The organism is Enterobacillus tribolii, from assembly GCF_003363015.1.
Lineage (GTDB): Bacteria > Pseudomonadota > Gammaproteobacteria > Enterobacterales > Enterobacteriaceae > Enterobacillus > Enterobacillus tribolii.
The window spans coordinates 114,609-216,409 of the sequence record NZ_QRAP01000004.1 but is presented as its reverse complement, the minus strand read 5'-3'; the positions used below and the strand labels follow the sequence as shown (position 1 = coordinate 216,409).

The window sequence follows — 101,801 nt, the reverse complement described above, 5'->3', positions numbered from 1 at the left end:
CACCCAGAAGCGCGGGGAAAATTCCCCGCGCCGGGCCCTTACCTGGATTCGTAAGCCGTGAAGGCAGCGACCTCAGTTTGCCCGCTTCGGATGCGGATTTCACAAAGGTCTTTTCTTGCGATTAACGTTACCGCCAGCATCGTTATACAAATAACGATGACTATCACGAGTTGCTGCTTCATAGCCTTCTGCTCCTTGCCTTTCGGCGAGTAAGAGGCTAACATCTGAATTGTTGGGTTCATGTGTTGGCCTCGGGTTAAGTAATTAACTCGGGGCCTTCATCTTTCCGGGGTCTGATAATAATACCTGAAGCCAGAAAGCCTCAGGCACCCGCGGCGATTGTAACACGGAGGCCATTAACCCAAACAAGGGTGGTTTTCGTTAATTGTTATTTATGAAATTCTTTATTTTTTTCTTTCCTGTGAGTGTTGTCGATGTCAGTATTATAAAAATAAATCTCGCCACTATAATGAATTTCAGAGTGAATTGACGGCCAAATAATAATTCAGCATGGTTATTTGCGGCAAAGAGGAATAAAAGGGCGCCTGAGCCGCTGAACCTGACAACCAGAAGCGCGGGGAAAATTCCCCGCGCCGGGCCCTTACCTGGATTCGTAAGCCGTGAAGGCAGCGACCTCAGTTTGCCCGCTTCGGATGCGGATTTCACAAAGGTCTTTTCTTGCGATTAACGTTACCGCCAGCATCGTTATACAAATAACGATGACTATCACGAGTTGCTGCTTCATAGCCTTCTGCTCCTTGCCTTTCGGCGAGTAAGAGGCTAACATCTGAATTGTGTTGTTCATGTGTTGGCCTCGGGTTAAGTAATTAACTCGGGGCCTTCATCTTTCCGGGGTCTGATAATAATACCTGAAGCCAGAAAGCCTCAGGCACCCGCGGCGATTGTAACACGGGGGCCATTAACCCAAACAAGGGTGGTTTTCGTTAATTGTTATTTATGAATTTATTTATTGCTTTTTATTTCTGTTATTGTCGCTGCTGTAAGTATTACATGCATAAAAATAAACCTTGGCTGGATTTATTCCTGAAGATGATAAGTATTTCATCTATTGATATATGGATTGAAAAGAATATACTTCTATTATTGTTCAGGAAATAATAAAGCTGATTTAATCGCTATGCTAAACAAAGCATTTTGGCTACTACTGGTTGTTACCCTGATTGCGTCTCCTTTCACGCCGGCACCGGTCATCATCGGGTTTCTTATCCTCAATCTGTTGACGTTACTGGCCTATGGCGCTGATAAATATGCGGCCATACGTGAACGGCAGCGCATTCCTGAGAAAACGTTACTGTTGTTCGGCCTTTTCGGCGGCTGGCCGGGGGCGCTCATTGCGCGCCGTCTGTGGCGCCATAAAACCCGCAAACAGCCGTTCGTTGCCCTGTTTTGGGGCTGTGTGGCGGTGAACCTGGTGTTCGTCACCGCCGTGCTTTATTGGGCCGGGTTATATCATTCCGCAGCCTGATTCAGTGAAAAGCGGGAATCCAGCCGGCTGATGCCCAGCCCGTTGATTTTTTTGACCCGGATCTGCACGGGAATTCGTTCTTTCATCGCTTCCACATGACTGATCACGCCGATCATCTTGCCGCTGGCGTTGAGCCGGTCCAGCGCATCCAGCGCGGTTTCCAGGGTTTCCGCATCAAGCGTACCGAAACCTTCATCAAGAAACAGGGAGTCGATGCGGGTTTTATGACTGACCAAATCCGACAACGCCAGCGCCAGCGCCAGGCTGACCAGAAAACTCTCCCCGCCGGACAGCGTTCGGGTGTCGCGCACGCTGTCTGCCTGCCAGGTGTCCATCACTTCCAGCTCCAGCGCATCGCTTTTTTTACGCTGTAACAGATAGCGACCGTGCAGGCGGGCAAGCTGCTGGTTAGCGAGATAAACCAGATGTTCCAGCGTCAGGCCCTGCGCGAACTTGCGGAACTTGTCGCCGCTGCCGGAGCCAATCAGGTTGTTGAGATAGCTCCAGTCTTCGTAATTTTGCTGGCTCTCGGCAATCTGGTTCATCAGTTGTTGCTGGTTATGGCGTCTTTGCGTATCGCTGGTCAGTTGCTGACGCAGTTCACCTTGGCGCTGGCCGGCGTTACGCAGCGCGCTACGCAGCTCGGCCAGCGTCTGTTGCAACTGCTCGTCGCTGGTTTCATCGTCCTGTTCCGGCGCTTGCGCCAGCCACGTGGTGAGCGCTTGCTCCGCCTGCTGCAGCAAGGCGCCGATCTGGCTGCGCCGTGCCGTCGATTCTTCCCGTAGCGCCAGAAGGCGCTGATGCTCGCTCTCTTCCAGCATCGCCGCCAGCAGTTGCGCTTCGTCGCTGAAGCCGGACTGCTGCAGCGCCGAGCTGAATTGGTTTTGCTGTTGCTCCAGCCGGCTCCGCCATTGCTGCTGCTGTTGTCGGGCGGAATCGATTTCGCCTGCCAGGCGTTCCAGCTGCTGGCGGGCGGCCTGCTCTTCCTGCTGTGCCTGTTCCGCCGCCGTATCTGCCTGCCGTACGGCGCGGCTGCGGGCTTCGCGCGCCTCCGCGGTGCTTTCATCGCCGAACAGGGCGCGGCGTTGTTCTGTCAGGCTATCGCGCCGGGTTTGCTGTTCCTGCAATTGCTGCCGGAGTTGCGTCAGCTGTTGGTGAGTTTGGTCGGCGCTCTGCTTCAGGGCGTTCAGCTCGCTTTGGCTGCGGGTAATCATCAGCGTCAGCTGCGCCGCATTTTCCTGGCGCGCCTGCCATTGCTGATACTCTTCGCGCCGCCGGGCGAGCCAGTTTTCGCCGTCGCCATCCGCAGGCGGAGTGAGCGCTAACGGCGTCAGTTCCTGCTCAAGCTGCTGGCGTAGTTGTGTGAGCGCTTCATGAACGTGCAGACGGCTTTGCTCCAGCGTTTGCTGCTGTTTTTCCGCCGCCTGAACGTCGCGTTGCAGCAGGGTAAGCTGTTGCTGCGCCTGATTCAGGGCGAACAGCGCCTGCGTGTGCGCATCTTTATATTTTTGACGTTGCTGCTGCTGCCGGTCCAGCGCTTGTAGCGATTCACGCAGCCGCTGCTCCTGCTGCTCGGCGTCGCTTAAATAGCTTTCCAGCGCCGTGGCGTCGGCGATATCCAGCGTCAGCGCCAGCGCTGTGCAGGCGGTCTGCCAGGCTGCGCGGTAATCATGCGTTTCTTTCTCCAGCGCGGCGGCTTCTTTTTCCTGTTGCTCATGATTGCGCTGCAACAGCTTCTGCCGTTCAGCAAGGGCGATGCCTTCCTGTTTCAGCGCGTCGGTTTCGGTTTCCAGTATTTTCAGGCGCTGTTCGTGTTCGCTGAGGCGCGGCGGCTGGTAGTTCTCCACCAGCGGATGCTGCGTGGAACCGCACAGCGGGCAGGGTTGCCCGGCCTGCAGACGGGCGCGTTCGTGCTCCAGTTCGGCGATGCGGCGTTCCAGTTCGAGACGGGATTTCAGATCGCGGTGATGCTGCTGTTTTTCCTGCCAGGCCTGGCGTTTTTGCTGAAGCTGCTCTTCCAGCGTTTTAAGGGTTTGCCGCTGCTCCGAAAGCTGTTGGGTGATCGCCAACAAACGCCGGTGGCTTTGGGCGAACAGTGGTGAAAGCCGGTTCAGGTTCTGGCGGGCGCTGCGATTGCGTTCGAGCGTTTCTTGCTGCCGGAGCAGTTGCTGACGGCTGCCGTCGTTCTCCGCCCGTTGCCAGGCGTCCTCGGCCTGTTGGCTCTGCTGCTGCGCCTGTTGCTCTGCATGCTGTGCGAGGGTCAGCGCCTGTTGCTGCGCGGCGGTGCGGGTTTGCAGCTCGCCGTGCTGCTCGTGTAACGCGCGAAGTTGGTGCTCGCTTTCCGTCAGCGTTTTCTGCTGCTGGTGCAACTGATCGAAGGTTTTTTCCCAGCCGGTAAGGTATTCCCCCCAGCGCTGGTGGCGGCGGGTGTCCTCTTGTTGCTGTGTCAGCGCGTTCAGCCGGGCGGTTTGGTCGGTCAGCGCACTTTCGGCCTGCTGCTGCGCTTGTTGTTGTTGCGTCAGTGCCTGTGTCGTTTGCTGATGCTGTTCGTTCAGGCGCGCCAGTTCATGGTTTAGCTGTGCCAGTTGGTTGTCCAGCGGCGCGACCTGATTCTCTATCAGTTGCTCGGTTTGCTGCTGCTCGCGGCGGGCGTTTTGACGCGCGGTTTCCGCTTCTTCGCGGCGGCGGCTCAGGGGAAGCAATGTGTCGTTTAGCTGCGCCTGTTGGTTAAGCCGTACCTGATGTTGTTTTTCCGCATCGGCGATATCGTTGCGTAGCTGAACCAGCGCCTGATACTGAGGGCGCAACTGTTGCGCCGGTTCGCTGCGCGTCAGCAGCGCCATTTGCGGCTGCAACGCCAGCCACTGCTGCTCCGCCTCCTGTTGCTTCTGGCGTTGTTGCTCCCGCTCCCGGATCAGCTCCTGGCGTTTTTGCCGCCACTGCCACAGACGGTTCAGGGCTTCTTCACGGGCAATATCCTGCTTTTCCCGTTCCTGCAACGCAGCCAACTCTTCGTTGATGCGGGCGAGGGCGGCTTCATCCAACAGTTCAATGCCGCCGGCCCGTTCGCGCAGGGCATTCAACCCGTGCAGGGCGTCGCGGTAGCGCTGGAATATCCGCTCGGAGATCAGGCCGTAAATCTCCGTACCGGTCAGCTCCTCCAGCAGCTCGGCGCGTTCTTTTGGCTCGGCGTTGAGGAAGGCGGCGAACTGGCCCTGAGACAGCATCATGGATTTGGTGAAACGCCCAAAATCAAGCCCGGTGATTTCGGCGATTTGCGTCAGTTTATCGCTGATTTTGTCGCTGAGAATTTTGCCGTCGCTGATGCGCGCCAGCTCGACCTTCGGCGGCTGCAGGTTGCCGTCGGGCTTGTTGTTGGCGCGGCGCTGACTCCAGAATGCGCGGTAGCCGACGCCTTTAACTTCGAATTCCGCTTCGGCCAGGGAGTCCGCGGTGTGGCGCGTCATCAGCTCGTTATGCGTGGGTGAAACTTTCAGGCGCGGCGTTTGGTGGTACAGCGCCAGGCACAGGGCGTCAAGCAGGGTGGTTTTCCCGGCGCCCGTCGCGCCGGTGATGGCGAACAGCCCGGTGCCGGCGAAAGGCTCGCGCGTGAAGTCGATCTTCCACTCGCCGCGCAGGGAGTTGATGTTTTTCAGCCGCAGGCTCAGGATTTTCATGCTTTATCTTCCTCCGTTTGCCGCAGTTCCTGTTCCAGCTCATGCACCACCGTGCGAAACGTCCGGCGAATGCGATCGTGCAACCCTTCGTCGCCGTCGGTTTCCAGCGCCAGACGGCGTTCGAAGACGTCGTCCACGCTCAGCTCGCTGAGCGTTTCTTTCTCCTGGCGTTCGAGAACGTTAGCGCGCTGTGCCTTGCTGCGCCGCAGCAAAATGATTTCTACCGGTAATCCTTCGCTTTGCTGCTGAATACGTTTCTGGACCTCGCTGAGGTAGGCGTCGCTGTTGATTTCCACGTCCAGCCAGACCGGGCGTTCCCCCCGATAATCGGCAAAGGCGCTCAGCTGTTGCTCTATCTGCGCGATATCGCCTTTGATCAGGCGCATCGGCTGGTAAACCGGCACCGGCAGTAAGGTGACCTCCGCCGCTTCTCCGGGTGTGAGCGTGACCAGGCATACGCTTTTTTCACTGCCGAGTTCGTCGAAGCTCAGCGCGATAGGTGAACCGCTGTAGCGGATGTGGCCATCTTTCACCACCGCCTGAGGGCGGTGGATATGGCCGAGGGCGATGTAGTCGGCGGGCGGAAATGCGCCGGCGGGGAAGGCGTCCAGCGAACCGATGTAGATATCGCGCACTGACTCCGAGGTGCTGGCGCCCAGCGTGGTGAGATGGCCGGTCGCGACGATCGGCAGCGCCGCGCCCAGCGTTTCGCGCCGCTGCTGCGCCAGCGCGTACAGCTGCGCATAATGCGCGCGGATGGCCTCCGTCAGCGCTTCCTGCTTTTCCTGCGCCGACTCGCCGGCCCGGCTGCGCTGAATGTCGCGCGGGCGCAGGTAGGGCACCGCGCAGAGCAGGGCGCCGGGCGTGCCGTCGCGGCGGGTCAGCGTCAGCACCTGCTCATTTTCGTCGCCGGCGCTGCTGGCGATCACGCGGGTGTTGAGGCAGGCCAGCAAATCACGGGATTCGTTCAGCGTAGCGACCGAGTCATGATTGCCGCCCAGCACCACCAACTGACAGCCGGTTTCCCGCAGCTCTACCACGAAGCGGTTGTACAGTTCACGGGCGTAGCTCGGTGGCGCGCCGGTGTCGAACACATCGCCGGCCACGATAACGGCGTCAACCTGGTGCGCTTTCACCTGCTCAATCAGCCAGTGCAGAAACGCGTGATGCTCGGGCGCGCGGCTTTTGCTGTAAAAGTACTGGCCGAGGTGCCAGTCGGAGGTGTGGATCAGGCGCAGTGCGGGTTGTGTGCTCACAGGACGGTCCGTGGTTGTTTTCGCATAGGGGGATTATACGGAGTGTCGCCGGGCGGGCCAATCAAGCAAAAGGTAGTTACCGTATTGCGGCTGTGTTAATTTTCATAAAACTGTCATAAAACTGACGCATAATGGCGCCGCGATGAAACACATTGACGGGATAAATCCATGGCAAGACGCATATTGGTCGTAGAAGATGAAGCGCCGATCCGTGAAATGGTGTGCTTTGTACTGGAGCAGAATGGTTACCAGGCATTGGAAGCCGGGGATTATGACAGCGCGGTGAACGGGCTGTCGGAACCCTATCCCGATTTAGTCTTACTGGACTGGATGTTACCCGGCGGTTCCGGCATTCAGTTTATCAAGCATATGAAACGTGAGGCGATCACCCGCGACATTCCGGTGATGATGCTGACTGCGCGCGGCGAAGAGGAAGACCGGGTGCGCGGGCTGGAAGTGGGCGCCGATGATTACATTACCAAACCGTTTTCGCCGAAGGAGCTGGTGGCGCGTATTAAGGCGGTCATGCGGCGTATTTCGCCGATGGCGGTGGAGGAGGTGATCGACGTTCAGGGGCTGAGTCTTGACCCGACCTCGCACCGGGTGATGGCGAATGAAACGCCGCTGGAAATGGGGCCGACCGAATTCAAGCTGTTGCACTTCTTTATGACGCATCCGGAGCGGGTTTACAGCCGCGAACAGTTGCTGAATCACGTCTGGGGCACTAACGTTTATGTTGAGGATCGCACCGTTGACGTGCATATCCGCCGTTTGCGCAAGGCGCTGGAGTCCAGCGGTCATGACCGCATGGTTCAGACCGTGCGCGGGACCGGCTACCGTTTTTCAGCCCGTTACTGATACCGACGGGAACCCTTATTGTGCTTGAACCTTTATCGTGGAAACGCCTGCTGCTGGAGCTGTTGTTCTGCTGCGTGCCGGCGTTGCTGCTCGGCCTGCTGATAGGTTATCTTCCCTGGTTTCTGCTGACCGCGGTACTGGGGTTGCTGGGCTGGCATTGCTATAACCAACTGCGCCTTTCCCACTGGCTGTGGACGGATCGCAGCATGACGCCGCCGCCGGGGCGGGGCAGTTGGGAGCCGCTGTTTTACGGGCTGTATCAGATGCAGCAGCGCAACCGCCGCCGCCGGCGCGAGCTGGCGCTGTTGATCAAACGTTTTCGCAGCGGGGCGGAGTCACTGCCGGACGCCATTGTGATGACCACCGAGGAAGGCAATATTTTCTGGTGCAATAAGCTGGCTCAGCATCTGCTCGGCTTTCGTTGGCCGGAAGACAGCGGTCAGCACGTCCTTAACCTGCTGCGTTATCCTGAGTTTTCCCAATATCTGCAACAGCGGGATTTCAGCCGCCCGCTGAACCTTTCGCTGAATAACGGACGCGCCATTGAGTTTCGCATCATGCCGTATGCGGAAGGGCAGCTTCTGATGGTCGGGCGCGACGTCACGCAAAATCGCCAGTTGGAAGGTGCGCGCCGTAACTTCTTCGCCAACGTCAGTCATGAACTGCGCACGCCGTTAACGGTGTTGCAGGGATACCTGGAAATGATGGATGGCGATGCGATGCCGCCCGCGCTGCGCGATAAGGCGCTGGCCACTATGCAGGCGCAGACCCGGCGTATGGACAGCCTGGTGAAGCAGTTGCTGACGCTGTCGCGCATTGAGGCAGCGCCGCATATCGAGATGAATCAGGTCGTGGACGTGCCGCTGATGCTGCGCATGTTGCAGCAGGAGGCGCGTTCGCTCAGTAACGGCCGTCATGAGATTGTTTTCCGGGTGAATGACAACCTGAAGGTGTTCGGCGACGATGAGCAACTGCGCAGCGCGGTGTCTAATCTGGTGTACAATGCGGTCAATCATACGCCGCCCGGTACGTCGATTGAGGTGTGCTGGCAGCGAACGCCTCAGGGCGCGCAATTCCAGGTGAGCGATAACGGGCCGGGGATCGCGCCGGAGCATATTTCCCGCCTGACCGAGCGTTTTTACCGGGTGGATAAGGCCCGTTCCCGCGATACCGGCGGCAGCGGGCTGGGGCTGGCGATTGTTAAACATGCGCTGCAACATCATGATGCGGCGCTGGAAATTATGAGTGAACCGGGGTTAGGCTCGCGCTTTGTGTTTACGCTGCCGAACCATCTGATTGTTGCCGCGGCCGGGCAGAAAGGACGGACGGGGATCTCCAGCAAGGAAACCTGATGCGGGGATGGAAAAAAACGCTGGCGCTGCTGTGCCTGGCCTGGGGGCTGGCGGGCAGTGCTGCGGCGCAACAAATGATTTTATCCGGCAATCTTTCGAGCGCCGGTTCTGACACCATGGCTAACCTGATGGGGCTGTGGCGCGACGTATTTACCCACGCGTATCCCAACGTTAATGTGCAGATGCAGGCAGCCGGTTCTTCCAGCGCGCCGACAGCGCTGGTTGCCGGCGCGGTGCAGCTGGGGCCGATGAGCAGGCCGATGAAGGAGGCGGAAATCGCTGCCTTCGAGCAGCGCTATGGCTACCCGCCGCTGGCGGTGCCGGTGGCGCAGGATGCGCTGGTGTTGCTGGTGCATCAGGATAATCCGCTGCGCAGCATCACTTTTCGTCAGCTTGATGCCGTGTTTTCACGCACGTTGCGCTGCGGTGCCGCTGCGCCGGTGACGCGCTGGTCGCAGCTGGGCGTGACGGCGGGGAGCTGGCAGCGGCGTGCGCTGACGCTGTACGGGCGTAACTCCGCTTCCGGCACGTACGGCTTTTTTAAACAGCAGGTGTTGTGTGACGGGGATTTCGTTAATCGCGTCAATGAGCTGCCGGGGTCGTCTTCGGTGGTGCAGGCGGTGGCTGGCTCGCTGGGCGGGATAGGCTATGCCGGGATGGGGTTTCGCGCCAGCGGGGTGCATGTGCTGGCCGTAGGGCGCACGGGCGGGGAGCCGGTGATGCCGACGGCGGAGAACGTGATGGCGGGGAAATATCCGCTGGCGCGGGAGCTGTACATTTATGTGAATAAGGCGCCGGGAAAACCGTTGTCGCCGCTGACGGCGGCGTTTTTGAGCAGCGTTCTGTCGCCGGAAGGGCAGGCGGCGGTGGTGAAGGACGGTTACTTGCCGTTGGCGGGGGACGTGGTGGAGAAGGTGCGCAGGGAACTGGGGATTTGATGGGGCAAGGGATGCTGCCAGTTTTCGTTTCTCGCCGCATTTATGCGGCGAGCGTGTTTTGGCTGCCCGGTTATTGCGCTATTTGCTGGTGCAGGTGATGAGCGCATTGATGGCAGATCTCCATCAATGCCGGCAGCAGATGGGCGCTGGCTGTTAAATAACGGCTGATGTTGCTGAGGTTCTCCGGCACAGGCTGGCAACTTTCCAGAGATTCCCCGAGATAGAGTAAACCGTGGCAGATGCCTTCCGCAGACTCTGCGGCAACGGCGCTGAGATCGCAAAGCTGAATATCGTTGAGCTGTGAGAACGAGAGGTCGGCGATGAGATCGCGGAAGATGGTAATGGAGCTTTCAAAACTTTGAGAAAAAGAAGTATCAGTCATGTGAGTTTCTCCGAGTTAACTGATGACCGCTTCCAAGACGCTAAACTTGGGTGGCGGCCCAGACAGGGTTAGCGTTACCGGTCTCGGAGTACCAGCGCTTCTGATGAAGCCCCCGCCTGAGCTACCATTATTTGGGGTAAGCAAAAGCGTATGACATTATGTCATATGTATCCGAGTTTGTACCGAAACGCTAATTCCGGCTGCGGATTTTGCCGCAGTCCTGAGACTATATGCCTGCCATATCGAAGAGAAAATAGGCTGGATAGATTTCCAGGCGACTTATATGAAATATGGAATCACGCTCGCAAGCTAAGCCGCTAATCTCACGTTATTTCATTGCGTGAAAAATTGGTGGAATTTTAGTGGTTGAAAAAATCATTCAAATTCATGTATATAGTTTTAGGGTGTTCCCCGCGTGAGCGGGGATGAACCGAAAATCAAGTACCTGGTAACGGGGCTGGAGTTGTGTTCCCCGCGTGAGCGGGGATGAACCGTCAGGCCCACAGGGGCCAAATTCTGGCGTTATGTGTTCCCCGCGTGAGCGGGGATGAACCGTATTCTCTGCGCTCATTTATCAGCCGTGGCCCGTGTTCCCCGCGTGAGCGGGGATGAACCGGATGGTTAGGAGAATTTATTAATGGCAGTTAGGTGTTCCCCGCGTGAGCGGGGATGAACCGAATCAAAACCTATATTGTAATATTTGAATCGCGTGTTCCCCGCGTGAGCGGGGATGAACCGTATGTATTGTGGGCGGCGATAGGGCAAACAGCGTGTTCCCCGCGCAAGCGGGGATAAACCCAGCAAGAAACCCTCTACTCATCTTCCCCCGCACGCGAGAGCGCATAAGCGTTATTCTCCACGATGCGCAGTTCTTCCTTCAGTAATTCGACTTTCCCCTTACGCTTGGCAATTTTCAGCGGATCGCCTTTCATTTTCGCCTCTTTAAGTTCCAACTCGGCTTTGGCGATCTTTTTTCTTAACGAATACCCGTCTTTATAGCGGTGAAGATTGGTCGCGCCGGTATATCCGTCATAGGTCGCACCGGTGTATCCGTCGTAGGATGGCCGGTTTCCCGTGTGGCAGTATGCCTTAACGCGTGCGATAGCCCGCTCTAATCCTCTGGCCCGGTAGACGTTATGGTGGGCATAGGCGTAATCAAGCTGTTTTTCCAGATTAAACAGTTTTTTCTGGCAGCCGTAATAGGCGTTACCGGCGTTGGCACCGCCGGAAATCAGGAGAAGACTAACGCCACAAATCAGCATGTTTTTTATCATCGCGGATACCTAATCATAAGGCTCTTGCCGTTATCTGGTTATCGCGATAGTAGGACATCAGCAGGTGAAAGCGGAGAGGACTACAGGGGAATAGTCGAGTCCTACATCCTGATTAGGCGGCGTTTGCGGTTGGCTCAGGCATAACGTGTCGTTTTACACGTTATGTCTGCTTAACGTCTTAATAAATTTGACCTGTCCGTCGGGTTGTCTGTTACTTTCCTGCCAGCCGAGATAGCGATAAAACCCGTTGGCCCGCACCTGCGTATTGCTGTCGGTTTCCAGCCAGATTTGAGCGCAGCCCATTTCAGCGAGCCATCTCTCTGCCTCATTCATCAGCCTGCGGCCAATACCTTGCTTTTCAGCCCCCGGTTCGACAAACAGGGCAAATATCGTTGCGTTTTCGGCATCTGCCATGGCAAACGCCCTGATAACGCCGTCGATTTCAGCGACCCATCCCCGGCCCGTTCCCGACAGCATGGCAGGTAACGATTCCGGCGTTACGCCGTAGCGCGCCAATTCTGCCATCGTCGCTTTGTTTTCGTTTACGCTGAGCCGAACCCGGAACATGTCCGCAGTATCCGCCCCGGCGGCAACCCTTATTAACACGGAAATTCCTCTGCGGTTATAGCACCTTGCTTAAGTAATGCCGCTGCTGCCCGTCATGGGGGAAGTCATCCAGCGTCATCTGCAACTGGTAGCCTTTCTTTTGGTAAAACGCCAGCGCCTGAAAGCTGAAGGTATCAACCAGCGCCTGCTTGCATCCCTTTTTCTTCGCTTCCGCCTCGGCGGCGTCAATGAGTTTGCCGCCGATGCCTTCGTGGCGCAGCGCTTCACTGACCCACAGGAAATCAATGCACAGCCAGTTCCCTTTGCGTGCGCCGATCAGCCCGGCAAGCTGCCTGCCCTCGTCGTCGCGCATAAATACGCCCAATGCTCCCCAGGCACTGCTGTCGACAAACCGGACGTTATACTCGCTCAGTCCGCTCAGTAAGTCTCCCCGATCTTTTTCTGTAATTTCGTCAGTGACAACCAGTTTCATTGCGTTCTCCCAAGGGGGTGTTTTACCAGAGATATAAATATGCTTTTCAGCATTCTGACGGGAAAATGGGCGGAAAGCACGAAGCCATTGATAACGGCTTCGTGCAGGGGATTTAGGGCAGCTCTGCAACCTTCAGCGACCATCCCGTGACGTCTTCCCAATAGTCTTGTTCTTTCTCGAGATCGAGCTGAATCAGGCTGTTTTGCTGTAAAAAATCTTTGGGGAAATGCAGCGTCCATTCAAACCCGTCGGTGTGCAGCTCCAACCTTTCCGGCGTGGTGGTGGCCTGACGTTGGTTGTTGAGCAGCGTCGCCAGGCGCAGGATCTGAATCAGCGGAATGTACTGCTTTTTCTTGAACAGGTTAAGGCGCGGCAGTTCGTCAAGCTTGACCGCCTTGCGGTGGAAGCGTACCAGCGTTGCCAGCAATAACTGCTGTTCCTGGTTGAAGCCGGGCAGGTTGGTGTTTTGCAGAATATAGGCGGAATGGCGGTGCAGGCCGCTGTGGTTGATGCTTAGCCCCACTTCATGCAGCATGGCGGCCCAGTTGAGCAGCGCTTCCAACTGCGGATGCACCAGCCTGGTGTTCTGCGCCATCCACTGGACATAAAGCTGCTGCACGGTGCGCAGCACGCGCTGGGCCTGCTCGCGATCGATGTTGTAGTGCTCCGCCAGGCTGATCGCCGTGCGGCTGCGGATGTCCTGATGGCGGAAGCGGCCTTCCATTTCATACAGCACGCCTTCGCGCAGCGCGCCGTCTGACAGGCGTAACTGTTTGATGGCCAGCGCGTCAAACACGCCGCACAAAATTGCCAGGCCGGGTACGAACACCGCCTGACGATCTTCCGACAGCCCCGGCAGGCTCAGCTCGCTGAATCGTTTGAACTTCAACACTTCCTGGCTCAGCATCTCCAGCCGTTCCGGCGTAATCAGGCCGTCCTTTTCCCCCATTTCGACCAGAATTTCGTGGGCCGCTTTGATGGAGCCGGATGCGCCCAGCGCAGCGTTCCAGCCCTGAATACGGAATTGCCAGGCCATATTCTCCAGCTTCTGCGCCGCGGCCAGCCGCGCGCGGCGGAAGTTTTCCGCGCTGATAACGCCCTGCGGGAAGAACTGCTGGGCAAAGCTGACGCACCCCATGCGGCGGCTTTCCGCCAGCAGCGGGTCAAAGTCTTCCCCGACGATCATCTCGGTGGAACCGCCGCCGATGTCGATTACCAGCTTGCGCCCCTTCTCCGGCTGGGTGTGCGCCACGCCCATAAAAATCAGGCGCGCTTCCTCCTGCCCGGAGATGATTTCGATCGGATAAGGGATAATCTTGGCCGCCCGGTTGAGAAACTCCTCAGCGTTGCTGGCCTGGCGCAGGGTATGGGTGCCGACGATGCAGACGTTCTCTTCGGAAAAGCCCTGCAGGCGTTCGGCGAACAGGGATAAACAGGCCAGGCCGCGCTCAATCGCTTCCTCGCTCAGCATATTGTTGCCGTCCAGGCCATCGGCAAGATGGACCCGTTGCTTCAGTCGCCCCAGGATCTGCAAGGCCCCGTTGACTACGCGGGCAATGACCATGTGAAAACTGTTGGAGCCTAAATCAATGGCCGCGATTTCCTGAGGTTTACTGGATGAAGCATGTGTCAACGGCATATAAAGTTGCCCTTATAAATCTATTCATTGTTATTTGTCACGGCCGGTTTTCCGGCCGTGAGGATCAAGGGGCGACGGCAGCGTCGCTTTGCCCGTCAGCTTCCTGCTGTTGGGCTTCTTCGGCTTGTTCCAGCGCCTTAATGTAATCATAGATCGCTAATTGAGAACGAACCTTACGCCGGTTGCCGCGCGGCGCGTATTGGTTGCTCAGCTCTTTGTCGATGATACGGGCTTTCACCGTGTCGTTGAATTGCAGCTCCAACTGGTCCAGCACCCTTTGGCGCAGGGCCGGATCGAGCAGGGGCGCGGCAACTTCGATACGGTAGTCGATGTTGCGCGTCATCCAGTCGGCGGAAGAGAGGTACACCAGCTGGTCGCCGTGGTTCTCGAACACATACACGCGGGCGTGCTCCAGGAAGCGATCCACGATGCTGATGATCTGGATGTTTTCGCTCACGCCGGGAATGTCCGGCACCAGCGAGCACATGCCGCGCACCAGCAGGCGGATTTTCACCCCGGCGCCGGAGGCGGTATACAGCCGGTCAATCAGCCCTTTGTCCACCAGGTTATTGAGCTTCAGCGTAATGCCGGAGCTCAGCCCGGCCTGGGCGTTGGTGATCTCCTGATCGATCAGTTGATACAACATGCGGCGCGAGTTCTGCGGTGAAACCAGCAGGTGCTCGAAATTGACCGGCCTGTAGGGGTTTTCGATGAAGTTGAACACCCGGCGTACTTCATTGGTGATCCGCGCATCGGCGGTCAACAGTGAGTAGTCGGTGTACAGACGGGCGGTTTTTTCGTTGAAGTTGCCGGTGCCGATGTGGGCGTAACGCACGATGCCGTCCTCTTCTTTACGCGAAATCAGGAACAGCTTGGCGTGAATCTTCAGCCCCGGCGCAGAGAAGATCACGTGGACCCCCGCCTCCGTCAGGCGCTTGGCCCAGTGGATATTGGCCTCTTCATCGAAGCGCGCCTGCAATTCGACCACCACGGTGACCTTTTTGCCGTTATGCGCGGCGTGGATCATCGAGTCGATGATGCGCGAATCTTTGGCGACGCGGTAGATGTTGATTTTGATCGCCAGCACGCTGGGGTCGAACGAGGCCTGACGCAGCAGTTCCAGCACGTGTTCGAACGTGTGGTACGGATAGTAAAGCAGCACGTCGTGTTCGCGGATGGCGTCGAAGCCGTTGCGGAACTTGTTGAACCAGGCGTGGCGCAGGCGCGGCAGCGGCCGGTTGACCAGATTGGCTTTGCCGACGTTGGGAAAGCTGATGAAGTCCTTGAAGTTATGATAGCGCCCGCCGGGAATCACGGAATCATAGGTGGAAATCCCCAGCTTCCCGCGCAGCAGCTCCATCAGCGCATCGGGCATGTCGCGCTGGTAAACAAAGCGCACCGGCTCCGCCGTCAGGCGCTGCTTGAGGCTGGAAGACATCAGTTCCAGCAGGCTGGATTCCATTTCGGTCACCAGATCGTACTCTGCGTCGCGCGTCATTTTCATTGAATAGGCGCTGAGCGAATCGTAGTCGAAGAACCCCTTGAAGATGTCGTCGAGGCAGTAGCGCAGGATGTTATCCAGCAGGATCATCGGCTTGCGGCGGCGCGGGGTTTCCGGCGGCAGGGTGATAAAACGGGGCACTTTGTCGGACGGAATTTCCAGCAGGGCATAGCGCGGCTCGCCGGCGCGCACAATTTCCACCGCCAGATAGGTGTAATCATCCTTCAGGAATTCGGCCAGATTGGTGTCGTGATTGATCAGCGTCGGGGTAATGTGCTGACGCAGGTGATTCCTGAAATAGTCCCGCAGCCAGACCTGCTGGTTTTCGGAAAGCTGGCGTTCGTTAATCAAAAAGATCTGATTGCGCGCCATTTCCAGCAGCAGGTCGTTGTACAGGGAATCAAATTCCTGATCGGTTTTCAGCACTTTCGCCTGGATTTTTTTCAGTAGGTGGCGCGAAGTGGCGGCGGAACCCTGTTCTTCACTGATCAGGATACGGCGCTTCAGATCGGCGAAACGGACCTTATAAAATTCATCCAGATTACTGGAGTAAATCCCGAGAAAACGCATGCGCTCGATAAGCGGGTTGCTCTTATCCGCGGCTTCCTGTAGAACGCGCTCGTTAAATGATAACCAACTGAGTTCTTTTTCGGTATAGAGCTTGTCCTGACCCATTGCGACTCCAGTTTGAGTTTAAAGAGGGAGTATCCAGTGTCTGTGATTATTATGGCGAGAGTTTGAAGGGAAAGTCCAATGATTAGGCGGAGTTGAGAGGAAGAGGGGCATTGCCGGCAAAGAGGGCGCGAAATGTTTCACCGTTTGGCAAAAAACGGCGGGTAATATAGCGTTCAACCGGCAGACATATTATGCTGCCGCTCTGCGCTTTGGCTTGGCGAAAACTGAACGTTTACAACACGCTGATTATGGATAAGGCATGGGTTTGACACCATCACAGACAACACCGCTCGGCCGGCGCCGCGCGCGCCGGGATCGCCTGACACGCTATGCCATCAGCGCGGGCGGCGTTTGGGTGTTGCTCACGCTGATGCTGATTTTCTTTTACCTTATTTATACGGTATGGCCGCTTTTCCGCCCGGCAAGCATCGGCGCCGCGCAGCCGCTGGCCTGGCAGGCCCATTCGCCGACGCTGACGGCGGGCGTGGAGCATTCCGGGCAGTGGGCCTGGCGCGTCGATCAATCCGGCACGGGCACGTTTTTCAGCCTGAAGACCGGCGGTGAAAGCGGAACATCCGGGCCGCTGATGCCTTCCCCGCCCACGGCATTCGCCCGTTTGGACGGCAATAATACGCTGCTGGCGCTGGGCGACGGTGAAGGGCGGATCCGGCTGGTTACTCCGCGCTTCCGTACGCCGGGCGATGCCCCGGCACCGCAGTGGGGCGATGATTACGGCACGGCGCCCCAGCTTTTCGATCCGCGCCGCCAGCCGCTGACGCAGCTTGGCATCGCCCGGCGGGGGAATGACGTGATGGCGGCGGCGTTGACCGCCGACGGCCGCGTCTTGATGGGAACGTGGCGCCCGAAGGGCTGGCAGGTAAACGTGCTTGAGGCGCGCGAACCGGTTTCCCAACTGCTGCTGGCGCCGGATGCCGGCCGTTTGTTCCTGCTGGGGAAAACGCACCTGAGCGTGTTCGCGCCGGATAACGGCAGCGCGGAACCGCGTGAGGATATCGCGCTGGACGCCCGCCGGATGCTGCTGTTGCCGGGCGCGTCCTCGTTGCTGCTCCTCGGCGGCGACGGCGTGGTCAGCCAGTGGTTCGAAGTGAACCGCCGGGATGAAACCCACCTGACGCGCATCCGCGATTATTCCGCGCAAAAGACGATCGCCCTGATGACGGCGGAACCTTACCGCCGTGTGTTCGCCACGCTGGCGCGCGGGGGCGCGCTGTCGCTTTATGACGAATTACAGACCTCCCCGTTATTGACGTACAAACTTCCTGCCGACACGCGCGGAATTTGGTTCGCCTCCGCCGGCGACGGTCTGCTGACCGAAAATGCGCGCGGCATGGTCTGGTATCCGCTGGATAACGCCTATCCTGGCATTAACTGGCGCACTTTGCTGCTGCCGGTCTGGTTTGAAAACTACCCGGCGCCGGACTACGTCTGGCAGTCCACCTCCGGCGCGGATGATTATCAGGCGAAATACAGCCTGTGGCCGGTGGTGGCCGGCACCCTGAAGGCCGCACTGTACGCGCTGGCGTTTGCTGCGCCGCTGGCGGTGGCGGGCGCGGTGTATACCGCCTGCTTTATGTCCGCCGGGCTGCGCCGGGTGGTCAAACCGGCGATAGAAATGACGGGCGCGCTGCCGACGGTGGTGATCGGCCTGGTGGCTGCCATCTGGCTGGCGCCGGTGATTGAAGCGCATTTGCTGGCGCTGCTGCTGTTGCCGCTGGCGCTGCCGTTAGTGACGCTGGGCGGCGGCGCGTTGTGCGCCCGCTGGCTGAAACCGGCCCGGCAGCGCGCCGGCGCCGGGCGTGAAATCCTCTTTTTGTTGCCGCTGGTGGCCGTGACCGTGGCGGCGTTGTTTGCCGTTGCGCCCTGGCTGGAACGGCTGATCTGGGATATGCCGCTGCATGAGTTCCTGGGTGACCGCTATGAACAGCGCAACGCGCTGGTCGTCGCCGTGGCGCTGGGGTTCGCGCTGGTGCCGGTTATCTTTACCCTGGCGGAAGACGCGCTGTTCGGCGTGCCGCCTGCGCTGACGCAGGGATCGCTGGCATTGGGCGCCACGCCCTGGCAAACCGTGTGGCACGTGGTGCTGCCCGGCGCCAGTGCGGGGATCTTCTCCGCCCTGATGATCGGGCTGGGGCGTGCCGTGGGCGAAACCATGATCGTCCTGATGGCGACCGGCAACACGCCGTTGCTCGACGCCAGCCCGTTTCAGGGGCTGCGCGCGCTGGCCGCCAACATCGCGATTGAAATGCCGGAGGCGGTGGCCGGCAGCGCGCATTACCGCATTCTGTTCCTGACCGCGCTGGTGCTGTTCGTCTTCACCTTCGTGGTGAATACGCTGGCGGAGGCGGTACGTCTGCGCCTGCGCGCCCGTTATGACACGCAGAGGGAGGGCCTCTGATGGGCGCATTACGCGGCGGACGGATTTGGATTTGGCTGAGCGCCATGGCCGGCAGCGTCAGCATTCTGGCGCTGCTGGGCATTTTGCTGCTGCTGGCCGGGCAAGGCATGCGCTATTTCTGGCCGCACGGCGTGTACCAGTTTGAGCTGCGCGACGGTCAGACGGTGATCGGCGAGCGCTATGCGCGCTATGACGTTCCGCTGCAACAACTGCGCGAGGCGGGGATCAAGCTGCCGCAGGATGCGCCGCCGTCGCTTCCCCGCTATCTGGTAAAGACCGGCAACCGTGATTTCAACGGTCAGGATTTCCTTACCCTGCTGGGCAGCGACATATTGCATACGCGCAAACCGGCGGAGCTGATGGTGCTGGAACGGCGGCATAACGGCAATGCTTACGGGTATCTCGATGGCTTGCTGGAAAACGGTCAGCCGCTGCTGGGGCGTGACGCCCGGCAGGCGCTGCGCCAGCGCATTGCGCGCGTTCATCAGCTTACGGACAGCATTCATGCGTTGCAGAGCGGCACGCTGGTGCCTATCGGCCATGAATTTGAAGAACTGCGCCTGAAACAGCTGAAACTGGTGCGCAAAAACCGTTGGGGCGACCAGGAACAGGCGCAAAGCCGGGCGGAGCATATCCAACTGGAGAAACGCTATCTGGAGGCGCGGGAACGCCTGGCGATGCTGGAACTGGAGCAAAAGCGCGACAGCCTGGTGCTGCGCGATATGCGCGGCGAACGGCACGTTATTCCGTTGTATAAGGTGCTGGACGCCTGGTATCCCAATGCGATGACGACGACGGACAAACTGCGCCACTGGGGCGGGCAGGTGGTGAAGTTCCTTGGCGGGGAGCCGCGCGAGTCGAATACCGAGGGCGGCGTATTTCCTGCGCTGTTCGGTACGGTGCTGATGGTGATACTGATGTCGATCATTGTGATGCCGCTTGGGGTGATGGCGGCGGTGTACCTGCATGAGTACGCGGCGCGCAACTGGCTGACGCGGCTGGTACGGGTGGCGGTGATCAACCTGGCCGGGGTGCCTTCAATTGTGTACGGGATGTTCGGGCTGGGCTTTTTTGTTTATGTGATTGGGGGAACGCTCGATCAGCTGTTTTACGCCGGAGCGCTGCCCAACCCGACCTGGGGGACGCCGGGCGTGCTGTGGGCTTCGCTGACGCTGGCGTTGCTGACGCTGCCGGTGGTCATCGTTTCCACCGAAGAGGGGCTGGCGCGCATTCCGGATGCCTTGCGTCACGGCTCGCTGGCGTTGGGCGCGACGCGGGCGGAAACGCTGTGGCGCGTGGTGTTGCCGCTGGCGGCGCCGGCCATGCTGACCGGCCTGATTCTGGCCATTGCCCGTGCGGCGGGAGAAACCGCGCCGCTGATGCTGGTCGGGGTGGTGAAGTCGGTGCCTGAGCTGCCGGTGGACGGCGTATTCCCCTATCTGCATCTGGACCGTAAGTTTATGCATCTGGGATTCCAGATTTACGATGGCGCGCTGCAAAGCCCGAACGTAGAGGCGGCGCGCCCGCTGGTTTTCGCCACGGCGTTCTTGCTGGTGACGCTGGTGGTGGGGCTGAACCTGGCGGCGATGAGCCTGCGCCACTACCTGCGTGAGAAATACCGGGCGCTGTCGCTCTGACGCCGGCCCCGCATGATGAGGAATCGATTTTCATGGGACTGACATCACCGGATACCCTGCCATTGCTGGATGTGACGCAGCTTCCTTTGGCGCAGACGGCGCTGGCCGCCCGGAATCTGAATCTGTTTTATGGCGAAAAACAGGCGCTGTTTGATATTTCGCTGGCGATCCCGAAGCAGCGCGTGACTGCGTTGATCGGGCCGTCTGGCTGCGGAAAATCGACGCTGCTGCGTTGCTTTAACCGGATGAACGACCTGACGGAGCAGTGCCGCACTGAGGGTGAAATTACGCTGAACGGCGAGCCGATCAACACGCCCGGCGTGGACGTGGCTGAGTTGCGTCGCCGGGTCGGCATGGTGTTCCAGCGGCCGAATCCGTTTCCCAAATCGATTTATGAGAATGTGGTGTACGGCCTGCGTTTACAAGGCGTGCGCGACCGGCGCACGCTGGATGAGACGGTGGAACGCGCGTTGCGTCAGGCGGCGCTGTGGCATGAGGTAAAGGGGCGGCTGAGTGAAAATGCGTTCCGCCTTTCCAGCGGGCAGCAGCAGCGGTTGGTCATCGCCAGGGCGATCGCCATTGAGCCGGAGGTGCTGTTGCTGGATGAGCCGACGTCGGCGCTGGACCCGATTTCCACCCTGACCATTGAAGAGCTGATCGTCGGCCTCAAGCAGCGCTACAGCGTGGTGCTGGTGACGCACAACATGCAGCAGGCGGCGCGGGTGTCGGACTACACGGCATTTATCCACCAGGGAGAGCTGGTGGAGTACGCCGATACGGATACGTTATTTACTTCGCCGGGGAAGCGGAAAACCGAAGACTATATTACCGGGCGCTTTGGCTGATTAGCGCGGCTGCGGTTAAAACGTGGTAATCGCCTTGTATTTCTCCAGATACTGCGGCTGGAAAATACACATGCGGATGGCGTTGCGGTATTCCCCGTTGATGAAGAACTCGTGAATGAGTTCGCCTTCTACCTCGAAGCCCAGCTTGCTGTAAATGTGGATGGCCTTCTGGTTTTCTTTGTCTACCAGCAAATACAGCTTGTAGAGGTTCAGCACGGAAAAACCGTGTTCCATCGCCAGCTTTGCCGCTTTTCCTGCGTAGCCGTGCCCCTGATGGGCGGGATCGATGATGATCTGAAATTCGGCCCGGCGGTGAATGTGGTCGATTTCCACTAACTCCACCAACCCCACTTTAACCTCGTCATGCTCCACCACGAAGCGGCGTTCGCTCTGGTCGTGGATGTGCTTGTCATACAGTTCCGAGAGCTCAACAAACGCGATATACGGCTCCTCGAACCAGTAACGCATCACGCTGGCGTTATTGTCGAGCTGATGCACGAAGGTTAAGTCTTCGCGCTCCAGGGGGCGAAGTCTGACGTTGTCATCATTAATCATGGAAGGCTCCTTCAGAAACACGCGAAATAGCGTGGCTGAATTATATCGGATGCCGCCGGTGCTGGGGAGTGAGCAAAACTGATGTAATAAAAACTTTTTGATGAAGGCTGTTGGTGGTTATTTTTTTGATTAGTAAAAATTTTTGATTCGCGTTTGGTTTTTATTCGGGCAGGTGAAGGATAGTTACATGAAATTTTTTAACCTTGCTTCAGGCAACGCCGACGGCGGGGAATAAGGGAACAGGCGGGATAATGCCGGACTATCTGCGTTATTGGGGAAAAGCGCGCTCTGATGCGGAGCAGGGCGGGGATGCGTTTCATCTGCTGGCCTATCACTGCCTGGATGTGGCGGCGTGTGGCTATGTGATGGTGATGGAAAACCGCTTCGGCAGCGGCGACGGGTTGGAAGCGCTGGGATTCTCCCGCGAGGACGGAGCGCGCTGGATAGCCTGGCTTTTTGCCGTGCACGATATCGGTAAGTTTGCCGGGGGATTTCAGGCGCAGTATACGCATAACTCTCCCGACCTGGTGCGGGTGCCGGCGGGAATTGTTTATACGCTGCGGCATGACTCGCTGGGGTATTGGTTGTGGCGGGAGCAACTGTCGCAGCGTTGGCTGGAGGGGGATTGCGCTATATTGCCGGCCTGTGATGACGCCGATTGCGAGCGCTTTCTGGATACCATGGATGTCTGGATGCAGGTGAGCACCGGGCATCATGGCGTGCCGCCGGAGAAGGGCAACGATGCGGGGATTCTGGCGTTTTCCGCGCAGGATATTGAGGCGGCGCGCGCCTACCTGATTGCCATCGGGGAGTTGTTCTCTTTCTCTGCCTGGCCGGTGGCATGGAAAGATAAAGCGTGGCGCAAGCAGCTTAAATGCCAGAGCTGGCAGCTTGCGGGAATGATGACGCTGGCTGACTGGATGGGATCGGATCAGGCGCGTTTTCCTTTTGTGGCGAAGAAGATGCCGCTGCGGGCGTATTGGCAACAGGCGCTGGCGACGGCGGAAGCTCTCGTTTCCTCCCTGCCGCCGGTTTCCTGTGTGAGTGATTACACCGGTTACCAGGCGCTCTTTCCCTTTATTCAGCAACCGACGCCCCTGCAACGCTATGCCGCTGAGGCGGATATCTCTGCGCCGGGGCCGCAGCTTATGGTGCTTGAAGACGTGACCGGCGCGGGGAAAACCGAAGCCGCCATGATTTTGACTCACCGGCTGATGGCGCAGGGGAAGGCGTCGGGGCTTTACGTCGGGCTGCCGACGATGGCAACGGCGAATGCAATGTTTGAGCGCCTGGCGAAGGCGTACCGCGTGTTGTTTCGGGAGAGCGATCGACCTTCTCTGGTGCTGGCGCACGGCGGGCGTCATATGTCGCAGGCGTTTCGTGATTCAGTTTGGCATGAACAAAGTGACGGGCAGACGGCTTATGGGCCGGAGGATGTCAGTGCCGGCGCGGAATGCAACGCCTGGTTTGCTGACTCACGTAAGAAAGCGCTGCTGGCTGAGGTGGGCGTGGGAACGCTGGATCAGCTGCTGATGGCGGTGATGCCGTTTCGTCACCAGTCACTGAGACTGCTGGGAATCCGTGACAAGGTGCTGTTGCTGGATGAGGTGCATGCGTACGATGCGTTCATGATTCGTCTGCTGGAAGGGCTGTTGTTTTTCCACGCTGCGCAGGGCGGGAGCGCCATTATTCTGAGTGCGACGCTGAATGCTTCCCTGAGGGAGAAGCTGCTCGGCGCATTTGCGGCCGGGGCTGGTTTTGCCCGCGTTGAACCGCTGCCGCAGGCGGGGTATCCATGGGTTTCTCATTTGACGTCGCAGACGTTGCAGGAGACGCGTATCGATACCCGCCGGGAAGTGCAGCGCGAGGTGGCCGTGAACTGGATAACCGGCATTGAGCAGGGCATGGCGCTGATTTACCAGGCCGTCGCGGCCGGTGAGTGTATTTGCTGGATTCGCAATACCGTTGACGATGCCATTGCGGTTTATCGGCAACTGATTAGCGCAGGGCAGATCCCGGCGGCGGATATTTTGCTGTTTCATAGCCGTTTTGCCTTTACCGATCGTATGGCGATTGAGGCGCGGGCGCTGTCGTGGTTTGGGAAAGAAGGGGCGGCGGATGAACGGCGCGGAAAGGTATTGATTGCCACGCAGGTTATAGAGCAGAGCGTTGATATTGATATGGATAATATGCTGACGGATCTTGCTCCGATCGATCTGCTGATTCAGCGTGCCGGCCGCTTACAGCGGCATGTCCGTAAACGCAGCGGGGAGCTTAAGACCGGGCTGCCTGATGAGCGAGCGGCGCCGGTGCTGCATGTTTTGGCGCCGGAGTGGCAGGAAAACGCACAACCGGGCTGGCTGGGCGAAACGTTGCGCGGAACCGGTTATGTGTATGCTGACCATGCCTGCTTGTGGCGCACGCAGGCGATTTTGCGCCGGCAGGGGGGAATCCGTATGCCGGAGGAGGCGCGTACGCTGGTGGAAAGCGTGTATGAAGAAGGCATTGAAGCGCCGGCGGGGTTGCAGGGGATTGCGGATGGTGTTCTTGGGCAGGTGCTGAGTCATCGTGCGGCGGCGAAGCAGAATTTATTACTGCGGGAGAAGGGGTATGACCGTAATGCCAGCGATTATTTATGGAGTGAGATGAAGGAGCTTTCCACACGCCTGAGTGAGGAAAGCGCAGAGGTCTTTTTGGCGTTTTGGGGTGAGGATGGTGAGTTGCTGCCTTATGCCGGGGAAGGGGCGTTTAGCTGGGAGCGGAGTAAGGTACAGGTCAGGAAACGTTGGTGGGAAAAGCATGCCGGGGGTTTTGTGGTGCCGGATGAAGAGTTACTGGAGCGCTTCAGAAAGCAGATACACCGGCCTGCTGCGCAGGTGCTGCTGGTGTCGGGGGAGGATGCGTATTATGGCAAGGCGTTTGGGTTGATTGGGGGAGAAACAGGGTAGTGAGTGAGGGTATCCGCCGAGTTGAGCGTCGAGACCGGAATCACAAGCCCACATTCAGTTGTGGATTATCCACGTGGTGCGTAATAGCCTGAAGCTCGTGACCTGGAAAGGCTCCAGGGCACTCATCAGCGGGATGAAAACGGCGTATCAGGCACCGACAGATTGTAATGTATCCAGCCAGCCATAGAGCTCTGCGTTAAGGGAATATCTATATCATTCATCCTCTTAAGCTGTCAGAACTTATCATGATGCTGGTCGCACATAACGAAAGCATTTGAACATAAATTCATGCTTTTGCAAAACAGGAAAGCGAAAGTAAAAACGGTTCTGCCTTCAGAAGGGATAAAAGAGGTAGTGTAAGTTTCCCGCAGTCCTGAGGACAGTGTGTCGGATTGTCCGTTCGGGAAACATTTCTAAAGAAAATACTAAGTAAGGATTTACTATCTCCTGACGTATTCTTTATTTTAATAGACAATCGGAGAGACATTTGAAAGGAAAAAGACATTTATAATTTAATTTGCAGATGTATAGTGTTTGTTTAATAAATTAGAAATGTGTTTTATACGCTTTAAATATAATGGGTGAGAATCGCGTTACGTATAATGATATATTTTAATGGGTTTATTTCAAGATTAAGGTTCTGTCACTGTAGGCGTCAATTTTATTATTTATTCGCTGTAATTATTATATTTTCATTTATGCATTTCGCTATCATGATATAAGTTAAATTTAAGTGATACAAGTCACAAATATCATGTTTGCTTATTGTTTTTGTTCTTAAATACAATATGAGTCAAATTTTTTAATTAAAATACAATTCGTTTCTTAAGTATTATATCAATTGATTAAATTTTCTGATTGATATATGTTCAGTGGAATTTTGATATTGGGGCCTGTGCTAAAAATGCCTGTTGCCATTAAAGTAGCGACCAGGTTCTTTAGCAGTAATTATTTTTTGATGAGTCAATTCATATGTTCCTAATGTCACTGGCTTAAAGAATGAGACCAGTTTTAACGGGAGTACAAAATGGACTTAACCACCGAATGCTGGATTCCTGTTATCAAATCAACAGGCCAGCAGGAGAAAGTATCACCGTTGCAGTTGTGGGATGATGACATCCTTGACGTTTCTTACCCCCGCCCGGATTTTCAGGGCGCGGCCTGGCAGTTTCTCATCGGCTTGTTGCAGAGCACGGTTGCGCCGGAAGATGAAGAGGCATGGCGTGATGTCTGGCAGGACGGCATTTCGCCAGAGCACTGGCAGCAGGCGCTTGCGGCAATCTCTCCGGCAATGCAGTTTGGCGCACAGAAGCCTGCATTCCTGCAAAGCTATGAGCCGTTGGATAGTGAAAACAATGCTATTTCCGGCCTATTAATCGACGCCCCCGGCGGTAACACGCTTAAACTCAACAAAGATCACTTCATAAAGCGTCATTGCTACGAGCGCATGTGCCCGCATTGTGCGGTGATGGCGTTGTTTACCGTACAAACCAACTCCCCGGCAGGCGGCGCAGGGTATCGCGTGGGGTTACGGGGCGGCGGGCCATTAACGACGCTGGTGGTACCGGAAGAGAAAGATTCGCGTTTGCCATTATGGAAGAAGTTATGGCTGAACGTGTTACCACAAGAGGAGCAACCTGCGCCTGCGCTATACCCGCTGATCTTCCCCTGGCTTGCGGCGACGAAAACCAGTGAAAAAGCCGGCAACAGCGTAACGCCGGAAAATTCGCACCCATTGCAGGCGTATTGGGGAATGCCGCGCCGGATTGAAATTGATTACGGTAAAACGGAGGCCGGACGATGCGATCTCTGCGGGGAACATCATGATGCCTGCCTGCTGGAGATGCGAAATAAAAACTATGGCGTGCAATATGACGGTTGGATTCACCCTCTGTCGCCTTATCGTAAGGCCCTGAAAGATGAAAAAGCGCCCTGGCTGTCGCTGAAGGGGCAACCGGGTGGGCTTAGCTATAAGGATTGGCTGGGGCTGTCGCTGCAAAGCGAGGATAAATTTAACGAGACCCGTCCGGCTGGCGTTGTACGTGCACAAGCGGATCGCCGGTTAAGGATAAAAACCGGGCTGTGGTGTTTTGCCTACGATATGGACAACGCCAAGGCGCGTTGTTGGTATCAGCACCGGGTTCCTGTCGTGAATACTCCGAATCCGCAGATGCTGAAGGCCGTGTTGCAAGACATTGTCGCGTTCAGCATTAGCGGCCTGTCATTGCTGAGAAATCATTTGAAGTCAGCATTGTTTGCCTCGCCCGGTGAAGTGAAAGGGGATTTCAGTACGCTGGATATTTCCTACTGGCCGGAAACAGAAGGCGCGTTTAAACAACTGCTGAATATATTGGCGGAAGACCCAGAGCGGGCGCATCAGAAAACGCGTCAGGCCATTCGGGAGTGGGAATATAACCTGCAAAAATATCTCTTCACGGTTTTTGACCGGGAAGTGTTTTCCGATCCGGATCGCGACAGCGCTGTTCTGCGTCGCCAACTTAAGGCGCGTAGCAACCTGGGGCGGGATTACCAAAAGCAGAAACTACGTGAAGAAATCTTAAAACTTGCGGCGGAACCGCATGTTTAACACCGATACCGCACGGGAAAAGATCTTTGTTTCGGAGAATGCCAGAACGGTTCTGAACGATTGGTTTGATGCGTTGCAGGAGCGGGACAAACGTTTTGGCGGCGTGCATGTCAACGGCCGGGCCTGGCGGGCGGAACTGCGCCGGGCGGAGCCTCCTTATGGCGTCATGTTATGCGAGGGATATCATGCCCTGATGGGGCAATTGGGTAAGCAGATGGCGCTGAAAGATATTGATCGACTGGCGCTGGCATTGTTTGTTTCCGTTGCCGTTCATGCCAAATCCAATAACCGTTCCGGTAAGAGGAGCTTTGCCGCTCAGTTGGGAGAGGAAATCAAAGGTCGCACCTGCCTTTCGGCGTTGCGGTTCGATCGTTTGCAGCAGGCGGAAGAACCTGACGTATTTTGCCGGCAACTTATCCGCGCCGTGAAACTACGGGGAGCGGAAGGGGTAAATATTCTTTCATTGGCCGACGGTATTTTCCTGTGGGCGCGTGAATGGCAGGCGCGGGAAGAGCACCAGCCTGAGAATATCGATCCTTTTTCCCGCAATAAGATCCGTTGGGCCAATGAATATATTTCTACAGCTAAATAGCTTTCCCGCTTTCATTTTATAAGGACTTAAACATGACCACTTTTCTGCAACTGCACCTGTTAACCGCTTATCCCCCGTCTAACCTGAACCGCGATGATACCGGACGGCCAAAAACCGCCAGGATGGGGGGCTTTGAACGCCTGCGCGTGTCGTCGCAAAGCCTGAAACGTGCCTGGCGTACTTCCGATACGTTTTCTTCTTCTTTGGCGGGGGAAATCGGCACGCGTACACGCCGGATTGGGCGTGACTATGTGTATGACCCAATGGTAAAGGCCGGTATCGCGGAGAAGCTGGCTATGAGTGCGGCAGGGAAAATTGCTGAGCGGTTCGGTAAATTGAAGAGTGATAAAAATGCAAAGAACCCTTTAAGCAATCTGGATATCGAACAGTTAGTTCATATTAGCCATCATGAAAAAGAGCTTATTGAACAACTTGTTGCAACCTTGATTGCGGAGAAGCGCGAGCCTAATGACGATGAACTGAATTTGTTAAGAAAGCAGGATCGCAGCGTCGATATTGCCTTGTTTGGCCGCATGCTGGCTTCCGAGCCGGGCTTTAATGTGGAAGCCGCCTGCCAGGTTGCGCATGCGTTGGGCGTTAGTGCCGTGACCGTAGAGGATGACTTTTTTACCGCCGTTGATGATTTGAATAAGAAAGAAGAAGACGCCGGTTCCGCACATATGGGAGAGCAGGGGTTCGCCTCTGCGCTGTTTTATACCTACATCTGTATCAGCCGCGACCTGCTGCTGGAGAACCTCGGCGGCGATGAGGAATTAATGAAGCGCACGCTGGCCGCATTAGCCAAAACCGCGCTTACGGTTTCGCCCGGCGGTAAGCAGAACAGCTTTGCTTCGCGAGCTTATGCCACCTACGCCCTGGCGGAGTCGGGAGATAAGCAGCCGCGTTCACTTTCCGTGGCCTTTTTTCAGCCTGTTCGGGGCGACAATCAGGTTCAGCAGGCGATTGAGCGCCTTGAGCAGCAATGCCTCCGGTTTGATGACGCTTACGGCGAGTGCGCGCAGTCGCGTTACGTACTGAATGTTGAGCCGGTAAAAAGCGAGCTGGTCAAAGAAACGGGGTCGTTATCCGGATTGCTGGATTTCATTTGCCAGTAAGGGACGGAACTATGACGCGATATCTGGTTTTCCAACTTTACGCGCCTCTTGCCTCCTGGGGCGAAGAAGCGGTAGGCGAGGTTCGTCACTCTTCATCGATTCCCACCCGTTCCGCCTTGCTCGGATTGCTGGCTGCGGCGGTTGGTATCAAAAGAGAAGAGGAAGCGCGCTTAAATCAGTTTAACCAACATTACTACGTTGCCGTTCGCGCTCTTTCCCGTCAGGAGTCCTGGTTGCGTGATTACCATACGGTGATGATACCGCGGGAGAATAAAAAGCGGACCTATGCGACCCGGCGGGATGAGCTACGGCTTGCGCCGGAAGAGGTGGGGACCATCGTCACGCAGCGGGAATACCGTTGTGATGCTTATTACCACATTGCGCTGAAAGAAACGCCGCAGGCGGTGTTGCCGCTGGAAGCGTTATCTGAGGCGCTTGTGGCGCCGCATTTTCCGCTGTATCTGGGGCGTAAAGCCTGCCCGCTGGCGCTGCCGTTGTCACCCCGCATCATTCACGGAACGCTGGCGGAAGCATTTCGTCAGGCCGAGCGGGAGTTGCCTGATCCTAGAGCTCCCGGGTTGGCTTCGCTGATAACGTCTAACCCCGAGTGTTACTGGGATGATCCCGAAGAAATGAGTATTACGGTATACGGGCAGCACAAATGTGCCGACCAGCCTGTCAGCCGTCTGCGCTGGCAGTTTGGCGATCGCATACGTTTTCACGGAAGGCTGGGGGAGGGTGGTTGATGTATTTATCCCGTATCAGGCTGGTGTTGAGCCGTTTGACGCCGGCAATGCTGCATAAATGGGGGAACAGCCAGCCCTATGTCGCGCACCAGTGGCTGTGGCAGTTGTTCCCTGAACACACCGAGCGCCCCTTCTTATTCCGTGAAGAAGCGGGGGAGTGTTTCTATGTCCTGTCCCAGGTTCCGCCCTTGGCGGAGCATGACCTGTTCACCGTCGAAACGAAACCTTACCGGCCGAATGTTGCTGCCGGAATGACGCTGGAGTTTCAACTGCGTGCCAATCCGGTACTCGTGCGGCGGAAAAAACGCTATGACGTGCTGATGGACGCCAAGTTTCAGGCTAAAGCGCAGGGTATCGATCCGGCGAAATGGTGGGGATTGCAGGAGCAGGCCGCATGTGAATGGCTCGCCAGGCAAGGCGAGCAGCATGGATTTGAGCTGGAATCGACTTCTGAGGACGAATGGGCCATATTTCAGCAGCCTTATCTGAGGGCTTATGATCAACATCGTTTTATCCGGCGTGAAGGTGAAAACAGCATTGCCTTTAGCAGTGCGGATTATGCCGGGCGTTTAACGGTGACGGATGCGGAGAAATTTGAGCAGGCGTTGCTGAAAGGCATTGGTAAAAGCAAGGCGCTGGGATGTGGCCTGTTGATGGTAAGACGGAGCGGCTGATGGCCTATCTTCCGCTGAACCCTATCCCGCTGAAAGATCGTATTTCTATGATTTTTCTGCAATACGGTCAAATTGACGTTATTGACGGGGCTTTTGTCTTGATCGACAAAACGGGCATCCGGACTCACATTCCTGTGGGCTCGGTTGCCTGCATCATGCTTGAGCCGGGAACGCGGGTTTCTCATGCTGCGATCCGTCTGGCGGCGACGGTGGGAACGCTGTTGGTTTGGGTCGGTGAGGCGGGGGTGAGGTTATACGCCTCCGGCCAGCCGGGCGGCGCGCGGTCGGACAAATTGCTTTATCAGGCGAAGCTGGCATTGGATGAAGAGCTGCGGCTGAAGGTCGTGCGTAAGATGTTTGAGCTGCGTTTTGGTGAAGAAGCGCCGAGCCGGCGTTCGGTAGAGCAGTTACGGGGTATTGAGGGGAGCCGGGTCCGGGCAACCTATGCATTGCTTGCCAAACAGTACGGCGTGAAATGGAATGGCCGTCGTTACGATCCGAAGGACTGGGAGCAGGGCGACACGGTTAATCAGTGCATCAGCGCTGCTACGGCTTGTTTATATGGCGTGACAGAGGCGGCGGTGTTAGCGGCTGGCTACGCACCGGCGATAGGATTTATTCATACAGGCAAGCCGCTCTCTTTCATTTATGACATCGCGGATATCATCAAATTTGACACCGTAGTACCGAAAGCGTTTGAGATTGCGCGCCGCTGCCCTACAAACCCGGACAGGGAGGTTCGTCTTGCCTGCCGGGAAATTTTCCGCAGCAATAAAACGTTGGCAAAGCTGATTCCGCTGATTGAAGACGTGCTGTCTGCCGGAGGAATAGAGCCGCCGGCGCCACCGGCGGATGCTCAGCCAATCGCGATTCCTGAGCCAGTCAGTTTGGGTGAAGCGGGGCACAGGAGTAGCTGATATGAGCATGCTGGTTGTGGTGACGGAGAATGTTCCTCCCCGCCTCAGAGGGCGGCTTGCGGTTTGGCTGCTGGAGGTTCGGGCCGGCGTGTATGTTGGCGATACCTCCGCGCGGGTAAGGGAGATGATTTGGGAACAGGTGGATACGTTGGCTGAGCAAGGAAATGTTGTTATGGCCTGGGCAACGAACACTGAATCTGGGTTTGAGTTTCAGACCTACGGTGAAAATCGCCGTATTCCGGTGGATCTGGATGGTTTGCGTTTGGTTTCTTTTCTCCCTCAGGAAAATCAATAAGTTAGCGTTCTTTAATAACGTGGGATTTTTGGTGGATTTTTGTAGAGGGTTAAACCTGTTTAAAATCAAATGGGTAGATTTAGAGTGTTCCCCGCGTGAGCGGGGATAAACCGCGGGTGTGGACCATCACGATCCCTTCGCGTGTGTGTTCCCCGCGTGAGCGGGGATAAACCGTGGCGAAAACGACTGAAAAGTGGCCGGCGATAGTGTTCCCCGCGTGAGCGGGGATAAACCGCAATTAAACGAAACTTTTAAAGTGGCGCGCTAGTGTTCCCCGCGTGAGCGGGGATAAACCGCACACCGACACGATTAGCAAGTGCCTGATAATGTGTTCCCCGCGTGAGCGGGGATAAACCGGCTAGTTTATTAAATGCTGTTGATTGGTCATAGTGTTCCCCGCGTGAGCGGGGATAAACCGATTATGAATCGGACGACGTTTCCATTTTCAACGTGTTCCCCGCGTGAGCGGGGATAAACCGATGGTGGATTTCCGCCGGTGATGCCCCATACCCGTGTTCCCCGCGTGAGCGGGGATAAACCGCCGCAGTAGCCGCTGCTGTGTTCACTAAGCCGGTGTTCCCCGCATGAGCGGGGATAAACCGTCGTCCGATTCACAATTTTGCGCGATGCCGATGTGTTCCCCGCGTGAGCGGGGAATAAATTACTGGTCAATGTAGGGAGAGGATAACTAATATCAGTGTTACTCATGCGGGCACTGAAGACAATTTCACCCATAAATAGGATAAGATATAAAACTACCATCCTTCCCAAGCATCATACTTGTAATTATCATCTATTAATATGAATTCGATGCCTTTTAATCCAAGAGACTCAAATTTCACTTTAAATTCTTGGGAACATACTGGTTGGGATATTTCTTGACAAAAGAATAAGTGTTTTGATACATCGTCTTTAATATGGAATAAATCAATGGCGTCATAATATGTTTTATTTAACCCTTTATCTTCAGGCGTGTTAAGTTTCCCAGAGTTAATGTCTTTAGATATAGTAAAAATAGATTTATTTTGATCTAATATAGATAAATAGTCGAGAAGAAAGAATAAATAATATTCTTTTGATGGGACTTTACTTCTTAGCAATTGCACATCAGTAGGAATATAAAAAAAGTTTACATTCAAACTATTGCATAGTTCTATAAATTCATGTGACACCAAATTATCGTTAAGGAGATAATCACCATTAAGTTGATATGATTTTGCTTTTAGAGCGTATTTTTTTGCAAAATCATTTTGATGAGGTGGAGCTGTATAAATATCGTAACCAGGTAATGCTGGAGTCCACGTTTTATCCATAAAGTGAGGTACCCCTTCATCATCGGGGGAGTATTGAATAATATAGTAATTCTTTGTTGGCTCATTCATATTAATCTTCCAGTGTTAGGGTCAACATTAAATCTTCCACTTTCAAGTCCTTCTCTGGCCCAATCCTGAATGTTTTTAATCCCCAGCGCGAGTTGGAGATCGCTCAGGCTGCCGGATTGACTTGCGAGTTGAGATAACTTATTTCTTACTGCCCCGGTATATCTATTGTGATTAGACCAGTGTCCGGGAAGTCCTACCTTCCCGGAAAGATCCTGTGACCCAGGCAAAAATATTCCATTAGATGCTCCGTCACCATTCCAGCCAATTTTCTTAAGACGATCAAACATGGTTTTAAAATTGTCATCTTTCATTAACTCTTCTGGGATAAGATGGTGATTAGACATTCCGTCACCTGTCCTGGCACCCATACTTTTGCCTAGCTCACAGCTACTTAGCCCGAGTGGATCAATCTCCCCTAATGGATTAAGAACATAAGCATAAACGTTTACTCCACCCGATAATCTTATCGGATCCTGACTAATATACGTCCCGGACTCAGGATCATAATAACGATACCGATTATAATGCAACCCGGTTTCGCTGTCATAGTACTGCCCCTGAAAACGCAGCGGATTCTCTACCTGATTCACCAACTGCGGCCCCGGTTTTCCCCAGGCTTCCATCCGGTGGTGCCAAACCAGCTTTCCCTCCGTATCAATCAGTCGGATAGGCGCACCGTTCGGATCGCAGTCATATAGGTAATTCGTTTTTTCTCCCTGGCGTTGCTCCAGCAGGGCAAAAGGCTGAAAACTTCCGGGATGATAGACGTACTCCCGTACTTCCGTCAGCAAAGGCTCCAGCAGCAGCTTACGCAAAATAGGTGTCGCCAGGTCGTAAACCGATTCGCTTTCAGGAAGTTCTGCCTCACTGCGCATCTCTCCGCTCAGCGCATGTCCCTGCCAGAAGAAAACGTGAACACCTTGTGCACTTTGTTTAAATACCCGGCGCCCTAATCCGTCATAGCCAAAGCTGACACGCTGTCCATTCTGACGAACCTCAACCAGTTGGTGTTCGGTATCCCATACCAGGTCCTGCTTGCTGTCCGGTTGTGTGAGAACGCGTCGCTGGCGCAGGTTTCCGGCCCGGTCGTAGATATAGCGGGACTGCGCGAATCTTCCTTCGCGATACCAACCGGTCGGCGTGTCATCGACGGCCTGCACCGTGCTGGTCATGCAGTTACCGGCGGCATCCGTGACAAAACGCCGGATGTCACTGTCCGGCTCCATTACCGACAGCAGGCGACCAATGGGGTCATAGGTAAACCGGGAATGCCCGTCAATCGAATCGTAGCGATCCGTCAGGTTGCCGTGCTGATCATAGTGATAACGCGTGGCGAACAGCGGCTGCTCCTGCTGCAACACTTTCTGGGCGGTGAGGCGCTGGGCCGGATCATAGTCAAATTCGCGTAATAACGTCTCGCTCAACTGCTGGCGCACCAGCCGGCCTTGCTCATCATATTGAAGCTGGATTGGCACGGCATCATTAAGCGTAACGGAGGCGATTTGCCCGAACGCGTTGTATTGATAGTCAACGCTGTGTCCGGCGTTACTTTCACGGCGAATGTACTGGCCTGCCGGGTTGTAGCGGTGAAGCAGGCGGTAATGATCCTGCTGTTCAAGCAGCACGCGGCCTGCGGCATCGTATTCCCATGACAACTGCCGGTGGCGGTTATTACACTGTATTAAACGTCCGCATTCATCATAGCGATAGGTTACCAGCGGCGTATCACCTTCGGCAGGCAGTTTGGCCGTCAGGTTGGCATCGGGATCGTACTGATAGCGCAGGATCTGCCCGAGCGGATCGATCCGCCAGAGAAGATTACCGTCGGCATCATAATGATAAGATGTGGTTTGGCCCCAGTAATCCGTTTCTTCCGCCAGTCGGCCCAGATAGTTGCGTTTTAATTGCCAGCGTTGCCCCAGCTGATTGCTGACCCCGATAAGCTGCTCTTCGGTATCGTAGTGATAATGGAGCTGATGCCCGTCTGGCGTTTGGCAGGTGGCGATTGTTCCCGTGCCTGAGTAACCCAGGCGCGTTTTGCGGCCGCCATCTTCCTGATAAATAACGGGTCTGTCGTTTTTGTCATAGGTAATACGTAACAGCGGGGAACCGTCGTTGCTCTGCTGTTCAACCAAGCGTTGCTTGTTATCCCAGACATAGCGAATCTGCCGGCCATTATCTTCAACGACGTGAACGGGATTGCCGTAGATGTTGTTTTCCAGACGGTTTGTCGCCATGCCGGCCATACGGTATTCGCGGATAAAACCATAGGCGTCATAAAGCACATGATGAATTTTATTTCCGTCTGTCTGGAGTTGGATCGGCTGACCAAAGGCATCGTAGGTAAAGCTTTTTTGCACTCCCGTCGGATCGCATTGCGTAGCGAGGTTACCGGCTTCATCGAACGTCTGTGTCCAGGTGCTGCCGGTAGCATCGGTCGATTGCAGCAGCCATCCCTGTAGGCTATAGCTGAAACTATAGCGCTGTCCGGAGGGCGAAATTTCCGCCGTAATGCGCCCGAACTCATCGTATTCCCATTGATAGCGCCGGCCCGAAGGCAGTATCACCTGACGGGTCATCCCGTTGTCGTCATAGACAAAGGTCGTTGTGCCGCCTTCGTGATCGGTTTCGCAGATGGGCAGCCCCAGCGTGTTGAATTTGACGACGCTGTGGTACCCCAGGGAATCAACGATTTCCACCTCATCAAGCAGATCGCACCAGGTAAACCGGTAGTCATAAAGACCGTTGTCTCCCCAGGCGTGGATCACCCGCCAGCGCTCATCATACTCATAGTAAAAAGTAAGCCCGAGGCGATCGCTGTGTGACGTCATGTATCCCTGATCATAACGGTAGCTGCGGGCATTGCCCTGGGCGTCGATCTCGGCGCTCAGGCAGCCGCCGTTATACTGGTAGCGGGTCAGCGGATATTGACGTTCCTGGTGCGTATCATACAACGTCATGGCAACTATGCGCTGATCCTCCAAAGTACAGAGGATCTCTCTGCCCGTCGGGCCGAGATGCGTCAGCTCGCACAACCGCGTCAGCGCTCCCTGATGGCGGACAAATGACCAGCAGTTGCCATGCCGGTCTCCTACGGCGCTGATTGGCAGCGGTTGGGGGGTATCCTGTTTATGGGAGGAAACGGGAATCGCGAAGTGATAGCGGGTTCCCCCATCTTCTTCGACGATCCAGTATTGTTCGTCCCGTGTTTTTTCTTCACGCCAGATACGGCCGCCGGCGGGGAAAAGCGGCCGGGCATATGCTTCCCCGGGCTGTTTCGGCAGCTCGGCAATTGCGTAAAGCCCGTCTGGCAGATTGAGCCAGCCGATATCTTCTGCATGAAGGCAGAGAAGTTCAGCATCCGCCAGCGTTTTCCAGCGATGGCCGCATATGCCGCCGTTATCATCATTCGATGAACGATAATGCCGTGCCCATGTCAGTGGAAAACGGCCTGGTAGTGAAAAGTCCAGGTGTTCGACCACCACGCTGCCATCGCGGATATCTACAGGTTCTGCCCGCAGGATCTTACACTTGAGGAAACCTTCAGGCATACCACCAAACAGCTTTTGGCGCAGGCTCTTGAACTTGTCCATCGCCTTGCTGTAAAGGCTGGACTGCTTAAAGTGCGAGAATCCCCAAAACGCAGTCCTCATCGCCAGCGCCATCAGGTTAACGGTCAGCGGGCCGCCGACGTTCACCGCATTGGGAATGGCCATGTTGATAGTCAGCGGCATTACCGGCGATCCGCCGGGAGCTTCCGGTTTTTTAGCGCGCGGCGGAGGGAACAACCCGATGAAATTGCAGCTCAGGGTGGGAACCCCAATGCGTGAGAACGGTTCACCGCCGGCCGACACCGTCCGGCTGCCCATAAATATGTCGTCATCTTTCTGCGGCCCCATCACGATCGACAGCGGCGGGGTAAACACGCCGGCAACCGGAATATGGACGCAATAACCGCCGGTACCGGCAGTGGCGCGTTTACGGCCGTTGATGTGAACGTTTGAACCTAAAATGGGAACATATTCCATAGGATCAAACACCAGCCCGATATGCGGCGTTGGTATCGGCGTGGCCGGAGGCGTCAGGTAAAAGTGCAGATCGATGCCGAGCTGGGGATCAAAGTGCGAGCTGGAGTGGGCCATATCTCACACCTCAGAAGACGGCGCGCAATAACTGCCGCATGAAATTACGCGCCTCAGTGGCAAAATCTCCGTCGGAGGCCCAGACAAACAGCATCAGTACGACGGCAACGGTGATTACGCTCAGGAGTTTTGATTTCATGATAAAGAACCATCCTTGTGATGCTGAGAAATAAAGGAATCTGCCATATTATTTTCCGGCTGAGCCAGGTAGTTGGGCATCGCGGTCCAGGTGCGGTATGGGGCGTCAAGCGGGTGGGGAATATCCGGCAAGCCGTTCCAGCCTTCGTGCAGATACTGCCGCGCCATAGCGACGGTATTCTTGAAGTCCGTATTGCCTTTCAGGATTAACTGCTCGCGATGCTGGCGGGTTTGATTGAAAAGCGCGATTTGCCCGTTGTGCAGTTGCTTGTTCACCGCATCAATGTCATCTGCGCTGATGGGGGCAGGCAGATGTTTTACCCGTTCGTCAGCCGCAGTAAGCAGGTTGCAGTCCTGCTGTTTATGTTTCTCTGCGCATTGGCTCAGCGCATCGGTGCGTGGGGCGTCGTGCAGGCGGAGTAATTCCTGGAAAACGAACGGCAGCGTCGTCGCCAGGCGTTGCCCAGCCGGCAATGACTTACCCAACTGCATTGCCCGGGCGAACGCCGCCGAGGCGTCATCCGGATGATGCCGGCGCAGGTGGCAGTGCCCTGCCATCCGGTGGCCGTCAATGGCGTAATAAACATTTCCGGCCTGTTGCGCCCAGTTTGCCGCATCCGTGTAGGCCCGTGCGGCCTGTTGGTATGCGTTGACCGAGTAGTGAGCGCCACCAAGAGAGAAATCGGCCTGCATCAGGTGTTGCAGGCGCTGGTCCGCTTGTGGAATCGCCTGTGCGCACCGGCGGGCTTCCTGATAAGCCGCAATGGCTTTGGGCGCATCGCCGGCCTTCAGATGACCACCGGCGATCATGTTGTGGACGATAGCGCTTTGCGCATGCCATCCCTTTTTGCCGGCGAGGCTCAGTGCCTGTTCCGCCCGCTGAGTGAGCTGGGCGGGCGTTCCCTTTTCCAGAAGAATGAAGCAGTCAAGCAACAGGGAGCGGTAACGGCCGGCATCCGCGTCGCGTTCTCCCGCAGCCTGTTGGTAATAAGTTTCGCGCATCAGTTGCAGCCCATCGGTGGGCAGCGTGATAAGCCCGGCGTGAGCTGCATGTTTGTCCAGCAAAAACTGCCACTCCGGCTGAACGTCGGTGTCGCAGAAAACCAGACGAATGTTGTCCGGAACAGTGCTGGCAATGTCGCCGATCCAGCGGGTGAATAGCTGTCTATCGCTGACGGATTCGGGGGAGAGCATCACGGCCAGATAGCGAAAGTTGGCGCGGTGATGCGATGCAAAATGCTGAAAGCAGGACAGGGTTTCCGCCCCCTGCGTTACGGGGCGTTTTTCCGCTTCCCAGTACGACGCCACGGCGTCGCTGTTCTGATATTTTCCGATCAGCGCATCAACCAGACTCTGGCTGTAGTCGTAACCTGTGGTAAAAGGGCAGGTGAAAGTGACAAAAAGGTCGGGAATGCCGTGTTCTCCCGGCTGTTGTTCCTGCAGGGCGAGAAATGTTTGCGCCACCGCCCGCGCATCATCGCGGCTGCGGATCGTCAGCAGGCGCATCTGCGGATTTTGCAGAGTGGAAAGCCAGGCCTGGGCCAGCCATTCGACCTGATGCTCCACGGGCGTTTTGATACTTCCTGTATTCACGCTATTCCTCAATAATTCTGCATTCAGAAATTATGCATTCAGATCGATTTTGCTGCCGTTGAGGGTGACTCCGCTGCCATCGATAACAACGGTGGAGCCACCGGCCGATATTTCGATTTTACCGGGAGTGATCTCAATACCACTGCCGCCGACCATCAGGGTGTGTTTCGTCATCGCGGCATCGGTAATGCATATGGCCGATCTGAGATCCGCGCCGATCACGCCGGCAATACGTCCGCCCACGACGGTAGACTGCTGCATGCCGATGACGCTGGTGGTTTCACCGGCCATAAACGTACGGGTGACGGGCCCTAAGACGTTCAGCTTGCGTGTAGTGGTGATAGTGGTTTCCTGGGCGTTACCGATCGTGACCGTTTGTTGCCCCGTAATGTGCTGCGTTTCGTCGGCATTTACGGTGCAGCTGCGGTTGTCGTTGACGGTCATTGTCTGTGTTCCGTCAACGGTGATTTCCTGATTACTTTGGGCCGTAAAGGTGTGAATTCCGGTGATGGTTTCTGTGCATTTGCCGGTGACTTCGCGGGTTTCGTCGCCCTTGACTGTTGCGGTGCGGTTTCCGTCGACGCTGCATTCTTCGTTGCCGGTTACGGCCCGCGTGCGGTTACCTTTAATGTCAGTGGTTTCGTTGCCCTGAATAGAAACCGTTTCATCTCCCTGGACGGAAATAGCTTCGTTACCCTGTACCGCGTGGTTGCGATCGCCGGTTACGCTGTGGTCTTCCTGACCCGCTACCGAGGTGCTCAGATTATTGCCGATGGTGGCGGTCGCGTCGTTGTTGACGTTGGTGTCCATGTTGCGGTGCGCGTTGAGCCACATTTGCTCCGCCCCGGCTTTATCTTCAAAGCGCAGGGCGTTGCCGGTGCTGCTGTCGCCGTCTTTGGTGCGGCTGAGGAAGCCCATTTGCGTTGCCCCGGCCGGCAGTGACCACGGGGGCATGCAGGCGTCGTTATAGACGCGGCCGATAACGATGGGGCGATCCGGATCGCCGTTGATGAAGTCCACAACCACTTCGTCGCCAACGCGCGGTATCTGGACGCCGCCGTAGCCTTGCCCCGCCCAGGCGCTGGAAACGCGCACCCAGCAGGAACTTCCCGCATCATCGGGGCCAAAGCGATCCCAGTGAAACTTCACTTTGATCCGGCCGTATTTGTCGGTCCAGATGGACTCACCGGCCGGCCCGACCACCCGGGCCGTCTGCGGGCCGTGGGTTTTCGGCCACTCCGCATACTGCCTGGGATGCCAGGGGGTGTCGGCAGGAATGACGGTGAAGTCTATATTTTGTTCAATTTCCCCGCTGTCGCCGCTGGTATAGCCATTTTCGCGCAAGAGGTAGCGTGCGCTGATGATCAGGTAGTCGCCGTTATCAGCGGCATAGGGCGCTTTGCTCAGCGTGAAGGTATGTCCGGGCACAACGCCAAATGTGGTCGCATGTGCTTCAATTTGCTGATGTTCGGCTTTCCAGGCTTCCTGACGAACGCGGGCATAGAACTCGCCCTGCTGATGTTCGGTGTAGCGTCCCGGCCACTCATAGACGTCGATCTGCCCCGGTGAGGGGGAAACCGGATTTTGCCGGGCCTGGAACAGCCAGGCGTTAGGCTTGCGGAAATCGTAGTCGCTCAGGCTGTAAATGCCGGGCGTGGCCTGCTCGGCCAGCGTCCATTGGCTGATGCCTTCACTGTCGCCGACGCCGCCGCCGGGCGTCTGAATATAAGGAATGGTTTCATAGCCGCTGAAAGCCGAGTGAAGCTGGGGCGCATCGGCAAGGATCAGGGTATGTTTGTCCCGGTCATGGCTGAAGTAGTAATAGATCCCTTCCAGCTCCATGAGCCGGCTGATGAAGTTGAAGGTGCTTTCATTATATTGTACACAGTATTCCCACAGGCGATAGTTGCTGGTTAAGCGGTCGTCAAATCCGATATTGTATTCGCCAAGCAGGGTTTTAATGATTTGCGGTACGGACTGCTCCTGAAAAATACGGAAGTTTTTGTCCTGCGTCAGCGGCCATAAATCAGACTGAAGATGCACGTTATAGGAGGTATAGCGTGTACCGTCACGTTCCTCATTGCCGACGGCCACCGCGGTTATTTTTCCGTTAAGGAAGCGGGGGGCTTGCGACGGGAGTGGAATTTCAAGCGTCAGCGACTGCCCTAATAAACTCTTAGGCGGGACGCGATCACTTTCGCTTAATAGCTCAACGGTAAAGTCGAACGGTGCTGACAGGGATTCAACGCCTGACAATGCACGGAATAACAGGACACCTTTTTCAAGAGGAGTATGGGCGATAATACGGCTCGACATAAGAACTTCCTTGTCATCTGAAATAGCTGCTTCAGGCGTTGATGTAAAACCGAATGATTAATATTTTCTAATATATGTCACTCATGGATAGTTGTATATGTGATTATTCCGATATGCTCCTTTTAAGCAATCATTTGCTTTCTTAATGCTGGTTACGTTTTATTACCAGCAAATTCCGGGTTGTCGGGTTTATATAAGAACTGCAGGAGAGAGGGCTATGGATGCGGTTTTATCTGGTTTACACGTTGAGAGGCGGTTGTTTGCTTTTTCTGAAATAAACGAAAAGCGGCCTGTTCAGACCGCATTAAATAAGGGAATTACAGTTTCTGTATAATATAAAAAATTTAAGTATCTGTTTGAATCGTTCTGCACGCTTTAAGAGTGTATCCCGCAGGAGTGTGATTTATTCCCCCAGCAACCCCAGTGCTTTCTGTACCTTTTTCGTCAGCCCCTGAGTCACCAACCGGTAAGAATGATCAATACTTTCGTAAACCAGTTCTTCCGGAAGGGAACCATCAAGAAATAACGTATTCCAGTGCTTCTTATTCAGATAGTACCCCGGAATAATATCGTCATAAGCCTGACGCAGTACATCAGCGCGATCCGGTTCGCTTTTGAGGGAGATAATCGGCCGGCCGTTTAAATCGCCCAGCATGGCAAACATTTTGCCGGAAACACAAACACGGTCGGCTTCCCATTCCGCTTTATAGTCGTGTACCGCGCCCGGTTTTGTCAGGCAGTATTCAATCAGCTCAGCGTTATCCATTTATCTCTCCCGGCAAATTCAGCAACCTGTGATTATGCCGCAGCGTAATAGATGGTGCCGCGATATGGTTAACGAAAGTATAAAAAAAGCGGATGCCTGAGCAGTCCGCTTGTTAACGTCCGTTTGTCGGAGAATGGTTTAGTCCGCCGCATATCCCTGCAACGGTAAGCGTTCTCCGTCCAGCCATGCGGCGTTGTCGCGCATTTGCAGCCGGCCATCAATGAACCAACTGACGACCAGCGGGTAAATTGCATGCTCCTGCGCCTGCACCCGCTCAATCACTTCTTCTTCGCTGTCCTGCGGGAAAATCGGCACCTTGGCCTGAAGGATCACCGGGCCGCCGTCCAGCTCGTCAGTGACGAAGTGAACCGATGTGCCGTGCTCTTCATCGCCGTTGCCGATGGCCTGGCGGTGCGTGTGCAGCCCGGGATATTTGGGCAGCAGGGAAGGGTGAATGTTGAGCATGCGCCCGGCGTAGTGCTGGACAAAGCGCGGCGAGAGAATGCGCATGTAGCCGGCCAGTACCACCAGATCGGGTTGGGCGGCGTCAATCTGCTGTGCCAGTGCCTGATCGAAGGCATCGCGATCCGGGTAACCGGCGGGATCGAGTGCGTGAGCGGGAATGCCTGCTTCACGCGCCCGCTCCAGCCCATAGGCCTGTGCTTTGTTGCTGAAAACTGCGCTGATGCGCGCATTAATACGCCCGTCGTTGCAGGCGTCAATCAACGCCTGCAGGTTGCTTCCCTGACCAGAGATCAGCACAACAATGTTTTTCATTTACTGGATAACCACGCGCTGTTCAGAATCCGAAGCAGCAATTGTACCGATTTTCCAGGCGTTTTCGCCCAGGTTTTTCATCAGGGCGACAGCCGCGTCGGCCTGCGTGGCGGGCAGGGCGATAATCATGCCCACGCCGCAGTTGAAGGTGCGGTACATTTCATGCGTGCTGACGTTGCCGGCTTCGCGCAGCCAGTTGAAAACGGCAGGCCACTGCCAGCTTGCTTCGTCAATTACCGCCTGGGTTCCCGCAGGCAGTACGCGCGGGATGTTTTCCCAGAAGCCGCCGCCGGTCAGGTGGGCCACGGCGTGGATGTCATGTTCTTCGATCAGTTTCAACACCGGTTTAACGTAAATACGCGTCGGTTCCAGCAGGTGATCGGCCAGCGGTTTGCCTTCCAACTGCTGTTGCAGCGGATCGGCGCCGCTGACTTCCAGGATTTTACGTACCAGAGAATAGCCGTTGGAATGCGGGCCGCTGGAGCCTAACGCGATCAGCGCATCGCCGGCCTGCACTTTGCTGCCGTCGATAATCTCTGATTTTTCCACCACGCCGACGCAAAAGCCCGCCACGTCATAGTCTTCGCCGTGATACATCCCCGGCATTTCCGCGGTTTCTCCGCCGACCAGCGCGCAGCCGGACTGCTTGCAACCTTCGGCGATGCCGCTGATGACGCTGGCCGCGGTGTCAACGTCGAGTTTGCCGGTGGCGTAGTAGTCGAGGAAAAACAGGGGTTCCGCGCCCTGAACCACCAAATCGTTCACGCACATGGCGACCAGATCGATGCCGATGGTGTCGTGGCGTTTCAGGTCCATCGCCAGACGCAGCTTGGTGCCTACGCCGTCGGTGCCGGACACCAGAATCGGTTCACGGTATTTCTGCGGCAGCGCGCACAGGGCGCCAAAGCCTCCCAGTCCGCCCATGACTTCCGGGCGGCGGGTCTCTTTTACAACCCCTTTAATGCGATCTACCAATGCATTGCCTGCATCAATGTCTACACCGGCGTCTTTGTAGCTCAGAGTGGTTTTGTTACTCACTGCGAAATCCCCATGGCGGTTAGGCGTATGTCAAGAAACGCGCTAATTCTAACAGTCGAAGCAAACGTTTGCGAGTGGCTTGTGAGAGGGATCGGGTTTTTCATCCCCGGAGATAAATATCCCCTCTATACTGATCTGGATCACGATTTTAACCGTGGCGTAAACGGCAAAAGGAGGTATAATCTCGCGATTTTTTTGGGCGCCGACCGCTGACTGGGAGAATAATGATGAAGATCGTTGAGGTAAAACACCCGCTGGTAAAACATAAACTGGGCCTCATGCGTGAACACGATATCAGCACCAAGCGTTTTCGCGAGCTGGCTTCGGAAGTGGGTAGTTTGCTGACCTATGAAGCAACCTCAGATCTGGAAACCGAGAAAGTGACCATCGAAGGATGGTGCGGCCCGGTTGAAGTAGAACAGATCAAGGGGAAAAAGATTACCGTTGTGCCGATCCTGCGTGCCGGGCTGGGGATGATGGAAGGTGTATTGGAACACGTGCCGAGCGCGCGCATCAGCGTGGTAGGGATCTACCGTAACGAAGAAACGCTGGAGCCGGTGCCTTATTTCCAGAAGCTGGTTTCTAACATCGACGAGCGCATGGCGCTGGTGGTTGACCCGATGCTGGCAACCGGCGGCTCGATGATCGCCACCATCGACCTGCTGAAAAAAGCGGGTTGCCATAGCATTAAGGTGCTGGTGCTGGTTGCCGCGCCGGAAGGGGTGGCCGCGCTGGAGAAAGCGCATCCTGACGTAGAGCTTTACACCGCTTCCATCGATCAAGGCCTGAACGAAAAAGGTTACATTATTCCGGGTCTTGGTGACGCCGGAGATAAAATATTTGGTACCAAATAATGATTCAGCCGACTTCGTAGTCGGCTTTTTTTTGCCGGGCGTGAACAGGGCGCCCGTACTTCCGCTTAATAATACCGCTAGAGGATAAAGACATGACGCGTCGCGTTATTGGAGTGAGCGAACGACCACCGCTACTGCAAACGATTCCGTTGAGCTTCCAGCATCTGTTTGCCATGTTCGGCGCAACGGTACTGGTGCCGATTTTGTTCAAGATTAACCCGGCGACCATTCTGCTGTTCAACGGTATCGGTACGCTGCTTTATCTGTTCATCTGTAAGGGCAAAATTCCGGCGTATCTGGGGTCGAGCTTTGCCTTTATTTCACCGGTGATGCTGCTGTTGCCGCTGGGGTATGAACTGGCGCTGGGCGGGTTTATCATCTGCGGCGTATTGTTCTGCCTGGTGGCGCTTATCGTGAAGAAAGCGGGCACCGGCTGGCTGGACGTGATGTTCCCGCCGGCGGCGATGGGGGCCATCGTGGCCGTTATCGGCCTGGAACTGGCCGGCGTGGCGGCAGGGATGGCCGGGTTGTTGCCTGCGGAAGGCGCAACGCCGGACAGCAACGTGATCATCGTTTCAATGGTGACGCTGGCGGTGACGGTGCTGGGCTCGGTGCTGTTCCGCGGCTTCCTGGCGATTATCCCGATTCTTATCGGCGTCTTGGTGGGCTACGCGCTTGCTTTCGCCATGGGAATGGTTGACCTGACGGCGGTCCGTGACGCGCATTGGTTTGCGCTGCCGACCTTCTATCATCCGAAGTTTGAATGGTTCGCGATTCTGACGATTCTGCCGGCGGCGCTGGTGGTGATCGCGGAACACGTGGGGCACCTGGTGGTGACGGCGAATATCGTGAAGAAAGACTTAATCCGTGACCCCGGCCTGCACCGTTCTATGTTCGCCAATGGTTTCTCTACCTTTGTTTCCGGCTGGTTCGGCTCCACGCCCAATACCACCTACGGAGAAAACATCGGCGTTATGGCGATCACCAAGGTTTACAGCACCTGGGTTATCGGCGGGGCGGCGGTGCTGGCGATTCTGCTCTCCTGCGTAGGTAAGCTGGCGGCGGCGATTCAGATGGTCCCGGTGCCGGTGATGGGCGGTGTTTCGCTGCTGCTTTATGGTGTGATCGGCGCTTCAGGTATTCGTGTGCTGATCGAATCCAAGGTGGATTATAACAAGGCGCAGAACCTGATCCTGACATCGGTGATTCTGATTATCGGCGTCAGTGGCGCGAAGGTACATATCGGCGCCGCCGAGCTGAAAGGCATGGCGTTGGCGACGATCGTCGGTATTGGCATGAGCCTGCTGTTTAAGGTTATCAGCATGGTGCGTGGCGAAGAAGAAGTGATCGACGCGGACGATAACCCGGAAAAAGCATAACGCCGACCGGGTTGATGACAGAAGGCCACCGAAAGGTGGCCTTCTCTTTTCTTACTTGCTGTTTTTTGCGATTTTCTCTAATGCCGCCGGCAGTAATGCATCGAGCTGGCCTTCTACTTTTTTGTAGGCTTCCAGCGGTTCGCCATAAGGATCGACCAGGTCCTCATGTTTACCGGTAGCGTACTCCGCCAGCGTAAACACGCGATCTTTTGCCTGGGGATATTGCGCCAGGATCTTATCTTTGTGGCCGGTGGTCATGGTCAGCAGCAGCGTGGAATGTTCAACATCGGCTGCGCTTAACTGCGTTGCCCGGTGGGCGCTGACGTCAATCCCGCGTTCTTTCAACACGGTGACCGTGCCTTGTTCCGGTGTGATTTCTTTTGGGTTGACGTTCACTCCGCGGGACTGGACGGCGATATTCAGATGATCTTTCTGAATGAGATCCTTCGCCAGCGCTTCCGCCATGGGGCTGCGCCCGGTGTTTCCGGTGCAAACGAACGTAACCAGCGGCTCTGCCGCATAGGACAGCGCGCTGATCATGGACAGACCGGCGGCAAAAATCAGGTGGCTTATTTTCATTCCTATATCCTTATTGGTAATCGGTGGCGATGCTTGTTTTTTTAACAAACAGGCAAAAGGAAATACTATAACAGAGGTTATTATCGGGGTAAGCGAATATTCAAAACCGGAATTATCCTGATGCTGCAACCGGTGGAGTTCGGGCTCAGCACCGGGTTTTTCTTCCCCGTTTCTGTGTTAGACTGACCGTGATATTTGCCTGTTATGGTTTGAGGTGCTTCTGAATACGCCGGCACAGCTTTCACTGCCACTCTACCTTCCCGATGACGAAACGTTTGCCAGTTTCTATCCGGGAGAAAATGCGTCCCTTCTCGCCGCGCTGCGTAATGCGCTCAGTCAGGAACACGGGTCCTACATCTATTTCTGGTCACGCGAAGGCGGAGGCCGCAGCCACCTGATGCATGCCGCCTGCGCGGAGCTTTCCCAGCAGGGAAAGGCGGTGGGGTATGTGCCGCTGGATAAACGCGCGTATTTCGTTCCCGAGGTGCTGGAGGGGATGGAGCAACTGGCGTTGGTGTGCATTGATAACATTGAGTGTATTGCCGGTGATGAAGCGTGGGAGATGTCGGTCTTCAACCTTTATAACCGTATTCAGGAAACCGGGCATGCGCGCTTACTGATTAGCGGCGATCGTCCTCCCCGGCAGCTGAATTTGGGACTGCCTGACTTAGCCTCGCGCCTGGACTGGGGGCAAATTTATAAACTTCAGCCATTAAGCGACGATGATAAATTGCAGGCCATGCAATTACGCGCCCGGCTGCGGGGATTTGAATTGCCTGAAGACGTGGGGCGCTTCCTGCTTAAACGACTGGAGCGTGAAATGCGCTCGTTGTTTCTCACGCTTGATCAACTGGATCATGCCTCTATTCGTGCGCAGCGTAAGCTGACGATTCCTTTTGTAAAAGAGATACTGGATCTTTAGCGGCATTTCTTTCTTTTCTGCTTGTTTCTTAGTCTGTTATGTTGGTAGATGAGGGTAGCCTTGGGCTGGCTGATATTGACGTTCAGTAAAATCAATGGGTTAGCGCTCTTTAAAAACAGGGAAAAGTCGGTGGCGTTTTTAGCGTTGGAAAAATCCTTTAGATTTAGATATATAGAGTTAGAGTGTTCCCCGCGTGAGCGGGGATAAACCGATGGCTTCCGTCGCAGTCGTCGATACCTACAGGTGTTCCCCGCGTGAGCGGGGATAAACCGCGGATTTGATGGGCGAGTTTCAAACCATAGGCGTGTTCCCCGCGTGAGCGGGGATAAACCGTCACGTTCGATCGCATTGGCAGCGGGGCGGATGTGTTCCCCGCGTGAGCGGGGATAAACCGGGGGCTAACCATGATTACCCCGGCGAAACGTTGTGTTCCCCGCGTGAGCGGGGATAAACCGGGCTGCCGGTGATGTCGTATCCGGTTGCCCATGTGTTCCCCGCGTGAGCGGGGATAAACCGATAAGATTCCGCAACTTCGCGGTTTCCATTCTGTGTTCCCCGCGTGAGCGGGGATAAACCGGCCAGATAGACATTATCCACCGTGACGCCGTTGTGTTCCCCGCGTGAGCGGGGATAAACCGTCAAATCGGGCGATTGGCATAGCACTGAATGAGTGTTCCCCGCGTGAGCGGGGATAAACCGGTGCTGGCGTTGTTTACCGGCCCGATCGGTTGGTGTTCCCCGCGTGAGCGGGGATAAACCGGGCTGTCTTCAACGCTGGTACATGAACTGTCCGTGTTCCCCGCGTGAGCGGGGATAAACCGACGCCTCAGCCAAAACGTTGGGCGCGGTCCTGGTGTTCCCCGCGCAAGCGGGGATAACCCTCAAATAGAGTGCCTCAACTGTAATACAGCTGTTTCATCCCCTGGATTTACCCATCAATCACACCATGTAGCACACCCCTGTTGGGCCGTACTGATACTGACGTGGATTTCTTCCGGCACAATACGGGTCAGAGACAGTTCCGGGAGGGCGTCAGGATCGAAGAACCCGATATCCAGTGATTCATGGCTGATGGCCAGTTCTCCGCCAATCTCTTCGCATAAAAAGATCAGCTTATACACGTGCCAGGGATACGGCGGATGGCCATGCTGGTTGCGATCCCATACGCCGAGCAGGCGGCTTACCCTGACCTCAAGACCGGTTTCTTCCCATACTTCGCGGACGATGGCCTCTGACGGGCTGTCCCCGACGTCAGCCCATCCGCCGGGCAGGCTCCAGCCGCCGTCATCGGCTTCCCTGACCAGCAGCACGTTACCCTCGCGCATGATGATGGCCCGTACGTCCGTTTTGGGCGTCGCGTAGCCGGTTTCAGACTTGAACTGCGTGTTGAGCGTGCTCTCCGGCAGATCAAGCCGGGCAGACAGCAGACGTGCTGCGATGGCCTGGAGGCTTTCATAGCGTTCCCGGTCAAACACATCTTTGGTATATGTCAGCCCCGTTTGGGCAAGCGCCTGCAGACGTTGGGCGATGAGCGTCAGTTCCTTATCGCTGAGAGCTTCAGACACGAATTCCTCCTGTTTAGTGTTTCCCCGGAAAGAGAAAAATTTTTGTGACTCCGGCTTCTGCTGACATTTAGCCAGAATTTTTTGATGGCGTATAACGCAGAATACAAATAAAGGACCGTGGGGGCTTGAAATCGGAAATTTCGGAATCTTTATCGGTTTTAAGAATGGATAGGGTATCAGTGGCGTGTGCGTTGACCTGACTTTTAACCTGAAGATTACTATACTCATATCTTTTCCAGAATATTAGCAAGGTTATATTTGATTGCGGTTTAAATAACGTGATGATTGTATTCAGATTCAATATGGCCTGGTTGAGTATAAAAAACAATAAACTCATGGAATAGATAGTGGTGAAGCATTCTTCATGGTTATTTTATGGGGTTTAAAATGAGTTCGCTGAGCTTGAAGTTTTAGTTTTCAGAAACATGAATTGTGAAAATAAACAAGTGATTTGCACAGGGGGATAATACCTTTTTGGTGCTCCTGAAATTTATTTATATGTTTAAAATCAATGCATTGATTATTTCCTGTGCTTTGGTTATTTATCTTAACTAAACAAAAGGATAGCTCTTGCTATATAAAGGGGCTGATTGTAATTTTTATCCTGCTAAGTAAATATTTTTATTTTATGTATAGGGTTGATTCCTGAGCTAAAAGTGGGTTTTTATTTTTCAGGATATATATTGCAATAAAATAAAATTGCGGATAGCGCATCAAAGATTTATTTATGTACTAACTTTTTTATTTACTGATGTGTCCGTAATTTATGAGGTGTCCGCAATGAGCGATAACGTGGTGGAAGAAACTGAGCTTACAGGTTATCAACTTCTGCATAATACGCTTTTCGACTGGGGAATTACTCGTTATGCGGGCGTTACGGGGGGAGGGGTAATTCATTTTCTTAAATCTCTTAATCCGTTGGTCGACTTTTCTGCTGAAGAGCCGTGTTTTTTTTCTATCGGCGAATACAGCGCGGGCTTTATCCCTCTGGGATATTACCTGAGCAGCGGTAACATTGCGGCGGCGGTAGCGACCACCGGCGCAGCCAGCAAATTGCTGAGCTGTGGCCTGAGTGATGCGAAACTGCATGATATACCGGCGGTATACATCATTCCTCTCTCCGGCGAGGAGGCGAGAGGGTATGCGCCGTTGCAGGATACCTCGGAGGCTGGCAACAACGTTGTCGTGCAACTGCGTAGCGAGCTGCCTGATTCCGTTTTTGTGCTCGACTCTGCGGAAACGATCGCTGAAAAATTACTGGCCGCACATTCCCAGCTCGTTAATGCCAAACCGGTCGTGTTGGTTTTGCTCCATAGCGCCCTGAACCATCCGGTTGCCGTAACTGCGCAAGTAGCCGCAGCGCCGGCCGTGCCTGCACCGGCAGACTTTCCCGCTGACTTTTATGACGAGTTTCGCCGTGACGTTGACGGCCGCCGCCTGGTCTTGTTGGTGGGGGAAGAGATGATGCACTACCCTGACGCGGCGGAGCTGACAACGCTTTTTTGCCAGACGTTACGCTGTGCCGCCGTTTGGAGCATCAACGGCGCGAACGCCATCAGCCGGGGGAATCCCTATGGTTTCGGCTACATCTCGTTTGGCGGAAATGATGAAGCCTTGTCGCTCTATCAATCCCTTGGCAAAGACGATGTGTTGCTCGTTTTAGGTGCCTGCCCGGATGAGTACACGGTCAATCTGCACAAATTTTCCGCGGCGAAAACGTTTTTCGTTAGCAACTACCCCGGAGGATACGGTCAGATAGGTAATAGCTTTGCCCATATGGCTCAGGCGTCATATCGTCACGTTTTCTGCCCGCTCGACCGGCTGTTACGAAATCTGCTTGCGGCTGCCGGGCAGCAGCCATTTGGCAATATCCCTTCCTGCCCGGCGCCGGGTAATCTTAATCATCGTCAATATCCCGCTCCCCGTGATGGCTTTGTTGATATGAGTGAACTCTATCAACGGCTCGACCATTGGTGGCCTGCCAACTCAATAGGATTTGATGATGTCTGCTTGTCATATAAAGACCGGCAATATGTCACTCAACGGCCGAACGATAATATCCACTTCTACTCCCTCTACCGGGGGTCGGCCATGGGTGGCGCCTTTGGCGCCGCTGTTGGTGCAAAGCTGTCGTCTCCGTCCCGGCCCGTATTCCTTTTTACCGGAGATGGCTGCTTCAGGCTATTTTCCGGGGGATTGGGCGAAGTGAGTGAACTGGGATTGGTGATTTTCTTGCTCAACAACGCCAGTTTTTCCATTGTCAGCCAGGGGTTGCCCATTATCCTGCCGGATGTTGAAGAGAAAAATTACCATTCTTACCTCAAGCCACTTGATTACTGCGCGATAGCACGCGCCTGTGGCTGGGAGGCGGAACGGCTTTCTCCCGATCTGAGCAATCTCGATGTTCTGCTGGCGCGGACGGCGGGCTCACCGGTGAAATCATTGTTGATTGATGTTCCCATGGACGCTCAGCAACTGCTGGGACGCAATCCCCGGGTGAGAAATCTTTAGGAGGCGACGTGAAGCATTTTCCGGATAAAGCGCTTATTGAGCATATCGACCTTTGCTATCACCAATTGAGCGGAGAGCCTTTACCCAGCCCCAAATCAATTACCGGGCGGGCCTGGTGGCTACACCAGGAAGCGCCCTATGCCATATTGGCGCATGGCGTGGGGCCTGATCCCCATTTTATTTATGCAAACCAGTGTGCGCTGGCGTGTTTTAAGTACTCAAGAGAAGAGATGATGGGCCTTCCTTCCCGGTTAAGTGCAGCCAATACAGAGCAGCAGGAGCGCCAGAGGATGTTGGATACTCTGGCAACCAAAGGCATTGTTCATGGTTATTCCGGTATACGTATTACCAGCCGGGGAGAGTCTTTCAGGATCTATAACGGAGTTATCTGGCAATTACAAAACGATGATAAATCATTGTGGGGGCAGGGGGCTTTGTTTTGGCCTACGGAGGAAGAGGCTAAGTATCGCTTTTGATCGCTAAAATTCGGGCGATATTTTTATATTTATTGTGCGTACAGGCTCTCTTATTTTGAGCCTGTTAGTTAATCAGGGTGATTAATTGTTATTCGAACTATTTAACCGTATGCGCTAAGGTAAAGGCGATGTTTAATTCTTCACGCTTTGCTGCACAAGCGCACATATTCCCGCTGCATATTCCTCTTATTCAAACGATGGAGTACGTAGCCTAACCTGGTGCTTTTAAACTTCAGGTACCGAACGTGTTCATCATATTTTGAATAGATAGGATCAAACAATACGATTTTAGATTCGAACGCCAGTGATTCCAGGTCATAGTTCAGAGCGGGAAGATTATTGTCGTATAGTTTTGAAAGCAGGAGCCCGTAGGCGTAGGGCGTAAGCGCCCTGTCAGGCTGTAGCACTACATTGTTGTTGTAGTCTACCTCAGTATTCAACATGTACATGATCAGCTTTTTGCGTACGGGCATTGTTGGATTCTTGAGCACCTGGATTTCAGGCAGTTTATCACAGAAGAATCCATAACTTATACGACAAATAGTAAAAGAAGATTAATTGTCTATAGAAGCGTGGTGGTGCAACTTTATCATCTGCTTAACTCCTGATGAGGGGGGAAGCAATGAATTCATAGATTTCGCTGCCATGAGTAATCTTGCATATATAGATAAGAAGATAATATTTCCGGCATGTGCATATTATTAATCCGTGCTTTTATTTTAAGACATGAATGTGGCGGTTTTTTCTTCAGTAAAGGTGAGGGGTAAAATTTAATGTTATAACGGTGAAGGTACATTTAGCTGATGATGTGGCGTCAGTTGGCTTTATAATTCGTTGTCGTTTGCAATATATGCAGGGGAATATATTTATATTGAAATTATTTCCTCGTATTTCTACTAAAAGTACTTCTCAACCCGCTTTATTTTCAGCTTGAGTAAAGAGCGTGCGCTATCACGTTTATCACTCCCGGGTACTCCGCCCTGTCGCTGAATTGAGAGATCGTAAACTGCCACGACGGGATAGATAATACCGGGCAATAACGCGACGATCAGTGAAAAAACAAACGCGGCTCCCCGGCTTTCATCGATCCCGTTAAGGCTGGCCAGCGCTTTTTCCCGCATAGTTCTTCCCTGAAAAAAAGCCTCCGGAAAGGCGGAGGCGTTTTAATCGATTACAGAATTTCCAACACCTGTTCAGGCGGGCGGCCGAGGCGCGCCTTGTTGCCCTTGACCACAATCGGGCGTTCAATCAGCTTCGGGTTTTCCGTCATTGCGGCAATCAGTTGATCTTCCGTCAGGGATTCATCGGCAAGGTTCAGTGTTTTATACAACTCTTCTTTATGACGCATCAGCTGACGGGCGGAGCTGAAGCCCAATTCTTTGAGCAGCGTTTTTAGCGTTGCCGCGTCCGGCGGCGTTTCGAGATACAGAACCACGTCCGGCTCAACGCCGTGCTCTTGCAGCAAAGCCAGGGTTTCCCGGCTCTTGGAGCAGCGCGGATTGTGATAGATGGTTACGTTCGCCGTCATGACGTCTCCTCTGTGCATTATTTGCGTTGGTATTGTTTGAAGCGTTCCTGCAGCTGACGCAACTGGTCGATACGGGCATCATAGCGCGCCTGTTTCAGGCTGCCGACCGCCACCAGCGAGCTGGCGTTGCTCAGCAGGCGGATGGACTGATCAAGCTGCCCGGCGAGCGCCAGGCTTTCGGCGCGGGCGCTGAGTTCTTCATCGCGCAGCCCCTGCGCCGAGCAGGCCTGCGCCAGCAAATCCCAGCCGTTGGGATCGTCAGGATGCGCGTAGGTATAGCGGTAAAGTAACTGGCTGGCTTTGGCCGGCTGGCCTCCTTCAACGTAAGCGTTCGCCAGGTTGATCTGAATAACCGGTTCGCTGCGGTTTTTCGCCATGGCGTCTTCCAGGCGCTTGATAGCCTGGGGCGCGCGTTTTTGCTCCAGATCGATGTCGGTCATCAAATCCAGAAACCAGATGTTGTTCGGCGCGGCGTCAAGCAGCGGCTGCAGGGCTTTGCGCGCGCCATCGTAATTTTTCGCCTGGCTGTACTGAATGGCGCGGCCATAGCTCGCCGCCTGCTGTTCACGGACGTTGCCCTGCTCCATGCTCTTCAGCAGATCTTCAACCAGGCCGGCGCTGTCGCCGTTCTGGCCGCTGTACATGCCGAGAATACGCACCTTCGCCAGCATAAAGTCTTCAGAAGACTGTACCGGGTGAGGGCGCATCTGGTTGGCGCGGTTGCGGATGTCGGCCATACGGCTGTCGGGCAGGGGGTGCGTCAGCAGGATTTCCGGCGGCTTGGAGGAGTAGCGCGACATGTCGGCCAGTTTCCCCATGAAGGCCGGCATGGCCTGCGGATCAAAACCAGCGCGCTGCAAGACCTGAATGCCGATGCGGTCGGCTTCCTGTTCGTTGGACTGGGTAAAGCTGATCATTCCCTGCTGGGAACCGGCCAGCGTGCCGCTGAGCGCGGCCATTCCCGCCTGCGGGCTGGCCATTGCCAGCAGAATGGAACCCAGCGCGCCCACCCAGGTCAGCGGGGCATTGCGCTGTTGTTCTTCCATGGCGCGCGCCAGGTGGCGCTGGGTCACGTGGGAGATTTCGTGCGCCATGACCGAAGCCAGTTCGCTCTCGCTGTCGCTGTAGCGGAACAGCGCCGAGTGCAGTACCACGTTGCCGCCGAAGAAGGCGAAGGCGTTGATGTCGTCGTTACGGACCAGATAGAAGTGGAACGGCGTGCGCACGGAGTGCGCATTGGCGACCAGGCGCATGCCGAGCTTGTTGACGTACTCGCTCAGCAGCGGATCATAGATCAGCGGCGTGCTGGCGCGCAGTTGGCGGACGTAAAAGTCGCCCATCGCCAGTTCCTGATTGATGCTGAGCGTGTTGCCCGCCGTCGTGCCGATATCGGGCAACGTATCGTCGCCGGGGTCGGCCACGGAAACCATCGGGCCGGAAAGCAGTAAGCTGGCGAGTAACGTCGCAACGAGGGTTTTGTTAAACCGAGCAGCCATATTGTCGGGTTCCATTACTTAAGAGATAGCTATTTGACGACATTCCGCGACGAGAGTTCTTCTTCCCGGCGCCGCTCTCTATTACACTCATCACATAAATCACATGCGGCCTTGCCGCAAACGGGGCGAACTTTTGCACGAAGGCCCCGGCAACGGGCATTTTGCCACTTTCCTCAGGCGGATACCAAACATTGTCTGGGGTGGAAGATATTTATTCTTTGCCGTTTTTGCTCAGGAGCATTGTAGCAATTTCAGGATGCTTTTAAGGAGTTCTCATGCTCGACATGTTAATGCAGTGGTACCGGCGCAGGTTTACCGATCCTCAGGCGATCGCGCTGCTGATGATACTGCTGGTGGGTTTCTGCATTATTTATTTTTTCAGCGGGATTCTGGCCCCGCTGCTGGTGGCGATAGTCCTGGCTTATCTGCTGGAGTGGCCGACGCATAAGCTCCAGCAGATTGGGTGTTCCCGCGTTTGGTCGGCGAGCGTGGTATTGATTCTGTTTGCGGGAATTTCATTGCTGGCCGCTTTCGTGGTGGCGCCGACCGTGTGGCAACAGGGGCTGAACCTGATGGCTGACACGCCCAAAATGCTTAATCGCTTTTATGCGTTTGCCGCGACGTTGCCAAACCGTTTTCCGGCGCTGGTGGACGCCGGCATTGTCGACATGATGGCGGAAAACCTGCGTTCGCGCCTGGCGATGATGGGCGATTCGTTCGTAAAGCTTTCGCTGGCTTCGTTGGTCGGTCTGCTGCAACTGGCGATTTATCTGATTCTGGTGCCGTTGATGGTGTTTTTCCTGCTTAAGGATAAAGAGCAGATGATCAACGCCGTGCGCCGCGTTCTGCCGCGCAACCGCGGCCTGGCGGGACAGGTGTGGAAAGAGATGAATCAGCAGATCAGCAACTATATCCGCGGCAAAGTGCTGGAGATGGTGGTGGTGGGCGTGGCGACCTACCTCGTGTTCCTGGTGGTCGGCATGCACTATTCGCTGTTGCTGGCGGTGCTGGTCGGGATTTCCGTGTTAATCCCTTACATCGGCGCGGTGCTGGTGACCATCCCGGTGGTGATCGTAGCGCTGTTTCAGTGGGGAATGGGCGCAGACTTCTGGACCCTGTTCATTGCTTACCTGGTGGTTCAGGGGCTGGACGGCAACCTGCTGGTGCCGTTGCTGTTCTCCGAGGCGGTGAACCTGCATCCGCTGGTCATTATTCTTTCGGTGATTATCTTCGGCGGGATGTGGGGCTTCTGGGGCGTGTTTTTCGCCATTCCGCTGGCAACGCTGGTGAAGGCGGTGATTCACGCCTGGCCGGATGAGTTTATCTCCGAGGCGGACTGAAGATAAAAAAACGCCCCGCGGGCATTCACCGGCGGGGCGTCATATTAATCGGCCAATCAGGCGTGCGATTGCAGATAATTAAGCACGATATTGTGGTGATCGCTGGTTTTGAAATCATCGAAAACGTGCTCAACGTTGCCGTTTTCGTCAATCAGAAAACTGATGCGGTGAATGCCGTCATACGTTTTCCCCATGAAGGTTTTCTCTCCCCAAACGCCGAACTGCTCGGCAACCTGGTGGTCTTCGTCGGACAGCAGGGTGAAATTCAACAGCTCTTTTTCGACGAAACGGGAAAGCTTCTCCGGCTTGTCGGTGCTGACGCCAAGGACTTCAACGCCGTATTTCTTCAGGTCGTCCATGTTGTCGCGCAGGCCGCAGGCCTGAACGGTGCAACCCGGCGTCATCGCCTTAGGATAAAAGTAGACCAAAACTTTTTGGCCGCTGAAGTCGGTTAAGCTGATCTGCTCACCATCTTGATCTAACAGAGTAAACTTAGGTGCGGGGCTACCGGCTTTCAATGGGCTCATTACGACTCTCCATCTTAATCGTCATGCTGAGGATAATTTACGACGCTAATACTGCCTTGTGCATTCAGTTCTGTACACAGCTGATTAAACGCCTGCTCAATTTTTGACGCGTTTTGATCGGCAGGGCAGTGCGCTGTTATCTGAATATAAAGCCGGGGTTCGACATCGTCACCCCCCGGCTGCGTTCTGGAAACCAGTTCCGCGATGTTCATCTCATGTGTGTCAAACAGATCGGTAAAACGTTCGATAATATGAGGTGAATCCTTGACTTCAACCTGTACCCATACGCTGGCCGGCATCGTCGGGCGTTCATGCCATGTCGTTCGCTTCATCACAATCAGCAGATCAAGCTCAACCCCTTTCAGCGGCAGGGTGGACTCAATCTGGGTGATCGCGTTCCAGCTACCGGAAAGCAACATGATGAACGTAAACTCCTCCCCCAACATGGCCAGCCGGCTGTCTTCAATGTTACACCCGCAGCTGCTGACGTGGCGGGTAATAGTATTGACGATCCCGGGGCGGTCCCTGCCGAGGGCGGTAATGACGAGATAATGCCGGTTTGGCTGTGACAAAGGGGTTTTCCTGTCTTTGGTGAAGGTATCTCAAGGTAACCATAAAAAAAACCAGCGGACAAGCGCTTACCGCAGAGATGTGGGCTTGCTTTGCGATCGGTTTCAAAAGTACCATGAGGAACCTGTGTTTAGAGGGGACGGTCAATGTTTACGGGAAGTATTGTTGCGCTGGTTACGCCGATGGATGACAAAGGTCAGGTCGATCGTGCGGGACTGAAAAAATTAATTGATTATCATGTTGCCAGCGGAACGTCTGCGATCGTTTCCGTGGGCACGACGGGCGAGTCCGCGACGCTGACCCACGAAGACCATGTCGGCGTGGTGCTGCAAACCCTGGAACTCGCGGACGGACGTATTCCGGTTATTGCCGGCACCGGCGCGAACGCCACTGCGGAAGCGATCTCGCTGACCAGGCAGTTTAACGACCGCGGCGTGGCGGGCTGCCTGACGGTGACGCCTTATTATAATAAGCCGACGCAGGAAGGTCTGTTCCAGCATTTCAGGACTATTGCGGAAAACACCGATTTACCCCAGATTCTGTATAACGTTCCCGCGCGCACCGGCTGTGACATGCTGCCGGAAACTGTGGCGCGTCTGGCGAAAGTGAAAAATATTGTCGCAATTAAAGAGGCGACGGGGAACTTAAGTCGCGTCAGTCAGATCCAAGCGCTGGTGAATGACGATAAGTTCACGGTGCTGACCGGCGAAGACGCCAACGTCGCAGACTTTATCCGTCTGGGCGGACGCGGCGTAATCTCCGTGACGGCCAACGTCGCCGCCCGTGAAGTGGCGGAAGTGTGCGCTCTGGCGCTTGCCGGCAAATTTGCCGAAGCGCAGGCTGCGCATCAGCGTCTGATGCCGCTGCATCAGGCGTTGTTTATTGAATCAAACCCGATACCGGTGAAATGGGCCTGTAAAGTATTGGGTCTGATCGCAACTGACACCATGCGTCTGCCGATGACGCCGCTGAGCGAGTCCGCACGTCCGGCCGTTGAGCGCGCGCTGAAGCTCGCCGGTCTGTTGTAATTTTTAGGGAGTATTAATGGCTTATTCAGTTCAAAAGTCGGCGGTGGTCAAAATCGTCGGTGTTTCTTTGGTGATGCTGCTGGCGGCGTGTTCCAGCGATCAGCGTTATAAACGTCAGGTCAGCGGCGATGAGTCCTATCTGGAATCACCGGCGCTTGCCGGGTTGCAGTCGCCTTCCGGCATGATTTTGCCGGTGCAGAACGGTACTTACGACATCCGTTTGGACGCTGATAAGGGCCTGGTGGGCAAAGCGCTGGACATTCGTCCGCCGTCACAGCCGCTGGCGCTGCTTAACGGTTCCCGCGGCCAGTTCGTCGGCGACACCGCGACGCTGCTGGTAGAGAACAACCCGGCTAACAGCGGCCTGTGGGCGCGCGTTGCCGGCATCGTTCAGCAGAAGGGCTACACCATTGCGAGCCGCGATGATGCGCATCAGTCGCTGACGACGGATTGGATCAGCTTCGAGCGCCTGGATGAAGACGTGCAGTATAAAGGTCGTTATCAGATCGGCGTTCAGTCGCAGGGGTATCAGTCGGTGCTGACCGTGAAGTCTCTGGGCTTGCAGCAGGGCGACTCGCCGGTTGCCGAGTCTTCTCAGGTTCAGCGCTACACGGTTTCCATGATGAACAGCATTGCCTCCAGCCTGGATAAAGCTCAGGCCGACAGCGAAGCCGCCCGCGCCAGCCGTATGGCCGGTATGATGGACGTGCAGAGCGGGGCGGATGACACCGGCCTGCCGTTGCTGGTGGTGCGCGGGCCTTACACCGTGGTCTGGGATCGTCTGCCGAACGTGCTTGAGCGCGTGGGGATGAAAGTCGGCGATCGCAGCCGTCCGCAGGGGACTGTTGAAGTCAAATACCGTTCGCTGAGCAGCAGCGGCTGGGATGCGCTGGGCGTGAAAGATCCCGACATTAAAGACGGGGACTACAAGATTCAGGTCGGCGACCTGGACAACCGCACCAGCCTGCAATTCATCGACAGCAAAGGTCAGCCGCTGACCCAGGCGAAGAACGACGCACTGGTTTCCGTATTCCAGTCCGCGTTCAACCGCATCAGCAGCAAATAAGCATTAACATCTGCATCAGGAGAAGGGGCGAACAGCCCCTTCTTTTTTAGCGCCAATCCTTCCTTCTTTCGCCGGAGCACGGCATATCCTCCTGAGGATCAGAACCCGGTGATTTCACCCGATATCTTCTTTTTTCACTAATTTTTGATGAAAGCAAACGATTGGCTGGCATATAATACCCCGCAACCTGACACGTTATCCCTCTCACCGGATGCTATCTCTCCGGTCTTTTGGGTCCCGTTTCCCTAAAGTTCTTCTTCAAACCAAGGAGTAAGCAAAATGCAAAAGCTCGCTGAGTTGTATCGCGGCAAGGCAAAAACCGTATATGCCACCGATAATCCGGATTTGCTGATTCTCGAGTTCCGTAACGATACATCAGCACTGGACGGCCAGCGCATTGAGCAATTTGACCGTAAAGGCATGGTGAACAATAAATTCAATCATTTCATCATGACTAAACTGGAGGAAGCGGGCATCCCGACCCAGATGGAGCGCCTGTTGTCAGACACCGAATGCCTGGTGAAAAAGCTGGAGATGGTGCCGGTGGAGTGCGTTATCCGTAACCGTGCTGCCGGTTCACTGGTAAAACGCCTGGGCATTGAAGAGGGGCTGACGCTTAACCCGCCGTTATTCGATCTGTTCCTGAAAAATGACGCCATGCACGATCCGATGGTTAATGAGTCCTACTGCCGCACGTTTGGCTGGGTCAGTGAAGAAAACCTGGCGAAGATGAGAACGCTGAGCTACAAAGCCAACGAGGTGCTGAGCAAGCTGTTTGACGACGCCGGCCTGATCCTGGTGGACTTCAAGCTGGAATTCGGGCTGTTTAAAGGCGACGTGGTGCTGGGGGACGAATTCTCTCCGGACGGCAGCCGCCTGTGGGATAAAGTTACCCTCAGCAAGATGGACAAAGACCGTTTCCGTCAGAGCCTGGGCGGCCTGATTGAAGCGTATGAAGAAGTTGCGCGCCGTCTGGGCGTTAAGCTGGACTGATTACATTTTGCGCGCTATCCGGGGTGTTTTAGCGCCCCGGACGTTATATTTCTCTCGATAATTCCTATCTGCTTTTCCATCCATTCTGATAATTACCCCTGAAAACGTGTTGCCTATGGTATTTGGTAAGGTGATTGCCTACCATTAACCTATTAAAGTATTCACCTGAGGTCGCAGTATGCGCTGGCAAGGGCGTAGAGAAAGTCAGAACGTAGAGGATCGCCGCGGGAGTTCTTCATCCGGCAGCGGATTGGGCGGCGGCGGAATGCGCATTCCGGTGCGGGGCAAAGGCGGCTTGATTCTGCTGGTGGTGGTCCTGGTGGCCGGCTATTACGGCGTTGATCTGACGCCGCTGCTGAACGGCGGCGCGCCGGTAACGCAGACCCAGCAGGCGCAGCCGGCAAACGCTCAACTGGACAACGAGATGGCGAAGTTCACCTCGGTCATTCTGGCATCGACGGAAGATACCTGGCGCGACATTTTCCGCCAGATGGGGAAACAGTATCAGGATCCGAAGCTGGTGATGTACCGCGGGGCGACCCGTACCGGTTGCGGCACCGGCCAGTCGGTGATGGGGCCGTTTTATTGCCCGGCGGATCGCACCGTGTATATCGATCTCTCTTTCTATCAGGAAATGAAAACCAAGCTGGGCGCCGGCGGTGATTTCGCTCAGGGGTACGTCGTGGCGCATGAGGTGGGCCATCACGTGCAGACGTTGCTGGGCATCGAGCGCAAGGTGCGCGAGCTGCAACAGAGCGCCAGCCGTACGGATCAAAACCGGTTGTCCGTGAAGATGGAGCTACAGGCCGACTGTTTTGCCGGCGTGTGGGGGCATTACATGCAGAATGAAAAGATTCTGGAGCAGGGCGATCTGGAAGAGGCGCTGAATGCCGCACAGGCGATCGGCGACGATCGTTTGCAGCAGCAGAGCCAGGGCCGGGTCATTCCCGACAGCTTCACCCACGGCACTTCCCAACAGCGCTATACCTGGTTTAAGCGCGGTTTCGACAGCGGCAACATTAATAACTGCAACACCTTCGCGACGAACTAACCTGCGATGCGCATCCCGGCACGGGGTGCGCATCTGATATACTTCCTGCCCGTACTCATTGCTTTTATTGCCTATGATATCGCTTTCCGATTTCGTTCCCGCTATGCGCCAGACGGGGATTCGCCGCGTGCTAATCCTCAGCGGCGATGCATCCTGGCGTCGCGGAGAGGCCCGGCGTCTTTGTGCCGGTTTACCCGCACTGTGGATCGGCGAGGATGCGCCGCAGGGTATGACATGCCTCAGCGCGGCGCAGGCGCGGGGGATGCTGGGGCAGGAAACGGATCACGTGGTGTTCGATGCGGGCCGGGGATGTCACGCCGAAGCGCTGGCGGCGGCGGCGGGCGCCATGCGGGCAGGGAGTTGGCTGGTGTTGCTGGTTCCGCCCTGGGAAGCGTGGCCTTCTTTGCCGGATGACGACAGCCTGCGCTGGAACGATGCGCCGCAGGCAATCGCCACGCCGCATTTTGTTGCGCATTTCAAACAGTGTTGCCAAACGCAGCCGGGTATCGCCGTTTGGCGTCAGGGCGAAGCGGTTGCGCTGCCGTCATTACCACCGCTGGCGCCCTGGATGCCGCCGGACGGCATGCCGACGGCGCAGCAGCGGCAGATCCTGCATGAGATTCTGCATCAGCAGGAACAGGTGGCGGTGGTGACCGGCGTGCGCGGGCGCGGTAAATCCACGCTGGCGGGCATGCTGGCGGCGCGTATGCCCGGACGCTGTCGGGTGACGGGGCCGAACCGGCTGGCGGCGGCGGTTTTGTGCCGCACGACCGGTGATGACATTCCTTTTTCCGCGCCTGACGCTCTGCTGGCACAGTGCCGCGAACAGCCGCCGGAAGACGAGTGGCTGCTGATTGATGAGGCGGCGGCGATCCCGGCGCCGTTATTGATGGCGCTGACCGCTTATTTCCCCCGGATTCTGATGACCACGACAGTGCAGGGGTATGAAGGCACCGGCCGGGGTTTTATCCTCAAGGTGTGCGCCGATCTGCCCTCTTGCCGCCAGTATACGCTGGAGAAGCCGGTGCGCTGGGGCGACGCTGACCCGCTGGAAGCCTGGCTGAATGCACTGCTGTTATTTGAAGAACCGTTGCTTAAGGCACGGGACGAGACCACCGCATGCTCTTTGCTCTCTCTGACGCCGGCCATGTGGCAGACGCGCCCCGGCATAATGCAGGATTTTTATACGCTGCTGACCAGCGCGCACTACCGTACCACGCCGCTGGATTTGCGCCGGTTGATGGATGCCGGTGGAAATACGTTGCACGCCGCACTGGAGCAGGAGACGTTGATCGGTGCGCTCTGGCTGGTTGACGAGGGGGGGCTGCCATCTTCGCTGGCGCAGGCGGTGTGGGCGGGAACCCGGCGCCCGAAGGGAAACCTGGTGGCGCAGTCGCTGGCGGCGCACGGCGGGCAGTCGGTGGCGGCGCAGTTGCGCTCGCGCCGCGTCAGCCGGATCGCCGTCTTCCCCGACCGCCGCCGCCGGGGCATTGCCCGGCGTTTGTTGGCGTGTGCGCTGCGGGAAGCGGGTGCCGCGGGAATGGATTACGTTTCTGTGAGCTTCGGCTATACGCCGGCGCTTTGGCGCTTCTGGCACGCCTGCGGGTTCCGGCTGGTACGCTTCGGAACCGCCCGCGAGGCCAGCAGCGGTTGCTATACTGCAATGGCGATGGTTCCCCTCAGCGAAGCGGGGCAGTTGCTTTGCGAGCGCCTGACGCTGCGGTTGCGGCGCGACGCCGGCTTTATTGCGGCGCAAACCGCCACGGCGTTGCCGGTTGAGGGTATCTGCGATCAAACGCTGAATCAGGACGATCGCGATGAGCTTAACGGCTTTGCCTTTGCCGCCCGCCCGCTCGAAAGCGCGCAGTATGCGCTGAGGCGTTACCTCTCCGTGTATCCTGGTGCGCCGCGCGTGTTGCACGACGTGGCGGAGCAGGGGCTGTACGCCAGCGGGTTAGCGGCCCGCTATGGGCTGCCGGGGCGCAAGGCGCTGCTGGCTTATTGCCGTCAGGTGCTGGGTGGGCTGCTGCGCACGGGCGGGCAACCAACAAAAAAATAGAATAACTCCTTCAGGAAAAGGCGATTTTATCCGCGGGTACGAAGCGTATAGTGAGCATCCACAGACCTACACTGTTTAGCTAATGACTTTCCGACCTAAGGAGTATGCAATGAAACACGAACATCATGTTGTCCAAAGCCCGGCGACCCCGCCGCAGCAACTGTTCCTGCTGTTTCACGGCGTCGGGGATAACCCGGTCTCCATGGGGCAAATCGGCGAGTTTTTCGCGTCCGCCTTTCCGCAGGCGCTGGTCATCAGTATCGGTTCCCCGCATCTGATCCCCAGCGGCTTAGGGCTGCAGTGGTTCTCCGTGGAGGGCGTTACCGAAGAAAACCGTGCTGAGCGCGTTGCGGCGGAAATACCGCACTTCGTTGAGATCGTGCGTTACTGGCAGAAACAGACCGGTATTGCACCGGATGCCACGGCGCTGGTCGGCTTCTCGCAGGGGGCGATTATGGCGTTGGAAGCGGCGAAGGCTGAAGCGCACCTGGCCGGGCGGATCGTGGCGTTCAGCGGGCGCTTTGCCGCACTGCCGGAGCATGCGTTCGATCGCACGGTGGTTCACCTGATTCACGGCAGTGACGACAAGGTCATCAACGTTAAACATGCCGAACAGGCGGCCGAGAGCCTGCGCCGTAACGGCAGTGATTACACGATTGATATTGAGCCGGTAGGGCATGGCATCAGCGAAGCGATGATCGACCTGGCGCTGGAGCGCCTGCGGGCTTACGTTCCGCAGCGCTACTGGGATGAGGCGCTCAGCGGAAAACGCGGGGAAATTATCGCGTTTAAGTAAGCAGAAAAGCGTTTTCGTCATCGACGGAGCACGGCCATCGGCCGTGCTCTTTATTTTATATGCGCCGTTATCTCAGCAATCATTGCGCCAGCCTGGCTGCATAGTTATCTGTCAGATGGCGTTATTTATTCTCCGGCTTTTCTTGCGCCGGTCGCTGTTTAAATGATTTTTTGTATCGCGCAGGAAAACAAGAGGGAATAAAAAATCGATAAAGAAATACGCTGTGACAAATAACGATGTGTTAAGGGCTTTCTTAATAACAGCTAAAACTGTCGTTAAGTCACCCTTTTTAGTTAAGGTTACGAGCTGATTAAGCACTCTAATTCTATTTCTTTCCCCAATCGTCCTCGTTGTCCCACTTATCGTTATTATCCCGGTGCGGGGGTAATTCCGGCTTATTATCCAGATAGCGCTTGGGATCGACCTTCATCAGCGCCTTGACGCTGTTAATCAACATCCCCACCAGGATCAGCAAAATCACCCACCAATAGTCGGCCAGCCAATGCATTGCAATCTCCTCACTTCACCGTGATATAGCGGGAAAACAGCTCGGGCAGATGCCGGGCCAGCCAGTCGCTCCCTGCAATCTCTTCGCCTTGCCAGGCTTGCAGCAGCGCGCCGGGCGTCAGCTGCTTTTCCAGTTGCCGGGCCAGCGGCCGGTAGCTGAGGTGCCATGGCTCGTAGGCCACGCCCTGCGCGTCGGTATCGAAGGGGCGGTAGAAGCCGAAACGCGCCATGTTGGCGCTGAGCCAGCGGTGTAACCCGAAGAAATAGCCGCCTTCCAGATATTCCCATGGCTCCAGCTGAAGCTTTTGCCCCTCCGGCAGCAGGTCCGGATCGTAAATATCCAGATCCGTTCCCCAATGATGGCGGCTGGCGCCCGGCAGCGCCGACCAGCGCAGAATGGCGTGACAGCGCGCCGCGTCGTCCAGCGCGCAGACGTCCATCGGGTGGCTTTCCGCGTCCATCACGGGCCGCTCGCCGCAAAATTTACCGTTCCAGATCGCCTGCTGGCGGGCAAAGTCGCGGAAGGTGCTGGCCGGTTGCAGGTTAAACCCCGCTCCGGCCGCCGCCTGCTGTAAGGCGCCGAACGCCTGTACCGCTTCCGGCTGCAGGCGGTGGTTGCCGCACAGCACCGCAAGGTGCGCGGTGCTTTTCCCGGTCAGCATGTCGTTGTCTATCATACGACGAGGTGCTCCATAACGCGTTGGTACATCCGGCTCAGGAGCTGTAAATCGGCGGCGTGAACGCATTCGTCAACTTTATGTATCGTGGCGTTTACCGGCCCCAGCTCCACGACCTGCGTCCCCATCCGGGCGATAAAACGACCATCAGAGGTGCCGCCGGTGGTCAGCAACTGCGGCGTGATTTCACCGTAATGCTCAATGGCGTTGACCACGGCGTCAACCAGCGCGCCCCGCGGGGTAAGGAACGGCAGTCCGGACAGGCTCCACTCTAAGGTATAGCGCAATCCGTGACGATCGAGCAGATCGTTTACCCGCTTCTGGATAGATTCTACCGTGGACTCGGTGCTGAAGCGGAAGTTGAACTGCACGTACAGCTCGCCGGGGATGACGTTGTTGCTGCCCGTACCGGCGCTGATGTTGGCGATTTGCATGCTGGTCGGCGGGAAGAATTCGTTACCTTCGTCCCACACGATGCTGACCAGCTCGTCCAGCATGGGCGCGGCGCGGTGTACCGGGTTGTCCGCCAGGTGCGGATAGGCGACATGACCCTGCGTACCATGAATGTAAAGATTGGCGGTGATGGAGCCGCGACGGCCGTTTTTCACCACGTCGCCTACGCGCCCGGTACTGGAAGGCTCGCCGACCAGGCAATACTCCACGCGCTCGTTGCGTGCCATCAGTTTCTCCACCACTTTCACCGTGCCGTTGACGGCGCTGGCTTCTTCGTCGGAGGTGATCAGAAACGCCAGACGGCCGGCCGGGTCAGGGTTGCTCTCGGCGAAGCGCTCTGCGGCGACGATCATTGCCGCTAAAGAGCCTTTCATGTCAGCGGCGCCGCGGCCGAACAGAATGCCGTCCTTGAGCGTCGGCTCGTACGGCGGATGCGTCCACTGGCTTTCGTCGCCGGCGGGCACGACGTCGGTGTGGCCGGCGAAAGCCAGCGTCTGGCCGTTGCCGCCATAGGTAGCCCAGAAGTTACGCGTATCGCCAATGTTAATCTCTTCCACCGTAAAGCCGGCGCGATGCAGGCGCTCAATTAAGATGTCCTGGCATCCGGCGTCGTCCGGACTGATGGAGCGGCAGCGGATAAGTTGTTGGGTTAATTCAAGAACCGGACAGCTCATCGATCAGTTTCCCCCGGCCAGCGCGTGAGCGTAGCGTTCGTTGTCAAAGCCAAGCAGCAGGCTGTCGCCGTTGACCAACAGCGGGCGCTTGATGATAGCCGGATGCTCCAGCATCACGGCGATGGCGCTGGCGGCGTCAGTGACGCCGGCGCGTTGTGTTTCGTCCAGCTTGCGCCAGGTGGTGCCGCGGGTATTCAGTAATGGTTCCCAGCCCAGCGCGTCAACGAAACGTTGCAGCAGGGCGGCATCGAGGCCGTCCGCGCGATAATCGTGAAAATGGTATGCCACCTGGTGTTCGTCCAGCCAGCGACGGGCTTTTTTTATGGTGTCGCAGTTTTTTATTCCGTACAGGGTCCACATATTTACTGTCTCTTCGTGCAGGATTTTATCGTTATAAACCTTCAGGATGCCGAAATTTGAGCGTAAGATCCAGATTTACCGGCGATAACCTGTCCTTCCGCCCCCGGAAACGGCGCTCGCGGAGCCGTCGGAGAGATTATTCGTTCATGTTATAAAAAAAATAACGGATATTACATTCAGGAAGAAATAAAAGGGGAGAAGGGAATTAAGTAATTATTGGGACGTTATAAAACGTATGATCTCATTTAAATATGTGTCGTCAGTAACGTTACTGAAAGAAACTTCTGGCTAAATATTCAACCCGGTGGAAATTAATTGTACAATGCAGCCATGGGGAGGAACCCATGGCAACATTAAGACGTAGAATATGATAGACACAGAGCTGAATAACTGGAAAGCGTTTATTGACGCGATGTTGCGGAAATAAACCGGAATAATCAGGGAAAGATGGCGTAACATTCTTGCAGTAATTACGACAACATCACGGGCAAAACCATTCCCAACTAAAAAGGCAGCCATCCGGCTGCCTTTTCTTGTTTACGTTTTTGCTCAGTCGTTCTCTTGCTGTGTTTTCCCCGAGAACCGCCGGCGGATCAGGATGAAAAACACCGGCACGAAGAAGATCGCCAGCAGGGTGGCGGAAATCATGCCGCCCAGCACGCCGGTGCCGACCGCATGCTGGCTGCCGGAACCGGCCCCGTTGCTCAGGGCCATCGGCAATACGCCGAAGATGAAGGCCAGGGAGGTCATCAGGATCGGACGCAGACGCTGGCGGCAGGCTTCAAGCGTGGCGACCAGCAGATCTTTCCCCGCACGGTTCATATCATTCGCGAATTCTACGATAAGAATGGCGTTCTTCGCCGACAGGCCGATGATCGTAAGCAGCCCGACCTGGAAGTAGACGTCGTTCTCCAGCCCGCGCATCCAGGTGGCGAGAATGGCGCCGATAACGCCCAGCGGCACCACCAGAATGACCGAGAAGGGAATAGACCAGCTCTCATACAGCGCCGCCAGGCACAGGAACACCACCAGCATAGAGAGCGCATACAGCGCCGGTGCCTGGGCGCCGGACAGCCGTTCCTGGTAGGACATGCCGCTCCATGCCAGCCCGATGCCGGCGGGGAGCTGTTTGACCAGTTGCTCCATGACGTCCATTGCCGTCCCGGAGCTGACGCCGGCGGCCGCTTCACCGGCGATTTCCAGAGACGCAGCGCCGTTGTAACGTTCCAGACGGGGAGAACCGTACTCCCAGGAAGTGCTGGCAAAGGCGGAGAACGGCACCATCGTTCCCTGATCGTTGCTGACATACCACTTGTTGATGTCATCCGGCAGCATGCGGTAAGGCGCGGCGGACTGGACATAAACCTTTTTAACCCTGCCGCGGTCGATGAAGTCGTTGACGTAACTGGAGCCCCAGGCGATTTGCAGGGTGTTATTGATGTCATCAATCGAGACGCCCAACGCCTGCGCCTTACGCTGATCCACGTTGACCTGAAGCTGCGGGGTATCATCCAGCCCGTTATGGCGTACCCGGCTCAGGGAGGGATTTTGCGCCGCCTGCGACAGAAGTTCATCACGCGCTTTCATCAGCGCGTCGTGGCCCGCGCCGGCCAGATCCAGCAATTGCATGCTGAAGCCGGAGGAACTGCCCAGCCCGGAAATAGCCGGCGGGTTATTGGCGATGACCCTGGCTTCCTTAATATTACTGAATGCCCTGGTGGCGCGCGCGATGATGGCGAAAGAGCTTTGATCGGCTCCCCGGCGTTCGCTCCAGTCTTTCAGGCGCACGAACATACGGGCAACGTTCTGGCCGTTGCCGCCCGGTCCTGAACCGATAACGGTAAAGACGGAGCGTACGTCCTGTTTTTCGTCCTGCAGGAAAAAGCTTTCCACTTTCTCCACGACTTTCAGGGTTTGTTCCTGAGTCGAACCGGCCGGCAACTGCACCTGGGTCAGGAACACGCCGCGATCCTCGTCCGGCAGGAAGGAGGTAGGAAGGCGCAGAAAGAGTACGGCAAGCGCGACGATGATCAGCAGGTAAAGGAACATTACCCGGCCGCTGCGGCGGATAACGTGCGCGACGCCGTTCTCGTAACGGTTGGCGCTGCTGTCGAAGGTGCGGTTAAACCAGCCGAAGAACCCTTTTTTGGTATGCAGCTGGCCGCTTTTGATGGGCTTCAGCAGGGTGGCGCACAGCGCCGGCGTCAGGATCAGCGCGATCAATACCGAAAAGACCATTGCCGACACGATGGTGATGGAAAACTGGCGATAAATGGCGCCGGTGGTGCCGCTGAAGAAGGCCATCGGCACAAAAACGGCGGAGAGTACCATGGTGATCCCCACCAACGCGCTTTGGATTTGCTTCATCGACTTACGCGTCGCTTCACGGGGCGGCAGGCCCTCTTCGGCCATAATACGCTCCACGTTCTCCACGACGACGATGGCGTCATCCACCAGCAGGCCGATAGCCAACACCATCGCAAACATAGTCAGCGTATTGATGCTGAACCCGAGCGAATACAGCACGGCAAACGTGCCCAGCAAGACGACCGGCACCGCCAGGGTGGGAATGAGGGTGGCGCGGAAGTTTTGCAGGAAAAGGTACATCACCAGGAAAACCAGCAGAATAGCTTCCAGCAGGGTTTTCACAACGTCCTTAATGGATTGCTGGACGAAAGGCGTGGTTTCGTAAGCGTATTCGGTTTGCAGCCCGTGGGGGAAGTAGGGCGCCAGCTCGGCCAGCTTGGCCTTGACCAACTCATCGGTTTTCAGCTCGTTCGCGCCGGATGCCAGCTGAATGCTCATCCCGGAGGCGGGTTTGCCGTTAAAACGGCTGAGGTAGTTGTAGTTCTCGCTGCCCAGCTCGATGGTCGCCACGTTATCCAGTGTGACGACGGAGCCGTCTTTATTCACTCTCAGGGTAATGTCGCGAAACTGCTGCGGCGTTTGCAACTGCGCCTGTGCGTTCATGGTGGCGTTTAGCATCTGCCCCGGAACCGCGGGCGTTGCGCCGACCTGGCCGACGGCTATCTGGCTGTTTTGCGATTTGATGGCGTCCACCACATTCTGCGCGGTGAGGTTATAACTGGTGAGTTTGTTCGGATCGAGCCAGATACGCATGGCGTATTGGGAGCCGTAGGCATTCACCGTGCCGACGCCGTCGATACGGCTGATGGGATCCTGCAAATTACTGGCGACGTAGTCGGCGATGTCCTGGCGGCTCATGCTGCCGTCGGTGGAGACGAACGCCACGGTCATCAGGGTGCTGTCCCCGGATTTCGTGACGTTGATTCCCTGTTGCTGCACCGCCTGCGGCAGCCTGCGCGTCGCGCCGGCCAGCTGGTTCTGCACCTGCTGCATCGCTTCATTGGGGTTGGTGCCGGCCTGGAACGTCAGGGTGATGGTCGCGCTGCCGGTGTTACTGCTCTGGGAAGACATATACAGCAGGTTGTCCAGCCCCGTCATATTCTGCTCGATAATCTGGGTAACGGTATTTTCCAGCGTTTGTGCAGACGCGCCCGGATAGTTTGCCGATATGCGCACGGTGGTCGGCGCCAGATTGGGGTATTGCTCTACGGGCAATGTGTTAATGGCCAGCAGTCCGGATAAACTGATAATAATGGCGATAACCCAGGCGAAAATCGGGCGTTCAATAAAGAAACTAGCCATGGGTGCTGTGCCTCATAATGCTCTGCGCTCTCAATAATTATTTTATTGCCCGACGGTATGGGCGGAGAAATGATAATGCTATCGCACTTTAGCGTGCTGCGTGGTGAAAAACGTGGAGAAAAAAAGGAGATAGTGTAAATAAAATATTAGGAAAGCAATAATGCGTTTACGGAAGCATCATTCTCCGCAACGCTTATCGGTTATTAATGATTACTAGGGAAGCAATACGATGGAACTTAACCCGGTCTTTGCCCGGCGTCTTTACCTGTGCTGGTTGCTGACTCAGATGGAAAAACCCAACGTCCCGCGTCTGATGGAGATAACCGGCTGGCCGCGCCGTACGCTTCAGGACGTGCTTAAGGCGCTGCCGGGAATGGGCGTGACGCTGAACTTTGTGCAGCAGGGCATCCGGAATAATGACGGCTTTTACCAGCTCAGTGACTGGGGCCCGTTAAACGAAGGGTGGATCCAGCATCACCACCAGGCGCTTAAAGAGGCCATCGGTCACTGAAGGCGGGGCTTCCTTTACTGGTTTTTATACTCAAGGTACAGCACCGTGGCGGCGACGCGGGAACGTACGTCCAGCTTGCGCAGCAGGTTGCGGATATGCACCTTGACCGTTTCTTCCGAAATGTGCAGTTGGGAGGCGATCTGCTTGTTGGACATGCCGCGGGCCACTTCCTGCAAAACGTCCAGCTCACGCTCGGTCAATTCGGCGAACGGATCGGTTTGCTCGTTGCGCGAAGCCAGGTATTCGCTGATCACGTCGCTGAATACGCTCTTGCCCTGCGCCGCCTGACGGATTTGCGCCAGCAGTATCTCCGGCTCGCTGTCTTTGAGCAGGTAACCGTCTGCGCCGGCGTCGATCAGCGCATAGACGTCGCTGCGGGCATCGGAAACCGTCAGAACGATGATGCGCGCGTCCACGCCTTCATTGCGCAACGCCTTCAGGGTGTCCAGGCCGGACAGCCCTTTCATGTTCAGGTCCAGCAGGATCAGGTCAGGGTGCAGACGCCCGGCGAGCGCAATGGCTTCGCTGCCGCTGCTGGCCTCCGCCACAACGGTAAATGCCGGATCAAGCTCCAGTAACTGACGCACGCCGCGACGCATCAGGGGATGGTCATCGACGATCATTGCCGTGTAGTTTTCTGTTTCCATGGAAGCTCCCTGTAATACGGCGTTTTCGCCGTTATTGTTCATCGTCAATTATTATGGTCGTATTTTAACGGGTTAACGCCGCCGGCTTATTGACGGCGGTCACTGGTGAAAGACCAGTTTCACTTCCGTACCGGGCGAATTCGTGCGGGGGCCGATAGTCAGTTGACCTCCCAAACGCTGGGCTCGCTCCGTCATAATATTCAGCCCGTAATGCCCTTCCGGCTCCGTCAGGCTGGTGATGCCGATACCGTTGTCGGCGACGGAGATAATGCTTTCTCCCCGTTCGCCATAACTACAGTTTACGCTGATATGAGCGGCATTCGCGTGCTTTATCGCATTAAGAACCGCTTCCCGCACAATTTGCAGGACATGCACCTGCTGCTGCGCGTCCAGCGACTGAGAAGAAAGGGCACAGTTTAGCGTAATCATGGCGTCGGTTTGCAACTTTAGCGGTGATAAAAGCTGATGCAGCGCTTCTTTCAGATCGGCTTCCTGAATCGTCAGGCGGAACGTCGCCAACAATTCGCGCAACTGGCGGTAAGCATCGCCCAGCGCCTGATCGAAATCCTTGATAATGCTTTGCGCCTGCTGATTTTGCGCGTCGGTGGCGCGCTTGAGCAGCGTAAGCTGAATGCGCAGGAAGGAGAGCGCCTGCGCCAGCGAGTCGTGCAGCTCGCGTGCGATGGTGGAACGCTCTTCCATCAGCAGCAATTGCAGGTGTTGCTTCTGCGCCCGGTTGAAATACACCCCGCGGCTCAGCATGTTGGCGACGTTTTGCATCAGCTGGTGCTGCGGCGTTTGCTCCGTGGGCCAGCGCAGTTCGCCCAGAACCTGGGCATCCAGCATCAGGGGGATACGCTGAAATGCCCCCTGCGGTTCGCCGTCGTTGCCGACGTTGAGCAGCCAGCGGCCATTGCCGCCGTCGTGAACCTCCAGCTGTAACCAGGCCAGGGACTCGCTGGTGCGAACGATGCTCAGCACCTGCTCGAAGCAGTCGCGGGTGATGTGGCTGACGGTCATCGCCTGGGAGCAGTCAAACAGAACGCCCAGGGTACGGTTGGCCTGCGTCAGGCCTTCGGTTTTCTCCCGGACTTTGTCTTCCAGCGAGCGGTAAAGCTTTTCCAGCTCGTCCGACATACGGGTAAAGGCGCGCGACAGGACGCCCATTTCGTTGGGAAGATCGACATCCAGCGGCTTCAGGCTGAAGTAGCCGCGTTGCATCATTTCGCTGGCGTTGACCAGCTTGCTGAGCGGCGCCACCACCTGGCGGCGGGTGAAGCGGATGGCGAACAGCACCAGCGCGACGATGGCGAGCACGCCGGCCAGGCTGATTACGACGACCATCTCCATTTTCTTTTCTGAATAGTGCTGCAGCGCCAGAACGAACTGATCGACCTGCGCCACATAGCTGGCGACGCTGTCCAGATAGTTTTTCTCCTCGCCCTGGCGCAGTTGGGCGTCCAGTTGCTCCCAGGTGGTAAGCAGGCGGGCGTAGCGCGATTTCACGTCGGTGGGAACATAAAAGCTTTCTATCTGTCGCAACGCCGGCGCCCGCAGGGAAAGCGAGTATTCCGCCAGATGCTGTTTCACCAGGTTCGGTTCATTGGTGAGTTCATAAGCCAGACGATAACTCTGCATCCGCAGCGATCCTGCGATATTAACGGCTTCTGCGTCGCGCAAACTGCTGGCGACGGTCAGCAGGGCGATTCCGGTAGAAAGCACCGACAAAATGACGATGGCGGTGAGAGCCCTGGCGAGGGTGCTGGTGACTGACCGTTTGACTAACACGTTACGCCCCTGATGTTTATAAGGTCTTATTTCGGTGAAGTTCCGGCCTGAGATTTCCCCAAAATCGTCAGGATGGAATCGTTGTATATTTCAGTAAGCAACGAAAAGAAAAATTATCGGCTCTACAGTGCGTGAAAATGCAGCAAAAGGATTGATCTGGAGCAATACTCCCACAGAATTACCCATTATGAGGGATTATAACTCACCGGGTATTACGCATACTTTATCGTAAAGGCGCAGTGAAATTTCCCGAATAACAATCAATTAACATTAGCGAACGGCATCGGGAAATAATTATAAATACGGAAAATCCGACGCGTCGCCAATTATTTTAATTTTTTTGCATCAGGAACGATGCGCAATGTGAACGGAGCAAGTATGAACACGCTATCACGGCGTAGCTTACTCAGGGGCCGGTGGTCCCGGCCTGCACCGGCGCAGCGCCCGCCCTGGGCGATTGACGAGCAATCGTTCATTGACGGCTGCACACGGTGTCACGAGTGTATCGAGCATTGCGAATCCGGCGTACTGATTTCAGGCCCCGGAGGGTTTCCTGCCATTGATTTTCAGCGTGCGGAATGCACGTTCTGCCGGAAATGCGCGGAAGTTTGCCCGCAGCCGGTATTCGACTTACAGCAGGCGCGCCCGTGGACGCTGACCGCGTCGATCCAGGGCCATTGCCTGACGCAAAAAGGCGTGGAGTGCCGCGCCTGTCAGGATGCCTGCGAACCCTATGCCATTCGTTTTACCCCCCATGTGAGTGGTATTGCAAAACCCGTACTGGACCCATCCCGCTGTACCGGATGCGGAGCCTGTGTGGGCAACTGCCCCGTTGGGGCCGTTGACGTTGTGCCCGGGCAACAGCCCCTTCCTCAGGAAGCGGCGTTGCCCGAATCCGTTTTACCTAATCAGGTTTTACCCAACCAGGTTTTACCCAACAACGAGCAGAAGACGTCGTTAACACCGGGAAACGTACCATGAGCAATGAACTGTGGCATGTTTGCAGCCTGGTAGTTCAGGCCAGGCCAGAAGCGATACCGGAAGTTATCCGGGAGCTGGAATCCTGGCCGGGAACCGAGGTGGCTGTATCAGAACAAAAAGAAGGCAAGCTGGTGGTCGTTATGCAAGATGATGACACCGGAGTATTGCTGGATAGGATTGAGTCAGCGCGCAATGTGGCAGGCGTGCTGGCGGTGTCGCTGGTTTATCACCAGCAGGATGAGCAAGGTGAGGATACGCCATGAAACTCAGTCGTCGTGACTTCATGAAAGCCAACGCCGTCGCCGCTGCCGCAGCAGCTGCGGGGCTGACCATCCCCACAGTGGCCCAGGCCGTGGTGGGCGGGGCGGATGAAATTAAGTGGGATAAAGCGCCGTGCCGCTTCTGCGGTACCGGGTGCGGGGTGCTGGTCGGCACCCAGAACGGTCGCGTGGTTGCCTCACAGGGCGACCCGGACGCGCCGGTAAACCGTGGTCTGAACTGCATCAAGGGTTATTTCCTGCCCAAGATTATGTACGGTAAAGACCGTCTGACCCAGCCGTTGCTGCGTATGCGCGACGGCAAATTCCATAAAGAAGGCGAATTTACCCCGATCAGTTGGGATCAGGCCTTCGACATTATGGAAGAAAAGGTCAAAGCAACCCTGAAAGATAAAGGCCCGACCGGCATTGGTATGTTTGGTTCCGGACAGTGGACGGTTTGGGAGGGCTATGCCGCATCCAAGCTGTTCAAGGGCGGCTTCCGCTCCAACAACATCGACCCCAACGCGCGCCATTGCATGGCTTCCGCCGTGGTCGGCTTCATGCGTACCTTCGGTATGGACGAGCCGATGGGCTGCTACGATGACATCGAGCAGGCCGATGCGTTCGTGCTGTGGGGCTCCAACATGGCGGAGATGCACCCGATCCTGTGGTCGCGCATCACCAACCGCCGTCTGAGCGATAACAACGTTAAAGTGGCCGTGCTGTCCACGTTTGAACACCGCAGCTTCGAGCTGGCGGACAACGGGATGATTTTCACGCCGCAGAGCGATCTGGCGATCCTGAACTACATCGCCAACTACATCATTCAGAACAACGCGGTAAACCACGAGTTCCTGGAGAAGCACGTCAACATCCGCAAAGGCGTGACCGACATCGGTTATGGCCTGCGCGCGGATCATCCGCTGGAAAAAGCCGCGAAGAACCCCGGCGGCGACGGCTCCGAGCCGATGAGCTTCGAGGATTACAAGGCGTTCGTGTCCGAGTATACCCTGGACAAGACGGCCGAGATGAGCGGCGTGCCTAAGGATCAGCTGGAAGCGCTGGCGAAGCTGTATGCCGACCCGAAAGTGAAGGTCGTGTCTTACTGGACCATGGGCTTCAACCAGCATACCCGCGGCGTATGGGCGAACAACCTGTGCTACAACATTCACCTGCTGACGGGCAAGATCTCCGAGCCGGGCAACGGCCCGTTCTCGCTGACCGGTCAGCCCTCCGCGTGCGGCACCGCCCGTGAAGTCGGCACCTTCGCCCACCGTTTGCCCGCCGACATGGTGGTGACCAACGAGAAGCACCGCCAGATCACCGAAGAGAAATGGCAACTGCCGGCCGGCACCATTCCGGACAAGATCGGTCTGCACGCCATCGCACAGGATCGCGCGCTGAAAGACGGCAAGCTCAACTTCTACTGGACCATGTGCACCAACAACATGCAGGCCGGTCCGAACATCAACCAGGAACGTATGCCCGGCTGGCGCGATCCGCGCAACTTCATCGTGGTATCCGATCCGTATCCGACCGTCAGCGCCCTGTCTGCAGACCTGATTCTGCCAACGGCGATGTGGGTGGAAAAAGAAGGCGCATACGGTAACGCCGAGCGTCGTACCCAGTTCTGGCGCCAGCAGATTAAGGCGCCGGGCGAGGCAAGATCCGACCTGTGGCAGGTCATGGCATTCTCCAGACGCTTCAAGGTGGAAGATGTCTGGCCGGAAGAATTGATCGGCAAGAAACCGGAACTGCGCGGCAAAACGTTGTTTGACGTGCTGTACGCCAACGGCGTGGCGGACAAGTTCAGCGTTGATGAACTGCCGGCCGACCGCCTGAACGATGAATCACGCGATTTTGGTTTCTACGTGCAGAAAGGGCTGTTCGAAGAGTACGCCGGATTTGGTCGCGGTCACGGCCATGACCTGGCGGACTTCGAGGCTTATCACAACTCCCGCGGCATCCGCTGGCCGGTGGTGAACGGGAAAGAAACGCTGTGGCGTTACCGTGAAGGCTACGACCCGTTCGTGAAAGAGGGCGAGGGCGTGCGTTTCTACGGCAAGCCGGACGGCAAAGCGGTGATTTTCGCCCTGCCTTTCGAACCTGCTGCGGAAAGCCCGGACAAAGAATACGACCTGTGGCTGTCTACCGGCCGCGTGCTGGAGCACTGGCACACCGGCTCGATGACGCGCCGCGTCCCGGAACTGCACCGCGCATTCCCGGAATCCGTCCTGTTTATCCATCCGCAGGATGCCAAGACGCGCGGCCTGCGCCGTGGCGACAAGGTGAAGATCTCTTCCCGCCGCGGCGAGGTGATGTCCCTGGTGGAAACCCGCGGCCGTAACCGCGTACCGCAGGGCCTGGTGTACATGGCGTTCTTCGATGCGGCCCAGTTGGTTAACATTCTGACGCTGGACGCGACCGATCCGCTGTCGAAAGAGACGGATTTCAAGAAGTGCGCCGTTAAGGTTGAGAAGGTTTAACACGCAGGGAGCGAAGCCTGATGACTGAACAACGAGATAAAGGGCCTGCGCGGCGTCGCTTTTTGCGCGACGCGGTGCGGGGCGCCGGAGGGCTGGCCGGGCTGGCGTTGCTGATGGGGTTGCAGCAAAAGCAATCCCAGGCGCGCGATGGCCTGGCGCTGCGCCCGCCCGGCGCGTTGCCGGACGGAAAGTTTGAGAGCGCCTGCATTCGCTGCGGGCAATGCGTACAGGCTTGTCCGTATGACACGCTGAAGCTGGCGACGCTGGTGTCGCCGCTGAGCGCCGGTACGCCTTATTTCGTTGCCAGGGAGATACCGTGTGAAATGTGCGAGGACATCCCCTGCGTGGTGGAATGTCCGAGCGGCGCGCTCGATCCGGCGCTGACCAACATCGATGATGCGCGCATGGGGCTGGCGGTTCTGCTTGATCAGGAAAATTGCCTGAACTGGCAGGGGTTGCGCTGTGACGTGTGTTATCGCGTTTGTCCGCAGATCGACAAGGCGATAACTCTGGAGATGAGCCGGAACGAACGCACGGGGAAACACGCGCGCTTCATTCCGACCGTGCACAGCAATGCCTGCACCGGTTGCGGGAAATGCGAGGAGGCGTGCGTGCTGGACGTGGCGGCAATCAAAGTGTTGCCGCTGGCGCTGGCGCGCGGCGAACTCGGGCAGCACTACCGCCTGGGATGGGTGGAGAAGGAGAAAGCCGGTCATGCACTGGTGCCGGAAACCCCCGTCGTCCCCATTCGTCGTCCGCAGGGAGGTGAATAATGGCGAACAGCGTACGTGATGCCGGGCGCGAAGCCCGTTTACGCAAAGGCTGGTGGCTCAGCCATCGTTGGCTGGTGCTGCGCCGCCTGAGCCAGGCGCTGGTGTTGCTGATGTTCCTGTCCGGCCCGCTGTTTGGGGTGTGGATACTGAAAGGGAACTACAGCAGCAGCATGTTGCTGGACGTCATTCCGCTGACCGATCCGCTGATAATGCTGGAAAGCCTGGTCGCCGGGCACTGGCCGGCACTGACCGCGCTGGTCGGCGCGCTGCTGGTGGCCGGGGGTTACAGCCTGATCGCCAGCAGGGCGTTCTGCTCCTGGGTGTGTCCGCTTAATCCGGTTACCGATCTGGCGGCCTGGTTGCGTCGCCGCCTTGGCATCCGTCAGTCGGCCCAGCTTTCCAGAAACGCGCGCTACGGCATTTTGCTGGCGGTGTTGGCGGGAAGCGCGGTAAGCGGTTCCCTGCTGTGGGAATGGCTGAATCCGGTGGCCTTGTTAGGGCGCAGTTTGATTTTCGGCGCAGGGGCGGGGTTGTGGCTGATTGTGGCCATCTTCCTGTATGACCTGTTGGTGACGGAGCACGGCTGGTGCGGGCATCTCTGCCCGATCGGCGCACTGTACGGCGCGATGGGAGCCAAAGCGGTGGTGCGCGTCAGCGCGGAAAATCGAGAGAACTGTAACCGTTGCATGGATTGTTTCCACGTTTGTCCTGAGTCACAGGTGTTACGCGACCCTGTATTAAATAAAAATCACAGTCCGCTGGTATTGAGCAAAGATTGCATCAGCTGCGGACGTTGCATGGATGTGTGTGCAGAGCACGTATTCGAATTTAAGACACGATTTCATCGTTCGGGAGCTAAATAATGAAAAGCAATGTCCTGAAGAAGCGGCTTTCCTTGTGGGCAATGCTGCTGTCCCTGGCGATCGCCGGCGCGGCTTATGCGACAAGCAATGGCGTCGATCTCAGTGTATCCCCTGAGGTATCCGGAACGGCAGAAGGGCAGGTGAGGATGCCTAAGGAACAGGATCGTATGGCGCTGAACTATGTTAACCAGCCGCCGATGATCCCGCACAGCGTTGACGGATATCAGGTAACGAAAAACACCAACCGTTGTCTGCAATGTCACGGCGTTCAGAGCTATCGCGCGACCAACTCGCCGCGCATCAGCCCGACGCACTTTATGGACAGTGACGGCAAAGTTTTGGGCGAAGTCGCGCCGCGCCGCTACTTCTGTCTGCAATGCCATGTGCCGCAAGCTGACGCGGCGCCGATTGTCGGCAACAGCTTTACGCCTGCGCCGGGCTTTGGTCAGTAATCAGGGGGAATCATGGCTGAACAAAAATCAACCGCGCCTGAAGGCAAAAAGCCTGGCCTGATCCGCCGCTTATGGCAGTGGTGGCGCCGGCCGAGCCGTCTGGCGTTGGGAACGTTGCTGCTGTTGGGTTTTATCGCCGGAATTTTGTTCTGGGGTGGTTTCAACACCGGCATGGAAATGGCGAATACGGAGAAATTCTGTATCAGCTGCCATGAAATGCGCGATAACGTGTATCAGGAGTACATGGACACCATTCACTACAGCAACCGCAGCGGCGTGCGGGCAACCTGTCCGGATTGCCACGTGCCGAAAGAGTGGGTGCCGAAGATGGTGCGTAAAATCAAAGCGAGCAAGGAGCTGTATGCCAAAACGTTCGGCCTGATCGATACGCCGCAGAAGTTTGAGGCACACCGGTTAACCATGGCGGAGAACGAATGGGCGCGCATGAAGGGGAACGATTCGCAGGAGTGCCGTAACTGCCATAATTTCGAATATATGGACTTTACCGCGCAGAAGACCGTTGCTTCACGTATGCACGACGAAGGCATTAAAGCCGGGCAAACCTGTATCGATTGCCATAAAGGCATCGCGCACAAGCTGCCTGACATGAGAGGCATCCCCAGCGGTTTCTGATTCTGATGAACCGCGACCGGCGCCGCGCCGTTTAATGGACGGCGCCGTTCTTTTCCCCCGCGCCCCCGCGCAATAACCCACTTGCATTTCCCCGCAGACTGGCGTTTGCTTACGGTTCCCTGTCTGAAAGAGATCGATATGAAAATCAACATGATTTCGGACGAACTGCTGTCCGATAACTGGTTCGTGCTGCGTAAATATGTCTTTGATCTTCCGCGTCGCGGCGGCGGCGTGGTGCGTCAGATGCGCGAGGTTTACGATCGCGGCAACGGCGCCACCATTCTGCTGTATAACCTGGCGCGGCAAAGCGTGATCCTGACGCGCCAGTTTCGCCTTCCCACCTATCTCAACGGCAACCCGGACGGTATGCTGCTGGAAGCCTGCGCGGGCCTGCTGGACGGCGATGAGCCGGAGGCGTGCGTGCGGCGGGAGGCGATGGAAGAAACCGGTTTTCACGTCGGCGAAGCGACCAAGCTGTTCGAAGCCTATATGTCGCCGGGCGGCGTAACGGAGCTGATACACTTTTTCGCCGCGCCGTACGAGCCGGCGCAGCAGAGCGGGCGGGGCGGTGGTATTGAAGATGAAGATATCGAAGTGGTTGAAATGTCGTTCGTCGAGGCGCTGAGCGCGGTACGCGACGGACGGATTAAGGACGGGAAAACCATTATGCTGTTGCAATACGCGCAGTTACAGGGGTGGTGTAACCCCTGACGGGCACGCTAAGAAAAAGGAGTTTCACGATGTCTGCTTTCTCACCGTTTACCTGGCTGCTTGCCTGCCTGAACGCCGACGCTTCCGACCTTCCCCGGCCGGGAAGTCCTCTTCCCGACCTGAGCGAACTTTCCGCAGAGGAGTTGGGGGCGCTGTGGCCTGCGGCGTACCGTCAGCGCAATAATTTCGACTCTCCGGCGCAGCGGGAACTGGCCTACGCCGTGCTGGAGTACGGATGGCAGCACCGCCTTCCCGCCCTGGGGGACGCCGATGCCCTGGCGCTATTCCGGCAGTTGCACGCGTGGGACGAGGCGGTTCAGTCCCTGGCCTGGCTGACACAGGCGCCATGTGCCGGGCTTGCCGGGGAGCTGGAGCGGATTCTGACAGGGAGCGGAGAGCGCCGGTATGACGATGACCACTGGGCACGGCATCGTTATCAGGCATTTTGCCTGAGTGCGTTTGTGGATAAGAGACACCGGGAGCGCCTGAACCGGGCCGTTGCCGCTTATTGTGAAAATGCGCCTTATGCGCAGCGGGAGTTTTCACTGCTGCCGCAGCTGGCTTTCAGCAGTGTGCTTGCCCTGGCCTCATCGCAGACGGCGTATTATCACCCCAGAGAGCAGGACGAATGGCGCGATCCCCTGCATTTGCTGAGTGAAGAACCGGCGTATCTCGCCCTGGCGCAGGCGTTGGTAACGGAGGCGACCGAACGCATCAATGACATCCAGCGCGGTGCGATCCCCTATGTTGCTGACGGCGCTTTCCCGGTTGAGGATGCCCACGTCATTGCCCGCATGGTGCGGGTGGCCGCCTGGCGTGATGAAGCGTGGCTGGGGGCGCTGATTGAACGCCTGCTGCCCGGCGCAGCGGCTGCGCCGGCGTCGGTGACGGCGAAAACCCTGCCTTCGCAATCGCTGACCGTCGCGCTGGGGCATGCCGTAGAAGGCGTGCCAACGCCGGAGGGCGTCCGCGCGCTGCGTGCGGCGCTGAACGTGACGCGCCATGCGGGGATTAACAAAAAGCTGGCCCGGAATCTCAAACCGGCCGAACGCGCCCTGGCGCAGCGGCCCGAAACGGCTCTGCGGCTCGGCGATCTTTTACCGGCGGGTAAGCGGGGAAAGGGCGTACTGGCGACCTGTCTGGAGGCCTGTCTCTGGCAGGAAACCACGTTTTCCGTTCCGGAATGGCGGGAGAAACTGCTGGAGTCGCCGGCGGCGGGTACGCTGGTTCGCACATTAATCTGGTGCGTGCAGACGCCGGGGCAAGCGGTACGCGCATTTTTGCCGGAGCGTAACGGGAAATTCGTGGCGGCGGACGGCACGGCGCTGGCCTTCGCGGATGAGGAACGCATTGCGCTCTGGCATCCGCTGTATTCTGCGCAGGATGAGCGGGATGCCTGGCAGGCGCGCATCATGACGCAGCGCCTGGCGCAACCGTTCCGCCAGGCGTTCCGGGAATACTATTTTTACGATGAACAACAAGATGGATTCCATGCCGGCGCGTTTAGCGGTTATCAACTGGCGCTGCGCCCCCTGTTGGGGCTGGCGGGCCGTGAAGGATGGCATATCGGCGGCGGCTGGGACGACGGCGTGCTGGTGCGCCGTTTCGGCGCGTTTCGTGCTGAATTTCATGTTGGTGCCCGCTTGTATCCCGGCGTGCAAGGGTGGGGCGCATCGGGTGAGATCCGTTTTTTGCGTCAGGAGCAGCGGGGATGGGAAGCCGTTGACGCTGCACGGCTGCCGCCGGTACTGTTTTCCGAAATCTGCCGTGCGGTTGATTTGCTGGTCAGCCGGGCGGGTATTGCGGCGGTTTCTACGGATGATGATGGGCTTCCCGCCCATCACCGCGAGAAACATTTACGCTTTCTGAGCCAGACCGGGCGGATTGGCGCAATGCGCCGGGAGGTATTGCACCGGTTGTTTGCCGGGGATATCGCCGCCGGACGTTTGGGGATTGCGCGGAACCAGGCCAGCGTGGGGGAGTATGCGATCAACCTGACGACCGGGCGCGTAACCCGCGCGGGCGCGCCGGTAAAAATGGACGTACAGCAGGAAAAGGAAGATGCAGCACCGGTATTTTGGCTGCCCTATGATGAAAACCTGCTGAAACAAATCTGTGTTACCCTGAGGACGTTGCTGTTATCAACTTACTGAAATTCCGGATTATCTGTTCCTGAGTGAATGCTTGTTCCGGAAAATGCCTTTTGGTTAACCTGCGCAATCATTTCTTTTTCCGTATTTTGGCCTGACGCATGGTTTCGCGGATTTTCGCCACTATACTGGGTAAATTCAAAAAGACGTCAATATAGTAAACCATAAGCTGTAACAAGGACCCTACAATGGACGAACAACTCAAACAAAGCGCTCTTGATTTTCACGAATTCCCCGTACCCGGAAAAATTCAGGTTGTCCCGACCAAGCCTCTTGCCACCCAGCGCGATCTCGCCCTGGCGTACTCTCCCGGCGTTGCCGCGCCCTGTCTGGAAATTGAGAAAGACCCGCTGGCCGCCTATAAATACACCGCGCGCGGCAACCTGGTGGCGGTGATTTCCAACGGGACTGCGGTACTTGGCCTTGGCAATATCGGCGCACTGGCCGGGAAACCGGTAATGGAAGGGAAAGGCGTTCTGTTTAAGAAATTCGCCGGTATCGACGTTTTTGACATTGAGATAGACGAGCTGGATCCGGATAAGTTGATCGATGTGGTCGCAGCGCTGGAGCCGACGTTCGGCGGGATTAACCTGGAAGACATCAAGGCGCCGGAATGCTTCTATATTGAGAAGAAACTGCGTGAGCGCATGAAGATCCCGGTATTCCATGACGATCAGCACGGTACTGCCATCATCTGTACCGCCGCCGTTCTGAACGGGCTGCGCGTGGTGAAAAAGCAGATCAGCGACGTGCGCCTGGTGGTGTCCGGCGCCGGGGCATCGGCTATCGCCTGCCTTAACCTGCTGGTGGCGCTGGGGCTGAAGCGCGAAAACATCACCGCCTGCGACTCCAAGGGCGTTATCTATCAGGGCCGTGATGAGCACATGGCGGAAAGCAAGGCGGCTTACGCCATCAAAGACAACGGCTGGCGTACGCTGGCCGATGCGATTCCGCAGGCGGATATTTTCCTCGGCTGCTCCGGCCCCGGCGTAATGACGCAGGACATGGTGAAAACCATGGCGCGCGACCCGCTGATCCTGGCGCTGGCTAACCCGGAGCCGGAAATCCTGCCGCCGCTGGCGAAAGAGGTTCGCCCGGATGCCATCATCTGCACCGGCCGCTCTGATTTTCCGAACCAGGTTAATAACGTTCTCTGCTTCCCGTTCATCTTCCGTGGCGCGCTGGACGTCGGCGCGACGACCATTAACGAAGAGATGAAGCTGGCGGCGGTACATGCCATTGCCGACCTGGCGCTGGCCGAGCAAAGCGAAGTGGTGGCTTCCGCCTATGGCGATCAGGAGCTCTCCTTCGGGCCGGAATACATCATTCCCAAGCCGTTTGACCCGCGTCTGATTGTGAAGATCGCGCCGGCGGTGGCGAAAGCGGCAATGGATTCCGGCGTCGCAACCCGGCCGATTGAGGATTTCGATGCCTATATCGAGCATCTGACGGAGTTCGTTTATAAAACCAACCTGTTCATGAAGCCGATCTTCTCCCAGGCCAGAAAAGCGCCCAAGCGCGTGGTGCTGGCGGAAGGTGAAGAAGAGCGCGTATTGCACGCAACGCAGGAGCTGGTGACGTTGGGATTAGCCCAGCCGATTTTGATCGGGCGCCCGAACGTGATCGAAATGCGCATTAAGAAACTCGGTTTGCGTATCGAGCCGGGCAAAGACTTTGAGATCGTCAACAACCAGTCCGATCCGCGCTTTAATGAGTACTGGCGTGAGTATTACAACGTCATGAAGCGGCGCGGCATTTCTCAGGAGCAGGCACGGCGTGCGGTGATCGGCAATACCACGGTGATTGCGGCGATCATGCTGCACCGCGGCGAGGCTGACGCCATGATTTGCGGCACCATCGGCACCTATCATGAGCATTATGAGATCGTGCACGCCATTTTCGGCTACGGTAAGGATCGCCATGTGGCCGGGGCGATGAACGCCCTGTTACTGCCCAGCGGCAATACCTTCATCACTGATACCTACGTCAATGAAGACCCGAGCGCTGAGGAACTGGCCGAAATCACGCTGATGGCGGCAGAGACGGTGCGCCGCTTCGGGATCGAACCGAAGGTAGCCCTGCTGTCGCACTCAAGCTTCGGCACCTCTGACTGTGCCGGCGCGCGCAAAATGCGTCAGGTGCTGGCGCTGGTTAACGAAAGGGCGCCGGAGCTGGAAATTGACGGCGAAATGCATGGTGATGCGGCGCTGGTGGAGAGTATCCGTAACGACCTGATGCCGGACAGCCCGCTGCGCGGTTCCGCCAATATCCTGATCATGCCGAACATGGAGGCCGCGCGTATCAGCTATAACCTGCTGCGCGTGACGTCATCGGAAGGGGTGACCGTCGGGCCGGTGCTGATGGGGATTTCCAAGCCGGTGCATATCCTGACGCCGATCGCTTCCGTGCGTCGTATCGTGAATATGGTGGCGCTGTCGGTCGTTGAGGCGCAAACGCAGCCGCTGTAAGCGTAATCAGGCAGATGAACGGCCCGGGATTTCCCGGGCCGTTTTTTTTAATCGCTGGAAAACAGGAAAGAGGAGAGCGACTCTGCCCGGAAACAGAGCCGCTGCCCGTCAGGTCATCAGAAACGCCAGCGAACGTACAGATTCCCTTCCACCGAACTGGCATCAGAACGGAAGAGACGGCTGCTGACGTTCACGCCCATGTTGATGTCGTGGTTCAGGCTGTAATCCGCCGTGAGCGCCGCTTTCATGGCATCCCGTTTGCCCAGGCTGTTATCAACGCGCATCCCCGCATTGTTATAACCGGTGAAATGGGCATCGGTACTGAGGCCGTTATCCGCCAACTCTTTGTCCCAGCCCAGACGCAGCGAGGTTTTCAGTGCGCTGCCGTTCGCGAGCGGTTGGTTGTAATCTCCGCTGACGCCCAGCGTCGATCTGACGGAGTTCAGGTTGCTGCCGGAAACTTTCAGGGCATTGTCGCCGGACTCCGTGACGTCCGGCATGTGCAGCAGGGTATAGTCGAGGGTGGCGAACGGACCGGTGCTGAACATTTCGTTCAGTTTAAAGCGATAACCTACCGTGCCGTTAAGGCTGGCATTCAGACCCGTCCACTTACCGTGGGCGCGGCCGCTGTAGCCGTTGGCGTAAATGCGGCGGTCCATCCGGTCATCTTCCACGCCCAGACGGGTTTGGCCGAACAGCCACAGCCCCTCGGTTTCATCGACGGCGTAGCGGGCATGCAGGCCGGCGTTCACCGCGGTGGATTTGGCGGTGGCGTCATAGGGGGACTTGGCATCGGCTTTTTGGCCGCTGACGGCGCCGTGGAAGCCGAAGGTCCAGTCGTCAAAGCGCTCACTGCCTTTCTCCGCGCCGGCCAGAATGCCATAACTGGACGCATTGTACCCGACGGTGGCGGCATTGCTGTCTTGCCAGAAGCCACCGCCGAAGGGAACGGCAAAGCTTCGCCATTCGCCGGCGGGGACTTTTTTTCCTGTGTCCAGCAACATGTCGCTGAGCTGGTGCTCGCGGTTGAGCGAGTTATTGGCGGCCATGCTGTAAACCTCAGGGGTCAGCTTGGGCAGCGCCCGGCTGATGTCGCTGCCATCGGTCGCGGAGAAATCCAGCGCACGCAATAATGACGTCATATCACCGGAGGGCGGGGTGGCGCCGTTGCTGATATTGCTCAACGCATTGCCTGCGGCGCGGCTGTTGGCGTTGTTGGCATACTGGCTATATGCGCCCGCACTGCGGGTGAGATAAAACACGTCTTCGCTGCCCGTATTACGCGACGTCAGCGTTAATGTCGGGGAGGCGATTTGGCCGCTAACGCTGCTGAAGGCATTCGTGACGCTGCCGCTGACTTTTAGCAGCTCACTGGTTGTCCGCTGCCAGTTGCTTTGATAGTAATCCGGCAGTACGTCAAGCAGCAAACGGCCGTCCAGCTGGGCATTGCCGTTGATCACCAGGCTGTCATAGTCTGCGGCCTGCGTTTCCAGCAGCAACGTGCCTGTCTGGGTTTGTTTGTAATCACCCTCAAGCGTGATCGTTCCGATACTGTTGCCCGGCGCAAGTGTGCCGCTGTTAATAAGCGCATTACCGCTGGCAACTTTATAGGTACTGTTGCCCTTGAGCGTGGCATCCGGCAGGATCTCGGCCCCCAGGAGCAAGTGACTGCCGTTGAGTGATGTCGTACCCGCGGCAAAATTCAGCACAATGTTGGATGTATCCAACTGCGAGCGGATATTGCCGTTGTAAGTGAAGCTGAAATTTTCATCCGGTGCGTCCGATGCGCTGCCGTCCGTATTCATCGCCTTGCCGAAGTTGATCTGCGTGACGCGGACATTGCCATCTTCATCCTTTTGGCTGTAGTCGGAGACGATATCTCCGGAGATGGTGGCGCCGTTGAGGATATTAAACTGCTTAACCCAGCTGTTCCAGTTGGCGAAAATGGCGGCTTGTTTGCCTTTCAGATGACCGGAGATGTCGTAGGATTCAACGGCGGCCCCCTGGAGTTCGTCGGGAACCTGGCTTGCGGTGGTATCAATGTATGAACCCTTCAGGCCAGACTCCGAGCCCAGGATATTGGAGCCGAAGTCAAAGGCCGCGCCGATATCCCCCTCAACGGTGCCTTGCTGGATAATCCGGTGTTCTTTACCGTAGGCGACCAGTATGCCGTAGCCGTTGGTGCCGTTGGCGATAACCTTCGTCTTTTGCGGAATAATCACTGTATTCTCGCCGCCGTCAATGCGGATACCTACGCCGGCTTCGCCGGACGTCAGCAGGTCGGCATTCTGATAAACGGTATTATTGCTGCCGTAAATGTGCAAGCCGGTGCCGAGCGTGGCGGTATTAAACTCGCCGGATAAATACGCGGTACCCGCGTCGTTACGTTTAAAGTAGCCATTATCATTTTGAATGGTTTGATTATCGCCATAAATGGATGAACCATAATAGTCCCGCCGATCGAGGTTATAACCCAGATCCTGAAGCATGGCTAATTCCGCTTCCATCGGCGCCATATAATTACGGAATGACTGGTGGCTGAGCAGGCTGTTTTTCAGCTCAGAGTGTGACATATAATCGGTGTTGATGGTTTCATCATCGGACATAAGCTTAACCGGAATGCCTTTAAGCGCTCCGGCAAGGACTTCAGTAACGTTTTTCCCGCTGAAATAACCCTGGTCCTTTCTCAGATCGAATACATTATCTGTGTCCGGATTTTCACAGACTGAACACCATATGGACTGCCCAACCTGGGCGGCTTTATCATTGTCATCCCGCAGACCCACCATCCAGGCATACAACGCAGTATCGTTCATTTTAGGATTGGCTGGGGAAGAGGTCGGGTTTTTATTCTCATCAACAATCAGGGTATTCATGCCAAGCGCATGGGCAAGTTCATGCACAATAATAGCGGGCAGACTTAACTTATCCATTCCGGTAGGAACACTCCGCCACGGGCCGGTGTTGTTGTCAAAATTCATTTTCCCGACGTTTATAACGCCGTGGGCGCCATATTCGAGATCCTCATCCTTAACGGGAATATTTTGGAACATGGCCTGAAAGGCGGTTACCGCCAGACCCGGACCGGCTTCAACCGGAGAGCTGCCGGCCGAGGCGTTCTCTTCATTATATGTGCCAATATTAATAATGATCGGCGACTGCCCGGCTACAGGTTTAAGCATTTGTGCCCAGTAGCTGAGGCCCTGAAGAATATTGGTTCTGCTGTTACTATCCAGATTCCAGGTCGATTTCACCGGTTTATCGTTACTCTCGGTATAAGGACCATCTTGAGTACCATAAATTTTGGCGGTGAAGATTGTTTGACCAGAATTATTCTTGATGTCAATGCTATCGACCGCATAACTGGATGGTGCAAATAACGCAGCCTGAATCAGGCAAGCGATTGTGCTTATTTTTATCTTCATGACAACAGCTCCTTTCCAAAGTTGGAACTAAAGGCTTTTTATATATTTCATACTGATATGATTTGGCATTACATAAAGATTTTGTATATTTAATGCCGCTTATAATATCCTTTGGGTGACTCTGGTATCTATTTAGGGGTTATAACAGTGATGAACTCCTTTTCCATGGTATGAGAAACCATCTGCTATGTGGAAAATCGCAGCTGCACGAATTTCCCCGAAAGATGGATATATATGACTAATATTTTTTTTGTGAATATATTCCTGAAGGTAAGGAAATTTATTTTTCTGTAAAAAAAACGGTATTGAAATGGGATATGTCAGATTTTTCATCTTCCCACTCATTATTTCTTTCTTTTTGAGGTTGTGTTTATTGTTTCTGAATAACGGCACCTCAGCATGCCTTCATGTCTTTTCCCGTGATTGCCGGGCACACCTGGTTTGGTTGCATGCGGAAGACACCGTGCCGGACACGGTGCTGAGGGGGATGCGGGTGGAGCAGGGTGTTGTTGTTACGCGGGATAATGCGGACTGCGTCTGGTACACCGCCAAAGCGAATTAACGTTTAAGCCGGCCTGCGGCTTTTCTCCAGCAGCCATTTGTCCAGCTCGGCGGCGAACTGTTGGCGATCGCGCTGGTTCAGCGCTGCCGGACCACCGGTTTGTACCCCGCTGGCGCGCATCGTGTCCATAAAGTCACGCAGGGTCAGGCGTTCTTTGATGGTGGCTTCGGTATACCGCTCGCCGCGCGGGTTCAGGGCGGCGGCGCCTTTGTCCAGCGCTTCGGCCGCCAGCGGGATGTCCGCCGTGATAACCAGATCGCCGGGCGCGATGCGGCGTACGATTTCATTGTCGGCCACGTCGAACCCGGCCGGGACGCACAGGCTGCGGATAATCCGCGAGGGCGGAGTGCGGATCGGCTGATTGGCGACCAGGGTTACCGGCGTTTGCGTTCGCTCTGCCGCCCGGAACAGGACTTCTTTGATAACGTTGGGGCAGGCATCGGCATCGACCCAGATTTGTGTACAAGATTGCTTATTCACCGGCTTCTCCCAGCCAGTCGCGGACCGGCAAAAAATCGCGGCTGAGGGCGCTTTCCGGGCTGCCCTCCGCCGGTTGATAGTCGTATTCCCAGCGCACCAGGGGCGGCATGGACATCAGAATGGATTCGGTACGTCCGCCGCTTTGCAGCCCGAACAGCGTACCGCGGTCCCACACCAGGTTAAATTCGACGTAACGTCCGCGGCGGTAAAGCTGGAACTGACGTTCCCGTTCTCCCCAGGGCATGTCGCGGCGGCGTTCGAGGATCGGCATATAGGCGGAAAGAAAGCCTTCGCCCACGGCGCGGGTAAAGGCAAAGCAGCGATCGAAATCCGGCGTGTTCAGATCATCGAAGAACAACCCGCCCACGCCGCGCGCTTCAGCGCGGTGTTTGAGATAAAAATAATCATCGCACCAGGCCTTGTAACGGGGGTAAACATCGTCACCGAACGGGCGGCACAGGTCGCGGGCGGTACGGTGCCAGTGAAGCACGTCCTCGCGGAAGCCGTAAAACGGCGTGAGATCGAAACCGCCGCCGAACCACCAGACCGGCGCTTCGCCCGGCTTTTCCGCAATAAAGAAGCGCACGTTGGCGTGGCTGGTGGGAACGTAGGGGTTGCGCGGGTGCAGTACCAGCGACACGCCCATTGCGGTGAAGCTGCGTCCGGCCAGCTCCGGCCGGTGCGCGCTCGCTGAAGCCGGTAAGGCCGCACCATGTACGTGAGAGAAGTTGACGCCGGCCTGTTCGAATACGCCGCCGTCGCGCAGTATGCGGCTGCGCCCGCCGCCGCCGGCCTCGCGCTGCCAGTCGTCTTCGAGAAAATGACCGCCGTCGGCGGCGGCGAGTTTATGGCAAAGGGTGTCCTGCAAAGTAAGCAGAAACTCCCTGACCGGTAACGAAGAAGGCTGGCTCATGATCGCTTTTCAATGATGGATGACAGACGAAAGCGGTCAGTATATCAAACATCATCCGGGGCGGCGTCGCTCGTTGGCATTGAAATAATCGATATATTTAACGATGCCGCCGGCGATCGCCCTGGCGATTTCCTGGCGGAATGCGGGGGTGCTGAGCAGCTTTTCTTCCTGATGGTTGGTGATGAACGACGTTTCAACCAGCACGGAGGGAACCGAAGGCGACTTCAGCACCGCGAAGGCGGCCTGTTCGGTTTCTCCGCTGTGCAGACGATGAACCGAACGGATGTGATCCAGTACGTGGTTGCCCAGCATCAGGCCATTCTTGATGGTGTCGGTCTGGACCAGATCGAACAACACCTGTTGCAGATAGTCATTGTCCTTTTCGGCGTATTGGGCGCCGGCGATGCGGTCGGCGTCGTTTTCGCGCTGCGACATGTAGCGCGCCATGGCGCTGCTGGCGCCGCGGTTGGAGAGCGCGAACACCGAGGCGCCTGAGGCGGCGGCATTGGTATAACCATCGGCGTGAATGGAGACGAACAGATCGGCCCGGTGCTCGTGGGCGATTTCCACCCGGCGGTAGAGGGGAATAAAGTAGTCATCCTCGCGGGTCATGCGTACCTCGATGTTCGGGGTCTCCCGCAGGCAGTCGCGCACGGAGTGGGCGATTTCCAGCACCACGTGTTTTTCTTTGGCGCCCTGATGGCCGACTGCACCGGGGTCGATGCCGCCGTGCCCCGGGTCCAGCATGACGATTTTGCGCTCGCCCGCGGCTTTGGGCGACGACGGCGTGCGCAGCATGGATTGCGCGGCCTGCGCCTGCGAAAGCCGGCTGCCGGCCAGCATCATTGCCAGGCCGGAAAGCAGAAATTGACGACGGGAAGCAATTCGGGGTAATAATCTGAAATTCGAGAAGGCTTTCATGTGATTACCGTTAGATGACGGGCGTGATTGAATGGTAGCTTACCCGGTGCTATGGCGACGAGATGATAACTATTTCCATTTGTTTCGTATCGTTTCTGTACGCGCCGGCCAGAGGAAATCGCTGATTCTGCAAAATGATGATAATTCTCGTTGCGTATCAGGCCATTCCGGCGATAATCAGGGATAGAAATCATCAATAACGGCCTGAGTCATGGATATCCGCGTATTTAAACAAGCCGACTTTGAAGAAGTGATTACGCTGTGGGAACGCTGCGATCTGTTGCGTCCGTGGAACGATCCGGAAACCGACATTGAACGCAAGCTGCACCACGATGCTGATTTGTTTTTGGTGGCCGAGGTCGGGGGTGAAGTTGTCGGCAGCGTCATGGGGGGCTATGACGGGCACCGGGGTTATGCATATTACCTGGGCGTTCATCCCGATTTCCGCGGCCGGGGCATAGCCAATGCGCTGATTAGCCGGCTGGAAAAGAAGCTGATTGCCCGGGGTTGCCCGAAAATCCAGCTGATGGTGCGCGAAGACAACGATGCCGTAACCGGCATGTATGAAAAGCTGGGCTATGAGCCGCAGGATGTTATCTGCCTCGGCAGGCGACTGATTGAGGACCAGGAATATTGAAGACCGCCGCCTTCGGAGGCTGCGGTATGAACCGTCTCGTTATCCGGCTGGCGCGTTATTTTTAGGCGCCGGCCGATTTTTTATTATCAGCAAAAGCGTTTCTGTTGCCGGAAAAGATGGGAAAAGCCGTTTATTCTCCTGAAGATTATGATGTCCACGGCGTGCTGCGCCTGCCGTGGACCTTCTGGCTGGTATTGATTCTGCTGGCGAAAACCTGGTTGTTGTTCGTGGCCGCCGGCGCGTCGCGCCAGCAGGGCGAAGAACTGCTGATGCTGTTTTACCCCGACAGGGGGTTATTCTGGCTGGGAATGCTGCTTGGCTTGCCGGCGGCGCTGGGGTTTATTCTCAGCGGCTACCGCCAGCGCTGGCCGCGTGTGTGGCAGGGGTGGCGCTGGGTGCTGATTGCCAGCGTGCTGGCCCAGATTGCCTTACAGGGGATGCTTATCCGGCAGGCGGGAAGCGACCTGCCGTGGATGACCGGCGCTTTCTTATTGCTTGATATCGCCGCGTTGGCCTACCTGCTGCTGAATGCGCGCTTAATTGATAGTTTTCGGCACTTTTTGCCGGATCAGGACTCCAATCAGGTCTGAATGTAATAATGCCGGCGTAAGCCGGGAACCAAGGAGCTTTACGCATGAATTACCGTTTTCTGTTGCTGGTCGCACCGTTGCTGCTCAGCGGCTGTTCCACGCTCAGTCAGCTCTCCTGGTCCAGCCTGTCGCCGTTTAACTGGTTCAGCAGCACACCGGAAGTAACGGAAAAAGGCGTTGGCGATATCACCGCCAGCACGCGTATGGATCAGGACGCCGTCAGCAAGGCGCTGAACAACGATTACCGAATCCGCACCGGCATGGCGACCCATAACGGTGACATCATCGCGTTTTATCAGGCGATGGAAGACGGGGATGTCAGGCTGGTCATTACCGGTAAGTCCAAAGGAAACGTAGAGCAGGTTGACGTGATGGACCCGAAAATCCGCTATGGCAAGGTGCGGATCGGTACGCCGTTCAGCGAGCTGTACCAGCGGGCATTCGGCGCCTGCCAGAAGTCCTCGGGCGATTATGAAAACGCCGTAGAATGCCGCGCGCCGGGCAGCAGCCACGTCAGCTATCTCTTTACCGGCAACTGGCGCGGGCCGGCCGAGCTGATGCCGGACGATGTCACGCTGCGTGCCTGGACGCTGAACAAAATTATCTGGCGCTCCGCCGTGTATTAAACATGTTTTGCTTTGAAGCAAGGCAAATGCGTCCGCGCCGGGTAAAATAGGTGCGGACGAGGCGCGGGAGAATGCGCCGTATTTCACCCTAAAAAAGCCTGAGCACAGGCTTTTTCCACGCATGAGGATCCGTTATGTCTCAACCCCAGAGCGGCATTTTACTGGAGCATTGCCGTTTCGGCATTTTTATTGAAGCGAAGGCGACGGGAGACTTTGCCGGACTGCGGCAGGGATGTAAGGCCCTGGTTGCCGCGCTGGATGCGCTGCGTCAGCAATATCCGCAGGAGCGCCTGGGCGCGGTGGTAGCCTTCGGGCATGATGTCTGGCGCGAATTGAGCCAGGACAAAAGCGCCCCCGACCTGAAACCCTTCACGCCGCTGGGGAACGGTATTGCGCCGGCCACGCAGCGCGATGTGCTGATTCATATTCAGTCTTTGCGCCACGACATCAACTTCTCCCTGGCCCAGGCCGCGCTGAGCGCATTTGGCGGCGCTATTGTGGTTGAAGAGGAGATCCACGGCTTCCGTTGGGTGGAGGAGCGTGACCTGAGCGGTTTTATCGACGGCACTGAAAACCCGGTAGACGACGCCCGCCCGCTGGTGGCCGTGATCGGGCAGGATGACGCCGCCTCCGCCGGCGGCAGCTATGTCTTCGTTCAGCGCTGGGAACATAACCTGAAGCAGTGGTCGCGTTTCTCTACCGAGCAACAGGAGCAGATCATCGGCCGTACCAAACATGACAGCGAAGAGCTGGACCCTGATGCGCGCCCGGATACCTCGCATGTCAGCCGCGTCGATCTGAAAGAAAACGGCAAAGGGCTGAAGATTTTGCGCCAGAGCCTGCCGTACGGCACGGCCAGCGGTAAGCACGGCCTGATGTTCATCGCTTACTGCGCGCATCTGCACAACATTGAACAGCAACTGCTGAGCATGTTCGGCGATCTGGACGGCAAGCGCGATCAGTTGCTGCGCTTCAGCCGCGCGGTAACCGGCAGCTACTACTTCGCGCCTTCCTTGGATCGCCTGCTGGCGCTGTAATCCCGTTTTTCGCCGGTGCAGCCCGCGCGCCGGCGAATCCTTCCCGCAATATGTTTCCTTCCTGTTACCGGCTTATAGCGTTTAACGCTTACACAGTACGAAACGGTATATAAAACCATTACATCTTTCATCCCGGTTATAAATACACTGACAGTCAGAACACGGCGTTATGCCGCACCGAATCTGGCTGAAGGTAGAGAATGAATAAGATATCGCTGAGAGGATGGATACTGGCCGCGCTGCTCGCATCAGGGGGCGCTTCCGCCACGGAATTATTGAACAGCTCCTACGACGTCTCCCGTGAGTTGTTCAGCGCGCTGAACCCGGTATTTGAACAGCAGTGGCAGCAGCAGGGCAACCCCGCGCTGACCATCAAACAATCCCATGCGGGTTCATCCAAGCAGGCGCTGGCGATTTTGCAGGGGCTGCGTGCGGACGTCGTCACCTATAATCAGGTTACTGACGTACAAATCCTGCACGACCGCGGTAATCTGATTCCGGCTGACTGGCAGAGCCGTCTGCCGAACAACAGCTCGCCGTTTTATTCCACCATGGCGTTTCTGGTACGCAAAGGCAACCCGAAGCACATTCAGAGCTGGGACGACCTGGTGCGCGATGACGTGAAGCTGGTGTTCCCGAACCCCAAAACCTCCGGCAACGGCCGTTATACCTATCTGGCCGCCTGGGGCGCGATCGACCGTGCCGATGGCGGAAACGAAGAGAAAACCCGCGAGTGGATGAAGCGTTTCCTGCGCAACGTCGCGGTCTTTGACACCGGCGGGCGCGGCGCGACGACGACCTTCGTCGAACGTAACCTGGGCGACGTGCTGATAAGTTTTGAGTCTGAAGTTAATAACATCCGTAAGCAGTACGGCAGCGACAAGTATGAAGTTATCGTGCCGCCGGTGGATATTCTGGCGGAGTTCCCCGTTGCCTGGGTGGATAAAAACGTTGAGCGCAACGGTACGGAACACGCGGCCAAAGCCTACCTGAATTTCCTCTACAGCCCGCAGGCGCAGAAGATCATCACCAGCTTCAATTACCGTGTTTACGATAAGCAGGCGATGGAAGCGGCGAAGGAGCAATTTCCCGCGACGCAGCTGTTTCGCGTAGAAGAACAGTTTGGCGGGTGGCCGCAGGTGATGAGTAAGCACTTTGCCGCCGGCGGAGAGTTGGATCAACTGCTGGCGGAAGGACACCGCTGATGCTGCTCTCTCGCGCCGCGCCGAAACGGGTGTTGCCGGGCTTCACGCTGAGCCTGGGCAGCAGCCTGCTCTATACCTGCCTGATTTTGCTGCTGCCGCTCAGCGCGTTGGTCATGCAGCTGGCGCAGATGAGCTGGCAACAATATTGGGACGTGATTACCAACGGCCAGGTTGTCGCCGCCTATAAGGTAACGCTGCTGGCGGCTGGCGTGGCCAGCGTGTTCAATGCTTTGTTCGGCATGCTGATGGCGTGGATCCTGACCCGCTATGAATTCCCGGGGAAAACCCTGCTGGACGGCCTGATGGATCTGCCTTTCGCCCTGCCGACCGCCGTCGCCGGGTTGACGCTGGCGGGCCTGTTTGCCACTACCGGCTGGTACGGCGCGTGGCTGGCGCATTTTGACATCAAGGTGGCCTTCACCTGGTTGGGGATCGCGGTAGCGATGGCGTTTACCAGCATCCCGTTCGTGGTGCGTACCGTTCAGCCGGTGCTGGAAGACCTCGGGCCGGAATATGAGGAAGCGGCGCAAACCCTGGGCGCTTCGCGCTGGCAGAGCTTTCGCCGCGTGGTGTTGCCGGAAGTCGCGCCGGCGCTGCTGGCTGGCACTGCGTTGTCGTTTACCCGCAGCCTGGGCGAGTTCGGCGCGGTGATTTTTATCGCCGGGAACATTGCCTGGAAAACGGAAGTGACGTCGCTGATGATTTTCATTCGTCTGCAAGAGTTTGACTACCCGGCGGCCAGCGCGATCGCTTCGGTTATTCTTGCGGCTTCGCTGTTGTTGCTGTTCAGCATTAATACGCTACAGAGCCGCTTCGGCCGGCGCGTGGGAGGCCATTGATGGCAGATATTCCGGTCATTCACGGGGGCGCCCGTCCGCGCATCGACGGCGTTAAATGGTTGCTGATTGGTACCGGCGTGTTGTTTTCGGTGTTGTTGTTAGTCGTGCCTTTGGTGGCGATTTTCGCCACCGCTTTTTCTGACGGCGTAGGCGTGGTTTGGCAGAACCTGAGCGATCCGGACATGCTGCACGCGATTTGGCTGACTGTACTGGTAGCGTTGATTACCGTGCCGGCCAATCTGATCTTCGGCACGTTTCTGGCCTGGCTGGTCACGCGGTTTCATTTTCCCGGCCGCCAGCTGTTGCTGACGCTGATCGATATTCCGTTCGCGGTGTCGCCGGTGGTGGCGGGGCTGCTGTACCTGCTGTTTTACGGTTCCAACGGCCCGCTCGGCGGCTGGCTGGATCAGCATGATATTCAATTGATGTTCGCCTGGCCGGGCATGGTGCTGGTAACAATTTTCGTCACCTGTCCGTTCGTGGTGCGCGAGCTGGTGCCGGTCATGATGAGTCAGGGCAGCCAGGAAGATGAGGCTGCGGTATTGCTGGGCGCGTCCGGCTGGCAGATGTTCCGCCGCGTGACGTTGCCGAACATTCGTTGGGCGTTGCTGTATGGCGTGGTGTTGACCAATGCCCGCGCGATTGGCGAATTCGGTGCGGTTTCCGTGGTTTCCGGTTCGATTCGCGGGGAAACCTACACCTTGCCGCTGCAGGTTGAATTGCTGCATCAGGATTACAACACCGCGGGCGCTTTCACCGCCGCGGCGTTATTGACGGTAATGGCGATCCTGACGCTGTTTTTGAAAAATATGGTGCAATGGCGTCTGAGCCGGCAGGTCGTGCGCAGCGCACCGGAGGAAGCGAAATGAGCATTGAAATTCAGCAGGTCAGCAAATATTTCGGACGTACTCAGGTATTGCACGATATCTCTCTCGACATCCCTTCCGGGGAAATGGTGGCGTTGCTGGGGCCGTCCGGCTCAGGCAAAACGACGCTGCTGCGCATTATTGCCGGCCTGGAAGGGCAGAACAGCGGGCGTCTGAGCTTTAACGGTAAGGACGTCAGCCGCTTACATGCCCGCGACCGCCGGGTTGGGTTTGTATTCCAGCACTACGCGCTGTTTCGCCATATGAGCGTGTTCGACAACATCGCTTTCGGGCTGAGCGTATTGCCGCGTCGTGAACGTCCGGATGCGGCCGCCATCCGCGCCAGGGTGATGCAGTTGCTGGATATGGTTCAGCTCAGCCATCTGGCCGATCGTTTTCCTTCCCAGCTTTCCGGCGGGCAGAAGCAGCGCGTCGCCCTGGCGCGCGCGCTGGCCGTGGAGCCGCAGATCCTGTTACTGGATGAGCCGTTCGGCGCGCTGGACGCTCAGGTGCGTAAAGAGCTGCGCCGCTGGCTGCGTCAGTTGCACGAAGAACTGAAATTCACCAGCGTGTTCGTCACTCACGATCAGGAAGAAGCGATGGAAGTGGCCGACCGGGTCGTAGTGATGAGCCAGGGGAATATTGAACAAATCGGTACGCCGGACGACGTATGGCGCGAGCCGGCCAGCCGCTTCGTGCTGGAGTTTTTGGGCGAGGTGAACCAGATTGCGGGCGAAATCCGCGGTTCCCAGCTTTATATCGGCGAGCATCATTGGCCGCTGGCATTTTCACCGCTGCATCAGGGGCGGGTGGATCTCTTTTTGCGTCCGTGGGAAATGGAGATCGGAAATCAAATCAGCGCCCGTTGCCCGCTGCCGGTGCAGGTGCTGGAAGTCAGTCCGCGCGGGCATTACTGGCAGCTCAGCGTACAGCCGCTGGGGTGGCATCCTGAGCCAATCAGCGTCGTGCTGACCGGGCCGGGTGTCGCGCCGAAGCGCGGAGCGCGCTGCTTCGTCGGCGGGCTTAACGCACGGCTGTATGCCGGGGAAAAGCCGTTACAGCCGGTTGCGCTGGCTAAAAGCGCCTGATAGGTTTGTGACAGGAAGCGGCGAACGTAGCTTCGCCGCCGTTCGGGTGCAGGCGGAGGTGAAACCTCCGCTTTTTTATTTCTGTTTGGGCATAACGATAATCAGGAAGTAAGCAGGTGGATACTCTGGAATCTTGCATCGGCAACACGCCGCTGGTGCGGCTGCAACGTATGGCTGAAGGAACGGGGAGTGAGGTCTGGGTAAAGCTTGAGGGGAATAACCCGGCCGGCTCGGTGAAAGATCGCGCCGCGCTGTCGATGATTCGTCAGGCGGAGTTGCGCGGTGACATCGCACCGGGCGACACCCTGATTGAAGCGACCAGCGGCAACACCGGCATCGCGCTGGCGATGATCGCCGCGATGAAAGGTTACCGGCTGCGTTTGCTGATGCCGGAAAATATGAGCCGGGAACGTCAGGCGTCGATGCGCGCCTATGGCGCGGAGCTGATTCTGGTCAGCCGCGAAGACGGCATGGAAGGTGCGCGTGATTTGGCGCAGGCCATGGCGGCGCGGGGAGAGGGGCGCATTCTGGACCAGTTTAATAATCCGGATAATGCGTTGGCGCATTATCAGACCACCGGGCCGGAGATCTGGCGGCAAACGGGCGGAATGATAACGCACTTCGTTTCCAGCATGGGAACGACCGGAACTATCACCGGCGTGGCGCAATACCTGAAAGCGCAGAATCGCGACGTACAGATTGCGGGATTGCAGCCGGCGGAGGGCGCCAGTATCCCCGGCATCCGTCGCTGGTCGCCGGCGTATTTGCCGGGGATTTTCCGGCCGGAGCTGGTGGATACCGTTATTGATATGCCGCAGACACTGGCGGAAGACACCATGCGCCGGCTGGCGCGTGAAGAGGGGATTTTTTGCGGCGTCAGTTCTGGCGGCGCGGTGGCGGGCGCGTTACGTATTGCGCGTGAGCGGCCGGAGAGCAAAATCGTGGCGATAATCTGCGATCGTGGCGACCGCTATCTTTCAACCGGCGTATTCAGTGATGACGTGTAGGGGCTGAGAATGACCTCCTTTCTGAGTAAAGAAAGGAGGACGTAAATAAATAACGTTTAGTTCGGAAAATATATTGGCAATGATGTAATTATTCTGTAATTATTATTTAGCATTAAGATCTTTCCATTTTACCTCAATTGCATTGGTTAGGATTATTCTATGTAATTAGGGATTTTGCTTGTTTGTAAATTTGGTGCTTACAAATTGCTTGCATGGTCAGTAGTTATCTATTAATTTTCAATCCGTCTAATAAATGGATGTGGTGGCTATTATATTCATGTCAAATGAAGGGATATCTATTATCTGATATTTATTAGGTATAATGAGAAAATTAATTTACCAAGTAAGGATGCAAATTATGCAAAAAATGACTGAAGCTCAGGCTAAAAAGGTTATTGGTGGTCAAGACTATAACTGTACCGCAGCTTACAACTACATTCAGGTTGGCACCCAGACGGGTTGCTACGAGACGACCAGCTGCCGTGACAAGCATGGCGTACTGACCACGACTAACAAGCCTGTAGACGCAGCATTCTGCAAAGGCCTGTCTAACATTAAGCAATAATGTTATTTAGCAAGGCATAAGTATTTATGCCTTGCTATCGGTTGAATAGATTTAAGCATAAATTGATCAGGTGCGTTCATTCGCAAGCCTGGTTTTGTTGTTTCAAAAAGCAGGCCAGGTAATTTATTTTAAATATAAAGTAATTGGTAATTTAATTGGATTTTAAGAAAAACGGCCGCTTAATTATGGCGGTAATGACTGGCAAAAAGATAAATAATAGGTTAGGGCTGGATGACAGCAGGAAATAAAAATGCCGGCCCAGGGCCGGCATTTTAATGTAGAGCGGACATTACTTCTTAATGCGGATAACCGGTGTTTCACCCACGACAACGGTGCCGGAGAGCTTGGTCAGCTCTTTGATCTCATCCATATTGGAGATGACGACCGGCGTCAGGGTGGACTTGGCTTTTTCTTCCAGCAGCGGCAGATCGAATTCAATAACCACATCGCCTTTCTTCACGCGCTGACCTTCTTCAGCGATGCGTCTGAAGCCTTCGCCTTTCAGTTCTACGGTGTCGATGCCGAAGTGGACGAACAGCTCAATGCCACTGTCTGATTCAATGGAGAAGGCATGGTTCGTTTCAAAGATTTTACCGATGGTGCCGTCCACCGGGGCGACCATTTTGTTGCCCGAGGGCTTGATGGCGATGCCATCGCCGACGATCTTCTCAGCGAACACAACATCCGGCACATCTTCAATATTGACAATTTCACCGGACAGCGGGGCGAAAATTTCAATGCTGCCCGTATCTTTCTTGTCATCTGAAACCAACGATTTCAGTTTATCGAACAAACCCATGATCTTCTCCTAAGCAAGTAATGTTGGGCGGCGTTCCGGCAACCGGAATCAGCAGATCGTTTTTTCTTCAATGAACTTGTTAACCAGGTTCATCAGATCAGCAGCCGTCGGCTGCTGCAACGCTTCATCTGCCAATGCCTTCACATCTTCAAAATTCGCATTGCGGATAATTTTCTTGATGCGCGGGATTGAGATTGCACTCATGCTGAACTCATCCAGACCCATGCCCAAAAGAAGCAGTGTAGCACGTTCGTCACCGGCAAGCTCGCCGCACATGCCGGTCCACTTACCTTCCGCGTGAGACGCGTCGATCACTTGCTTAATCAGTGACAGCACTGACGGGGACATCGGGTTGTAGAGATGAGAGATCAGCTCGTTGCCGCGATCTACTGCCAGAGTATACTGGGTTAAATCGTTTGTCCCAATACTAAAGAAGTCAACTTCCTTAGCCAGATGACGTGCGATGGTTGCCGCAGCCGGCGTTTCCACCATTACGCCCACTTCAATTTCTTCGTCGAACGCTTTGTTTTCCTCACGCAGCTGGGCTTTCAGCATCTCCAGCTCGGCGTTCAGGGCGCGGACTTCTTCGACGGAAATAATCATCGGATACATGATGCGCAGCTTGCCAAAGGCGGAGGCACGCAGAATAGCGCGCAGCTGGGCATGCAGGATCTCTTTGCGGTCCAGGCAGATACGGATGGCGCGCCAGCCCAGGAAGGGGTTCTCTTCCTTCGGCAGGTCCATGTACGGCAGGTCTTTGTCGCCGCCGATGTCCATCGTACGTACGATAACGGCCTGGGAGCCCATGGCTTCCGCAACGGCCTTGTAAGCCTGGAACTGCTCTTCCTCGGTCGGGAAGGCATCGCGGTCCATGAACAGGAA

Annotated in this window: 88 protein-coding genes, 1 pseudogene and 3 CRISPR repeat arrays (1 of these 92 only partly in view); of the genes and pseudogenes, 50 read left to right on the top strand and 39 right to left on the bottom strand. The window is 56.2% G+C overall.

The features are described 5' to 3' along the window. Positions 1-38: 38 nt before the first annotated feature. On the bottom strand, positions 39-182 hold the full coding sequence (locus tag C8D90_RS10385) for a Hok/Gef family protein (RefSeq protein ID WP_221810555.1): 144 nt from the start codon (positions 180-182) through the stop codon (positions 39-41). A 419-nt stretch (positions 183-601) separates the two neighbouring features. Further along, complete coding sequence (locus tag C8D90_RS10380; RefSeq protein ID WP_221810555.1) at positions 602-745, bottom strand: Hok/Gef family protein; 144 nt, start codon at positions 743-745, stop codon at positions 602-604. Between the two features lie 393 nt (positions 746-1,138). Here C8D90_RS10380 and C8D90_RS10375 point away from each other — a divergent pair, with 393 nt between their 5' ends. Further along, positions 1,139-1,486, top strand: a complete 348-nt coding sequence (locus C8D90_RS10375) for a DUF1294 domain-containing protein (protein WP_115458373.1) — start codon at positions 1,139-1,141, stop codon at positions 1,484-1,486. On the opposite strand, the gene C8D90_RS10370 is transcribed toward C8D90_RS10375, so the two are convergent. Both C8D90_RS10370 and sbcD read right to left on the bottom strand, forming a co-directional pair. After that, complete coding sequence (locus C8D90_RS10370) at positions 1,471-5,163, bottom strand: AAA family ATPase (RefSeq protein WP_115458372.1); 3,693 nt, start codon at positions 5,161-5,163, stop codon at positions 1,471-1,473. The two genes, C8D90_RS10375 and C8D90_RS10370, sit on opposite strands and share 16 nt — an antisense overlap. Further along, positions 5,160-6,401 carry an exonuclease subunit SbcD gene (gene sbcD / locus C8D90_RS10365; RefSeq protein WP_115458551.1) on the bottom strand — a complete coding sequence of 414 codons (1,242 nt, stop codon included), beginning with the start codon at positions 6,399-6,401 and terminating at the stop codon, positions 5,160-5,162. Before sbcD ends, C8D90_RS10370 begins: the two co-directional genes overlap by 4 nt. A gap of 186 nt (positions 6,402-6,587) precedes the next feature. Here sbcD and phoB point away from each other — a divergent pair, with 186 nt between their 5' ends. From phoB to C8D90_RS10350, 3 genes are read left to right on the top strand one after another with little or no spacing between them, the layout of a single operon-like run. After that, positions 6,588-7,277 (top strand): phosphate response regulator transcription factor PhoB, encoded by a 690-nt coding sequence (gene phoB, locus C8D90_RS10360; RefSeq protein ID WP_115458371.1) that lies wholly within the window; start codon positions 6,588-6,590, stop codon positions 7,275-7,277. 20 nt (positions 7,278-7,297) lie between these two features. Beyond that, positions 7,298-8,629, top strand: a complete 1,332-nt coding sequence (gene phoR, locus C8D90_RS10355; protein WP_115458370.1) for a phosphate regulon sensor histidine kinase PhoR — start codon at positions 7,298-7,300, stop codon at positions 8,627-8,629. After that, on the top strand, positions 8,629-9,567 hold the full coding sequence (locus C8D90_RS10350) for a PstS family phosphate ABC transporter substrate-binding protein (protein ID WP_115458369.1): 939 nt from the start codon (positions 8,629-8,631) through the stop codon (positions 9,565-9,567). Before phoR ends, C8D90_RS10350 begins: the two co-directional genes overlap by 1 nt. 70 nt (positions 9,568-9,637) lie before the next feature. On the opposite strand, the gene C8D90_RS10345 is transcribed toward C8D90_RS10350, so the two are convergent. From C8D90_RS10345 to ppk1, 6 genes are all read right to left on the bottom strand, one after another. Then, positions 9,638-9,949: a hypothetical protein gene (locus C8D90_RS10345; RefSeq protein WP_115458368.1), complete on the bottom strand. Its 312-nt coding sequence runs from the start codon at positions 9,947-9,949 to the stop codon at positions 9,638-9,640. A 404-nt stretch (positions 9,950-10,353) separates the two neighbouring features. After that, positions 10,354-10,748: direct repeats of the CRISPR family, unit length 29 nt; unit sequence GTGTTCCCCGCGTGAGCGGGGATGAACCG. Between the two features lie 13 nt (positions 10,749-10,761). After that, on the bottom strand, positions 10,762-11,223 hold the full coding sequence (locus C8D90_RS10340; RefSeq protein ID WP_115458367.1) for a DUF1090 domain-containing protein: 462 nt from the start codon (positions 11,221-11,223) through the stop codon (positions 10,762-10,764). 153 nt (positions 11,224-11,376) lie between these two features. Then, complete coding sequence (locus C8D90_RS10335) at positions 11,377-11,829, bottom strand: GNAT family N-acetyltransferase (RefSeq protein WP_147291351.1); 453 nt, start codon at positions 11,827-11,829, stop codon at positions 11,377-11,379. A gap of 16 nt (positions 11,830-11,845) precedes the next feature. Continuing rightward, positions 11,846-12,262 carry a GNAT family N-acetyltransferase gene (locus C8D90_RS10330; RefSeq protein WP_115458365.1) on the bottom strand — a complete coding sequence of 139 codons (417 nt, stop codon included), beginning with the start codon at positions 12,260-12,262 and terminating at the stop codon, positions 11,846-11,848. 112 nt (positions 12,263-12,374) lie between these two features. Next, the gene (gene ppx, locus C8D90_RS10325) at positions 12,375-13,901 is read right to left on the bottom strand and encodes an exopolyphosphatase (RefSeq protein ID WP_115458364.1); all 1,527 of its coding nucleotides are present in this window, start codon (positions 13,899-13,901) and stop codon (positions 12,375-12,377) included. Positions 13,902-13,965: 64 nt separating this feature from the next. After that, the gene (gene ppk1 / locus C8D90_RS10320; protein ID WP_115458363.1) at positions 13,966-16,077 is read right to left on the bottom strand and encodes a polyphosphate kinase 1; all 2,112 of its coding nucleotides are present in this window, start codon (positions 16,075-16,077) and stop codon (positions 13,966-13,968) included. 259 nt (positions 16,078-16,336) lie between these two features. Here ppk1 and C8D90_RS10315 point away from each other — a divergent pair, with 259 nt between their 5' ends. Genes C8D90_RS10315 through pstB form a run of 3 tightly spaced genes read left to right on the top strand, consistent with a single transcriptional unit; the run spans position 16,337 to position 20,975 of the window. Next, positions 16,337-18,493, top strand: coding sequence for an ABC transporter permease subunit (locus tag C8D90_RS10315; protein ID WP_115458362.1), 2,157 nt, complete (start codon positions 16,337-16,339; stop codon positions 18,491-18,493). Beyond that, positions 18,493-20,130, top strand: coding sequence for a phosphate ABC transporter permease PstA (gene pstA / locus C8D90_RS10310; protein WP_115458361.1), 1,638 nt, complete (start codon positions 18,493-18,495; stop codon positions 20,128-20,130). Before C8D90_RS10315 ends, pstA begins: the two co-directional genes overlap by 1 nt. Before the next feature lie 32 nt (positions 20,131-20,162). Beyond that, complete coding sequence (gene pstB / locus C8D90_RS10305) at positions 20,163-20,975, top strand: phosphate ABC transporter ATP-binding protein PstB (protein ID WP_115458360.1); 813 nt, start codon at positions 20,163-20,165, stop codon at positions 20,973-20,975. Between the two features lie 15 nt (positions 20,976-20,990). On the opposite strand, the gene speG is transcribed toward pstB, so the two are convergent. Further along, positions 20,991-21,530, bottom strand: coding sequence for a spermidine N1-acetyltransferase (gene speG / locus C8D90_RS10300; RefSeq protein ID WP_115458359.1), 540 nt, complete (start codon positions 21,528-21,530; stop codon positions 20,991-20,993). A 251-nt stretch (positions 21,531-21,781) separates the two neighbouring features. Here speG and cas3 point away from each other — a divergent pair, with 251 nt between their 5' ends. From cas3 to cas2e, 8 genes are all read left to right on the top strand, one after another. Continuing rightward, on the top strand, positions 21,782-24,478 hold the full coding sequence (cas3, locus tag C8D90_RS10295; protein WP_115458358.1) for a CRISPR-associated helicase Cas3': 2,697 nt from the start codon (positions 21,782-21,784) through the stop codon (positions 24,476-24,478). A gap of 1,027 nt (positions 24,479-25,505) precedes the next feature. Beyond that, positions 25,506-27,065, top strand: a complete 1,560-nt coding sequence (gene casA / locus C8D90_RS10290; protein ID WP_115458357.1) for a type I-E CRISPR-associated protein Cse1/CasA — start codon at positions 25,506-25,508, stop codon at positions 27,063-27,065. Further along, entirely contained in the window at positions 27,058-27,657 is a 600-nt protein-coding gene (gene casB / locus C8D90_RS10285) for a type I-E CRISPR-associated protein Cse2/CasB (RefSeq protein ID WP_115458356.1), read from the top strand. Before casA ends, casB begins: the two co-directional genes overlap by 8 nt. Positions 27,658-27,689: 32 nt before the next feature. After that, on the top strand, positions 27,690-28,772 hold the full coding sequence (gene cas7e / locus C8D90_RS10280) for a type I-E CRISPR-associated protein Cas7/Cse4/CasC (protein WP_115458355.1): 1,083 nt from the start codon (positions 27,690-27,692) through the stop codon (positions 28,770-28,772). A gap of 11 nt (positions 28,773-28,783) precedes the next feature. Further along, positions 28,784-29,518: a type I-E CRISPR-associated protein Cas5/CasD gene (gene cas5e, locus C8D90_RS10275; RefSeq protein ID WP_115458354.1), complete on the top strand. Its 735-nt coding sequence runs from the start codon at positions 28,784-28,786 to the stop codon at positions 29,516-29,518. Beyond that, positions 29,518-30,192 carry a type I-E CRISPR-associated protein Cas6/Cse3/CasE gene (cas6e, locus tag C8D90_RS10270; RefSeq protein ID WP_115458353.1) on the top strand — a complete coding sequence of 225 codons (675 nt, stop codon included), beginning with the start codon at positions 29,518-29,520 and terminating at the stop codon, positions 30,190-30,192. The genes cas5e and cas6e overlap by 1 nt, the downstream gene beginning before the upstream one ends. Continuing rightward, positions 30,192-31,109: a type I-E CRISPR-associated endonuclease Cas1e gene (cas1e, locus tag C8D90_RS10265; protein WP_115458352.1), complete on the top strand. Its 918-nt coding sequence runs from the start codon at positions 30,192-30,194 to the stop codon at positions 31,107-31,109. Before cas6e ends, cas1e begins: the two co-directional genes overlap by 1 nt. Position 31,110: 1 nt before the next feature. Further along, positions 31,111-31,404, top strand: coding sequence for a type I-E CRISPR-associated endoribonuclease Cas2e (cas2e, locus tag C8D90_RS10260; protein ID WP_115458351.1), 294 nt, complete (start codon positions 31,111-31,113; stop codon positions 31,402-31,404). Between the two features lie 84 nt (positions 31,405-31,488). Beyond that, positions 31,489-32,067: direct repeats of the CRISPR family, unit length 29 nt; unit sequence GTGTTCCCCGCGTGAGCGGGGATAAACCG. A 92-nt stretch (positions 32,068-32,159) separates the two neighbouring features. Here the strand turns inward: cas2e and C8D90_RS10255 are convergent. The 8 genes from C8D90_RS10255 to purM all read right to left on the bottom strand — a co-directional run bounded on the left by C8D90_RS10255 (position 32,160) and on the right by purM (position 43,556). Beyond that, positions 32,160-32,786 (bottom strand): imm11 family protein, encoded by a 627-nt coding sequence (locus C8D90_RS10255; protein WP_115458350.1) that lies wholly within the window; start codon positions 32,784-32,786, stop codon positions 32,160-32,162. Further along, positions 32,783-36,928, bottom strand: a complete 4,146-nt coding sequence (locus C8D90_RS10250; RefSeq protein WP_115458349.1) for an RHS repeat-associated core domain-containing protein — start codon at positions 36,926-36,928, stop codon at positions 32,783-32,785. Before C8D90_RS10250 ends, C8D90_RS10255 begins: the two co-directional genes overlap by 4 nt. 10 nt (positions 36,929-36,938) lie before the next feature. Then, a complete protein-coding gene (locus C8D90_RS22395) occupies positions 36,939-37,067 on the bottom strand; it encodes a hypothetical protein (RefSeq protein WP_260503133.1) in 129 nt (42 codons plus the stop codon). Next, the gene (locus C8D90_RS10245; RefSeq protein WP_147291350.1) at positions 37,064-38,659 is read right to left on the bottom strand and encodes a tetratricopeptide repeat protein; all 1,596 of its coding nucleotides are present in this window, start codon (positions 38,657-38,659) and stop codon (positions 37,064-37,066) included. The genes C8D90_RS22395 and C8D90_RS10245 overlap by 4 nt, the downstream gene beginning before the upstream one ends. Positions 38,660-38,689: 30 nt before the next feature. Next, positions 38,690-40,975: a type VI secretion system Vgr family protein gene (locus C8D90_RS10240; protein WP_115458347.1), complete on the bottom strand. Its 2,286-nt coding sequence runs from the start codon at positions 40,973-40,975 to the stop codon at positions 38,690-38,692. A gap of 403 nt (positions 40,976-41,378) precedes the next feature. Beyond that, positions 41,379-41,741, bottom strand: a complete 363-nt coding sequence (locus tag C8D90_RS10235) for an MmcQ/YjbR family DNA-binding protein (protein ID WP_115458346.1) — start codon at positions 41,739-41,741, stop codon at positions 41,379-41,381. 138 nt (positions 41,742-41,879) lie between these two features. Further along, a complete protein-coding gene (gene purN, locus C8D90_RS10230; RefSeq protein WP_115458345.1) occupies positions 41,880-42,518 on the bottom strand; it encodes a phosphoribosylglycinamide formyltransferase in 639 nt (212 codons plus the stop codon). Further along, positions 42,519-43,556, bottom strand: coding sequence for a phosphoribosylformylglycinamidine cyclo-ligase (gene purM / locus C8D90_RS10225; protein ID WP_115458344.1), 1,038 nt, complete (start codon positions 43,554-43,556; stop codon positions 42,519-42,521). It lies immediately after the preceding gene. 227 nt (positions 43,557-43,783) lie between these two features. On the opposite strand from purM, the gene upp reads away from it, so the two are divergent. Both upp and uraA read left to right on the top strand, forming a co-directional pair. Then, positions 43,784-44,410, top strand: a complete 627-nt coding sequence (gene upp, locus C8D90_RS10215; protein WP_115458550.1) for a uracil phosphoribosyltransferase — start codon at positions 43,784-43,786, stop codon at positions 44,408-44,410. Between the two features lie 92 nt (positions 44,411-44,502). Next, the gene (gene uraA / locus C8D90_RS10210; protein WP_115458342.1) at positions 44,503-45,789 is read left to right on the top strand and encodes a uracil permease; all 1,287 of its coding nucleotides are present in this window, start codon (positions 44,503-44,505) and stop codon (positions 45,787-45,789) included. Between the two features lie 51 nt (positions 45,790-45,840). On the opposite strand, the gene C8D90_RS10205 is transcribed toward uraA, so the two are convergent. Then, positions 45,841-46,368 (bottom strand): low molecular weight protein arginine phosphatase, encoded by a 528-nt coding sequence (locus tag C8D90_RS10205; protein ID WP_115458341.1) that lies wholly within the window; start codon positions 46,366-46,368, stop codon positions 45,841-45,843. Between the two features lie 214 nt (positions 46,369-46,582). Here C8D90_RS10205 and hda point away from each other — a divergent pair, with 214 nt between their 5' ends. Continuing rightward, positions 46,583-47,290, top strand: coding sequence for a DnaA inactivator Hda (gene hda, locus C8D90_RS10200; protein WP_115458340.1), 708 nt, complete (start codon positions 46,583-46,585; stop codon positions 47,288-47,290). A gap of 182 nt (positions 47,291-47,472) precedes the next feature. Further along, a CRISPR array of direct repeats spans positions 47,473-48,172; the repeat unit is 29 nt; unit sequence GTGTTCCCCGCGTGAGCGGGGATAAACCG. Positions 48,173-48,225: 53 nt separating this feature from the next. Here the strand turns inward: hda and C8D90_RS10195 are convergent. Continuing rightward, entirely contained in the window at positions 48,226-48,855 is a 630-nt protein-coding gene (locus C8D90_RS10195; RefSeq protein ID WP_230472997.1) for an NUDIX hydrolase, read from the bottom strand. A gap of 780 nt (positions 48,856-49,635) precedes the next feature. On the opposite strand from C8D90_RS10195, the gene C8D90_RS10190 reads away from it, so the two are divergent. Next, positions 49,636-51,366: a thiamine pyrophosphate-dependent enzyme gene (locus tag C8D90_RS10190; RefSeq protein WP_115458338.1), complete on the top strand. Its 1,731-nt coding sequence runs from the start codon at positions 49,636-49,638 to the stop codon at positions 51,364-51,366. Positions 51,367-51,374: 8 nt separating this feature from the next. Continuing rightward, positions 51,375-51,842, top strand: coding sequence for an MEKHLA domain-containing protein (locus tag C8D90_RS10185; RefSeq protein WP_115458337.1), 468 nt, complete (start codon positions 51,375-51,377; stop codon positions 51,840-51,842). A gap of 896 nt (positions 51,843-52,738) precedes the next feature. Here C8D90_RS10185 and C8D90_RS10175 read toward each other — a convergent pair. Genes C8D90_RS10175 through bepA form a run of 3 tightly spaced genes read right to left on the bottom strand, consistent with a single transcriptional unit; the run spans position 52,739 to position 54,866 of the window. Beyond that, positions 52,739-52,963, bottom strand: coding sequence for a hypothetical protein (locus tag C8D90_RS10175; RefSeq protein WP_115458335.1), 225 nt, complete (start codon positions 52,961-52,963; stop codon positions 52,739-52,741). Positions 52,964-53,013: 50 nt separating this feature from the next. Continuing rightward, positions 53,014-53,370, bottom strand: coding sequence for an arsenate reductase (glutaredoxin) (gene arsC, locus C8D90_RS10170; RefSeq protein ID WP_115458334.1), 357 nt, complete (start codon positions 53,368-53,370; stop codon positions 53,014-53,016). 17 nt (positions 53,371-53,387) lie between these two features. Next, a complete protein-coding gene (bepA, locus tag C8D90_RS10165; protein ID WP_115458549.1) occupies positions 53,388-54,866 on the bottom strand; it encodes a beta-barrel assembly-enhancing protease in 1,479 nt (492 codons plus the stop codon). Between the two features lie 275 nt (positions 54,867-55,141). Here bepA and C8D90_RS10160 point away from each other — a divergent pair, with 275 nt between their 5' ends. Continuing rightward, entirely contained in the window at positions 55,142-56,206 is a 1,065-nt protein-coding gene (locus C8D90_RS10160; protein WP_115458333.1) for an AI-2E family transporter, read from the top strand. 56 nt (positions 56,207-56,262) lie between these two features. On the opposite strand, the gene bcp is transcribed toward C8D90_RS10160, so the two are convergent. Both bcp and C8D90_RS10150 read right to left on the bottom strand, forming a co-directional pair. Continuing rightward, positions 56,263-56,733 (bottom strand): thioredoxin-dependent thiol peroxidase, encoded by a 471-nt coding sequence (gene bcp, locus C8D90_RS10155; RefSeq protein WP_115458332.1) that lies wholly within the window; start codon positions 56,731-56,733, stop codon positions 56,263-56,265. Between the two features lie 14 nt (positions 56,734-56,747). Further along, complete coding sequence (locus C8D90_RS10150; RefSeq protein WP_115458331.1) at positions 56,748-57,305, bottom strand: glycine cleavage system transcriptional repressor; 558 nt, start codon at positions 57,303-57,305, stop codon at positions 56,748-56,750. Positions 57,306-57,449: 144 nt separating this feature from the next. Between C8D90_RS10150 and dapA the strand changes: the two genes are divergently transcribed. The 6 genes from dapA (at position 57,450) to ypfH (ending at position 64,296) form a co-directional block, all read left to right on the top strand. Continuing rightward, the gene (gene dapA, locus C8D90_RS10145) at positions 57,450-58,331 is read left to right on the top strand and encodes a 4-hydroxy-tetrahydrodipicolinate synthase (RefSeq protein ID WP_115458330.1); all 882 of its coding nucleotides are present in this window, start codon (positions 57,450-57,452) and stop codon (positions 58,329-58,331) included. A gap of 16 nt (positions 58,332-58,347) precedes the next feature. Next, the gene (bamC, locus tag C8D90_RS10140; protein WP_115458329.1) at positions 58,348-59,397 is read left to right on the top strand and encodes an outer membrane protein assembly factor BamC; all 1,050 of its coding nucleotides are present in this window, start codon (positions 58,348-58,350) and stop codon (positions 59,395-59,397) included. A gap of 279 nt (positions 59,398-59,676) precedes the next feature. Further along, positions 59,677-60,390 (top strand): phosphoribosylaminoimidazolesuccinocarboxamide synthase, encoded by a 714-nt coding sequence (gene purC / locus C8D90_RS10135; RefSeq protein WP_115458328.1) that lies wholly within the window; start codon positions 59,677-59,679, stop codon positions 60,388-60,390. 178 nt (positions 60,391-60,568) lie between these two features. Continuing rightward, entirely contained in the window at positions 60,569-61,441 is an 873-nt protein-coding gene (ypfJ, locus tag C8D90_RS10130) for a KPN_02809 family neutral zinc metallopeptidase (RefSeq protein WP_115458327.1), read from the top strand. A 127-nt stretch (positions 61,442-61,568) separates the two neighbouring features. After that, the gene (locus C8D90_RS10125) at positions 61,569-63,500 is read left to right on the top strand and encodes a tRNA(Met) cytidine acetyltransferase TmcA (RefSeq protein WP_312026895.1); all 1,932 of its coding nucleotides are present in this window, start codon (positions 61,569-61,571) and stop codon (positions 63,498-63,500) included. 109 nt (positions 63,501-63,609) lie between these two features. Next, positions 63,610-64,296 (top strand): esterase, encoded by a 687-nt coding sequence (ypfH, locus tag C8D90_RS10120; protein ID WP_115458325.1) that lies wholly within the window; start codon positions 63,610-63,612, stop codon positions 64,294-64,296. Positions 64,297-64,621: 325 nt separating this feature from the next. Here the strand turns inward: ypfH and C8D90_RS10115 are convergent, their stop codons facing one another. Genes C8D90_RS10115 through C8D90_RS10100 form a run of 4 tightly spaced genes read right to left on the bottom strand, consistent with a single transcriptional unit; the run spans position 64,622 to position 66,967 of the window. Beyond that, on the bottom strand, positions 64,622-64,804 hold the full coding sequence (locus C8D90_RS10115; RefSeq protein ID WP_115458324.1) for a YpfN family protein: 183 nt from the start codon (positions 64,802-64,804) through the stop codon (positions 64,622-64,624). Positions 64,805-64,814: 10 nt separating this feature from the next. Further along, positions 64,815-65,480, bottom strand: coding sequence for a M15 family metallopeptidase (locus tag C8D90_RS10110; RefSeq protein WP_115458323.1), 666 nt, complete (start codon positions 65,478-65,480; stop codon positions 64,815-64,817). Beyond that, complete coding sequence (gene dapE / locus C8D90_RS10105; RefSeq protein WP_115458322.1) at positions 65,477-66,607, bottom strand: succinyl-diaminopimelate desuccinylase; 1,131 nt, start codon at positions 66,605-66,607, stop codon at positions 65,477-65,479. Before dapE ends, C8D90_RS10110 begins: the two co-directional genes overlap by 4 nt. 3 nt (positions 66,608-66,610) lie before the next feature. Next, positions 66,611-66,967, bottom strand: a complete 357-nt coding sequence (locus tag C8D90_RS10100) for an ArsC family reductase (RefSeq protein WP_115458321.1) — start codon at positions 66,965-66,967, stop codon at positions 66,611-66,613. A 367-nt stretch (positions 66,968-67,334) separates the two neighbouring features. Between C8D90_RS10100 and ypfM the strand changes: the two genes are divergently transcribed. Beyond that, positions 67,335-67,394 (top strand): protein YpfM, encoded by a 60-nt coding sequence (gene ypfM / locus C8D90_RS22490; RefSeq protein ID WP_147291355.1) that lies wholly within the window; start codon positions 67,335-67,337, stop codon positions 67,392-67,394. Between the two features lie 122 nt (positions 67,395-67,516). Here the strand turns inward: ypfM and acrD are convergent, their stop codons facing one another. Continuing rightward, positions 67,517-70,636 (bottom strand): multidrug efflux RND transporter permease AcrD, encoded by a 3,120-nt coding sequence (gene acrD, locus C8D90_RS10095; protein WP_115458320.1) that lies wholly within the window; start codon positions 70,634-70,636, stop codon positions 67,517-67,519. A gap of 229 nt (positions 70,637-70,865) precedes the next feature. Between acrD and C8D90_RS10090 the strand changes: the two genes are divergently transcribed. Further along, positions 70,866-71,147: a winged helix-turn-helix domain-containing protein gene (locus C8D90_RS10090; RefSeq protein WP_115458319.1), complete on the top strand. Its 282-nt coding sequence runs from the start codon at positions 70,866-70,868 to the stop codon at positions 71,145-71,147. Positions 71,148-71,161: 14 nt separating this feature from the next. Here the strand turns inward: C8D90_RS10090 and narP are convergent, their stop codons facing one another. Continuing rightward, positions 71,162-71,794, bottom strand: a complete 633-nt coding sequence (gene narP, locus C8D90_RS10085) for a nitrate/nitrite response regulator protein NarP (protein ID WP_115458548.1) — start codon at positions 71,792-71,794, stop codon at positions 71,162-71,164. A gap of 99 nt (positions 71,795-71,893) precedes the next feature. Continuing rightward, complete coding sequence (narQ, locus tag C8D90_RS10080) at positions 71,894-73,582, bottom strand: nitrate/nitrite two-component system sensor histidine kinase NarQ (protein WP_115458318.1); 1,689 nt, start codon at positions 73,580-73,582, stop codon at positions 71,894-71,896. A 378-nt stretch (positions 73,583-73,960) separates the two neighbouring features. On the opposite strand from narQ, the pseudogene napF reads away from it, so the two are divergent. The 10 genes and pseudogenes from napF to maeB all read left to right on the top strand — a co-directional run. Beyond that, positions 73,961-74,434, top strand: a pseudogene (napF, locus tag C8D90_RS10075) (ferredoxin-type protein NapF); the annotation flags it as partial. 125 nt (positions 74,435-74,559) lie between these two features. Continuing rightward, positions 74,560-74,826: a chaperone NapD gene (gene napD, locus C8D90_RS10070; RefSeq protein WP_115458316.1), complete on the top strand. Its 267-nt coding sequence runs from the start codon at positions 74,560-74,562 to the stop codon at positions 74,824-74,826. Beyond that, complete coding sequence (napA, locus tag C8D90_RS10065) at positions 74,823-77,309, top strand: nitrate reductase catalytic subunit NapA (RefSeq protein ID WP_115458315.1); 2,487 nt, start codon at positions 74,823-74,825, stop codon at positions 77,307-77,309. Before napD ends, napA begins: the two co-directional genes overlap by 4 nt. A 20-nt stretch (positions 77,310-77,329) precedes the next feature. Continuing rightward, positions 77,330-78,082, top strand: a complete 753-nt coding sequence (gene napG / locus C8D90_RS10060; RefSeq protein WP_115458314.1) for a ferredoxin-type protein NapG — start codon at positions 77,330-77,332, stop codon at positions 78,080-78,082. Beyond that, positions 78,082-78,945: a quinol dehydrogenase ferredoxin subunit NapH gene (napH, locus tag C8D90_RS10055; protein ID WP_115458313.1), complete on the top strand. Its 864-nt coding sequence runs from the start codon at positions 78,082-78,084 to the stop codon at positions 78,943-78,945. The genes napG and napH overlap by 1 nt, the downstream gene beginning before the upstream one ends. Further along, positions 78,945-79,397: a nitrate reductase cytochrome c-type subunit gene (napB, locus tag C8D90_RS10050; protein WP_115458312.1), complete on the top strand. Its 453-nt coding sequence runs from the start codon at positions 78,945-78,947 to the stop codon at positions 79,395-79,397. The genes napH and napB overlap by 1 nt, the downstream gene beginning before the upstream one ends. 12 nt (positions 79,398-79,409) lie before the next feature. Beyond that, positions 79,410-80,030, top strand: coding sequence for a cytochrome c-type protein NapC (napC, locus tag C8D90_RS10045; RefSeq protein WP_115458311.1), 621 nt, complete (start codon positions 79,410-79,412; stop codon positions 80,028-80,030). Positions 80,031-80,168: 138 nt separating this feature from the next. Then, on the top strand, positions 80,169-80,741 hold the full coding sequence (gene nudK / locus C8D90_RS10040) for a GDP-mannose pyrophosphatase NudK (RefSeq protein ID WP_115458310.1): 573 nt from the start codon (positions 80,169-80,171) through the stop codon (positions 80,739-80,741). Positions 80,742-80,770: 29 nt separating this feature from the next. Beyond that, positions 80,771-82,894: a DUF4132 domain-containing protein gene (locus C8D90_RS10035; protein ID WP_115458309.1), complete on the top strand. Its 2,124-nt coding sequence runs from the start codon at positions 80,771-80,773 to the stop codon at positions 82,892-82,894. A 185-nt stretch (positions 82,895-83,079) separates the two neighbouring features. After that, complete coding sequence (gene maeB, locus C8D90_RS10030) at positions 83,080-85,359, top strand: NADP-dependent oxaloacetate-decarboxylating malate dehydrogenase (RefSeq protein WP_115458308.1); 2,280 nt, start codon at positions 83,080-83,082, stop codon at positions 85,357-85,359. Between the two features lie 116 nt (positions 85,360-85,475). Here maeB and C8D90_RS10025 read toward each other — a convergent pair whose 3' ends face one another. Further along, positions 85,476-88,292 (bottom strand): autotransporter outer membrane beta-barrel domain-containing protein, encoded by a 2,817-nt coding sequence (locus C8D90_RS10025; RefSeq protein WP_162844388.1) that lies wholly within the window; start codon positions 88,290-88,292, stop codon positions 85,476-85,478. 865 nt (positions 88,293-89,157) lie between these two features. Between C8D90_RS10025 and C8D90_RS10020 the strand changes: the two genes are divergently transcribed. Next, positions 89,158-89,346 (top strand): hypothetical protein, encoded by a 189-nt coding sequence (locus tag C8D90_RS10020; RefSeq protein WP_147291349.1) that lies wholly within the window; start codon positions 89,158-89,160, stop codon positions 89,344-89,346. Positions 89,347-89,349: 3 nt separating this feature from the next. On the opposite strand, the gene C8D90_RS10015 is transcribed toward C8D90_RS10020, so the two are convergent. The 3 genes from C8D90_RS10015 to amiA are packed head-to-tail and all read right to left on the bottom strand — an operon-like array spanning position 89,350 to position 91,660. Beyond that, positions 89,350-89,802 (bottom strand): YaiI/YqxD family protein, encoded by a 453-nt coding sequence (locus C8D90_RS10015; protein WP_196238503.1) that lies wholly within the window; start codon positions 89,800-89,802, stop codon positions 89,350-89,352. 16 nt (positions 89,803-89,818) lie between these two features. Further along, positions 89,819-90,739, bottom strand: coding sequence for an oxygen-dependent coproporphyrinogen oxidase (gene hemF, locus C8D90_RS10010; protein WP_115458304.1), 921 nt, complete (start codon positions 90,737-90,739; stop codon positions 89,819-89,821). A 51-nt stretch (positions 90,740-90,790) separates the two neighbouring features. Next, positions 90,791-91,660 (bottom strand): N-acetylmuramoyl-L-alanine amidase AmiA, encoded by an 870-nt coding sequence (gene amiA / locus C8D90_RS10005; protein ID WP_115458303.1) that lies wholly within the window; start codon positions 91,658-91,660, stop codon positions 90,791-90,793. Between the two features lie 211 nt (positions 91,661-91,871). On the opposite strand from amiA, the gene C8D90_RS10000 reads away from it, so the two are divergent. The 10 genes from C8D90_RS10000 (at position 91,872) to C8D90_RS09955 (ending at position 100,120) form a co-directional block, all read left to right on the top strand. Then, positions 91,872-92,297, top strand: coding sequence for a GNAT family acetyltransferase (locus C8D90_RS10000; protein WP_115458302.1), 426 nt, complete (start codon positions 91,872-91,874; stop codon positions 92,295-92,297). A 116-nt stretch (positions 92,298-92,413) separates the two neighbouring features. Further along, entirely contained in the window at positions 92,414-92,887 is a 474-nt protein-coding gene (locus C8D90_RS09995; RefSeq protein ID WP_115458301.1) for a DUF2919 domain-containing protein, read from the top strand. Positions 92,888-92,931: 44 nt separating this feature from the next. Then, positions 92,932-93,513 carry an RpoE-regulated lipoprotein gene (locus C8D90_RS09990; protein WP_115458300.1) on the top strand — a complete coding sequence of 194 codons (582 nt, stop codon included), beginning with the start codon at positions 92,932-92,934 and terminating at the stop codon, positions 93,511-93,513. 134 nt (positions 93,514-93,647) lie between these two features. Then, positions 93,648-94,550, top strand: a complete 903-nt coding sequence (locus tag C8D90_RS09985) for a Dyp-type peroxidase (protein WP_115458299.1) — start codon at positions 93,648-93,650, stop codon at positions 94,548-94,550. Between the two features lie 200 nt (positions 94,551-94,750). Continuing rightward, positions 94,751-95,755 (top strand): sulfate ABC transporter substrate-binding protein, encoded by a 1,005-nt coding sequence (locus C8D90_RS09980; protein WP_115458298.1) that lies wholly within the window; start codon positions 94,751-94,753, stop codon positions 95,753-95,755. Then, the gene (cysT, locus tag C8D90_RS09975) at positions 95,755-96,594 is read left to right on the top strand and encodes a sulfate/thiosulfate ABC transporter permease CysT (protein WP_115458297.1); all 840 of its coding nucleotides are present in this window, start codon (positions 95,755-95,757) and stop codon (positions 96,592-96,594) included. Before C8D90_RS09980 ends, cysT begins: the two co-directional genes overlap by 1 nt. After that, positions 96,594-97,463, top strand: a complete 870-nt coding sequence (cysW, locus tag C8D90_RS09970; RefSeq protein ID WP_115458296.1) for a sulfate/thiosulfate ABC transporter permease CysW — start codon at positions 96,594-96,596, stop codon at positions 97,461-97,463. Before cysT ends, cysW begins: the two co-directional genes overlap by 1 nt. After that, positions 97,460-98,548: a sulfate/thiosulfate ABC transporter ATP-binding protein CysA gene (gene cysA, locus C8D90_RS09965; protein WP_115458295.1), complete on the top strand. Its 1,089-nt coding sequence runs from the start codon at positions 97,460-97,462 to the stop codon at positions 98,546-98,548. Before cysW ends, cysA begins: the two co-directional genes overlap by 4 nt. A gap of 116 nt (positions 98,549-98,664) precedes the next feature. After that, positions 98,665-99,555, top strand: coding sequence for a cysteine synthase CysM (gene cysM, locus C8D90_RS09960; RefSeq protein ID WP_115458294.1), 891 nt, complete (start codon positions 98,665-98,667; stop codon positions 99,553-99,555). Between the two features lie 358 nt (positions 99,556-99,913). Beyond that, complete coding sequence (locus tag C8D90_RS09955) at positions 99,914-100,120, top strand: DUF4762 family protein (RefSeq protein ID WP_162844387.1); 207 nt, start codon at positions 99,914-99,916, stop codon at positions 100,118-100,120. A gap of 289 nt (positions 100,121-100,409) precedes the next feature. On the opposite strand, the gene crr is transcribed toward C8D90_RS09955, so the two are convergent. Together crr and ptsI are read right to left on the bottom strand one after the other, a co-directional pair. Continuing rightward, a complete protein-coding gene (gene crr, locus C8D90_RS09950; protein ID WP_115458292.1) occupies positions 100,410-100,919 on the bottom strand; it encodes a PTS glucose transporter subunit IIA in 510 nt (169 codons plus the stop codon). 48 nt (positions 100,920-100,967) lie between these two features. After that, positions 100,968-101,801: the end of a phosphoenolpyruvate-protein phosphotransferase PtsI gene (ptsI, locus tag C8D90_RS09945; RefSeq protein WP_115458291.1), read on the bottom strand. The gene runs 894 nt beyond the window's last position; only the last 834 of its 1,728 coding nucleotides appear in the window; its start codon lies off the right edge, out of view; it ends in the stop codon at positions 100,968-100,970.

Excerpts from the sequence above, each read along its gene's own strand:
- nudK (WP_115458310.1), top strand. The coding sequence starts at position 80,169 with ATGAAAATCAACATGATTTCGGACGAACTGCTGTCCGATAACTGGTTC.
- C8D90_RS10235 (WP_115458346.1), bottom strand. The coding sequence starts at position 41,741 with ATGGATAACGCTGAGCTGATTGAATACTGCCTGACAAAACCGGGCGCG.
- C8D90_RS10100 (WP_115458321.1), bottom strand. The coding sequence starts at position 66,967 with ATGTGGACCCTGTACGGAATAAAAAACTGCGACACCATAAAAAAAGCC.
- ppx (WP_115458364.1), bottom strand. The coding sequence starts at position 13,901 with ATGCCGTTGACACATGCTTCATCCAGTAAACCTCAGGAAATCGCGGCC.
- C8D90_RS10175 (WP_115458335.1), bottom strand. The coding sequence starts at position 52,963 with ATGCGGGAAAAAGCGCTGGCCAGCCTTAACGGGATCGATGAAAGCCGG.
- uraA (WP_115458342.1), top strand. The coding sequence starts at position 44,503 with ATGACGCGTCGCGTTATTGGAGTGAGCGAACGACCACCGCTACTGCAA.
- ppk1 (WP_115458363.1), bottom strand. The coding sequence starts at position 16,077 with ATGGGTCAGGACAAGCTCTATACCGAAAAAGAACTCAGTTGGTTATCA.
- casA (WP_115458357.1), top strand. The coding sequence starts at position 25,506 with ATGGACTTAACCACCGAATGCTGGATTCCTGTTATCAAATCAACAGGC.
- speG (WP_115458359.1), bottom strand. The coding sequence starts at position 21,530 with ATGATTAATGATGACAACGTCAGACTTCGCCCCCTGGAGCGCGAAGAC.
- C8D90_RS10330 (WP_115458365.1), bottom strand. The coding sequence starts at position 12,262 with ATGAAACTGGTTGTCACTGACGAAATTACAGAAAAAGATCGGGGAGAC.
- cysA (WP_115458295.1), top strand. The coding sequence starts at position 97,460 with ATGAGCATTGAAATTCAGCAGGTCAGCAAATATTTCGGACGTACTCAG.
- ypfH (WP_115458325.1), top strand. The coding sequence starts at position 63,610 with ATGAAACACGAACATCATGTTGTCCAAAGCCCGGCGACCCCGCCGCAG.
- cysT (WP_115458297.1), top strand. The coding sequence starts at position 95,755 with ATGCTGCTCTCTCGCGCCGCGCCGAAACGGGTGTTGCCGGGCTTCACG.
- bamC (WP_115458329.1), top strand. The coding sequence starts at position 58,348 with ATGGCTTATTCAGTTCAAAAGTCGGCGGTGGTCAAAATCGTCGGTGTT.
- C8D90_RS10115 (WP_115458324.1), bottom strand. The coding sequence starts at position 64,804 with ATGCATTGGCTGGCCGACTATTGGTGGGTGATTTTGCTGATCCTGGTG.
- napG (WP_115458314.1), top strand. The coding sequence starts at position 77,330 with ATGACTGAACAACGAGATAAAGGGCCTGCGCGGCGTCGCTTTTTGCGC.
- C8D90_RS10035 (WP_115458309.1), top strand. The coding sequence starts at position 80,771 with ATGTCTGCTTTCTCACCGTTTACCTGGCTGCTTGCCTGCCTGAACGCC.
- C8D90_RS10375 (WP_115458373.1), top strand. The coding sequence starts at position 1,139 with ATGCTAAACAAAGCATTTTGGCTACTACTGGTTGTTACCCTGATTGCG.
- C8D90_RS10250 (WP_115458349.1), bottom strand. The coding sequence starts at position 36,928 with ATGGCCCACTCCAGCTCGCACTTTGATCCCCAGCTCGGCATCGATCTG.
- C8D90_RS10205 (WP_115458341.1), bottom strand. The coding sequence starts at position 46,368 with ATGAAAATAAGCCACCTGATTTTTGCCGCCGGTCTGTCCATGATCAGC.
- purC (WP_115458328.1), top strand. The coding sequence starts at position 59,677 with ATGCAAAAGCTCGCTGAGTTGTATCGCGGCAAGGCAAAAACCGTATAT.
- C8D90_RS22395 (WP_260503133.1), bottom strand. The coding sequence starts at position 37,067 with ATGAAATCAAAACTCCTGAGCGTAATCACCGTTGCCGTCGTACTGATG.
- arsC (WP_115458334.1), bottom strand. The coding sequence starts at position 53,370 with ATGACGGCGAACGTAACCATCTATCACAATCCGCGCTGCTCCAAGAGC.
- acrD (WP_115458320.1), bottom strand. The coding sequence starts at position 70,636 with ATGGCTAGTTTCTTTATTGAACGCCCGATTTTCGCCTGGGTTATCGCC.
- cas7e (WP_115458355.1), top strand. The coding sequence starts at position 27,690 with ATGACCACTTTTCTGCAACTGCACCTGTTAACCGCTTATCCCCCGTCT.
- C8D90_RS10025 (WP_162844388.1), bottom strand. The coding sequence starts at position 88,292 with ATGGATAAGTTAAGTCTGCCCGCTATTATTGTGCATGAACTTGCCCAT.
- dapA (WP_115458330.1), top strand. The coding sequence starts at position 57,450 with ATGTTTACGGGAAGTATTGTTGCGCTGGTTACGCCGATGGATGACAAA.
- bepA (WP_115458549.1), bottom strand. The coding sequence starts at position 54,866 with ATGGCTGCTCGGTTTAACAAAACCCTCGTTGCGACGTTACTCGCCAGC.
- cysW (WP_115458296.1), top strand. The coding sequence starts at position 96,594 with ATGGCAGATATTCCGGTCATTCACGGGGGCGCCCGTCCGCGCATCGAC.
- C8D90_RS10000 (WP_115458302.1), top strand. The coding sequence starts at position 91,872 with ATGGATATCCGCGTATTTAAACAAGCCGACTTTGAAGAAGTGATTACG.
- napH (WP_115458313.1), top strand. The coding sequence starts at position 78,082 with ATGGCGAACAGCGTACGTGATGCCGGGCGCGAAGCCCGTTTACGCAAA.
- C8D90_RS10385 (WP_221810555.1), bottom strand. The coding sequence starts at position 182 with ATGAAGCAGCAACTCGTGATAGTCATCGTTATTTGTATAACGATGCTG.
- C8D90_RS10370 (WP_115458372.1), bottom strand. The coding sequence starts at position 5,163 with ATGAAAATCCTGAGCCTGCGGCTGAAAAACATCAACTCCCTGCGCGGC.
- phoB (WP_115458371.1), top strand. The coding sequence starts at position 6,588 with ATGGCAAGACGCATATTGGTCGTAGAAGATGAAGCGCCGATCCGTGAA.
- napA (WP_115458315.1), top strand. The coding sequence starts at position 74,823 with ATGAAACTCAGTCGTCGTGACTTCATGAAAGCCAACGCCGTCGCCGCT.
- narP (WP_115458548.1), bottom strand. The coding sequence starts at position 71,794 with ATGGAAACAGAAAACTACACGGCAATGATCGTCGATGACCATCCCCTG.
- crr (WP_115458292.1), bottom strand. The coding sequence starts at position 100,919 with ATGGGTTTGTTCGATAAACTGAAATCGTTGGTTTCAGATGACAAGAAA.
- C8D90_RS09990 (WP_115458300.1), top strand. The coding sequence starts at position 92,932 with ATGAATTACCGTTTTCTGTTGCTGGTCGCACCGTTGCTGCTCAGCGGC.
- cas3 (WP_115458358.1), top strand. The coding sequence starts at position 21,782 with ATGCCGGACTATCTGCGTTATTGGGGAAAAGCGCGCTCTGATGCGGAG.
- C8D90_RS10240 (WP_115458347.1), bottom strand. The coding sequence starts at position 40,975 with ATGTCGAGCCGTATTATCGCCCATACTCCTCTTGAAAAAGGTGTCCTG.
- dapE (WP_115458322.1), bottom strand. The coding sequence starts at position 66,607 with ATGAGCTGTCCGGTTCTTGAATTAACCCAACAACTTATCCGCTGCCGC.
- purN (WP_115458345.1), bottom strand. The coding sequence starts at position 42,518 with ATGAAAAACATTGTTGTGCTGATCTCTGGTCAGGGAAGCAACCTGCAG.
- napB (WP_115458312.1), top strand. The coding sequence starts at position 78,945 with ATGAAAAGCAATGTCCTGAAGAAGCGGCTTTCCTTGTGGGCAATGCTG.
- hemF (WP_115458304.1), bottom strand. The coding sequence starts at position 90,739 with ATGAGCCAGCCTTCTTCGTTACCGGTCAGGGAGTTTCTGCTTACTTTG.
- C8D90_RS10340 (WP_115458367.1), bottom strand. The coding sequence starts at position 11,223 with ATGATAAAAAACATGCTGATTTGTGGCGTTAGTCTTCTCCTGATTTCC.
- cas6e (WP_115458353.1), top strand. The coding sequence starts at position 29,518 with ATGTATTTATCCCGTATCAGGCTGGTGTTGAGCCGTTTGACGCCGGCA.
- C8D90_RS10380 (WP_221810555.1), bottom strand. The coding sequence starts at position 745 with ATGAAGCAGCAACTCGTGATAGTCATCGTTATTTGTATAACGATGCTG.
- C8D90_RS10190 (WP_115458338.1), top strand. The coding sequence starts at position 49,636 with ATGAGCGATAACGTGGTGGAAGAAACTGAGCTTACAGGTTATCAACTT.
- cas5e (WP_115458354.1), top strand. The coding sequence starts at position 28,784 with ATGACGCGATATCTGGTTTTCCAACTTTACGCGCCTCTTGCCTCCTGG.
- upp (WP_115458550.1), top strand. The coding sequence starts at position 43,784 with ATGAAGATCGTTGAGGTAAAACACCCGCTGGTAAAACATAAACTGGGC.
- C8D90_RS10345 (WP_115458368.1), bottom strand. The coding sequence starts at position 9,949 with ATGACTGATACTTCTTTTTCTCAAAGTTTTGAAAGCTCCATTACCATC.
- amiA (WP_115458303.1), bottom strand. The coding sequence starts at position 91,660 with ATGAAAGCCTTCTCGAATTTCAGATTATTACCCCGAATTGCTTCCCGT.
- C8D90_RS09985 (WP_115458299.1), top strand. The coding sequence starts at position 93,648 with ATGTCTCAACCCCAGAGCGGCATTTTACTGGAGCATTGCCGTTTCGGC.
- C8D90_RS10090 (WP_115458319.1), top strand. The coding sequence starts at position 70,866 with ATGGAACTTAACCCGGTCTTTGCCCGGCGTCTTTACCTGTGCTGGTTG.
- C8D90_RS10160 (WP_115458333.1), top strand. The coding sequence starts at position 55,142 with ATGCTCGACATGTTAATGCAGTGGTACCGGCGCAGGTTTACCGATCCT.
- cas1e (WP_115458352.1), top strand. The coding sequence starts at position 30,192 with ATGGCCTATCTTCCGCTGAACCCTATCCCGCTGAAAGATCGTATTTCT.
- C8D90_RS10110 (WP_115458323.1), bottom strand. The coding sequence starts at position 65,480 with ATGATAGACAACGACATGCTGACCGGGAAAAGCACCGCGCACCTTGCG.
- ypfJ (WP_115458327.1), top strand. The coding sequence starts at position 60,569 with ATGCGCTGGCAAGGGCGTAGAGAAAGTCAGAACGTAGAGGATCGCCGC.
- C8D90_RS10350 (WP_115458369.1), top strand. The coding sequence starts at position 8,629 with ATGCGGGGATGGAAAAAAACGCTGGCGCTGCTGTGCCTGGCCTGGGGG.
- napC (WP_115458311.1), top strand. The coding sequence starts at position 79,410 with ATGGCTGAACAAAAATCAACCGCGCCTGAAGGCAAAAAGCCTGGCCTG.
- C8D90_RS10255 (WP_115458350.1), bottom strand. The coding sequence starts at position 32,786 with ATGAATGAGCCAACAAAGAATTACTATATTATTCAATACTCCCCCGAT.
- pstB (WP_115458360.1), top strand. The coding sequence starts at position 20,163 with ATGGGACTGACATCACCGGATACCCTGCCATTGCTGGATGTGACGCAG.
- cas2e (WP_115458351.1), top strand. The coding sequence starts at position 31,111 with ATGAGCATGCTGGTTGTGGTGACGGAGAATGTTCCTCCCCGCCTCAGA.
- C8D90_RS09955 (WP_162844387.1), top strand. The coding sequence starts at position 99,914 with ATGCAAAAAATGACTGAAGCTCAGGCTAAAAAGGTTATTGGTGGTCAA.
- C8D90_RS09980 (WP_115458298.1), top strand. The coding sequence starts at position 94,751 with ATGAATAAGATATCGCTGAGAGGATGGATACTGGCCGCGCTGCTCGCA.
- pstA (WP_115458361.1), top strand. The coding sequence starts at position 18,493 with ATGGGCGCATTACGCGGCGGACGGATTTGGATTTGGCTGAGCGCCATG.
- bcp (WP_115458332.1), bottom strand. The coding sequence starts at position 56,733 with ATGAGCCCATTGAAAGCCGGTAGCCCCGCACCTAAGTTTACTCTGTTA.
- C8D90_RS09995 (WP_115458301.1), top strand. The coding sequence starts at position 92,414 with ATGGGAAAAGCCGTTTATTCTCCTGAAGATTATGATGTCCACGGCGTG.
- casB (WP_115458356.1), top strand. The coding sequence starts at position 27,058 with ATGTTTAACACCGATACCGCACGGGAAAAGATCTTTGTTTCGGAGAAT.
- C8D90_RS10315 (WP_115458362.1), top strand. The coding sequence starts at position 16,337 with ATGGGTTTGACACCATCACAGACAACACCGCTCGGCCGGCGCCGCGCG.
- maeB (WP_115458308.1), top strand. The coding sequence starts at position 83,080 with ATGGACGAACAACTCAAACAAAGCGCTCTTGATTTTCACGAATTCCCC.
- napD (WP_115458316.1), top strand. The coding sequence starts at position 74,560 with ATGAGCAATGAACTGTGGCATGTTTGCAGCCTGGTAGTTCAGGCCAGG.